The sequence below is a fragment of the Halobellus inordinatus genome (assembly GCF_024464655.1).
In the GTDB taxonomy this organism is placed as follows: domain Archaea; phylum Halobacteriota; class Halobacteria; order Halobacteriales; family Haloferacaceae; genus Haloquadratum; species Haloquadratum inordinatus.
On record NZ_JANHAV010000003.1, the window covers coordinates 1 to 113,573 of the forward strand.

Below are 113,573 nucleotides of genomic sequence, written 5' to 3' on the forward strand. Positions count from 1 at the left end.
TGCGACGAGGAACACGCCGACGCGATCGACAACGCGGTCTTCCCCGGCGCCCAGGGCGGCCCCCTGATGCACAACATCGCGGGCAAGGCCGTCGGGTTCAAAGAAGCGCTCTCCGAGGAGTTCGACGAATACGCAGAACAGACGGTTACGAACGCCAAAGCGCTCGCCGACCAGTTGCAAGCGAACGGACTCAGCCTCGTCTCTGGCGGCACTGACAACCACCTCGTGTTGGTCGACCTCCGACCCTCGCATCCCGACACGACGGGTAAAGACGTCGAGTCGGCACTCGAAGAGGCCGGGATCGTGATGAACGCGAATACGGTCCCCGGCGAGACGCGCTCGGCGTTCAACCCGAGCGGGATCCGCCTCGGGACGCCGGCGCTCACGACGCGTGGCTTCGGCGAGGAGGCCACCCGCGAGGTCGGCGAACTCGTGGTCCGCGTGGTCGACAACTACGACGACGAGGACGTCGTGGCAGATGTCGCAGACCGCGTACAGGAACTCTGCGAGGAGTTCCCGCTCTACGAGTAACGCTCCGAAACATACGACACGCCGTTTTTTCGACGCATCTGCCTCGTTTTCAGCGCGGAAACCCACACGTTTGAAGTGTGCTACCGACCCCTATAGCGTATGACCGAGATCATCGACGGCAACGCCGTCGCCGAGGACATCCGGAACGGCCTCCTCGACAGCATCGAGACGCTGACCGACGCAGAGACGACGCCCTGTCTCGCCACCGTCCTGATGAACGACGACCCTGCGAGCCAGACGTACGTCTCGATGAAGCACAAAGACTGCGAGGAAGTCGGAATCGCGACGCGTGATATCGAGATCGACCCCGAAGCCCCCGCAGACGAACTCTTCGGGACGGTCGACGAGCTGAACGCCGACCCCGAGGTACACGGCATCCTCGTCCAGATGCCGCTTCCGGACCACGTCGACGAGCGGGAGGTCCTGCGGCGTATCGACCCCGCGAAGGACGTCGACGGCTTCCACCCCGAAAACGTCGGTCGGCTCGTCGCCGGCAACGCTCGATACAAGCCCTGCACGCCCCACGGCGTCCAGAAACTCCTCGCCGCCGCGGACGTCGAAACCGAGGGCGCAGACGCCGTCGTCGTCGGTCGATCGAACATCGTCGGCAAACCGATGGCGAACCTCCTGATCCAGAAGGCCGAGGGCGGCAACGCGACCGTCACTGTCTGTCACTCCCGAACTGATGACCTCGCCGAAAAGACGCGTGCGGCCGACATCGTCATCGCCGCGGCTGGCGTCCCCGAGATGATCACCGGCGAGATGCTCTCGGAGGGGACCGTCGTGATCGACGTCGGAATCAACCGCGTCGAGACCGACGAGGGCTCCGAACTCGTCGGTGACGTCGACTACGAGAGTGCGAAAGAGAAGGCGAGCGCGATCACGCCCGTCCCGGGCGGCGTCGGGCCGATGACGCGCGCGATGCTCCTGTGGAACACGGTCAAGGCCGCAGGCGGCGTGGCCGGGATCGAGGTCGACCTGCCGTAGGCCGCGGGCGACTCCCTGTTACGACATCGTCGTCCCGCTTTTCAGCCACCGAAACCGCTCGGTCCCCCCGGGCCGCTCGGGCCGTCTGTACCCCGTGGTTGGGACGGTCCGCCACCCGCGATCGTCGTGTGAGTGGCTTCCGGCCGTGGTTCGCCTTCTTCGCCGTCGACGAATCGGACGAACGAGAGGTAAAACGGTCGTCCGCACGGACTCTTCGCAGTCGGATCTTCGACGTCGTCCGCGTCGCTCCGCTCACCCGTCCACCGCAGAGCGTCGACCTCGTCGCCACCCTCGCCACAGACGAAGCGGACGCCGTCGGTCGCCTCGAAATCCTCGTCGGGCTCGGCGTACTCCCACCCGGCGAGCGGGTAGGGTGTGACGGACTTATCAGCGAGGTAGCCCTCCCGTTCCAGTTCGACGACGGCACCGCAGTGTGGACAGTAGTACGTGACCGGATAGCTCATTACGCAGGTAACGGGCTCGAATGGACTTAACGCCCGCGCCGACAGGGATTTACGCCGCATCGAACGCTCGAAATCGGAGACCTATAGTAGCATTTGCAAGTCTTCACGCATCGGATCGTTCGCTGTCGTGCGATCAGATGAGCAATCAGTTGCAAATGCTACCATAGAGTTCAAATACGATCGGGGGACCAGCGACCGCGTGCGTTGACAACGGCCGGGAGACGTGACGCGGGAGTGCGGCACGGCGTCTCGCCGGAACGCGGGTGCCGCCTGTTCGCCAGCTACTCTGAGACGGTCGATGTAGCGGACCGCTCGTCGACGTAGCGGAACGCGACGCCCGCGCGTCGGGCCGCCTCCTCGTCTCGCTGGGAGTCGCCGACGAACACGGCGTCCGCTGGGTCCACATCGATCTGACGGAGCGTTTCGAGCAGCGGCTCCGGGTCGGGTTTCCGAGTCGCCACGGTGTCGCGTCCGACGACGGCGTCGACGTGGGGATCGAGTCCGTGAACGTCGAGCGCGGTCCGACAGGCGTCTTCGCAGTTCAGCGAGCAGACGCCCTCTGCTTGGTACTGGCCGACTTCGTCGGCGTGCGGAAGCCGTTCGGAACGCTGTGCGCCGTCGCGCTCGTGGCTCGCGATGACGGTCTCGACGTCGTCGCGGAGCCCTGACTCGTCGGCGAGCTCCAGGAGTTCCCAGAGATCGATCCCGGCGGCGTCGATCCCGGCGTTTTCGAACACCGTGGCGACGTCACCGGTGACGGTCTCCCAGTCCACAGGGAGGTGTACGAGGGTCCCGTCCAGATCCCAGACGACGGCATCGAACTCCTCGAGGGACGGCACCTGTATCGGGTGGTTCGTCATTAGTGGTCGTAGGAGCGCGAGGTGAAAAGGCGCTTCGGAAGACCTGACGCTTCGGAAGGCCTACTCCGCAGATTCCCACTCGCGAAGCGCCTCACGGACGTCTGCGGGGTCGGCGTCGAGACCGCCACCCTGTGCGAACGGCGGCCCGCCTCCGCCGCCGCCTCCGTACTCGTCGGTGACGGCATCGACGACGTCGCCTGCGTGGACACCGCTCTCGGATCCGGCCGCGACGACGACGTAGGGTCGCTCGTCGCCACCGACAGCACCGACGACGCCCGCGTCGTCGACCGCTTCTTTCGCCGCCTCGCCAGCGTCGTTGGGATCGACGCCGTCGAGCACGCCGAGTCGCCACGTCGCACCCTGCTTCTCGACGGCTTCGAAGCCGTCGATCGCGTCAGCGACGGCCGCCTGTTCGAGTTCGCGAACGCGGTCCTGGAGATCGTCGCGCTCGGACCGGACCGCGACTGCCGTCTCCGCGAGGTCGTCGACGTTCGTTTCGAGCGCCGCCGCGGTCTGCCGGAGCGCGCGGTGCCGCTCTGCGCTACGGTCGATACCACCCGGTCCGACAGCGAACTCGACGCGAGTGAGTCCCTCGCCCGGATTCGACCGATCGAGGACCGTGACCGGGCCGATCTCTCGCGTGTTCCCGACGTGGGTGCCCCCACAGGCGGCGACGTCCCAGCCGTCGATGTCGACGATTCGGACCGTGTCGGCGTCATCCATCACACCTTCTTCGGTCTTGGTGTTGAACGCGACGTCCTCGCGAGCCGTCGCTTCCTCGGTCGGGACTTCCTCCCAGCTCACGTCCAGGGAGTCCCACACGGCTCGGTTGGTCAGCCGTTCGAGCTCGACGAGCGTCTCGTCGTCGATGTCGGTCGGCGTGGTGAAGTCCACGCGAACCTTCTCCTCGGCGATGTCGAAGCCGCCGTAGCCGAGATCCTCGAGGAGGCGACGTCCCGCCCCGTAGAGCACGTGGCTCGCCGTGTGAGCGCGCATACAGTAGGTGCGGAAGTCGTCGTCGATCACACCGGAGACTGTGTCGCCGACCTCGAAGTCGGGCGAGGACGCAAGCGTGTGGTGCACGGCGTCGCCGTCGTCTTGTACGTCGACGACCCGGATGCCGTCGATCGTTCCTCTGTCCGCAGGCTGTCCGCCGCTCTCGGCGTAAAAGTACGTGGTGTCGAGCGTCACCGTCCGGTCGTCGAGAGCGACGACCTCGGCGGTGAACTCGCGAACCTCGGGATCTGCCGGGGCACGTGTTCGCATACGAGCCGCTGAGGGTGTCGGGAGACAAAAATGGTGGCAGTTCACCCGCCCGATGCGCCGTCGCGTCGAGGGCCGACTACTCGTCGACCAGTTCGACGCCGAGCCGCTCTTCGAGCGCTCGGACGAGTGACCCGCCGACGCCAGCGCGCGTCGCACGCCCCTGCTCGACGGCGACGACATCGGCCTCTTCGACGCCGAGTTCGGCCGCCAACTCCTCGGTCGTCAGTCCCGCGTCCTGTCGTGCCGCCTCGACGCGATCCCCGTAGCCGGTGACGAGGTAGGGGAGCCGGTCCTGCTCGTAGTCAGTTCCCTCTTTCTCCCAGTGGCTCGCGTCGCCTTTCGCCTGGTCGTATATCCGCGCCTGTTTCTGGGCCGCGCGCTTGCTGCGGGACGTCTCGGAGTCGTCGTAGCCGGCCCCGGAGTCCGCTCCCGAGGACGCGCTGGTCGTCTTTTGCGAGTCGTCGTGTGGCGCACAGTCCTCACAGACGAGGAGTTCCGCGCCGGCGACGTTGGCCCGGCGGAGATTGCCGGTCGAGCGACCGCAGAGTTCGCAGCTGTCGCCGTCGCCACCGCCGCTTCCGCTTCCGGTGGAGTATTTGGGCATAGCACTCCGTACTGGCTCCACAGTTTAAAACGTAGCCCCGTCGACGCCGCGCCGCCTGCGCCGCCTGTTGCCGGGGCTGACAGCCGTCGGCGACTTTCGGAACCGAGCGCGACGGCCGTGGCTATCGAGTGTAGCTTCGGAAGGATTGTGCGTGGGTGCTGTGTCCCCGAAGGGATGAGCACCTGCATCGAGTGGCGGATTTGTCCGCCGTGCGATGCGTGGGACCGGATTTGAACCGGCGGACCCCTATGGGACAGCGCCCTCAACGCTGCGCCGTTGGCCTAGCTTGGCTACCCACGCTCGCAGTGTCGTATCGTGCAATCACTGGTTGTCCGGGGTAATTTAAATGAGTTTCCTTTCGACGGCGGGAGTCGCTTCTCGCAGCCGGCACCGTTTTTACCGCTCCGTCCGGCCATCAGGTATGGAACTGCGTGCCCGCGATCACGTTCTCGAACTCACGACGGCACTCACGGTGGTTTCGCTCGCCGCGGTGTTCGGAGCCGTGCTCGGTGCGATCCCTCCGTCTGTCGTCCCTGAGGCGCCTGCAACGCTACTCGAGGCGATTCCGCATATCAACGCTGCACTCAGCACGGCCGCGATCGTAACGATCCTCCTCGGCGTGCGCTTCATCCGGCAGGGCGATGTCGGTCGACACCGCGCGATGATGCTCACGACGCTCGGGCTGTTCGTCGCGTTCCTCGTGCTCTACCTCTACCGGCTCATTCTCGTGGGCACCGCCGACTTTCCCGGACCGGAGACCGTCTACCAGTTCGTCTATCTGCCGACGCTCGCGGTCCACATCCTGCTCGCGATCGTCTGCATCCCGCTGTTGTACTACGTGCTGTTGCTCGCGGTCACACGTTCGATCCCCGAGATCTACGACTCCGCGCATAGACGAATCGGTCGCATCGCCGCCTCACTGTGGCTGGTCTCTTTTTTCCTCGGCGACGTCGTCTACGTGATGCTGTACGTCGTGTACTGATACCGTCGGACCTACGATGTGAATATTCTCGGCACCCGCCGGGGTGCCACACTACTTCTCGAACGTCTATCCGGCAGTACGAGGCTCCGAACATATTCGGCGGTATCGACATATGGATCGGCGGTCTACAAAGAGTATGGCGCAGCCTCAGGCTCGGTCGACGACGGAGACGACCGTCGACGTGCGCGCGACGGGCCACGTCCGCGACGCGCTCGGTAAGTCACAGCTCACGTACACCTTCGAGGGCGACACGCTACGCGAGTTCGTCGAGGAGTTCTTCGCGGAGTACGACGTCCGCGACCTCGTGATCGCCGAAACCGACGCCGACTCGACCACTCGGGGCTGGGCGCCCATCGACGCGGCCGACGTCCCCGGGCATCTCCGAAAGAATCCGGACGGCGAACGAACGCGCGCTTACGCGCGAATCCTGATCAACGGGCAGTTCAACGAGAATCTCGACGGGTTCGATACGGAACTACAAGACGGCGACAGAGTCGCGCTCGTCTATCCGTTCCTCTTCTGTCTGTAGCCCGTCGCTGTCTGACAGTACTGTAAGGAGACTGCAGAACGTTGCCGTCGACGGGACTGCAGAACGTTAGTCGTCGGCGTGGGCGGGCTCACCCTCGCCGATGACCGGGCGCTGGACGTCGCGGTCGGTCTCCTCGCCCTCGATGTCGTAAGGATACTCGCCGGTGACGCAGCCGAGACAGAGATCGAGTTTCGACGCTCCGAGAACGTCGGCGACGGAGTCGACCGAGAGGTAGCCGAGACTGTCGGCGCCGATCTCCTCGCAGATCTCCTCGATCGAGCGATCGGCCGCGATGAGTTCCTCACGGGAAGCCATATCGATCCCCATATAACACGGCGCGACGATCGGCGGCGCACCGATGCGGACGTGGACCTCCTCTGCGCCGGCGTCCCGGAGCAACGAGACGAGCTGTCGGGACGTCGTTCCGCGGACGATGCTGTCGTCGATGATCGTGACCGAGCGTCCCTCGATGGTGCTCTTGATGGGGTTGAGCTTCAGTCGGACCGCGCGCTCGCGCTCGTCCTGCGTCGGCATAATGAACGTCCGGCCGACGTAGCGGTTCTTCATCAGCCCCTCTGCGAACTCGACGGCGTCTTCTCCTTCGTCGCGCGCTGTCCCGTCGGCGGTCATCTCGTTGGCCGCCTCGGCGTAACCGGAAGCGAACGCGCGGCCGGAGTCTGGGACGGGCAACACGACGTCCGTCTCGACGCCGGACTCCTCCCAGAGCTTTCGCCCGAGGTCGCGACGGGCCTCGTAGACGAGCGTGTCGTCGATGACCGAGTCCGGGCGGGCGAAGTAGACGTGTTCGAAGAAGCAGTGGGCGGTGTCGTCGTTCTCGACGAGTTGATAGGTGTCGTATCCGGAACCGTCCGGTTCGAGGACGACGAGTTCGCCCGGTCGAACGTCCCGGACGAGTTCGCCGCCGAGCGTGTCGATCGCTGCGGACTCGGAGGCGACGACGTAGCCGTCCTCCAGTTCGCCGATGCAGAGTGGACGATTCCCCTGCGGGTCGCGGACGGCGAGGACGGTCTCGTCGTGCATAATCGTCAGCGCGTACGAGCCGTGGATTCGATCCATCGTCCGCTTGACGGCGCGGACGAGATCGGCCTCCAGAAGATTCCGCGCGAGGTCGTGAGCGATGACCTCCGTATCGCCGTCGGACGTGAACGCGTGGCCCAGATCGGCGAGTTCCTCGCGGATCTCGTCGGCGTTGACGAGATTGCCGTTGTGTGAGAGCCCGAGCGACCCGGACTTGAACGAGACCGAAAACGGCTGGGCACAGGAGGCGTTGACGCCGCCCGAGGTGGGGTAGCGGACGTGACCGATTCCAGTCTGTCCCGCCAGCGAGTCGAGGTCGGACTCGTCGAAGGCGTCCCCGACGAGGCCCATCTCGACGTGGCTGTGCTGTTGGAAGCCGTCGTGAGTGACGATTCCCGCGGACTCCTGCCCGCGGTGCTGGAGCGCATACAGCGAGTAGTACAGCGGACGTGCGGCCGCCCGCTCATCGAGCGCGACACCGACGACACCGCACTTCTCGGTCGGACCGGAGAGGTCCGCGCTCGTCGGTGTCCCGTGTGTCGGTCCCGCGTTCGTCGTCTCGCGTCCGGGAGTGGGGTTCGAAGGGTCCCGCCCGTCAGGCATATGCGAGGATACGGATGCCGGGGGCTAAAAACCCGTCCATATGCTACCTTCGTCCGATAATCCGGGGTAGAATGCACACACACGTGTATACCCGGGTGGCCGCTATCAACCGAGGAAGGCGCCGTTCGATCGTCGGTAGTAGGTGGTCGTTCCACCGTCGGTTTCGATCCGTTTCGACGCGAGGAACTCTGCGTCGCGCAGGTTTATCACGGCTTCGCGGACCTGGCGCTCAGTCACATCCATCGGTGCGACGTCGACCTCGTCGTCATCGTCGTCCTCGCAGTCGCTCCACGTGTCAGTTTCGGGCGTGACGACGGTGCCACCGTCTGCGAGGAGGTCGTGGAGTTCGAGGACGGTGTAGGCTCGCGGTTCGACGGCGTCGAGGAACTCTGCGACCGAACGTTCGACTTCGGTCCACTGCTTACCGGACTCCCACTCGTCGTCACTGATAGGCATACGCGCCAGTCGGACGGCACCGGAAAAAGTATTTTGCCAGGTTGGACTCGGTCCGGCCGGCGCTCACTGCGGGCCTGTGAGGTCGACGCACTGTTCTACCGTGTCGACGGCCGTGGTTACAAAAAAGCTCCCAGAGGGCGTAGACGCGAGCTACTCCTCGTCGTCTTCGTCGACGTCCTCGAAGTCAGCGTCGACGTACTCGTCACCATCGCCGGCAGCGCCGCCCATATCACCCATTCCGCCGGGGCCAGCACCGGCAGCGCCGCCAGGACCTGCTCCTGCGGCACCGGCGCCGCCCGCACCGGCCGCCTGCTGGGCTTCGTACATCTGCTTGCCGATCTCCTGCAGTTCGGTGGTGAGAGCTTCGGTGACCTCTTCGAGGTCCTCTTTCGTCGCGTCCTCGTCTTCGAGGGTCGCCTCGACGTCTTCGATCTTCGCTTCGATCGACTCGCGGAGGTCGTCGTCGACGTTCTCTTCGTTTTCTTCGAGGAGGGTCTCCGCGCGCTGGACCGTGCTCTCGGCCTCGTTGCGGGCCTCGATACGCTCGCGACGCTGTTTGTCCTCTTCGGCGTGCGCCTCGGCTTCGTCCTGCATCCGCTCGATCTCCTCGTCGGAGAGGCCAGCGCCGCCCTCGATGGTGATGGACTCGGCGTTGCCGGAGCCTTTGTCCTCGGCTTCGACGTTCACGATTCCGTTCTCGTCGATGTTGAACGAGACCTCGATCTGGGGCGTCCCAGCCGGGGCCGGCGGGATGCCCGTGAGCTGGAACTCGCCGAGCAGTTCGTTTTCGTCTGCGATCTCACGTTCTCCCTGGAAGACCCGAACGTTCACGGACGTCTGATTGTCCGCGGCCGTCGTGAAGATCTTCGATTCCTCGGTCGGGATCGTCGTGTTCTTGTCGATGAGTCGCTCGAAGAGGCCGCCCTTGACCTCGATACCGAGGCTCAGCGGCGTCACGTCGAGCAGGACGATGTCGTCGACCTCGCCGCCGAGGACGCCACCCTGGATCGCCGCGCCGAGCGCGACGGCCTCGTCGGGGTTGACGTTCTTCTTCGGCTCGATGCCGAGCATCTCCTCGACATTCTCGTGGACCTGCGGCATCCGGGTGGAGCCGCCGACGAGGATGACTTCGTCGATGTCGCCCTTATCGTAGCCGGCGTCTGCGAGCGCCTGCTCGGTCGGGCCGACGGTGCGCTCGATCAGATCCTCGGTGAGCGACTCGAACTTCGCGCGCGAGAGCGTCTCTTCGAGGTGGACCGGGCCGGTGTCGGTTGCCGTGATGAACGGGAGGTTGATCGTCGTCTCCTTTCGCGAGGAGAGTTCGATCTTCGCCTCCTCGGCGGCGTCCTTCAGTCGCTGGAGCGCCTGCCGGTCCTCGCGGAGGTCGATGTTGTGCTCGTTTTTGAACTGCTCGGCGAGCCAGTCGATGATGGCCTCGTCCCAGTCGTCGCCGCCGAGGTCGTTGTCACCGTTCGTCGCGACGACCTCGTAGACGCCGCCGCCGAGGTCGAGCACGCTCACGTCGAACGTCCCGCCACCGAGGTCGTAGACGAGAATCGTCTGATCGGAATCGTCGTCGAGACCGTAAGCCATCGACGCCGCGGTCGGTTCGTTGACGATGCGCTCGACCTCGAAGCCGGCGATCTCGCCGGCGTCCTTGGTCGCCTGGCGCTGGCGGTCGTTGAAGTACGCCGGGACCGTAATGACGGCCTTCTCGATCTCGTCGCCGAGATAGTCTTCGGCGTCGCGCTTGATCTTCTGGAGGATCATCGCCGAGATCTGCTCGGGCGTGTACTCGTCGTCGTCGATCTCGACGGTGTAGTCGTCCTCCCCCATATGCCGCTTGATCGAGCCGATCGTGTGCTCTGGGTTCTGGATCGCTTGGTTCTTCGCGGGCTTGCCCACGAGTCGCTCGTCGTCGTCGGTGAACGCCACCACAGAGGGCGTGGTGCGGTCGCCCTCGGAGTTCACGATGATCTCCGGGTCGCCCCCTTCCATCACCGCGAACGCGCTGTTCGTGGTGCCGAGGTCGATACCGAGGATCTTGTTGCTCGCCATCTTGCCGCCAACTACTGGTCTAAATCGGTTAAAGGTTACTAGACGGTGGCAGCCGGGGGTGAATCGACAACCTCCGCTGTACTGCGATTTTCCTGTGTGGTTGCCTGTCAGGTAGTAGGATTTATATTGAAGCGCACGTCAGCCGTCTCGGATCGGCCAGGGGGACGGCGACAGTGACGACCAATTGGTGTCAGTTGGGTGATTGGGTTCGATCAGCTGACCGAGACCGATCAGATCACTTCCGGCCCCGAGTCGAGTGCCCCGAGCACGTCTTCGAGGACCGACTCGCGCCCCGGTGACGCGAAGAACTCGTGGCCGCCGTCGTACTGGCGACGGTTCGACGGCGGGGCGCGCGCTTCGATTGCCGCCGGGTCGACGACCTGGTCGTCCGGTGTGTAGAACACGGCGTCTTCGTCGTCGAAGGGACCAAGTCGCGACTGAGCGTCCCGAACCGTCGCCAGGAACGCCGGCGAGAGTCCGCTCGGACCGGACTCGGCTTCCGCGGGCGACTTCAGCGCGCCGATCGCGTCGACGTCCAGTTCCGGATCGTAGAGCCGTCTCGCGGTCGGGAGTCGCTCGAAGACGGCGAGAACTGCGCGATCGAGCAGGCCGTCGGTTTCGACGCCCCACCACGGACTGAGGAAGACGTTTCGAACGTCGTGGTTTCTCGCGAGGTGTTCGGCGATCAGTCCGCCGGTGCTGTGACTCAAGGCGACGTCGAAGTCGCGCTCGCGCACGTACTCGCCGAGCGGCGCGAGGTACTGGTCGTCGAAGTCCCACACGTTCGTCGGAATCGTGACCGCGTGGACGCGGTAGTCGGCCTCGATCAGCCGCGTCAGGAGCCACGCGACGTGTTCGTGTGTCGGCTTGTTCCCCCAGCCGAGGACGAAAAGCAGATCGTCGCCGTCTGTGCCGCGGCGCGTAATCTGCATCCGCGGGGTCACGCGGCCGAGGGCCGGGCGTGGAAGGTGCATACGCCCGAACCGTTCGGAGCGCAGAAAAGTCCTCGCCACGACGGTACTGCCGGACGGTGGCCACTCGGCGTCCGGCGGTTGGCGTCTGATTTGCGATTCAGACGATGACGTCTTTCACGTCCGCTGCGCCCGCACGGCGGACGACCGCACGGACTACGTCTTGCGCTCCCCCGAGGTTGTCGGAGTCGCCGTCGAGGACGAGGAGTTTCGCCTCGCGACCGGGCTCGATGACGCCGTAGTTCAACCCTGCAATCGCCGCGCCGTTGACAGTCGCCATCTGCAGCACCTCGCTCGCCGACACGTCCGCGAGTTTGGCGGCGAACTCCATCTCGCGGAACATCGACGGCGAGTTCAACATCACGTTGTCGGTGCCGAGCGCGACCGTAGTCCGTTCGGTCAATTCGCGGATCGGCGGCACGCCGACGCCGGTGACGAGGTTCGATCGCGGGCAGACGACCACCGGGATGTCGTTGTCGGCCAGCCGTTCGTAGTGGAGCGGTTCGGGGTGGACCATATGGACGAGAAAGTCCGGATCGAGGTCGAGCGCGGCGTTGATGTCGTGCGGGTCGCGCTCGCCAGCGTGGATCCCGAACAACTTCTCGGCCTCGCGGGTGGCGTTCCGCAAGCGGTCGAAGTCGGCGTCGCGCGCGCCTGAGGCACCGAACCCGTCGGATTCGTGCATCGCGTCCTCGGATTCGCGGCCGAGGACGACCGGGTCGATCGGGAGACTGGCGGCCGCGTCACGGATGTATTCGACGCCCTCGACGCCCCCCTCGCGGAACTCGATGCAGGCGGCCGTCCCGGTCTCGCTCATCAATCGGAGCGAGCGACGCATCGCGTCGACGGTCTCCTCGCGGCTCGCCGCTCTGAGGAGTTGGTGTTTCAGTCCGTCCGGCGGCGCGACCAGTTCGTCCAGCGAGAGGCCCGCACCCGCTTCCTTGGCGATCGAGTCGCCGATGTGTGTGTGCGCGTTGACGAACGCCGGGAGCACGATGTCGTCGGAGTAGACGTCGGCTTCCTCGACGGCCGTGATCACGCCGTCCTCGACGACGACGCGGCCCCGGATGGGTTCGAGTTCGGGCCCTCTGAGTACGGTCCCCTCGACGATCATTGCGCGAGTGTCGCCAGCGCAGCGGCTTGAAACTCCCGAAGCGGAACGATCTCGTCGTGCGTGGCGAATAGAGATACCATCACGATTCCGTGAACTCGTCCAGCGTCGCCGTCACGCCCGGCCGTACGTCCGAGACGAGCGCGCCGTCGACGTCGAGACCGAGCGTTTCCACGGCGAGCCGCCCCGCACGATCGGTCTCGTCGGCAGGAACGTAGACGCCGAGCCGCCACTGTTGCTTCTGGGCGGTCCGCAGCGCCGACACCAGGGGCGACTGTTTGCCCAGCCGACGCATCTCGCCGCTCACCATCACCCGCGACGTCGATTCGGTCATCGACGGCCGTTCCGGGACGTCGACAACGACCTGCTCGGCCGGCAGTCCGGCGCGGTCTGCGATCTCCGTTTCGAGGTCGCGCAGCGTTCCGTAGTCGGCGTCGACGACGCTTTCGGGGACGGCCTCCAGTTCGGCCCACACCGCGCGTTTGTACAGGTCCCGAGTCCGGAGCCGACGGGCGAACTCGCTCGTCGCCGGCGTCGTCCGAAGCGCGACCAGGAGGTCGTGGTCGTCCATCCGGCGAAGCCGTCGGGGAGTGACGTTCGGCTGTTCGAGCAGCCGTTCGGCGCCCCGTCGGAGCATCGCCTTCGAGATGCGGGCGACGTGGTGCTGATAGACGGTGGGATTCATCAACGCGCGCGCGAGCAGCAGCGACTCGGCGGTCTGGACGTTCCCCTCCGCGAGGACGAGTTCGCCGTCGACGAAGGTGAGTTCCCGGATCAGGCGCTCGTGGTCGATCGTGCCGTAGGGGACGCCCGTGTGGTGGGCGTCGCGCACGAGGTAGTCCATTCGGTCGACGTCCAGCTCGCCCGAGACGAGCTGTCCGTACTTGGCGTCGCCGGCGACGAGGTCGGCGATGTGCGCGGGATCGAGGTCGTGATCGCGGAGCACCGCGCCCACCGTCCCCTCGTCGAGGAGTTCGTGCACGTCGTCGTGGTACTTGCCCGTGTGACGGTGGGTGACGTCTTCGACGTTGTGACTGTACGGGCCGTGACCGACGTCGTGGAGGAGCGCCGCTGCGCGGAGCCGCTCGGCCTGGATCCCGTCGATGCCGAGGTGCTCGAGCGCGCGGTCGGCGAGGTGATAGACCCCGAGCGAGTGCTCGAACCGGGTGTGGTTCGCCGACGGATAGACCAACTGGACCGTCCCCAACTGCTTGATGTGGCGGAGCCGCTGCACCGGCTCGGTGTCGAGGAGGGCCGCCGCAACGCCCTCGACCTCGATGTGGTCGTGGACGCTGTCTTTGATCGTCGCCATACGTCGGGTTGCGCGGCATCGTACAAAAAGCGTCGGCCGTCGACGGCTACTCTCGGTGTTAGCCACACGCTACGACCTCACCCGTGAGATGTGTCGAAATCGACTGAACGCTGGAACGGCGAAAACAACGGCGTTGTGGGCAAACAGCGATTTGAGCGCCTCAAACCGACGATTTCGAGGACAGTTTAGCCGAATTTAGCCGGATTTCATTCGGCGCGTGGCCCCGAATCCGAGTTGACCGTCGCCCCAGTTGAAGTGGGTCCCCGAGTAAGGGATGGTTGCGACGTCGTGCAGATAGTTCGACGTCGCAGTGCGGCCACCCCGCTGGATGGACGGGGACGCCGCTACGACACAGCCCGCACTCCGGGACGCTGCCCCCACCCGCGTCCCGCCGCGCTGACAGTGGTGCTGGCTACAGTCGCGAACGCGACTGTCGGATTCACGTACCGACGCCGCCGACCTCCCGTCACGGCGGCGTCGGCACCGCTGCGGCCGGGGTGACCACCCGCCCGTAGTCGGCGCATCTCCAGGTCGTCGCCGACATCCGACGACCGACCGATGCAGAGGCACCCCAATGGAGGGTTCGCCTCCGACGGGAAGATCGACACCCCTTTCTGGCCGATACCGTCACACCCTGTGGTCGGTGGGTTGATGATGCTCCCCGTTAATCCCGGATTACAACCGATTCAGATGTTGCCGCCACTCTCTTCGAGCGCGTTATACGGCGCATACGTGTTCGCATTTGCCGCTGCCGCCGTGCTCTGTTTCGGGATGCTCCGCCGGACGCGGCGGATCGAACACGAGGACACGCGCCGGGGGGTCTTCTGGCTTCTCGTCACAAGCGGCGGCTGGGCGGCCGCCCACGTCGGGTATCTCACGATGCCGACGCCCGACCTCCAGTACGTGTTCTACCTGACCGGGCTCGTCGTCGGCTTAGCCTCCGTCGGGCCGTGGCTGTACTTCTGTGCGGCGTACACCGGTCGACAGGTCCACCATAACTCGGCCGCGCGGAAGGGACTGCTCGTGGTCTTTCTCGCGTTCGTCGCGGTGAAGGTGACGAACCCGATCCACAACTGGTACTTCGTCGCCGAGGAAGCGAACACGCCGTTCGTCTACCTGCAGGTCAGCCACCGCCCGTTGCACTGGATCGCGATGGGGCTGGCGTACGCGCTCGCGTTCGTTGGCTTCTTTATGCTCTTCGAGCTGTTCATCCGGGTCAACTCCAACACCCGCCCGCTGTTCGCGCTCCTCTCGCTCACCGGAATCCCGGTGGTCTTCGACGTTCTGGGCGCCATCGCCCCCGGCATCCTGGATATCACCTACTCGTCGATCGGCGTCGCCGTCTTCGCAGTCGGCGTGTTCTCGACGTACTTCGATCGGTTCCAGTACGTCCGCGTCACCGGCGAGAGCACCGACCCGATCCTCGTCGTCGACGACGGGAGAGAAATAAGGGATTTCAACACTCGCGCGGGCGACCTGTTTCCGTCGCTTTCGGGGGCCATCGGGAGACCGCTCTCGGACCCCGTTCCGGCGCTTGCGGACACGATGGAGGAGTCCGATCCGATCATCGAAGTCGAGGTCGACGGAACGAATCGCTACTACAACGTCACGTCGAACCCGTTCACGATGGGGAGCGCAGAGATGGGTCACTCCGTCGTCCTGACAGACGTGACCGAGCGCGAGCAGTACCGGCAGGAACTCGAAGCGAAGAACGAGAAGCTCGAACAGTTCGCGAGCATCGTCTCCCACGACCTCCGGAACCCGCTTCAGGTCGCGAAGGGACGGACGGAACTCGCGCTGGAATCGGGAGACATAGACCACCTAGAGCCCGTCGTCCGGGCCCACGAACGGATGGAACAGTTGATCGAGGAGATGTTGACACTAGCGCGTGAGGGGATGTCGATCGACGACACAGAGCGCGTCGACATCGCCGCACTCGCAGAACAGGCGTGGCGGATGATCGCCGCCGACCAGGCCACGCTCTCAATCGAAGACGACCTGGAGTGTACGGTCTCTGCGGACCCCGAACGACTGCAACAACTGGTCGAGAACCTGTTTCGGAACGCGATCGAACACGGTGGCGACGACGTCGTCATCTCTGTGGGCGCGATCGCGGACGGGTTCTACGTCGCGGACGACGGCGACGGAATCCCCGAGGACGAACGCGAGGACGTCTTCGACGCAGGGTTCACGACGGCTGCCGACGGGACCGGGTTCGGCCTCGCGATCGTCTCCGAGATCGTCGACGCGCACGACTGGGAGATCCGCGCGACCGAGGGGGACGCGGGCGGCGCGCGGTTCGAGATTCGAACCGAATAGCGCGCCGCCGAGAACCGGGCGCATCGCGTGCTGGCGACCGATAGTATATATGCGATCCCGACGCAGTCCCTGCTGATGGCTTCACTCGATCTGTACGACGAGGCGCGAGCCGCGCTCGACCCCGACGACGGCGAAATCGAGACGACGGAACTGGTCGTCACCGACGACGTACTCGTGAAGGGATTCGCGCTCGGCCCGGGTGCGGAACTGGACCCTCACGAGCATCCCGACAGCACGAACGTCTTTCACGTCCTGGAAGGTAGCGTGGTAGTCGTTCGCGACGGTGACGAGGAGACCGTCGACGCGCCGGGCGTCGTGCGCCACGACCGCGGTGCCGTCCACGGCGCACGCAACGAGACCGACGACGTCGCCATCTTTACCGCGAGTCTCTGCCCGCTGCCCTGAAAGACGACGAGCGGATCGGTCGGTGGGGAGTTCCGACACCGGGCCGGCTTGCCCACGTCGAAACCCACAACGAGGTGCCCCCAGTAGTAGGAGTCAATGAGACGCGCTCGCGTCGCGACCAGCGCCCGCATTCACTTCGGGTTCTTGAACCTCAGCCTGGCGCTCGATCGACTGTACGGCGGTATCGGCGTCGCCGTCGACGAACCGAAGACAGTCGTGACCGCCGAACCGGCCGCGAGCGTCGACTGCGAGGACCCCGTCGCCTGCCCGTACGCCGAGCGCGCCGTCGACCTGCTCGACGTGCCCGGCGCAGCCGTCACCGTCGAATCAGCACTCCCACGGCACTCGGGGCTCGGAAGCGGGACCCAACTGGCGCTGGCCGTCCTCACAGCCATCGGACGGGCGCACGACCGCGCCCCCGACGTCCGGTCGTTGGCACCGGAGTTCGGCCGCGGCGGTCGCTCCGGCGTCGGTGTCGGGACGTTCGAGCACGGCGGATTCGTGGTCGACGGCGGCCACCCGACCGCCCAGTTCACGACGGAGCGCCCGGCCGACGGCGACTGGACCGTGCCCTCGGTCACCGTCCGGCGATCAGTCCCCGACGACTGGCGGTTCCTGCTCGTCCTCCCGGACGTCGAACCGGGGCGGAACGGCGACGCCGAAGAGGAGAGTATGCGATCGGTCGTCGAACGGGCCGATCCGGGCGTCGCAGACCGCATCGCCGGCGTCGTGACGCGACGGCTCCTCCCGGCGGTCGCCGAGGGCGACGCGAAGCGTTTCGGGGCCGCGGTCGAGTCTCTCGGCCGATTGAACGGGACGTGGTACGCCGACGAGCAGGGCGGCGTCTACCGCCCTCCGGTTGGCGAGTTGGTCACCGCGCTGGACAGCGACCCGGCGTGCTATGGGGCGGGCCAGTCGTCGTGGGGGCCGTGCGTCTACGGCGTCACCGACGCTGCACACGCCGATGCGGCCCGGAGCGCCGGGGGCGAGGCGCTCGACGCTGCCGGCATCGACGGCGACGTGCGAATCGTGGCCGGGCGGAACGATGGGGCAGAGATCGAGACCGTCGACGACGTCGTCGCGTAGGTGTCGCTCGGTGGAGTAGATAGGCCGACCGCGTTCTCGCATCGGCCGCGCCGTCGCCCGAAACGGTTAACGGCACCGCCCGAGACGGACGGGTATGGATCGCATCCCGTTCGGGGTGTCCCGATTCGACCGCGTCGTCGACGGCGGCGCGCCGCTTGGGACGGTCGTCTTGCTCGTCGGCGAACCCGGGGCCGGCGCCCGGGAGTTTATGTACACGAGCGCGACGATGAACGCCGTCGCTCACACCGACCGGGACTTATTCGAGTTGCACTACGGCGACCTCCACGCCGACGCCACGCTCCCACCGGAGGTGCACTATCTGTCGTTCACCGCCGACGAGTCGAACGTGCGCCGCGAGATGTCGTACGTGTTGGACGACGACATCGTGAGCGCGGCGACAGAGCACATCGACGTCCGCGACTTCTCGCCGGAGTACTTCCAGCTGAGTCCGGTCCCGCGGGAGTGGTACCTCGGTGAGACGACGACGCTGCAAGACCTCGGCGGTCGCGAGGAGCGCGCCGACGTGCTGACGGCGCTCGGCCAGTACCTCAACGACAACGCCGCGGACAACCTCGTCATCATCGACTCGATCACCGATCTCGTCGCGGCCATCTCCGACGAGATGGCGTGGAACGACATCGCGATGCTGATTCGCGGCCTCGGCAAGGCCGCACACCGTTGGGGCGGCCTCGTGCTCGCGTACGCGAGTCGGGAGACGCTCGAACGGACCGAACTCGGGCACCTGATGGACGCCGCCGACGGGACGCTCCAGTTCGAGTGGGAGTCCGGCGGGTCCAAGCGTGCGCGGACGATGGTCGTCCAGGAGTTCCGCGGCGTCCTCTCACAGATCGAGAGCGAGGACATCGTCCGGTTCGAAACCGAGATTCACGAGGGGGGCTTCGACGTGAGCGACGTGCGGAAGATCCGGTGAGGCTGAAGAGCGACAGCAGTCATAATGATTACTCTCGTCTCTTATCGCCGATCATCGCCACCGGGAGTGGCGCTCGGGGTACACAGTGAGAGTAATCACTATCAGACGTCGGGGGCGTCGTCTCCATCGAGTGCGGCGCCGACGCCGCTGATCTCGAAGCGAGCCCCGCCGTCGGTCCCCTCGGTCGCGCGGATCTCCCAGCCGTGCGCGTCGACGATCTCGGAGACGATCGCGAGGCCGAATCCCGTGCCGCTCTGTGACGTCGAGTAGCCGTACTCGAAGACGTGATCGCGCTCGTCTTCGGGGACACCGTCGCCGTCGTCGGCGACGTAGAAGCCGTTCTGGCAGGTGCCCACGCGGACGGTGACGTCCGGTCCGCCGTGCTCGACTGCGTTCCGAAACAGGTTCTCGAACAGTTGTCGCAACTGTGACTCGTCGCCGGTGATCGTGCCGTCATCATCGACGACGAGCGTGGCCGCACCGGTGTCGACGTTCCGCCACGACGCCCGGACGAAGGGCTCAAACTGGATGGGCGTCGGATCGAGCGTCGTCTCGCGGTCGCGAGCGAGCGTCAGCAGGTCCTCGATCAGATCCGCCATCCGCCCGTGGGCGCCTGCGACCTGCGTCAACTGGTCTCTGGCCTGCTCGTCCTCACAGAACTCCATCGCGAGTTCGAGCCGACCCTCGGCCACGTTGAGCGGATTGCGGAGGTCGTGTGAGACGACGCTCGCGAACTCTTCGAGTCGGGCGTTCTGTCGCGTGAGTTCCCGTTCGCGCTCGTGGAGGCGCTCGTTACGCCGGACCTGTTCGAGCGCCCTGACGATGTTGACGGCGAGGAGTTCACCGAGAACGACGTCCTCGTCGTCGAAGGCCCCCGGGGTCGGCGAGCCAGCGATGAAGTGGCCATAGCGGCCGAGCGGCAGGTGGATCTCGCTTCGAATCGGTGTCTCCGGGTTGTACACGTCGGGGTCCTCGCGAACGTCGTCGATCGAGTACACCTCGCCCTCCGCGAAGGACCGCCAGGCGATCCCGTCGCCGTCGGTGAACGTCGGCGGCGAGCCGACGAGTTCGCGAGCGGCGTCACTGGAGGCGACTGGAACCAGTCCGGCATCCTCCTCGTAGAGGTGGATCGCGCTCGCGTCCAGATCGAGCACCTCTGCCGCCGCGTCGACGCCGATCGATGCGACCTCCTCGCGACTCGCCGCGGTCATCAACTCCCGGGCCGTCTCGTTCAGCGCTTCCAGCCGTCGCTCGCGAACTTTCCGGTCGGTGACGTCGTAGTACACCCAGAGGTGGCCCTGGCCGTCCGGCAGTTCGATCGGCCGGTAGCTCCGCTCCAGCGCTCGGCCATCTTCGAGGAGCAGTTCGTCGTTCCACGCCGGTTCGCGCTCGTCGACGAGCGTATCGATCCGGGAGACGAACCCGTCGGGATCGACGAACATATCGCTGACGTCCTCGGCGAACGCCGCACAGTCCGCGCCGACGACGTCCTCGGGCGATCCCGGTAGCTCGAACAGGTCGAACAGCCGGTCGTTGGCCGTGAGAACCTCTCTGTCGGCGTCCTCGGCGAGCACGCCGATCGGAAGCGTCTCGAAGAGCGTCGAGAGGACGGCGTTCGCACGCTCCAGTTCCCGCCGCTGGGCGCGCTCTGCGGTGACGTCCTCGAACTGAGAGAAGATCGTGATGACGCTGTCGTCTTCGTCGGTGACGACTCGGTTGTACCACGTACAGAGCCGTCTCTCTCCGTATTTCGTCACGATCTCGTTGACGCTCTGGTAGCCGCCGCGATCGTCGAGCAGTTGCCGTTCGATCTCGGCGACGTGTCGCTTCTCCTCGTCGGGGACGATCGGGAGCCACGTGCCACCGACGAGCTCGGAGTCCTCGTAGCCGGTGATCTCGGTCGCGGCGTCGTTAGTCTTGACGATCGTGAACGTCTCGTCGTACTCGATCGTCCCCAGCGGGGATTGTTCAATAAAGCGGGAGAGCCGCCGTTGACTCGCGGCCAACGCCTGCCGGGACCGGGTCTGTTCGACGGCGTTTTCGATCCGGTTCGCGAGGACGGCGTACTGGTCGGTGCCCATCCCCTTCTGGAGGTAATCGGTAACGCCGGCGGAGATCGCCCGGCTCGCGATCTCCTCGCTCCCCTTCCCGGTGAACAGGATGAACGGCACCTCGGAGTCGCGCTCTCTGACCCGTTCGAGCAGTTCGAGTCCGGACATCTCGGGCATCTCGTAGTCGCTGACGACGCAGTCGAGGGTGCCGTCCTCGATACGGTCGAGCGCCCGGTGGGGGTTGGTGGAGGTGGACACGGAGAACGTGTCGTTCTGCCGGGTCAGAAACGACGCGGTGAGGTCGACGAACTCGGAGTCGTCGTCCACGTGGAGGATGCGAATTTCTTCCGGGGACTCGCCGATCGGATACTCGCTCGGTGGCCCGGACATACACTGGCGTACTGACACCAGGATCAAATATGTTTGCACGCCATCGAGGCGTGTAAGCTACGTGCCGTGTGCGGACTGTGAACTCGAACGTCCGTCTACCCGAGTCGACAGTAGCCCTTTCACGGTTGCCGCCCGAGTGGCAGATATGCTCAGCGGCCTCCGTCGACTCGGCCTCGAAGTGAAGGATCTCGACGCGACGCGCGCGTTCTACGAAGACCGGCTGGGTCTCCAGGCAGCGCCCGGATCCGCGTCGGAGTCGCACGTCCTCTACGACGTGGGCGCGTCTGCCAGCGGGGCGGCCGTGGAGGGAGCCGACGCCGACCCCACGAGTCTCGTTCTCCGCCGACCCACAGCGCAGCCGCGCGGGGGCGTCCACACGCACTACGCGTTTGCCACGACGCGAGCGGCGTACCCCCGCTGGCGACGCCGACTCGCCGATCTCGACCCCGTCGAGTTCTCGTTCGGCTCCAGCGACTCGCTGTACGTCTACGACCCCGCGGGTCACTGCGTCGAGATCGGCGGCATTCACGATACAGCGGCCGGCGAGGACAACACCGAGGCAGCGGCCGTCGAGAACGACACCGACGACGTGCCGCCGCTCACGGGCGTCTTTGAGGTCGTCTTGGAAGTGACCGACCTGTCGCGGGCGGAGGCACGCTACCGACGGCTCGGCTTCGAGGTCGTCGACCGCGGCGAGACGCGACGCCGCGTCCGGCTGACGGGACCCGTCGACCTCGAACTCTGGGAGCCACAACTCGGCATCGCGGACGCTCGCGGCGGCCTCCACGTCGATCTCGCATTCACGACAGGAGACGCAGCGGCCGCCGTCGAAGCCGGCGCGCCCTGGGCGGTCGGGCCGACGGACGTCGAGGAGGGCGTCCGCGTCGTCGACGACGACGGGCACGTGTTGACGTTCGTGCCACCGCAGTCAGGTGAGTGATTGTAGGATCGTGAGACCCGACGCGAAGGCGAGACCGTTCAGCGTCGATTAGAGTCGGTCGGTGTTGATGTCGACGCCGGGCGGGGAGACGATCAGAAAATCCCGGAAGTGCGTGAGCGTGCCGTCCATGTCTCTGACCGGGCGGGCGAAGCCCTTCGCGAGTTCGTTGAGGTCGCCCTCGACGGCGAGAACGAGGACGTTACCCGCCTCGACTGACCGGACCCACTCGTCAGGGTCCGTAGAGCCGTCGAGGACGCCGAGCACGACGTTGCCGGTGCCCTCCTCGTCGAGGTGTTCTTCGGCCTCCGAGAGGTTCAGGTTGAAGTCGCTCATACCAGGGGCCACGCAGACCGGCACGAAAAGGATTCGGACGCGTTCTCCCGGGATTTGTCAGCAATTTTATCATCCTCTCTCGTGTCGACGTCCCTCATCTGATGGACCGCACAGACGTTGCTGTTCGAGCGGCCCTCCCGCAACGCGCGCACCTGAACGTTCGTCCATCCAACGCCGCGCGCGAGTAGTTCAGGTGGGCAATCGGCCGCACTCGCGGCGGAATTTGCACCAAACGGCCACTCCTCACACGGTCCGGGTCGTGGACGACGGCCGCGTTCGATTGTAGCCGCGTCTGTCCGCGAAACCATCGCGAGCAGCAGGTACGGAGCCCGCTCGGCGACTCAGAGATCGGCGATGTTCGGATGCGCTGTCCCGGGATCAGATCCCTGACAGCGAAACCTTTTAATGTCTTTCCGGGTAGTGAACAGACACAATGTCTAACGACGACATGGAGGCTCAGTCGGACACCCCGGCTGGTCGAGTTCTTCCAGGGCACATTAGCCCAAATAACTGAATCCGAGATCGAGAACGTACGGATTTTCGACACGACGCTCCGCGACGGCGAACAGTCGCCACGCACTTCGTTCAGCTACGACGAGAAGCGCGACATCGCGGCGACGCTGGACGAGATGGGGACGCACGTCATCGAGGCGGGATTCCCGGTGAACTCCGAAGCCGAGTTCGAATCCGTCAGCGACATCGCCGCCGCGACGGACACGACCGTCTGCGGGCTGGCTCGCGTCGTCGACAAAGACGTAGAGGCCGCACTCGACTCCGGCGTCGAGTTGGTCCACGTCTTCGTCAGCACGAGCGACGTCCAGCTGGCCGACTCGATGCACGCCTCCCGCGAGGAGGCCGTCGAGCGCGCGGTCGAGAGCGTCGAACGAGTCAAAGAGGCAGGTGCCCAGGCGATGTTCTCGCCGATGGACGCCACCCGGACCGACGTCGACTTCTTAGCCGAGATCCTGAGCGCCGTCGACGAGGCGGGCGTCGACTGGGTCAACGTCCCCGACACCACCGGCGTCGCGACGCCGACGCGCTTTGCGAGTCTGATCCGCGAGATCAGAAAACACACCGAAGCGCAGATCGACGTCCACGCTCACGACGACTTCGGGCTGGCCACCGCGAACGCGATGGCCGGCTTCGAGGCCGGGGCCGCGCAGGCGCAGGTGTCCGTCAACGGCATCGGCGAGCGCGCCGGCAACGCCGCCTTCGAGGAGGTCGTGATGGCGGCGGAGTCGCTGTACGACGTCGACACGGGGATCGACACCACACGAATTACCGAACTGTCGCGGATGGTCGAGGAGGCGAGCGACATCCCGGTTCCGGCCAACAAGCCGGTCGTGGGACGGAACGCCTTCTCACACGAGAGCGGCATCCACGCCGCGGGCGTCATCGAGAACACGGACACGTTCGAGCCGGGTGTGATGACGCCCGATATGGTCGGGGCCCAGCGCGAGTTCGTCCTCGGGAAGCACACCGGGACTCACTCCGTCCGCAAGCGACTGGAGGAGTCGGGCTTCACGCCGACCGACGCGGAAGTGCGCGACATCACCCGCCGCGTCAAAGACTACGGCGCCGAGAAAGAGCGCGTCACCGTCGACGTGCTGACGCGCTTCGCCCGCGAGTCGGGCGTCGAACGCGCCGAGGAAGGCGAGGACGAAGAACAGGAGGAGGTCCGCGCCTGATGGCGCGCGCCCCGTTTGCTCGAATCGACGAGCCACGGGTGCGCCGCCGACCGACCTCCCGAAACGGACCCGCGGCGCGAAACGTTCATTACGGGCGAGAAGAATCTGTGGGATACGATGCGACGACGGATCACCGACGCGACGGCTGCCGCTGCAGCGGCGGCGCAGGTCGCGCGTGTGCTCCAGTCGGCCGGCGTCGAAACGCTCGACGTCGACGTGCGTATTGTAGGGGCCGCCTAGCCCCTCACACCCAATTTTCGATTTTCGGTTCCCGTACGCGCCCGCCAACTAACCCACCAGCGACCGTTACACAAGGCCAATGGAGCACCACGCTCGACCCACACGACCATCGACGTATCGACCACGAACGACACCCGCGAACGCGCCCGCAGACGGCGGTGATGCACGATGAGTAAGCAGGCACCACCGGACGCGGAGGAAGCAGACGAGCCCGAGACGACGCAGTCGCCCGTGACGACCGGCTCCGAGTCCGTCATTCGCGCCTTGGAGAACGAGGGCGTCGAGGCGGCGTTCGGCGTCCAGGGCGGGGCGATTATGCCCGTCTACGACGCGCTGTACCACTCCGACATCCGCCACGTCACGATGGCGCACGAGCAGGGTGCAGCGCACGCCGCCGACGCGTTCAGCGTCGTCCGCAACGAACCAGGCGTCTGCCTGGCGACGTCGGGGCCGGGGGCGACCAACCTCGTCACCGGCATCGCCGACGCGAATATGGACTCCGACGGACTGCTGGCGCTCACCGGCCAGGTCCCCTCGGATATGGTCGGCTCCGACGCGTTCCAGGAGACCGACACCACCGGCGTCACCGCGCCGATCACGAAGCACAACTACTTCGCGAGCGACGCCGACACCGTCGGCGACACCGTCGGTGAAGCGCTCGCGCTGGCCGACGAGGGCCGTCCGGGGCCGACGCTCGTCGACCTCCCGAAGGACGTCACGCTCGGCGAGACCGACGCAGAGCCCGGTCCGGCAGCGCCGCCGGAGACGACGCGCCCGCAGTACGTCGCCGACGAGGGCGACGTCCAGACCGCGGCCGACGCGATCGAGGCGGCCGAACGGCCGCTGCTTCTCTTCGGTGGCGGCGTCATCAAGGCCGACGCGACCGGCGAGGCCCGCGCGTTCGCACGCGACTACGAGATCCCGGTCGTCACGACGATGCCGGGCATCGGCTCGTTCCCCGAGGACGACGATCTCTGTCTCTCGTGGGCGGGGATGCACGGCACGGGCTACGCCAATATGGCGATCACCCACACCGATCTCCTCATCGCGGTCGGGACGCGCTTCGACGACCGCTTGACCGGCGGCATCGACACGTTCGCGCCGGAAGCGGAGGTCATCCACGTCGACATCGACCCCGCGGAGATCTCGAAGAACGTCTACGCGGACTACCCGCTCGTCGGCGACGCGGGGATCGTCATCGACCAACTGGACGACGCCATCAACACGGCCCCCGAGGCCGACGAGTGGCGCGAACAGGTCCAGACGTGGAAAGACGAGTACCCGATGGACTACGCGACGCCCGACGACGAACCGCTGAAGCCGCAGTTCGTCGTCGAGGTCCTCGACGAGGCCACCTCCGACGAGGCCATCGTCACGACCGGCGTCGGTCAGCACCAGATGTGGGCCGCCCAGTACTGGACGTACCGCGAGCCGCGCACCTGGGTGTCGAGCCACGGGCTCGGGACGATGGGCTACGGACTGCCAGCGGCGATCGGTGCACGAATCGCGGCCGACGACGACCAGGAAGTCGTCTGCGTCGACGGCGACGGCTCGTTCCTGATGACGATTCAGGAGCTTTCGGTCGCGGTCCGCGAGGAACTGGACATCACCGTCGCAGTGCTCAACAACGAGTACATCGGGATGGTCCGGCAGTGGCAGGACGCCTTCTTCGAGGGGCGTCGGATGGCCGCCGAGTACAACTGGTGTCCCGAGTTCGACAAACTCGCAGAGGCGTTCGGCGCGCGCGGTTTCCGCGTCGACGACTACGACGAAGTCGCAGACACCGTCGAGGAGGCCCTCGAATACGACGGTCCGTCCGTCATCGACTTCCACATCGACCCGGCGGAGAACGTCTACCCGATGGTTCCCTCTGGCGGCGCGAACGGACAATTCGCTCTGACGGATGATCAGCTATGAGTTCTGACGACGACCTGCCCAAGCACGGACTGCAAGGACCGGCCCCCGAAGAGCGCCCGCACCCCGAAGGGCGACGTAACTCCCAGGGAATCCGTATCGACCCCGAGGCGGAAGCCGAACACGAACCGCGGCGTGCGGTCATTTCGGCGCTCGTCGAGGACGACCCGGGCGTGCTCTCGCGCGTCTCCGGGCTGTTCTCCCGCCGGCAGTTCAACATCGAGAGCCTCACCGTCGGGCCGACCACCGTCGAGAACCACTCGCGGATCACGATGGTCGTCGAAGAGCCCGATCCGGGGATCGACCAGATCGAGAAGCAACTCGCCAAACTCAAGCCCGTCATCTCCGTCGGTGAACTCGACGCCGACGCCGTGCGGACCGAGCTCGTCCTCCTGAAAGTCGAGGGCGACGACCCCGACAAGGTCCACGCCGTCACGGAGATGTACGACGGACAGACGCTCGACGCCGGGCCGCGGACCATCACGGTCCAACTCACCGGCGACGAACAGAAGATCGACGACGCGATCGACGCGTTCCGCCAGTTCGGCATCATCGAGATCGCCCGAACGGGATACACGGCGCTGGCGCGCGGCGATCAGGCGACCGTGCCGGGCGAGAAGCCAGGCACAGCAGACGAACCCACACAACCCACAAACGCACAATGACAGACCTGAACACGACAGTATACTACGACGACGACGCGGATCGCTCATACATCGACGACAAGACCGTAGCCGTGCTCGGATACGGCAGCCAGGGTCACGCGCACTCTCAGAACCTCGCAGACAGCGGTGTCGACGTGATCGTCGGCCTGCGCGAGGACTCCTCCTCGCGCGCCGCTGCCGAGGCAGATGGCCTGCGCGTCGAGACGCCCGCCGACGCCGCCGCCGAGGCGGACATCGTCTCCGTGCTCGTCCCCGACACCGTCCAGCCGGCTGTCTTCGAGGAGATCAAGGACGGACTCGACGCGGGCGACACGCTTCAGTTCGCACACGGATTCAACATCCACTACAACCAGATCCGCCCGCCCGAAGACGTCGACGTGACGATGGTCGCGCCGAAGTCGCCGGGCCACCTCGTCCGCCGGAACTACGAGGCCGGCCAGGGCACGCCCGGTCTCGTCGCCGTCTACCAGGACGAGACGGGCGAGGCGAGAGACGAAGCGTTCGCGTACGCGCACGCGATCGGCTGTACTCGCGCCGGCGTCATCGAGACGACGTTCCGCGAGGAGACCGAGACCGACCTCTTCGGGGAGCAGGCCGTCCTCTGCGGCGGGATGACCGCGCTCGTCCGCGAGGGATTCGAGACGCTCGTCGACGCCGGCTACTCCCCGGAGATGGCGTACTTCGAGTGTCTGAACGAACTGAAGCTCATCGTCGATCTGATGTACGAAGGCGGCCTCTCCAATATGTGGGACTCCGTCTCCGACACCGCCGAGTACGGCGGCCTGACTCGCGGCGACCGCATCATCGACGAGCACGCGCGCGAGCAGATGGAGGAGGTCCTCGAAGAGGTCCAGGACGGCACCTTCGCCCGCGAGTGGATCGCGGAGAACCAGGCCGGCCGACCGTCCTACACCCAGCTGAAGCACGCCGAGGAGACCCACGAGGTCGAAGAGGTCGGCGCACCGCTGCGCGACCTGTTCTCGTGGGCCGACGAGGGCGACGAAGCCGAAGCCGCCGAAGCGGCCGCTGACGACTGAACGACGGAAATGACAGTGACACAGGTATACACGGAAATCCGCGGTGATGTAGATGAGTGAGGGAACGCTGTACGACAAAGTCTGGGAGGAGCACACGGTCGCGGAACTGCCGACCGGACAGACGCAACTGTTCGTCGGCCTCCACCTCATCCACGAGGTGACGAGTCCGCAGGCGTTCGGGATGTTGCAGGAGCGCGATCTGGAAGTCGCCTATCCCGAACTGACGCACGCGACGGTCGATCACATCGTGCCGACGTCGGACCAGTCGCGGCCGTACCGCGACGACGCCGCCGAGGAGATGATGTCCGAACTCGAACAGAACGTCCGCGAGTCGGGCATCCAGTTCTCGGACCCGAACTCGGGCGATCAGGGGATCGTCCACGTCATCGGGCCCGAGCAGGGACTCACCCAGCCCGGCAAGACGATCGTCTGCGGCGACTCTCACACCTCGACGCACGGCGCGTTCGGCGCGTTGGCGTTCGGGATCGGGACGAGCCAGATCCGCGACGTACTCGCGACCCAGACCGTCGCGATGGAGAAGAAAGACGTCCGGAAGATCGAGGTCACGGGCGAACTCGGCCCGGGCGTCGAGGCGAAAGACGTCATCCTCGAAGTGATCCGTCGTCTCGGTACCGAGGGCGGCGTCGGCTACGTCTACGAGTACGCCGGCGAAGCCATCGAGAACCTCGATATGGAAGGTCGGATGAGCATCTGTAATATGTCCATCGAGGGCGGCGCCCGCGCGGGCTACGTCAACCCCGACGAGACCACCTACGAGTGGCTCGAAAACACCGACTACTTCCAGGAGAACCCCGAGAAGTTCGACGAACTCAAGCCCTACTGGGAGTCGATCCGCTCCGACGACGACGCCGAATACGACGACGTCGTCACGATCGACGGCTCCGAACTGGAACCCGTCGTCACGTGGGGTACCACGCCCGGGCAGGGCGTCGGCATCTCCGAGCCGATCCCCGAGCCCGAGTCGCTGCCGGAGGACAAACAGGACACCGCGCGACGCGCACAGGAGCATATGCGTGTCACCCCCGGCGAGACGATGGAGGGCTATCAGATCGACGTCGCCTTCCTCGGCTCGTGTACGAACGCGCGCCTGCCCGACCTCCGTCGGGCCGCGAACGTCGTCGAAGGCCGACAGGTCCACGAGGACGTCCGCGCGATGGTCGTCCCCGGGAGCCAGCGCGTGAAGGCTGCCGCCGAAGCCGAAGGCCTCGACGAGATTTTCGAGGACGCCGGCTTCGAGTGGCGGAACGCGGGCTGTTCGATGTGCCTCGGGATGAACGAGGACCAACTGGAGGGCGACGAGGCGTCCGCCTCCTCCTCGAACCGGAACTTCATCGGACGGCAGGGCTCGAAAGACGGCCGTACCGTCCTGATGAACCCGCGAATGGTCGCCGCGGCGGCGATCAAAGGCGAGGTAACTGACGTGCGCAAACTGAAGGAGGTGACGCTGGCATGACCGACGAGATCCCAGAAATCGACTCCGTGACGGGGACGGGCGTCCCCATCCGCGGGAACGACATCGACACCGACCAGATAATCCCGGCTCGCTTTATGAAGGTCGTCACGTTCGACGGCCTCGGCGAGTTCGCGTTCTTCGACCTCCGGTTCGACGAGGACGACAACCCGAAGGACCACCCCTTCAACGAACCGCAGTTCCAGGACGCCTCGGTGCTCGCCGTCAACGCCAACTTCGGCTGTGGCTCCTCCCGAGAGCACGCGCCGCAGGCGCTGATGCGCTGGGGGATCGACGCCATCGTCGGCGAGTCATTCGCCGAGATCTTCGCCGGCAACTGCCTCGCGTTGGGTATCCCGACGGTCACGGCCGATCACGAGGAGATCGTCGCCCTGCAAGAGTGGATCGACGAGAACCCCGACGGCGAGATCGACGTCGACGTCGAAGCCGAGACCGTCACCTACGGAGACACGACGATCGAAGCGACGGTCGACGACGCCCAGCGACGGGCGCTCACCGAGGGCGTCTGGGACACGACGGCGCTGATGAAGTCCAACGCCGACGCAGTCGCCGAGAAAGCCGCCGAACTCCCCTACGTCGATGTCTGAGGAGATCGTCGTCATCGAAGGCGACGGCATCGGCGGAGAGGTCGTTCCCGCGGCCGTCTCCGTGCTCGAAGCCGTCGGCGAATTCGACTTCGTCGAGGCTGAAGCCGGCGACGCCGTCAAGGAAACGACCGGCGAGGCGCTCCCCCAGGAGACCTACGACACCGTCGCCGAGGCCGACGCGACGCTGTTCGGCGCGGCCGGCGAGACGGCCGCCGACGTCATCCTCCCGCTTCGGGAGGCCGTCGGATCGTTCGTCAACATCCGCCCGGCGCGAGCGTACCCCGGCGTCGACGCGGTGCGCCCGGAGACCGATCTGGTCTTCCTGCGTGAGAACACCGAAGGGGTCTACGCGGGCCACGAGGACGAACTCTCGGAGGACCTCTCGACGCTGACGCGCGTCGTCACGACTTCCGCGTCCGAGCGACTGGCCGAGTTCGCCTGCGAGTACGTCGACGAACGCGAGGAGGACGGGTTCCAGGTCGTCCACAAGGCGAACGTGATGCGCGAGACCGACGGCCGGTTCCGCGACGCCGTCGTCGACGTCGCCGAGTCCGAGGGCGTCGAGACCGAAGAAGTGCTGATGGACGCGTTCGCGACGCGCGTCTGTCTGGACCCGACGCAGTTCGACGTGGTCGTCTGTCCGAACCTCGCGGGCGACGTCCTCTCGGACCTCGCGGCCGGCCTCGTCGGCGGCCTCGGGCTACTACCGTCGGCGAACGTCGGCCCGGACAACGCGCTGTTCGAGCCGGTCCACGGGACCGCCCCGGACATCGCGGGCGAGGGCGTCGCCAACCCGTCGGCGGCGATCCTCTCGGCGGCGATGATGCTCGAACACCTCGGCTACGACGACGAGGCCGCGAACGTCCGGAACGCGGTCGAATCCGTGCTCGAAGACGGTCCGCGGACGGCCGACCTCGGCGGCGACGCCGGGACCGAAGACGTCACGAACGCGATCATCGATCGACTCGAATAACGGCGCTGTCGCGTCGTTTCGTTTTCTCGCGAGTTTCGCGAACACCCATCTGCTCAGGTATGCTCGAAGACGACATCGACCGGCTGTTTCCGCGAGCGCACATCGCGCTCTCGGACCCGCCGGCGAGTAAACGGGCCGCGATCGAGTTCCTTCTGGATCTCCTCGCGGCCAACGACCGCGTCTCCGACCGAGGGGCCGCGTTCGACGCGTTGTGTGAGCGCGAGAATGTGGCCCCAACCGGCGTCGGAATGGGAATCGGGATCCCACACGCCAAGACGGCAGCCGTTGCGGAGCCGTCAGTCGCGTTCGCTCGCTCCCGCGCGGGCCTCGACTTCGACGCGGTGGACGACGAGCCCGTGCGCTTGCTGTTTCTGATCCTCGTGCCCGAGGTGGGAGCCGAGGAACACTTACACATCTTGAGTTCCCTTTCGCGAGCACTGATGCACGAAGACGTTCGAGAGACGCTGTTCGGGGCCGACGACGCAGAGACCGTCCAGAACGCCGTTCGGGAGGCGATGGACTGATGCCCGAGCGCGTCGTCACCGTCGTGCCCGAAGACGGCCTCCACGCGCGGCCCGCCTCGAACTTCGTCGAGGCGGCGAGCGAGTACGATATCGAGATCCAGGTGGGTCACGTCGACGGCGACTTGGTGAACGCGGCGAGTATGCTCGCAATCACGGGACTCGGCGTCACCGCGGGCGAGGACGTGCGACTGGTCGCGGAGGGCCAAGAGGCCGAGGCTGCGCTCGACGAACTCGAACGCATCCTCTCGACGCCGGAAGGCGAAGGCTGAGTCGATGACCGAGCGTCGACTCTCCGGCGTCGGCGCCACCCCGCTGTCGGGCGTCGGCACCGCCGTCTGGTACGCGCCCGACGCCGAACTCGGGTCTCCGCCGGACCCGGAGACGATCGACGCTGACGTCGAGCGCGAGCGGTTCGAGACGGCGCGCGACGCGGCTCGCGAGGAGATCCGCGCCGAACGCGAGCGCACCGCAGCGCGCCTGGGCGAGGCGGAATCCGAAGTGTTCGACGCCCACGTTCAGTTCCTCGACGATCCGCAGATCACCGAGGGCGTCGAAGCCGCGATCGGCGACGGACTCCCGGCCGGTCACGCGGTCGATCGTACCTTCGAGCAGTTCATCGAGCAGTTCGAGGGGATGGAGGGGCGAATGGCCGAGCGCGCAGACGACCTCCGCGACGTCCGGGATCGGCTCGTGCGCGCGCTCGGCGGCGACGAACGCGCCGACCTCGGGTCGCTGCCGGAGGGCAGCGTCGTACTCGCAGAGCGATTGACGCCGAGCGACACCGCACAGCTAGATCCCGAGCGCGTCGCCGGCTTCGCCACCGTCACCGGCGGGCGGACGTCCCACGCCGCGATATTCGCGCGCTCGCTCGCCCTGCCGGCGATCGTCGGCGTCGGCACAGCGCTACGGAACGTCGCGGACGGGACCGAGGTCGTCGTCGACGGCCGCGACGGCACCCTCCTGATCGGCCCCGACGAGGAGACCCGCGGGGGGACCGCGGGCGAGGAAGCCGTCGAGGTCCGCGACGGTACTGTCGAGACGGCGGACGGAGCGCCCATCGAGGTCGCCGCGAACGTCGGCACGGAAGCGGACCTGGCCTCGGCGGCCGAGCGCGGCGCCGACGGGATCGGGCTGTTCCGAACGGAGTTCCTCTTTCTCGACCGGGACTCGCCGCCGGGCGAAGACGAGCAGTACGAGACCTACCGCGAGGCGCTGGAGACGTTCCCCGACGGACGCGTCGTCGTGCGGACCCTCGACATCGGCGGCGACAAGCCCGTCGCGTACCTGGATCTGCCCGACGAGGAGAACCCGTTCCTCGGCGAGCGCGGTATCCGGCGGTCGCTCGGTCCCGACGCAGACCTCTTCGAGACGCAACTGCGCGCACTCCTGCGTGCGGCGGGCGAGGAGGCGGGCGGAGAGCTTTCGGTGATGCTCCCGCTCGTCGCCACCGTCGACGAAGTCCGCCAGGCGCGCGAGACGATGGAGTCAGTCGCGGCCGACCTCGAATCCGAGGGCGTCTCCGGCGCGCTCCCGGAGTTCGGCGTGATGATCGAGACGCCCGCGACGGCGTTTCTCGCCGACGCACTCATCGAGCACGTGGACTTCTTCAGCATCGGCACGAACGACCTCGTGCAGTACGTGATGGCCGCAGAGCGCGGCAACGACCGCGTGGCAGCGCTGGGCGATTACCGCCAGCCCGCGGTGCTCCGTGCGGTCCACACGACAGTCGCGGCGGCCCAGGGGACCGACGTCTGGGTCGGGATGTGCGGCGAGATGGCCGGCGACCCCGACGTGACGGAACTGCTCGTCGGCCTCGGGCTCGACGAACTGAGTATGAGCGCGGTCGCAGTGCCACAAGTCAAGCGAGCCGTGAGCGAGACGACCGTCGCAGACGCGCGCGAACTCGCAGCGCGCGCGCTCGCGGCCAGCACGAAACGTGAAGTCGACTGTCTGCTAACGGAGATCACACGATGAACGTCGTCGCAGTCACGTCCTGTCCGACCGGGATCGCTCACTGCCAGATGGCGGCCGAGAACCTCGAACGGACGGGCGAGCGGCTCGGCCACGAGATCAAAGTCGAAGTCCAGGGCGCGGTTGGCACACAGAACGAGGTCACAGCCGCAGAGATCGACGACGCGGACGCGGTCATCATCGCCGCCGACACGGCAGTCAGTCGCGACCGCTTCGAGGGCAAACCGCTCGTGGGGGCATCGGTGAAAGACGGCGTCGACGATCCCGAGGACCTCTTCGAGCACGCGGTCGACCTCGTGGAGGCGGGCGAGACCAGAACCATCGAAGTCGGTGGTGGCAGCGGGGGCGAGTCGGATGCGAGTGTCGGCGCGAACGGAGCGACGGCAGGTACAGCGAGCGACGCCACCGAGGACGATTCGGGTCGCCGCGGTGGCGACCGCGGGCAGGGTCTCTTGGCACGGATCAAGAAGCTGTTCTCCTGATCCGGTCGCTGTGCGCCGGTACGGGTGCCGCTACCCCGAGGTCACGCCCCGTTCGTTCGCTATTCGATCAGCCGACGGGTTCCGGGAGGAACGGCTCGGGGTCGTCGTGGACGAACGTCACGGTGTCGTCGTTCAGCCGACGGCAGAAGAGCCGCATCGTCCCCGTCTCCCGGATCGACTCGACGGTGTCGGTGGCCCCGCTCGGATCGTAGTAAGCGGGGACGAAGACGGCAGTCTCGGTTTCGGGGTCGCGCTCGGCGACGAGCAGATACATCAGCCCGTCGCCCGCAGCGCGGAACACCTCGACGTCACGGAACGACTGGCGTTCGACGAGGCGTTCGAGTTCCTCGAACTCGGGGCCAGAGAGGAGAACGTCGATGCCCGTCCGGCGCTCGGAGTCGACGAGGACCGAGTCACCGGGGTGGAGTTCGAGCGTCGTCCACCCGCGGTCCCGGTATTCGGCCGCGGTCGCCTCCATATCCTCGATCACTGCCGGCCAGCCTTCCTGTGCGTGTACGTTCGGGGGGGCGTCGTCTGCGGGCGGTTCGGTCATACGGGCACGCGTTCCGGTAGCGCCATAAATCGTTCCCCGCTCCCCAAGATATTTCTCCTGGAAGTGCACTATGGGAGAAAGTGACAAACCTCCTCTCGCTCTCGAACCTCCGGACCCAGTTCAGAACAGAACGGGGTGCGGTCAAGGCCGTCGACGGGATCGACCTCACGATCGAGGCCGGCGAGACCGTCGGCCTCGTCGGCGAGTCAGGGTCCGGCAAGAGCGTCACCGCCCTGTCCGCGATGGACCTCGTCGACGACCCGGGCGAGATCGTCGGCGGTCGCATCACCCTCCGCGATACGGCCCTGGCCACCAGGCTCCTCGACGAGTTCGGCAACGCGCTCGTCCCGTACCCCTCCGAACTGATCGATGCGGTCGCGGCCATCAGTAGCGACCTCCGCGCCGGCACGCACGTCCGCGACACGTCGGCAGAAATTCGGGCGATAGCAGACGATCTCGCCGGCGTAGCGGATCCGGCGGACCTCGCGTCCGACCTCCGAACGGCCGCCGATCGGCTCGATGACCGGACCGCTGCCGAAGCCGTCGGTGACGAACTCGCCGCGGCGCTCGATGACGCCGCCGACGGGTTCGTCTACGTCGACGACGACGCCCGGGCCCGAATCCGCGACGGCGCGGAACCGAACGACGTCGAAATATCAGATGGCGTCGTCGACGTGACGGCCGCCCCCGAGGCGGCCGTCCGGCGCATCCGGGGCGGCGAGATGGGGATGATCTTCCAGGACCCGATGACCTCGCTGAACCCGGCGATTCCCGTCGGCGAGCAGATCGCCGAGTCGCTACGACTCCACCGGTATGGCGGCCAAAAGCGAGACTCCTGGCTCAACGGCATCCGCGAGATCCTCCCGAAGGTCGGGGGGCGTGACGGCGACAACGAGGTGATGGAGGAGGTCCTCAGAATGCTCCAGGCGGTCGGAATCCCGGAGGCGAAACAGCGACTGAACGACTATCCACACGAGTTCTCCGGCGGGATGCGCCAGCGGGTGCTCGTCGCTATCGCGCTCGCTTGCCGGCCGAACCTCCTCATCGCCGACGAACCCACGACCGCCCTCGACGTGACGATCCAGGCGCAGATCCTCGATCTCATCGACGACCTCCAGACGGACTTCGGGATGTCCGTCCTGATGATCACCCACGACCTCGGCGTCGTGGCCGAGACCTGCGATCGCGTCGCCGTGATGTACGCCGGCGAGATCGTCGAGGAGGGCCCCGTCGAGGAAATCTTCCACAATCCGAGCCATCCCTACACCTACACCCTGCTGGAGTCCGTCCCGACCGAGGAAAAAGAGCGGCTGACCCCGATCGAGGGGAACGTCCCCGACCTGATCGATATGCCCGAGGGGTGTCACTTCGCGCCTCGCTGCCCGTGGGCCGAAGACCAGTGTCTCGAAGGCGAAATACCCTATCTCCAGCACGGGCCGGCCGACGTCGATCACCGATCGAAGTGCGTCCACGAGGCGTTCGACAAGGCGGCGTACGGAACGGAGGGCGTCGAGGCCGGGACCGAGCCCGACATCGGCGAGACGCTCCTCGAGGTGACGGGAATGCGCAAGTACTACGAACAGGAGGACAGCCCCCTCGATCGCGTGTTGGGGAGCGGCGGCCCGAGCGTCAAGGCGGTCGACGGCGTCGACCTGAACGTCCGCGAGCGGGAGACCCTCGGACTCGTCGGCGAATCCGGCTGCGGAAAGTCCACCGCGGGGCGGGCGATCCTCTACTTGGACCCGCCGACGGACGGCACCGTCGTGTTCGCGGGCGACGACCTCGGGACGCTCTCGAAGTCCGAACTCCGGAAGCGCCGGAAGGATATGCAGATGGTGTTCCAGGATCCGATGTCGAGTCTGGATCCGCGGATGACGGCGGGCCAGACGATTATGGAACCGCTGAAGATCCACGGCCTCGCCGAGGGTCGCCGCCGCGAGCGGGTGTTCGAGTTGATGGAGGCGGTCGGACTCGAACGCGGACAGTACGGACGGTACCCGCACGAACTCTCCGGCGGCCAGCGCCAGCGGGTCGGGATCGCGCGGGCGCTCGCTGTCGATCCCGACTTCATCGTCGCCGACGAGCCGGTGTCGGCCCTGGACGTCTCGGTCCAGGCGCAGATCATCAACCTCCTCGAAGATCTCCAAGAGGAGTTCGGGCTCACGTACCTGTTCATCGCCCACGACCTGAGCGTCGTCAGGCACATCTCCGACCGAGTGGCCGTGATGTACCTCGGCGAGATCGTCGAGGTGGCCGGGACGGACGACCTATTCGAGACGCCGAAGCACCCCTACACGAGGGCGCTGTTGTCAGCGATTCCGGAACCGGATCCGCTCGCAGACACCGGCGATCGCACGATCCTCAAGGGGGACGTCCCCTCGCCGATCAACCCACCCTCGAACTGCCGGTTCCGGACCCGTTGTCCGTCGATCATCCCGCCGGACGACTTAGACATCGAACAGGAGCGGTATCGCGAGGTGATGTTCTACCGGCAGCGGCTCGAAGCCGGCGACGTCGACCTCGACGCCATCGAGTCGGAGGTCCGCATCGAAGCCGAGACGACACCCACCGCCGTCGCAGACGGTGGTGAACACGCGGCCCTGTTCGAGTACTTCTTCGACGGTCCGCTCTCGGGAGAGGCCGAAGCGGCGGTCGCGGAGTCCTTCGAGCACCTCGAGAACGACCGCCGGGAGCAGGCCGAAGCGACGCTCCGGGACACCTTCGAGAGTGTTTGTGAACGAAAACACCCGAAACTCGGGGAGAGCGACCACCCGGCTGCTTGTCACTTGCACGACGAAGAACCGGAGTAATTTTCTGTTTTTCCGCCAGTATTATTAATCTAGCAACATATTCCCTGAGGTATGGCCTCAAACACCAAGGGCTCCTCGAGACGGGATTTCCTGAAGCGGGCCGGCGGGGCGACGGTCGCAACGGCGTCGATCACCACGCTCGCCGGGTGCGGCGGCGGGAACGACGACACCGAGACCGAAACGGACGCCGGTGGCGACACCGGCGACGGCGACACCGAAACAGAGGGTGACACCGGCGATGGCGAGGGTGAGGAGACGACCAGGCTCCGGTATGGCCGCGGTGCCCACTCGAGTACCCTGGACCCCCAGAACACCACGAGCGGCGAGGTCGCGAAGGTGACGAATCAGGCCTACGATGGGCTGATCAGTTTCCAGGCCGGCGAGGCGTCTCTCACCGAGGGGCTCGCAACCGACTGGTCGATGGACGGCGAATCGGTGACGCTCACGCTGCGTGAGGGAGTGACGTTCCACGACGGATCGGACTTCACCGCCGACGACTTCATCGCCACGTACCGCCGGTTCGTCGACGAGGACTACGAGTACTACTTCGAGGACGCCTCGGTGTACGGTCCGTTCACGCTGGGGAACTGGATCGAGAGCGTCGAAGCAGCGGGCGACTACGAACTCTCGATCACCCTGACCCAGACGTACGCGCCGTTCCTCCGCAACCTCGCGATGTTCGCGGCCGTCGTCATCTCCCAGGAGGCGATCGAAGGCGACACCAACCTCGGCGAGGAGATGGTCGGCACCGGACCGTTCCAGTTGGAGACGCTCGACGACGCCAACAACCGCATCCGCCTCACTGCCTTCGACGACTACTGGGGCGACGGTCCGAACGTCGACGAGGTTCTGTTCCTGACCCGCGGACAGAACTCCACGCGGGCGCAGGCGCTCGTCGAACAGGAACTCGACATCATCGACGGTCTCGACCCCGACAGTATGCAGATCGTCGAAGGGTCCGACACCGCCGAGAACCGGACGGCGACCGGGATCAACATCGGGTATATGGCGTTCAACCTCTCGCGGGTCGAGGCGTTCCGCGACCGGCGCGTCCGCCGGGCGATCAGTTACGCGATCGACACGCAGGCGATCGTCGAGAACATCTACTCGGGAATCGCCACGCAGGCCGACCAGCCGATCCCACCCGCACTGTTCGGCCACAACGACGACATCAGCCCCTACGAACACGACCCCGAACAGGCCCAGAGCCTCCTCGACGAGGCCGGCTACGGCGACGGGTTCTCCTTTACGCTGACGACCTTCCAGAACCCCCGTGGCTACAACCCCGCACCGCTCCCGACCGCACAGACGATCAGAACGAACCTCGCGGAGATCGGTATCGAGATGTCGATCGACGACCGGCAGTTCTCGGATTATCTCACCTACACCAGTCAGGGGCGCCACGACGCGACGCTCGCGGGGTGGTACACCGACAACGCCGACCCGGACAACTTCTGTTACGTCCTCTTGCACCCGCAAGTCGAGGTGCCCGACGGACAGGACTGGGTCTCTTGGGACACCGAGGGCTACAACACCTCGAACAACGCCGCGTGGGCGAACACCGAGTATATGGACCTCGTCGAGCAGGCCCAGCGGACCACGAATCAGGACGAGCGGGCACAGTTGTACCGCGAGGCCGCACAACTCGCACACGACGAAGCCCCCTGGGTGTTCATCGACTACGCCGACGAGGTCCGCGGCGTCGCTAACACCGTGAGCAACTACACCGTCGCTGCGATCGGCGGCCCATTCCTCGAAGTTGTCGAGGTCGAGTAACGAGTACCGTCTCATTCAGTATCTCACTCACCGCGCCCCAGAATGGTCTCGAATCGATTCGTCCTGAAACGGCTGCTCCTCTTGTTCCCCGTGCTGTTCGGGGTCGCGACCGTCGTCTTCGCCATCCTTCATCTCTCGCCCGGCGATCCGGCCGTGGTCATCGCCGGCGACAGAGCGAGCCAGGAGTTCGTCGAGCAGATCCGCTCGGATCTCGGACTCGACGACCCGCTGTGGCAGCAGTACGTCCGGTTCCTCGGCGACGTCGCGACGTTCGACTTCGGTCAGTCCTACCAGGTGAACCGCGGCACGCAGGTGAGCCAGATCCTCGTCGACCGGCTTCCGATCACGATCGAACTCGCGCTGCTCGGGCAGTTTGCGGGGCTCCTGTTCGGACTTCCGCTGGGCATCCTCAGCGCCGTCAAGCAGGACACCTGGACCGACCACCTCACCCGTGTCGGCGCGCTCAGCGGGATCAGCGTACCGATCTACTGGAGCGGCCCGCTTTTGATCCTGCTCTTCGCGCAGTTCCTCGGGATCTTGCCGACCAGCGGCCGGATCGGCTCGGAGTACTTCATCGAACCGGCCACGGGGTTGATCCTCGTCGACACGCTGTTAGCCGGGAACGTCCCGGCGTTCCAGTCTGCGGTCGTTCACCTGCTCCTGCCGGTGGTTGTGCTGGGGATCTACCAGATGGCCCTGCTCTCGCGGATGATGCGCTCGTCGATGGTCGAGGTGATCCGCCAAGACTACATACGGACTGCCCGGGCGAAGGGCCAAGGGTCGAAGATCACCGTGATGAAACACGGCCTCCGTAACGCGTTCATCCCCGTCATCACCGTCATCGGCATCCAGTTCGGCTCGCTCCTCGGCGGCGCCGTCCTCACCGAGACCGTCTTCGAGATCAACGGCATCGGCACGCTACTGGTGGACGCGATCAGCCGCAGCGACTACCCCGTCGTGCAGGGCACCGTCTTAGTCTTCGCCGTGCTGTACACGCTGGTCAACCTGGCGGTCGACATCACGTACTCGGTCCTCGATCCCCGCATCGAACAATGAGCACAGAAACACAGACCGGAACCGTCGATCGGAGCATCGTCGAGCGCCTGCGCGCGAGTCCGTTCCTCTCGCAACTCGTCTCGAACCGGCTCGCAGTCACCGGGCTCGTCATCATCGCCGTCGTCGTCGTGGTCGCGATCTACGCGCGGTTCACCTACGACCTCAGCAATCTGATGGCGACGCAGTTCGGCACCAACCCCTCGGAGGCCGCTCCCAGTATCGAGTACCCGTTCGGCACGGACGGACAGGCTCGTGACATCTTCCCGCGGGTGCTGTACGGCGCGTGGTACGCCGTCCTCTACGGAACCGTCACCGTCGCGGCCTCGACGTTCCTCGGGGTCGGCCTGGGCATCGTCGCGGCGTACTACGGCGACCTCACGGACAACGTCATTATGCGGACGATGGACGTCCTACTGTCGTTCCCGTCGCTCCTGCTGGCGCTCGCGCTCGTCACGATCTTCCCCGAGGAGCTGGGCCTGTGGCGTGCAGTCGGCGCGCTGACGCTCGTCTATACGCCCCGATTCGCCCGCGTCGTCCGTGGCGCGGCGCTAAAAGTACTCGAAGACGAGTACACCGACGCGACGAAGGCGCTCGGCGCGACCGATCCGCGGCTGCTCATCCGGCACATTCTGCCGAACTGCCTCGCGCCGATCACCGTCCAGTCGACGCTCAACTACGGCCTCGCCATCATCGACATCGCCGCGCTCTCGTTCCTCGGCTTCGGCGCCAGTCCCGGCGAGCCGACCTGGGGGATGATGCTCTCGAACGGCGTCGAATTCGGGCTGTTCTCCGGGGCGTGGTGGTGGTCGTTCTTCCCCGGCCTGCTGCTCGCGCTGACGGTGCTCGGGTTCAACCTCCTCGGCGACGGGATGCGCGACGCGCTCGACCCGCGGATGCGGGAGACCGTTGACTGAGATCGACGTCCGACCGTTCGGTCGCGCGGTCACGCGGTGGGTCGGCGTCGGCGCGTGCGTCGGCGCTGTCGTCGCGGCCGCGCTTCTCTCGGTTGTCGGAGCCAAAGCCGCGACTGACGCTTCCTTCGCACTCGGTACGCTGGTGCTCGGATTCGGGGTCGCGACGTGGGCCGGAACGGTCGGCTTCGGCGAGTCGATGGCGGCGGTGCAGGATCACCTCGGCGGTGAGTCGGGGTGGAACCAGGGCGGGGCCCGGCAGGCGTTCGCCGTGCTGACCTGGATCGGCGTCGGCTGGTCGGCCGCCGCTGTCGTGGCCTCGATCCTACTCGTCGGCCTGTGAGCTGGCCGGTGATCGTCGCTGACGAGTGAGACGTTGGACACGACCGGACAGTGACCGGGCACTTAAGTTTCCCCACGGCGTGGTCCCGGGTATGCCACAGGTGCACCTCGACGAGGAGACGGTTGCGCGACTGGACTCGCTCCGTCAGGAAGACGAAGACTACGACGAAATCGTCACCGAACTCATCAACATCTACGAAGCCGAGGAACTGACGCTGTTCCGTACCGGCGACGAAATCTGATCTCCGCCTCAGTCGGCTGTCGTCCCGGCCTCGACCCCACTCTCCGGGTTCTTCTTCGCGTTACTGCTGGCGGCAGCGCTCGTGACCGATCGGCGAGCAGCGACTACGGCAAGTTCGCGGATCTAACAGAGGCGGTAGCGCTCGGCGTCCTGGTCGATCAGGCCGCGTTCACACAGCGTCGAAAGAATACTGTACAGCGAAATCTTCTTCATCTCCAGACTGGATTCGAGTTCGGAAATCGTCGCTTCCCCATACGTCGACAGGAATAGATAGACGAGTTTCGCGCGCGGCGATTCGAGTTCGGACGGAATCGTCGGCGCTTCGAGCCCTGCTGTCGGTCGTGTGTGCATCGTGCCCTGCATCGTTGTTGTCTACTCCTTGGATTCGACGATAATAAAACCCATCCACGACGATTGTCGAACAGCCCCGATTCGAGAAATAGCGATAGAGCGCCTCTCAGGCCCGCTTTGCGAAATGTGGACGAATGTTCATTTCTTTTTCGCCGGCGATCGCCGCCGTTTTTTTCGACTGGTGACGATATCGGCGCGGCCGAGCGGCCGGGGCACGTCTCGGTACAGAAGTGGAAGGGGCGGGAGTCGAACCACGCGAAGCCGTAAGCCGGCGCGACCGTATGACGGTCACTGCCGGATTGCTCTACCACTGAGCCACCCTTCCGATCGAAACGTACGCGACGCTGTCGTATATGGATGACGGCACCTCCGTCCGAGCAGAAAAAACGACGGTGGAACGGCGTTCAGTAGCTCCGGATCTTCGGCTCGTAGCGCTTCTCTTCGCCTTCCAGCAGCACCGGCTTGTACCACAGCTCCGGCGATCCGTCGTTCCACGAGAGCATCGTGTGCTTCAGCCAGTTCTCGTCGTCGCGCTCCTGGTACTCCTTCCGCCAGTGCGCCCCGCGGAACTCGTCGCGAGCCAGTGCGCCGAGCGTGATGGCTTCGGCGATGTCGATGATGTTCCGCGTCTCGATGGTGTGCAGCAGGTCCGTGTTGAACGTCCGCGATTGGTCCGCGACGCCGACGTTCTGGTACGCTTCGCGAGCGTCACGGATGTCGCGGAGCGCCTGCTTGAGGCCTTCCTCCTCTCGGAACACGTTGACGTGCTGGGTCATCGACTCCTGGACGTCCGAACGGATCTCCGAGTGGTTGCGGCCGTCGTTCTCCAAGAGCGCGTCGACGCGCCGGTCCGTGCGCTCGGTCGCGCGCGCGACGAGTTCGTCAGGCGAGAGATCAGAGCCCTCGGCGGCCGCACCGCCGTCCGCGACGGCGTCGGCGCCGGAGATACCAGCCTCGCCGGGAGCGACTGGCGTCTCGACGTCGCCGGACTCCCACTCACCGCGCTTGCCGGTGGTGATCTCGGCCTCTCCGAGATCGCGACCCGCGGCGTGGTGGCCCGCGCGCGCACCGAAGACGATGAGTTCCGGCAGCGCGTTCCCGCCCAGACGGTTCGAGCCGTGGACGGACGCACACGCACACTCGCCGGCGGCGTAGAGCCCCCCGATACACGTCTCTCCGTTCTCGTCGGTCTCGATGCCGCCCATCGCGTAGTGCTGGCCGGGCTTGACTGGCATCGGTTCTTCGAGCGCGTCGACGCCCTCGAAGTCCTTGGCCAAGTGGAGGATGTTCTCGAGGCGGTCGGTGATACGCTCCTCGCCGAGGTGGCGCATATCGAGGTGGACGTACTCGTCCTCGATGCCGCGCCCTTCGTTCACTTCGCTCAGTTCGGCGCGAGCGACGACGTCGCGTGAGGCGAGTTCGCCGTCGTTGCTGGCGTACCCGTACTCGAACATGAAGCGCTCGCCCTCGGAGTTGTAGAGGATGCCACCCTCGCCGCGGACACCCTCGGAGATGAGCACGCCCGTGCTGGGCAGGCTCGTCGGGTGGAACTGGATGAACTCCATGTCCTCGATCGGGACGCCGGCGCGGTAGGCCATCGCGACGCCGTCGCCGGTGTTCGCGACGGCATTGGTGGTGTGATCGAACACCTGGCCGAGACCGCCGGTCGCGAGGATGACGCCGTCGCGGGCGCGGAAGCCCTCGATGTTTCCGGACTGGATGTCGTAGCCGACGACGCCGTGGCAGGTCCGGTCTTCGGGGTCGTCCTCGTCGCTGACGGCCAGATCGAGGACGTACCACTCGTCGTAGACCTCGATGCCGCGCTTGACGAGCTGTTCGTACATCGTGTGCAGGAGCTGATGTCCCGTCTCCGCACCGGCGTAGGTCGTCCGCGGGAACGAGAGGCCGCCGAACGGACGCTGGGAGACGCGGCCGTCCTCCTCTCGGGAGAAGGCCATCCCCCAGTGTTCGAGTTGGATGACCTCCTCGGGACTGTCCTGCGCAAGGGTCTCGATCGCCGGCGCGTCGCCGAGGTAGTCCGACCCCTTCATCGTGTCGTAGGCGTGGTCTTCCCAGGAGTCGGCCTCGCGGAGCGCCGCGTTGATGCCGCCCTCGGCGGCCCCGGTGTGGCTTCGAACCGGGTGCAGTTTCGAGACGATGGCCACGTCGGCCCCTTCTTCCTGTGCCGCGATGGCCGCGCGAAGGCCCGCGCCTCCCGCGCCCACCACGATGACGTCGTGTTCGTGCATAATGTATGATTGCTGAATTGCGTTGGTCTCGTGTTCGTCGCGTGAATTGCGGTTACGTACTCCTCAGGTCTACCAGAACTTGAGGTTGTTCTTGACCGCTTCGCGCTTGAGTTCCTGGATGTGCTCGGTCAGCGGGATGTCCTTCGGACAGACCTCCGTACAGGAGAACTGGGTCTGACACCGCCAGACGCCGTGTTCCTGTTCGAGGATTTCGAGCCGCTGTTGCTTCATATCCTCGCCCTCGCGCTCGTCCATCGTGAAGCGATACGCCTTGTTGAGCGCTGCCGGGCCGAGATACTGGTTGTCGCCCGCGGCAATGTTACACGAGGACATACACGCGCCACACCAGATACAGCGCGTGGACATCTTCACCTTCTCGCGGTTCTCACGCGTCTGATGCTGCTCTTCGAGTTCACCCTCCGGAAGCTCGTTCGTCTGGAAGTACGGCTCGACGGCCTCCATCTGGTCGTAAAAGTGCTCCATATCTACGACGAGGTCCTTGACGACCTCCGCGTGCGGGAGCGGTTCGATGCGGACCGGCTCTTCGAGGTCCGAGAGCTGTGTCTTACAGCAGAGGCGCTGGGAACCGTTGACGAACATCGCGTCCGAACCACAGATCGCCTGTCGGCAGGAGTGCCGGAACGTGAGGCTCGAATCGTACGTGTCGCGCGCGTACATCAGCGCGTCGAGGACGGTCATCCCCTTGTGGTAGGGGACGTGGAAGTCGTCGAAGCGCGGCTCTTTCTTGCCTGCGATCTCGGGATCGTAGCGGAACACCTTCAGATGGTAGGTGTCCTCTTCGTCGAGCGCTTTCTCCGCCTCTTCGGCCTGGCGCTGGCGCTCTTTCTCTTCGGCGCGCTGTCTCTTCTTTTCCAGCCGGCGTTCCTGGGCTGCAGACGTCGGTTCGGCCTCGGCGGCGGACGATTCTTCTTCGACCTGTTCGGGAAGTTGCGTGCTCATTGTACTGTGACGCTTAGAGTGGGACGCCTCCGGCCCACGCGAGTGCGGTTCGGACGCCCTGCACGATCACGACGGCGCTCGCGACGCCGAGGACCAGTTTCGCGGCGGTCTTGCGGGTCCCGGTGAGGCCCTGATTGATGAGGGCGTTGTAGACGCCGTTGACGCCGTGGAACGTCGCCGTCAGGAGGAACAAGATCATAAGCGAGAAGTACGTCAGCTCCTGCATCCGACCCTGCGACATCGCGAAGGTGACTTCGTCGGCGTGGTGGACGAAGTGCAGGAGGAAGAAGTGGAACGCGAGGACGACCACGAGGAACGCGGCCGTGATGCGCTGCCAGAGCCACCGGCGTCCACCGGCCTGGAACGAGGAGTAACGCTCGGCCATCAGCCGAACACCCCCGCGAGGAACGTCGGAACGCTCGCGACGACGATCGCACCCGTCAGGAGCAGCGACGCGTAGAAGCTCTTGTCTTGAGATTCCAGGCCGACGCCGAGGTCGACGAACAGTAGCCGGAGACCGTTGAGGATGTGGAAGACGGCCACTGCGAGCAATCCGACCTCCAGGATGCGGACGACCAGCAATCCCTCGAGCGTCTGGATCGTCGTCGTGTACGCATCCGGGCTCTGCAGTGCCGTCGAGAGGACGGCGATGTGGGTAAATAGGTACCCCACGAGCACCCAACCCGTGAACTTGTGGAACACCCAGGCCCACATTCCCGCTGAGAACTCCCGCCAGCGGCCGAAGTCCTCGATGAGGCCCCGATTGTAAGACTGACTCATACTCTTGTGAGATTCAGGACGGACCCACTATAGAACTTACGTGTACGGGTCGAGAGCCATTCGCTGGAACTATTTGCCAGCGCGTGTTCAGCGGCCAAATTGGCGGGTCGAGACCGCCTCGAAGCTACCGCGAACCGGCCGACTGTTCCCGTTCGACGACCCGGCGAACGTCTTCGTCGAGTTCGACGAGGTGACAGAGCGGATTGCCGGGGTAGACCACGGGGTTCTCCAGCACGCCGACGAGCAGGCCGGTGAAGGGGGCTTCGACGGCGATGTTTTCACTCTTGAACGGATCGGTGAGCGTGCAGATGCGTTCGCCCTCGTGGACCAGCGAGCCGCGCTCGTAGTGCATATCGACGATGCCACCGGCGTCTGCGCGAATCCACGTCTTCTCGCTCGCGCTGTCGATGACGGTGCGCCAGCCGGGCCAGCGGACTGAGCCGGCCTCCCGGAGTTCGTACTCGGCGAAGACGCTCTTGACGCCCGCGAGCGCGTCGTCGATGAGCCCGCGCTGGAATCGGTGGGCTTCGCCCATCTCGATCGTGACGGTCGGAATGCCGACCCGCGTCGCCTCCGTGCGGAGGACGCCGTCGCTCCCTTCGGAGTCGATGATCACGTTCGTGCCGAACGACCGGGCCAGCCGGGCGACGTCGTCGTCGGACATATCGGCCCTGACGTGGAGCATATTCGTCCGCCCGCGCGTGGACGTGTGGAAGTCGAGCCCGAAATCACAGGGGGCGACGAAGTTGTCGAAGATGCGCGCGGCCATCCGCTTCGCGCTCGTCGAGTCCTCGCGACCGGGGAACGATCGGTTCAGGTCGCGGTCGTAGATGGGGAGATAGCGCTGCTGGGCGAGGAACGCGGGGACGTTCAGCACCGGGAGACAGACGAGCGTGCCGGCGAGGTCCGAGAGGTCCCATTCGTGGGCGACCTCACGGACGACCTCGATGCCGTTGAGCTCGTCGCCGTGCGCGGCTGCAGACAGGAACACGGTCGGCCCATCCTGCTCGCCGTTGATGATGGTGACCGGAATGCGGACCGGGTCCCCGAGATACGTCTCGCTGATCCCGTAGCGGAGATTCTGCCGCTCTCCGGGTTCGACCTTCCCGCCGTTGTACGTGAAGGTCCCGTCGGTGCTCATACTCGCCGTGGACGGGCCGGGGGGATAAACGCTCGCACCGACTCCCGCGCTCGCGCTCGTGTCGACCCCCGAAGCGTGAAACGGTCACATCAGCGAAGTGTGAAACGGTCACACCAGCTGTTCTGAGTGCTGGATCGGCACCTCTTTGATTGTGTGGTTGAGTACGGAACAATATGTCTTCCGACGGAGAGCAAGTTCGCGTAGGCGTCCTCTCGTTACACAACAGCAAGGAGACGAAGGCTATTCTCAACGCAGTCGACGATCTCGGCCACGACGGGATCTGGTTACGCCGGGAGAACTCCGCGATCTCCATCGAAGACGGCGACGTCGCGATCGAACCGGAAGTCGACGTCGTTGCCAACCGTCTGCTGCTCTCGAACACCGAAGAGCCGGCCGAACTACTCGGGCTGGCGACGACGTTCGAGCGGATCCGTCCGATGCTGAACGAGCCGGCGTCGGTCCTCACCGCCATCCACAAGTTCGCGACTGCGGCGACGCTCGCGAACTGGAACATCAAGGTCCCCGACGCCCTGCTCGCACTCTCGAACAACCGCCTGAACCAGGGTCGGGATCGGTTCGGCGAGGTCGGCGTCTACAAGTCCGCCATCGGAACGCACGGCGGCGGCACCTGGAAGGTCGATCTCACCGAACCCGTGAACCCCAAGGTCGGCAACCGCCAAGCGTTCCTGCAGGATCTCATCGACCGCGACGAGACGCGACACCGCGATCTCCGCGTCTACATCGTCGACGACGAGGTCGTCGGCGCGATGTACCGCTACGCGCCCGAAGGCGAGTGGCGGACGAACGTCGCACTCGGCGGCGACGTCGTCGACGCGACCGACGATATGCCGCAGGAAGCGCGGGAGACCGCGCTGTACGCCGCCGAAGTGATGGGACTGGATTACGTCGGCGTCGACCTCATCGAAGGTGACGACGGCTGGTTCGTCCTCGAAGTCAACCCGACGGCCGGATTCAAAGGGCTGCACAAAGCGACCGGCCGCAGTCCCGCGCCGTACATCGCAAAGCTCGCGATCGAGCGTGTCGGCGGCGACGTCGACGACGAGCGCGTCGAGGAACTGTCGGCGACGCTCGACGACTCCCGGCCCGCGGGGATGCCACGCGTCAGTTCGGGCCCGGTCGGCGACCGCCCGACGATCGGCTACATCGAGGAGGTCGTCGTCTCCGGTACCAGCGGGTCGACGCAGGCGAAAGCCAAGTCCGACACCGGGGCGACGCGGACGAGCATCGACACCTCGCTGGCCGCCGAGATCGGTGCCGGGCCGATCAAGAGTATGACGCGCGTGAAGTCCGGTTCGCTGAAGTCGGGGAAGGCCCGCCCGGTCGTCGACCTCGTCATCGGGATCGGCGGCACCCAGCACACAGTCACTGCGAGCGTCGAGGACCGCTCGCACATGGACTACCCCCTGCTCCTCGGTCGCGACATCCTCGAACACTACCAGGTCGACGTCACGCGCCGGACCGACGAACCCGGCCGCGACGACGAGGAGCGCGAAGAGGAGTATCTGGAGTAGACCTGCCCGTTTCACCGGCTCTTAGCCACTGTCTCTCGCGTTCGGTTCGTTCCGCACCAACGCTTAATAGATTCTCTCACGATCGTTCACAATGTATATGTCTCAACAGGTAGTCACCGAACTCGAGGTCGACGAGTACACGCTCGGGCTGGTCGGTCCCGATCAGGAGTGGGCCGGGACGGTCGCCGACGGCGGTACGGTCCGGACGCACACGCCGCCGGCCTGCTGGGGACCGATGATCACACCGAAGTTCCGGGGCGGTCACGAGGTCACGAAGCCGATCGCCGTCGACGGTGCGGAGGTCGGCGACGCGATCGCGATTCACATCAAGGACATCGAAGTGACGAGTGTCGCCACGAGCACCGGGTCGATGGCGGAACGCGAGGACGCCTTCGGCGACGACCCCTTCGTGGATCACCGCTGTCCGGAGTGCGGTGCCGAGTGGCCCGAGAGCGTCGTCGAGGGGACCGGCGAGGACGCCATCAGGTGTGCCGAGTGCGGTGCGAACGCCTCCTCGTTCGCGTTCGAGTACGGCATCACGACGGTCTTCGATGACGACTACGAGGTCGGCCTGACCGTCGACGAGGCGGCCGCCCACGACCTCGCCGAGCGCGCCGCGGAGGCGAGTGCGCTGCCGGAGAACTCCAGACAACATCCGATTCTGCTGTACGAACCGTCGGAGATGCCGGGGACGCTCGGACATCTCCGGCCGTTCCTCGGCAACATCGGGACGACGCCGCCGGTCGAACTGCCGGACTCCCATAACGCCGGCGACTTCGGCCAGTTCCTCATCGGTGCCAGCCACGAGTGGGGCCTCGAAGACGAATCGGAACTGGACGCCCGAACGGACGGGCATATGGACATCAACGCGGTCCGCGAGGGCGCAGTCCTGATCTGTCCGGTGAAAGTCGACGGCGGCGGCATCTACGTCGGCGATATGCACGCCAATCAGGGCGACGGCGAACTCGCACTCCACACGACGGACGTCAGCGGCCACACCGAGTTCGAGGTCGAGGTCATCAAAGGTCTCGACATCGGCGGACCGCTCCTTCTGCCCAACGAGGAGGACCTCCCGCACATCAGCAAACCGTACAGCGAATCGGACATCGAGCGTGGGCGCGAACTCGGCGCGCAGTACGGCGTCGACGTCGAAACCGATATGGGGCCGATTCAGGTGATCGGATCCGGAGCGACGATCAACGACGCCACCGACAACGCCTTCGATCGCGCCGGCGACCTGCTGGGAATGAGCGAGGGCGAGGTCCGGACCCGCTGTACGTTCACCGGCGGCGTCGAAATCGGTCGGCTCCCCGGCGTCGTCCAGCTGACGATGCTCGCGCCGATGGAGACGCTCGCGGACCGCGGACTCGACCACCTCGTGCGCGATCAGTACGGGTTGTGAGCCGCGAACGACGGACTGTGAGCCCCGAGCGCCGGCGGACGGTGAGTCGCGCGCAGACGGTGGCCGGCGACCGCGCGGACGCTCACCCGCCCTGAACTGCCGGGTGCACAGCGAGCGACGCGTCGGCCGGACACGGGTCGTCTACGTCTGCCGAGTCGCCGTCGACCGAGATGCGAACGCTCGGGGCGATACGACCGTCGTTCCGATACATCTGGGCTTTCGCCCGCGGATACGCGGCGACCAGTGCCTCGATCGCGTCTCGAACCGTTCCACCCTCGAACTCGATCTGTACGTGCTTGTCGCCGGTCGCGCTCCGAAGCGGTCCGTACACCGTGACGTCCATACGTTGCTTTCGTCGCCCCGGAAGTTGGATGCTTCTGTGGGCCCAGCGAATATTCTGTGGGACCAAGGGAATACTTAAGATGTGGACCCCAAAGGATGCGGTAGATGGGGAGTGAGGGCGTTGACGGGCTGCCGGAAGAGCTCGACTCGTGGGTGGCCGACAGAGCCGCAGCCACAGATACCTCGCGAGCGGACGTCCTCCGTCGGCTCCTCGCGGCCCACCGTCTGCTCGACGAGCATCCGGAAGCTCTTGAGGACCCCGAATCGATCGACGTCACCGAACTACTCGGGAGCGCGCCGGACACCAACGACGATACTGCGGTTTCAGCGGAGGTCGACGCTCTCACGGCCGACGTCGCCGAGATGGTCGCGCGGATCAACGCGCTGGAGGACGACCTCGACGAGAAGATCACCGACGTCCGCGAGCGCGTCATCCAGGTCAAGCGCGAAACCGACGCCAAAGCGCCCGAGGACCACGACCACCCCGACATCGAACGCCGGCTACGTCAGGGCTTCGAGAACTACGAGGAGATCTTAGAGTACCTCACCGAGACGACCGACGACCACGACGCGAAACTGGATACTGTCGCCAGCGCCATCGTCGATCTCAGAGGACGCATCGCGACCCTCGAACGGGACTCGAACGAGCGCGCTGCGGCGGCCGACCTCCGTCGGGAGGCGAACCGACAGGGCGTCGCCGAGGCCGTCTGTGAGTCCTGCGGCGAGTCGGTCCACCTCGGTCTGCTCGACAGCCCGTTCTGCCCGCACTGTGAATCGACTTTCGACGGCGTCGAGCCGAAGCGCGGCTTCTTCGGGTCACACCGGCTCACGGTGGGCCAGCGGCCGGCATTGGAGGCACCGACCGAATCCGCGAGCGCCGGCGCCGAACGCGATGGCCTCTTCGACGACGAAAGTCGGGGTGCAGAAGATACGTCCGGTGCGCGCGCGGATGGGTCCACGTCTCACGATACCGCAGGAGAAGAGCAAGAAAAGAGTGCCGCAGCAGAGGACGTCTCCGAGCGCGACACGGATCGAACTGCGAACACAGCGCAGGTAAACGAGTGATCGAGAAGTGACCGACGAAGACACAGACCCTGACGCCGATCGCTCGACTGACCCTGGGACCTCGCCAGAGCGGAATGCGAATGAGGCGACCGACATCGACTGGGTCGACGACGACGAACGCTCTGCGGGAACAGCGGACGAGCGGGACGCGACTCCCGAACCGGAAACCAGCCCCGAGGAGGAACGGGCTCCGCTGTCGGATCTAGCGCGTCGGGTGTCCGAGCGCCGTGGCGCACGGGACCCCGAGACCGCGTCGACGACGCAGAGTGACAGCGTCCGCGGCAGCGATGCGAGCAAGCCGGACGCCGAGGGCGACGCCGCAGGCGAGGACCACGGGACAGGTCGTGGCGAGAGCGTTGACGCGGACGACCTCTTCGAGGAGATGTCCGTCGGCGATATCGAAGCGGAGACGCTCTGGTCGTCGCTCGAAAGCGACGATTCAGCCGAGCAGGTCGGGCTCGGCGAGACCGCCAGCAGCGTCTCCGAAGCAGGCACGACGACGCGGACGTCGTCGCGGGCTACGGAACACGTCGTCTCGAAGACGAAGTACTGCCAGAAGTGTCCGTACCTGACTGAACCGCCGGAGCTGGCCTGCGCTCACGACGGAACGGAGATCGTCGCTGTCGTCGACGCCGATCACTTCCGGGTGCGAGAGTGTCCGATGGTCGACGAGTGAGCCCGTCCGCGGGCGATCGAGAATCCTGCCGAACGCTTTTGCTTACATAGACAAACGGTACCATATGGCGTTCGCTCGCCAGGGGAGCGAGGAGCGAACCGACCTCGGTGCGCTCCTCTCGCAGGTCCACCCGGTGTTTATGTTGCCGCCGCTCGCCGCGAGTGGGTTCGGTGCCGTCCTCGCCGGGCCGGCGACGCCCGCACCGCTCGTCCTCCACGCGATGGCCACGTTCTTCGCGGTCTACACGGCGCACGTCAAAGACGGCTACGTGGACTTCTACCGTCGCGGCGAGGACGACGACCACCCAATGAGCGAAGCGGGCTGTCGACGGGCGCTCGCCTGCGCGACGCTCGGGTTCGGCATCGTCACCGTGCTGCTCGGCACGCGCGTCGACGTCGTCGCCGCCGCCGTCACGGTCCCGATGTGGCTGCTGGGATTCTTCCACGCCCCGCAGTTCGACACGAACCCGGTTACGACGACGCTCGGATATCCACTCGGCATCGCGCTCGCCATCGTCGGCGGGCACTACGCCCAAGCAGGGCAGTTCGGCGCTGAACCGCTCGGATTCGCGCTCGTCTTTCTCACGACGCTCGCCGGCGTGAAGATCGTCGACGACTCCACGGATTACCAGTACGACCGCTCCATCGGCAAGCGGACGGTCGCCGTCGCGCTCGGCCTCGAACGCGCGCGACGCTTGGCGTACGCGCTGCTGTATCTCGGCTTCGTGTTCGTCGTCCTGTTCGCCGTCGGCGGGCCGTTCCCGGCGTCCGCACCGCTGGCTGCCGTCGCCTTCGGAATGGTCGCGCTCGTCGCGACGCGGGCAGACGCGACGGTGGCGACGATGCTGCTCGTCCGCGGCGCGTACGTCTTCCTCGCGCTCTTGGTCGTCGCCGTTTGGTACCGCCCGCTCGCGGGCGTACCGCTTCCGGATATCGGCCTGCTCGGCCCGTACACCTATCTCGCGACCGAAATCGCCTTCGGAACACTCGCGCTCGCCCTCCTGGTGTACGCCGACGCCCTCCGCCGCGCCGCGGTGACGGTCCTGGCGCTCTATCCACTCGCGTACGTCTGGGACTGGTACACGCTCGAAGTCGGGGTGTTCGCGATTCCGCTGCGGACCGGCGTCGAACTCCTTGGTATTCCAGTCGAAGAACACCTGTTTATGCTCGTCGTCCCGGCGCTCGTGATCGGGATCCACGAGACAGTGAACGGCAGGGGGCGCACCGCCGCGGCCGACGAGCGGGAGTGAGGCCGCAGTAGCCTTTCGTGTACGCGGCGGACACTCCCGAGAGACACTTGTGTCCGGGACCGATACGAGGAGTAAATGCAGTTCTGCGACGAGTGCGGTTCGATGATGGTCTCTCGGGACGGCGCGATGGTCTGCACCAACGAGGACTGCGGCGCGCGGGCCGAACAGGACGAGGAGTTGGCCGAGCAGTTCGTCTCAACGGAGGCTCAGACCGACGACGACGTGATCGAAACCACCGAAGACGCGAACTTCGAGGGCAAACCGACGGCCACCGACGTGGTCTGCGACGAGTGCGGCAATCAAGAGGCGTGGTACACGATCAAACAGACCGGCTCGGCCGACGAACCGCCGACGCGATTCTTCAAGTGTACCGAGTGCGGCCATCGGTGGCGGGGGTACAACTAACCCACCTTTTTCCACGGTGGGTTTCCTCGCGGCGCTTCGCGCCGCTGTGGGAACCCACCGCACAAAAACCTGGAGGGAAAAAGCCGCGAGGCTCGCGTTCGCTCGCCTCGCGGTACTACTCGTAGGTACCGCATCCGCCACAGCTCCGCGACAGCTCCGCCTCTGTACGGCACGGTACACTATTACCAACGGGCACCGAACGGCGTGATATGTCCCTCCACCAACGCTTCCGCGACCGACTCCGCCCGTGGTACCTCCTCGACCTCGCCGCGTTCATATTCGGCGCCGGGGGATCGCTCTGGCGCAACAGTTCCGGATTCGAGACCGCTCCCCCGTTATTCGCGCTCGTCACGGCCATCGTTTCCGGCCTCCTCGCGGTCGTCGTCCTCCGGTTCACCCTCGGCAACCTCTGGGGGTACGCCGTCGAGTACGCCAACGCGGGCGGCCAGTGGAGCGACCTCGCGTTTCTCGTCCCGGTGGGGAGCGGCCTCGCGGGCGTCGTGGTCACGTACGCGGTCACGACGGATCTCGGCGCGGCCGCGTGGGCCGGCTTCTGGACCTTCGCGGTCGTTGCCGGCGTCGTCGCGGTCGCCGTCTCCTTCGCCGCGGGCTACCGCGGGACGTCCGCCTGAAGCGCCGGCTCCAGGAACTCCGCGACGGCTGTTGCGACTTTTCCGGCCTGCCCGATGAAGAAGTGGTCCGCGGCGAACTCGACAATCGAGTGACCGCGTGTGCGTGTGGCGTCGACGACTGCCCCGACGTCGACGACGTCGTCGCGCGTGCCGTACAGCACTTGTACGCCGATCTGCTCCGGGATCTTCGGGAGGTCCGCGACGACGTCGATACCGCCGATGCTGCCGTCATCCGGTGTCTCGGGGTCCGCTCGTGTCGTTCCGAGCCGCGCGTCCGGCGCGAGGGCGGCGACCGCGACGACGTCAGCACCGTGGGCGGCGGCAGAGAGAGCGGCCGACGCGCCGAAACTGAAGCCGAACAGCGCGACGCGATCGTACCGCTCGTTCGCCCACGCGACGGCGTTCAGCGCGTCGGTTCGTTCGCCCCGGCCGCCGTCCCAGGGGCCGTAGTCGAACCGCAGACAGTCGATCCCTCGCTCTCGGAGTTCGTCGCTCACCGCCCGGAGGCGCTGGTCACCGCGGTGGCCGCCGTGTTGGGGGTGCGGTGGGCACGCGACGACGCACGCGTCGGCCGCAGTCGCCGCGTCGTCGGTCTCGGTGTCCGCGGCGGCGCCATCAGAGTCTGCAGCGACGTCGAGCGTCCCGCGAGCGTCGCGGCCGCCGGGCAGCAGAATCGTCTCGCTCATCGAACGTGCGGCGTTCGGCACGTGAGGTTTTAACTCCGGCGTGCCCAACGTGGGACGTATGGGAATCCTCTCACGCGCGTCCTACGTCGTCCGCTCGAAGCTCAACGCCCTCCTCAACCGCGCAGAGGATCCGACGGAAACGCTCGATTACTCCTACGAGCAGATGCGTGACGAACTGCAGGACGTAAAGCAAGGCATCGCCGACCTGACGACCCAGAAGAAGCGCCTGGAGATTCAAAAGCGCCGGCTCGAAGAGAACGTCGAAAAGCACAACGACCAGGCCCGCGAGGCCGTCCGGCAGGGCCGCGACGACCTCGCTCGACAGGCCCTAGAGAAGAAGCAGGCGAAAATGTCCCAGATCGAAGAACTGGAGGGACAGATCGCAGAGCTCCAGTCGACTCAGGACGACCTCGTCGAGAAGAAGAACGAACTCCAGGGCAGAATCGAGGAGTTCCGCACGAAGAAGGAGACGATGAAAGCCCGCTACGAGGCCGCGGAGGCGTCCTCGCGCGTCTCGGAGGCGATGACGGGCGTCGGCGACGAGATGGCCGACGTCTCCCGGGCGATCGAGCGCGCCGAGGAACGCACCGACGAGATGGAGGCCCGTTCGGAGGCGATGGACGAACTCGTCGACACCGGCGCGTTCGACGAGGCGATGTCGGACAAAGACAGCATCGACCGACAGCTCGAAAGCGGCCGCACCGGCGCCGAGGTCGACTCAGAGTTGGAAACGCTGAAAGCCGAGATGGGCGGGACCGACGAGGGGGAGACGGAAGCCGCCGACGTCGAGGCCGAATCGGATGCGGGCGAGGAGAGCGCCCCGGACGTCGACGTCTCTGACGCCGAGGTCGAAGCCGAACTGGAAGAGCTGAAAGACGACGAGAACTGACGCTCGCGAGCCGAACACACCGCTGCGTCGCGGACGTCGGCGCGAGCACTTTTCATCACCCGGCTGGGACGTCCGGACACCACTGTCGCTGCGGCTTTCGAGAATACCGATGATGGGCAAAGAGACATCGGCCGACGACGGGACGGCGAGTGAGGGCGCGACGACCGACAGGTCGGCCGTCGAGGAACCGCCCGCTGGCCAGACAGCAGCCGACAAAGCCGCAGGGAGCCGGGGATCGGCCGACGAGCCGAGCGACACGATGCGCCGCCGCGGCACGGAGAACCGGCTGAAGCTCTGGCTCCTATTGGAGGCGAACCGGTGGGTCGTCGCCGCGGTCGTTCTGGCTGGCTTCGTTCTCGGGACGCTCCTCGTCGCTGCCCTCGTCCCCGACCGGGTCGTCCTCTCAGTCGGTGATCCGGTCGAAACGCTCTTTCAGGGGCTCGTGACCGCGACGATCACCGGCGTCACGCTCGTCGTCTCGATCAACTCGCTCGTGCTCTCACAGGAACTGGGGACGCTGGGCGACCAGCGCGACCGGATGGAGGGCGCGATGTCGTTCCGCCGCGACGTCGAGGACGAACTGGGCGTCGAGATCGCGCCGGCGACACCCGCGGCGTTCCTCCGGGTACTCGTCGACGGCGTCGAACGGCGTGGCGCTCGACTCTCGAAGGCCGCAGCGGCCGTCGCATCCGAGCGGGTCGAAACCGAGCGCGCACGAGCCTTCGCCGACGACGTCCGCGGCCACGCCTCGTCGGTCAGCAGCGACCTCGCGGACCGTCAGTTCGGTACGTTCGGCGTCCTCTCGGCGGCGCTGAACTTCAACTACTCCTGGAAGATCCACGAGGCGCGACGGTTGCGCGAGTCGCTTCCGGAGGCCGACGAGACTGCGGACGCCGAGTCGATACGGGAACTGCGCGATGCGCTCGATTCGGTCGTGGCGGCGCTGACGCTGTTCGGTCCCGCCAGAGAGCACGTCAAAACGCTGTACTTCCAGTGGGAACTGGTCGACCTCTCGCGAGCGATGCTCTACAGCGCGGTTCCGGCACTGCTGGTGGCGACGAACACGCTGCTGTTTCACGGCACGCTCGGATCGGTGTCGGGGGCGACGCTCGGAATCGCCCACTACGTCTGGATCGTCGCGCTCACGGCCTCGATCACGCTCGCGCCGTTCGCCATCCTCCTGTCGTTCGTCCTCCGGATCGGCACGGTCGCGAAGCGGACGCTCTCGATCGGTCCGTTCATCCTGCGTACGACCGGCGGCGACGAGGTCGGCGGTGGACGCGGCGATAGTGGACGCAGCGATAATAGACGCGACGGCGAGTGAAGGGATCCGAACCGACTCGGGGGACCGTGCGGGGCGCGCACAGCCGACAGTATCAGTAGCCGTCGGCCGCGACACGTACGCAATGACCGAGACGACCGACGCCGTCCGCGCGGCGCTCGATCCAGACCGACGCGCCGCCTTCGAGCGCCGCGTCGACCGGGAAGCCGAATCACTGCGGAACGACGTCGCCGCGGGCGCCTTCGATGCGCCCGACTTCGCCGTCGGACTCGAACTCGAGGGCTACGTCGTCGACGCCGACGGCCGACTCGCGGCCGCCCCCGAGAGCCTCTTCGAGAACGACGGCTGTAGCCGGGAACTCGGCGTCCACAACGCCGAGATGCACACTGCGCCGGACGTCGTCTCCGACGCGGGACTCCGCCAGCAGTACGACGAACTGCGAGGAATCTACGACGACGTCCAGCGCCACCTCGGCGAGTCGGACCGCCGCTTCGTCCTCGATGCGATGTGGACTGTGCCGCCCGAGTCGGGCACGCGCCGGTATCTCAGCGCGGGGACGGAGACCGACGGGATCTTTCTCGCCGACAATATGCGCCCCGTTCCCCGGTACGTCGCCCTCGATCAGAAAATCCGCGAGGCGAACGGGGGACGAATCGGACTCGGCCTGCCCGGCTACGACGACGCCCGCTCGATGCTCGTCGAGTCGCTCGCGACGTCGATGCAGCCACACCTCCAGCTCCCGGACCCGACGGACATTCCGCGCTACCTGAACGTCGCCACGCGGACGATGGGGCCGATCCTCTCGCTGACGGCCAACTCGCCGTTCCTCCCAGCCGATATATACGATGACGAGCCAGTCTCTGGTGTCGAGGAGGTGGTCGCACAGACCCCGCACGAACTCCGGATTCCGATCTTCGAGCGCTCCGTCGACGAGGGAACGAACAAGTGTCGCGTTCCGCGTGACGTAGCGAGCATCGGCGAACTGATCGACCGAATCGCCGAGGACCCGACGCTCGTCGCGCCGCCGGATCTGGGTGCAGACGGCAACGAAGACGGCGACGAGGGCGGATCGCAAGACGACAGTGGGGGAAAAGGCGACCCCGGAAGCGAGCGCTACCCCGCGTTCGGGGCGAAGCGCGGGACGTACTGGCGCTGGGTTCGCCCGGTCTTCGGCGGCGAGATCCCGCGCGGCGCGGACGGCGCACCGATCCCGGGCGCGAGCGAGGAGTCGGTGCGGATCGAGTACCGGCCGCTCCCGACGCAGCCGACGCTCAGAGACACCGTCGGCGTGCAGGCGCTCGTCGCCGGCGTGCTCCGCGGCGTCGACGTCGCGGACCACCCGCTCGCGACGCTCTCGTGGGAGGACGCGCGAGCATCGTTCTACGCCGCGGTCGACGATGGCCCGGACGCGGACTTACGCTGGGTGACGAAGGACGGCGAGCAGACGGGGGAAACCGAAGCTATCTACGACGACCTGTTCGCCCTCGCACGTCGCGGCCTCGACGCACTCGGTGTCGGTGCGGACGCGATCGAGTGGGCACTCGGACCGATCGAGGCGCGGCGCGATGCGGCGCACACCTCGCCGAGCGCGTGGAAGCGAGCGAGGGTTCGGGAAGCGGTCGAAGACGGGGCGTCGCTGCCGGCGGCGATCAGCGAGATGCAGGGAGAGTACGTCGAACGTGTCGCGGGCGGAACGCCGTTCGCGCAGTGGTAGGGACCAGTTTGTGGCGTGGTAATCTGACCGAATACGCTCACTCGCCGGCGCCGACGACCTCGTCGAGGCGCTCGAAGTAGGTCTCGCGCGGGATCTGATACGCCGCGCGGTAGTCGACGTCGCCGTCGGCGAAGCGGCGGGCGAGGTCGTTCGCGCCCGCGAGTGCGGCGGCGCGGCTGTCGTACGACTCGGATACCGCCTCGATCTCCGGTTCGAGCGTGAGGACGACGTGCCAGGTGGTCGTCGGAATCTGGGAAGCACCGGGACGGCGGGCCCGCGACCCGTTCGAGATCATAATCGTCGGGAGACACTCCGCGGGAAGGCCGTTCTGTTCGTTGAATACGTCCGGCCGAAACACCAGAATACGGCGGCCCTGTGGCTCGTCGTTCCAGAGGGTCCAACCGGATGGGGGTCTCTCGGGGGCGTCGTCTGCCGCGCCGTCGCGTTCGTCGTCTCTCGCCGGTCGCGGGCGGTCCTCCATACTCCGTCTTCGGGTTCCCGGATACATATATCGTCGCGTTGTGGACGGTCAGTTCCCAGGTATCGCCCCCCAAACCGAGGGAAGGCTTATGTGTGTCGATCACTCACACACTCTCAGTCTCGGTCAATCGGATCGAGCGACCGCCTGTACGCGCACCGCCCGCTGAATCCCGACGTTCTGTCGCCCTGTCGCCGCCTGGTCGCTGTCGCCCGATGACGTCTCGCCGCGCGCGTGCTGATTGGTATGTGTAATCATACCATACTTGCCACGAGCGCGCCATCGCGTTCGTGCGCGTCTACCCTCGCCACGCGCCAGGGAGACGCGGCGTCGCTCCCCGAGACGGACAAACAATGAACGGTGACAGAGAAACCCTCGAATCCCTGAGTCGGCAATACAAGGACTCGGTTCCCTCGGACCTTCGCGAAGCGAAGCGCTTCGAGTGGTACCTCGACGCGGTGTACGAAGACCCGCGTATCGCCAGAAACGCCCACCAGCGCGTGGCCGATATGTTCGACCACTACGGCACCGACTACGACGAGGACGCCGGCGTCGTCGAGTATCGGATGGCCGCCGAAGATCCGCTCCACGACGGTGAAAACACCTTCTACGGACGGGAGGTCCACGAGTCGATTCACGAGTTCGTGAACAAGGTGAAATCCGGTGCGCGCGGACTCGGTCCCGAGAAGCGGATCAAACTCCTCCTCGGCCCGGTCGGCTCCGGGAAATCGCACTTCGACTGGATGGTCCGCCGCTACTTCGAGGATTACACCGCGACGGACGCGGGGCGGATGTACACCTTCCGGTGGACGAACCTCTGCGACGTCATCCGCGATCAGGACCCCGAGGACGACGTCGTCACCTCCCCGATGAATCAGGACCCGCTGGTCCTCCTCCCACAAGAGCAGCGCGACGAGGTCCTCGCGCGCCTCAACGAGCGACTGGACGCGCCGTACACGATCCGGAACGACCAGACGCTCGACCCCGCCTCGGAGTTCTATCTCGACTCGCTGCTTGCGTCCTACGACGACGACCTCCAGGCCGTCTTGGAGAACCACGTCGAGATCGTCCGCCTCGTCGCCTCCGAGAACAAGCGGCAGTGCGTCGAGACGTTCGAGCCGAAGGACAAGAAGAACCAAGACGAGACCGAACTCACCGGCGACGTCAACTACTCGAAACTCGCCGTCTACGGCGAGTCCGACCCGCGCGCGTTCGATTACTCCGGGGCGTTCTGTAACGCCAACCGCGGGCTCTTCTCCGGCGAAGAGCTGCTGAAGCTCCAGCGGGAGTTCCTCTATGACTTCCTGCACGCCTCCCAGGAGCAGACGATCAAGCCGAAGAACAACCCCCGGATCGACATCGACCAGGTGATCGTCGGGCGGACGAACATGCCCGAATACAGAGAGAAGAAGGGCGACGAGAAGATGGAGGCGTTCAACGACCGGACCAAGCGGATCGACTTCCCGTACGTGTTAGAGTACGACGAGGAGGCCGAAATCTACCGCAAGATGCTCCGGAACGCGGACGTCCCGGATATGCACATCGAACCGCACGCCTTAGAGATGGCGGGGCTGTTCGGCGTGCTCACCCGGATCACCGAACCCGACGGCAACGTCTCGCTCGTGCAGAAGGCGAAGGCGTATAACGGCGAAATCGACGACGGCGACGACGTCGACGTCCGAAAAATCCGCGAGAGCGGCGAGGAGAAAGCCGACATCGGCGAGGGGATGGACGGCGTCTCCGCGCGGTTCATCGGCGACGAGATCGCCGAGGCGATTATGGACTCGACCCACCGCGACCGGTCGTACCTCTCGCCGCTGTCGGTGTTCTCGCACTTCGAGGCCAACTTGGAGAACCACGGGTCGATCCCCGAGGACAACCTCGATCGCTACTACCGCTACCTCGAACTCGTCCGCGAGGAGTACAAGGCGCGCGCCATCGAGGACGTGCGGCACGCGCTCGCGTACGATCTCGAAGAGATCCAGCGGCAGGGCGAGAAGTACATGGATCACGTGATGGCGTACATCGACGACGCCACCGTCGAAGACGAACTCACCGGGCGCGAGCAGGACCCCGACGAGACGTTCCTCCGCTCGGTCGAGGAGAAACTCGAGATCCCCGAAGACCGGAAGGACGACTTCCGCCAGGAGGTCTCGAACTGGGTCTCCCGCCGCGCCCGCGACGGGACCTCCTTCGACCCGCAGGACAACGACCGACTCCGCCGCGCGCTGGAACGCAAGCTCTGGGAAGACAAGAAACACAACATCAACTTCTCGGCGCTGGTCAGCGCGAACGAACTCGACGACGACGAGCGCAGCGCGTGGATCGACGCCCTGATCGACCAGGGCTACTCCCCGGAGGGAGCCCGCGAAGTGCTCGAGTTCGCCGGCGCGGAGGTGGCAAAGAGCGAACTGGAAGAGTAAGATGACCGCCCACAACCCAAACCCCGCGAAGGACTACGTCGAGACCGCAGACGACCACCTCCGCGGTACCTACGAGGAGCCGATGAGCCTGGAGGCGTACGTCGATGCCGCGTTCGAGCGACCGTCGATCGCCGCCCACGCCTCGAAGTACCTGCTGGACGCGATCGAGTCGATGGGAACGCGAACGGTTCTCGAAGAGGGGGAGACGCGCGAGCGCTACCGCTTCTTCGACGACCCCGCGAACGACGGCGAACACGCCGTCCTCGGAAACACCGAGGTCTTGAACCGCTTCGTCGACGACCTCCGGACGATCGCCGCCGACCGGGGGAAATCAGAGAAGATCCTCTGGTTCGACGGCCCGACCGCGACCGGGAAGTCCGAGCTCAAGCGCTGTCTCATCAACGGCCTGCGCGCGTACTCGAAGACCGACGCCGGCCGGCGCTACACCGTCGAGTGGAACGTCGCCGCCGCCAGCGACACCCGCGGCCTCTCGTACGGCGGCGAGTCGACCGCGCCCGAACAGGAGTCCGACTGGTACGAGAGCCCGGTACAGTCGCACCCGCTGTCTGTCTTCCCGTCGGCGGTTCGCAGCGACCTCCTGGCGGAACTGAACCGCCAGTCCGGCGATCACGTCCCCATCGCCGTCGACGAGGAACTCGACCCGTTCTGCCGGGAGGCCTACGAGTTCTTAGAGGAGAAGTACCGCCGCAACGGGCGCCGGGAGTTGTTCTCGGCGGTGACCGACCCCTCGCACCTGCGCGTGAAGAACTACGTCGTCGACGTCGGGCGCGGGATCGGCGTCCTCCACTCCGAGGACGACGGCTCGCCCAAAGAGCGCCTCGTCGGGTCGTGGATGCCGGGGATGCTCCGCGAACTCGACTCGCGCGGGCGGAAGAACCCCCAGGCGTTCAGCTACGACGGCGTGCTCTCGCAGGGCAACGGCCTCCTCACGATCGTCGAGGACGCCGCCCAGCACGCGGACCTGCTCCAGAAGCTCCTGAACGTCCCCGACGAGGGACACGTCAAGCTGGATAAGGGAATCGGGATGGACGTCGACACCCAACTCGTCATCATCTCGAACCCCGACCTCGACGCCGAACTCGACAAGTACGCCGACCGGAACGGTCGCGACCCGCTGAAGGCGCTCAAGCGCCGGCTCGACAAACACGAGTTCCGCTACCTCACGAACGTCTCGTTGGAGGCGGAGTTGATCCGCCGGGAGCTAACCGACGAAACGGCCGTCTGGGACGTCGAAGACGAAGACGAACTCCGCGAGCGCGTCCGCGCGCCGCTCGTCGTCGACGTGCAGAACGCGCCGGGGTCGGTGCGGGCCAGAGAACTCGCGCCGCACGCTGTGGAGGCGGCCGCGATGTACAGCGTGCTCACCCGACTCGACAGCGAGGACGTCCCCGCCGGCTACGACCTCGTCGACAAGGCGCTGCTCTTCGACTTCGGCTACGTTCAGGAGGGCGACGACCGAACCCGCGTCGACGAGTTCGACTTCGACGGCGACGGCGAGGGGATCCACGGCGTCCCCGTCACGTTCACCCGGGACGTCATCGCGGACCTGCTGCACGAGGAGACCGACCGCTGGCACACCGACCTCGCCGTCGAACACGTGGTCCTGCCCGAGGACGTACTCGACGCGATGGCTGCCGGCCTCCACGACGCCCCCGTCTTCTCCCGCTCGGAGCGCGCGGAGTACGAGGACCGCGTGACGCTGGCAAAGGAGTACGTTCTCGACAGACAGGAGTCCGACGTGCTCGCTGCGTTGCTCGCGGACCGCTCGGTCGAACGCGAGACGGTCGCGGAGTACGTCGAGCACGTCTACGCGTGGGACGGCGACGAGCAGGTCGAGACCGAGCGCGGACCGGTCGATCCCGATCCGCTGTTGATGAAGCTCTTCGAGACCGAACAGCTCGGTCGGTTCGACGACGACGCCTACCTCGGAAACCGCCCGACCGACTCCGTCGAGGAGTTCCGCCGCGAGAAGATCATCACCGCGCTGAACCGCTACGCGTGGGAGAACCGCGACGCCGGGTTCACCGTCGACGACGTCGACCTCTCGGAGATTCCGGTGATCCGATCGGTGCTCGACACCTACGACTGGGACGACGTCAAACGGCTCTACGAGGACTTCGACCCCGCGCAGTGGGACGACCCGCCGGAGAACACGGAGACGGCGCGGCTGAAAGCACAGACGATCAGCGAACTGACGGCCCGCGGCTACACGCCGGCGTCGGCCGAACTGACGAGCCGCGCAGTGATGCGTGAGGTGCGCCACCGATGGGACTGAGAGAAGACCTCGAACGATTCCGCGAAGTGGGCGAAGAGCGCCGCGAAGACCTCGAATCGTTCATTCGATACGGGGATCTCAGCGGCTCGAACTCCGACGAGATCGAGATCCCGATCAAGGTCGTCGACTTACCGGAGTTCAAGTACGACCAACTCGACCGCGGCGGCGTCGGCCAGGGGCAGGGCGGCACCCCAGACGTCGGCCAGCCCGTCGGCCAGCCACAGCCGCAACCCGGCGACGGGGACGGCGACGGCGACGAGGACGGCGAACCCGGCGAGGAGGGCGGCGAGCACGGTTACTACGAGATGGACCCCGAGGAGTTCGCCGAGGAACTCGACGAGGAGCTCGGTCTCGATCTCGAACCCAAAGGGAAGGAAGTGATCGAGGAGATCGAGGGCGACTTCACCGACGTCACCCGCACCGGCCCCAACAGCACGCTCGACTTCGAGCGACTGTTCAAACAGGGACTCAAGCGGAAGCTCGCGACCGACTTCGACGAGGAGTTCGTCCGCGAGGCGATGCGAGTCGCGGGCGAGACGCCCGAATCGGTCTACCGCTGGTGCCGGGCGGAGAACATCCTCGTCTCGCTCCCGTGGATCGAGTCCGAGTGGGACAAGATTCCGGACGACGAGCGGGGCCGCTGGGACTCCTTCGGGGAGATGACCGACAACGTCGAGCGCAGCACGGCCGTCCAGCGCATCCGACGGCGCGGGCTCCGCGAGATCCCGTTCCGCCGGGACGACGAGCGCTACCGTCACCCCGAGATCGAGGAGAAAAAGCAGAAGAACGTCGTCGTCGTCAACATCCGCGACGTCTCGGGTTCGATGCGCGAGACGAAGCGCGAACTCGTCGAGCGGACGTTCACGCCGCTGGATTGGTATCTCCAGGGGAAGTACGACAACGCCGAGTTCGTCTACATCGCCCACGACGCCGACGCCTGGGAGGTCGACCGCGAGGAGTTCTTCGGCATCCGCTCGGGCGGCGGCACGCGCATCTCCAGCGCGTACGAACTGGCGAAGCAGGTCCTCGAAGAGCAGTACCCATGGGCGGAGTGGAACCGCTACGTCTTCGCCGCCGGCGACTCCGAGAACTCCTCGAACGACACGACCGAGCGGGTGATCCCGCTGATGCGGGACATCCCGGCGAACCGCCACGCGTACGTGGAGACCCAGCCCGGCGGCACCGCGATCAACGCGACGCACGCCGAGGAGGTCGATCGCGCCTTCGCGGACGACGGCGACGTCGTCGTCGCGTCCGTCGGCTCGCCCGAGGACGTCACCGACGCGATCTACGAGATCCTCCAGCCGGCGTCGGCGAAGGCCAAGGCGGAGACCTCGTGACGATGCGCGCCGACACCACTCAACCAATCACACAACACACACTATGACCACCAGATTGCGACGCTTCAGACGGGCGGCACGCGAGGAGGCCGAGCGGCTCGAAGAGCCGGTCCGGGAGGCCGCCGCGCTCGCCCGGAAACTCGGACTCGACCCCTACCCGGTGAACTACTGGGTGGTCGACTACGACGAGATGAATCAGCTCATCGCCTACGGCGGGTTCCAGCGGCGGTATCCGCACTGGCGCTGGGGGATGACCTACGACCGCCAGCAGAAACAAGACCAGTTCGGGATGGGCAAGGCCTTCGAGATCGTCAACAACGACGACCCGAGCCACGCCTTCCTGCAGGAGTCGAACACGCTGGCCGACCAGAAGGCGGTCATCACTCACGTCGAGGCCCACGCGGACTTCTTCCGCAACAACGAGTGGTTCAGCCGGTTCTCCGGCGACAACGACCTCGACGCCGCGGCGATGCTCGAACGGCACGCCGAGACCATCCAGCGGTACGTCGACGACTCCGACATCGACCGCGAGGCGGTCGAGCGCTTCGTCGACGCCGTCACGTGCTTAGAGGATACGATCGACCAACACCGACCCCTGAGCGCCGACCCCGATACCGGCCGGACCCAGCCCGAGGACCTCCGGGAGCGACTCGACGGCATGGACCTCTCTGCGGCGGTCAGAGAGGCCGTCTTCGACGACGAGTGGCTCGACGGCCTCGCGGAGGCGGAAGCCGCCGCGGCCGACCTCGATCACCCGCGCTCGGACGTGCTCGGGTTCCTCCGCGAGCACGCGACGGTCTACGACGAGGAGGCGGGCGAAGCCGTCGAGATGGAGTCCTGGCAGAAGGACGTCCTCGACTTGCTCCGCCGGGAGGCGTACTACTTCGCCCCCCAGAAGATGACGAAGACGATGAACGAGGGGTGGGCCGCCTTCTGGGAGTCGCTGATGATGGGCGAGGAGCGCTTTGCCGGCGAAGACGAGTTCCTCACCTACGCCGATCACCAATCGCGGGTGTTGGGTTCGCCGGGGATGAACCCCTACAAGCTCGGGAAGGAGCTGTGGGAGTACGTCGAGAACACGACCAACCGGCGCGAGGTGGCGGACAAGCTGCTCCGCGTCGAGGGGATTACCTGGCGGAACTTCCACGACGCCGTCGACTTCGAGCGGGTGCAGTCGCTGCTCGAACCGCCGGCGGCGATCGACACGGTCCGAAGCGACACCCTCGACGACCTCGCTGCGCTGCCCGAGGACGACCCGCGCGTCGACTGGGAGGCGCTGGACCGGGCGCTGTCGGATCCGGACGCCGTCGACATCGACCGTTACCCGTGGAAGGTCCTCACCTACGAGGGGCTCGCCGAGCGGCACTTCTCGCTCCTGAAACCGCAGTACTGCGGCTTCCTGCGTCGCATCCGCCGCTCGGAACTCGAACAGCTCTCCAGATATATGTTCGACGACGAGAAGTACGCGAGCGTCGAGGAGGCTATCGACGACGTCGACAAGACGGCCGGCTGGAACCGGATGCGAGAGGTCCGCCGGAGTCACAACGACGTGACGTTCGTCGACGCGTTCCTCTCGCCGGAGTTCGTCGAGGAGAACCACTACTTCACCTACGAGTACACCCGCGCGACGGGGGACTTCCGCGTGGCGTCGACGGACCACGCCGACGTGAAAAAGAAGCTGCTCCTGCAGTTCACCAACTTCGGGAAGCCGACGATCGCCGTCTTCGACGACAACTTCGAGAACCGTGGCGAACTGCTGCTCGGGCACCGCTACAACGGCATTATGCTCGACATCGGCGAAGCACGCGACGTGCTCGAACGCATCCACGAGCTGTGGGGGCGCCCGGTGAATCTGATGACGATCCGCAAGGAGTTCGACGAACACGAGGTCGAAGTCGCTCGGCGGCGGAACCGCGAGCCCGAACCGACCGAAGCCGGCGTTCGTATCCGCTACGACGGCGACTCGTTCGACGAGTTCGAACTCGAACCCGAGCTAGAAGAGCGGATTCAGGCGTCCGACGTCGACTACGACACCAAGCCCGAGGAGTGGCTGTCGTAGTCGCCGCGCCGTTTTTCCTCGGGTTATCGGCGCTCGCCGCCCGTCAGCGCGCTGACCCGCCGGTCACGGGCGGGAACATCGCGAGTTCGTCGCCGTCGGCCACCGACGCCGAGAGGTCCGCCGGCGAGCCGTTCTGCATCAGATTCACGTCGTCCGCGAGGTCCTCGCCGTCGAGAATCCGGTCGCCGAGTCCCTCACAGTCAGCCAAGAGCGCGTCGAGTGCGTCGCCGATCGTCGACTCAGCCTCGACAGAGACGGCGTGTTCGCGTCCGCCCGCCACCTCGGCGAGGTCGGCGAACAGTCGCCAGTTGATCGTGTGCATACCTCCACTCGCGCGCCGGGCGAGTTGAGCGTTACGCCGCTGCGAGCGTTGCCACGTCGCGCAGCCGTTCCGGGCGGGCGACCAGATAGAGCGCGTCGCCGGCGGCGAGCGTGCGGCTCCGCGCCGGAATCGGCTCGATCGCCCCACGCGTGGGGCGCACGGCGGCGACAGTGGCGTCGACGTCGCCGACCGTCGCCCCGTCGAGGTCGCTCCCGGCGCCGACGGTGACGACGTCCATCGTCTCGTCGGCCGCGCGTAGCAGCGAGGTGAACTCCCGCTCTGCGCCGGGGTCGCTGGGGAGCGTGAGCAGTCGATAGGACGCCGCGGGATCGAGGTTTTCGGCGTCCGCCTCGTCGACGACGACGGTGGCAACGTCGCCGGTCACCGCCCGGAGTTCGCCGCTCGCGACGCGCGCTGCGGTCCCGCTCGCGCTCTCCACCGCGCCCTCACCTGCCTCGGTCCGCCGCCACAACTGGACGGCGTCGCCCGCCGACGCGCCCGCCCCGGGGTCCGCCCGGACAGCGACGGCGGCAAAGCCGGGGGCGAGTGTCGTTCCGAGTCCCGCGACGCGCCGGCCCAGCCCGAGCCGCGTGACGGTGCCGTCGTCGTCGAGTTCGAGGTCGACGTAGCCTACGCCGTAGTCCTCCTTGATGCGCGCGACGACCCGGTCGCGGAGGGCGTCACCGCGGAGATTGCGGGGGACGAGCAGCGTCTTCCCGGCGAGCGCGTCCTTCGTCGCCGCCGGGACCGGCTCGTAGCCCTCGATGTCGTCGACGTCGGATTCGACCTCCGGGAGTTCGACGGCGCGGACGCGCCCGACGTTGCTCACGAGCCGGCTGACTTCGGTGTCGAGTTCGCGGACGCCGACGACGGCGAACGCGCTCGTGGTGAGCCGATCGCCGACCGCGCGTCCGGCGGGCGAGACGACGATTGCCGCGCCGAGCGCCGCCGCGTTGACGAGGACGACCATCGGGTCGAACACCGCCGCCGGGTCGGATCCGACGGCCTGCTGGAAGAGGCCCACGGCGTTGAGATACAGCGCGACGCCGGACGCCCCCGTGAGCGTCGCCAGCCACGCCGGGATCTCCTCGCGCGTGTACCAGCGATAGACGACCGCGGCAGCGGCAGCGACTATCGCAGCGACTGCTGCGAGCCCGACCACCCGAGTGAGCGCGCCGATCAACGACGGGTCCGCCGGGATGCTGTCGCCGAGTTGGAGGGGTGCTGTGAGCGCGACGCCGACTGAGGACATTACGACGCCACCTCCGCGAACCGATCGAGCTCCGACGTGTTCCCGACGACGACGAGGTCGTCGCCCGCGGTGATCGACCGCGTCCCGCGCGGGGCGATAGCCCACGACCCGCCGTGTCTGACCGCCAGCACCGCCACGCCGTAGGTGTCCCGGACCGACGCCTCACCGAGCGTCGTATCAGCCAGTTCGCTCCGATCGCTGACCGTGACCCGCCGGAATCGCTTGCCCGTCCGGCGCAGGAGTCCGACCAGTTCGAATTCCCGGCGGCTCCCCCGCGAACGGACGGCGAGGCGGACGTCGTCCGCTCCGAGCAGCGAGGTCGCCGTCTGCCGATCGGTCGCGAGCGTGACTCGGGCGCGACCGCCGACGGCCGTGGGTATCGACTGCGTCTCCGGTGGGAGGTCTGCGTCGCCGCCGTCGGTGGCCGCCTCGTCAGTCGTGTCGGTCTCGGTATCCCCGGACGGAGTCGGCGTCGTTCCCCCGTCGACGACGCCGAGGAGTCGCGCGTCGAACTGCTCGCCGTCCGCCAGAACGGTCACCTCGTCGCCACGCGCCGCGCCCGTCGGGATCAGCGCGTCGACCGAGACGGCCCGCTCCCCGGGATCGAGGTGCTTCGAGAGCCCGCTCGTCGGCGGCGCGGCCGCGACCGTCGCCCGGCCGCGCTCGTCGAGCGTCACAGCGACTTCGACGAGGTGGTACTCGGTCCGGAGCGCGGCTTCGACGCGCGATTCCAGTTCGACGAGCGGGAGGTCGGCCGGAAACGTCCACGTCTCCGCGCGGATCGACTCGTGGAGCGCCTCGGGGAGCGGCGGATACCCCTCGACGTCGCCGACGTCCCCAACGACGCTGATGCGGACCTGCCCGCGCCCGCCGACGAGTTCGACGACGTCGGTCGAGAGCGTCCGCTTCGTGAGTTCCCGAAGGTTGAGCCGCTTCGGGAGTGCCGCCCCCATCTTATCGCCCTGTGCGTGGGCGTACAGCGTCCCCATCAGCACGACGAGCAAGGCGATCGTGAGCCGCAACTGGTTCGTCGACCCGGTGAGCGAGGGGTCCGCGAGCGCGAGGAGACCGCCGTTGAGCCCCGCGATCGCGACACCGAGGCCGACGACCCCCAGCCCCGGGATCGTAATTCCGGTAAAGTATTTGAACCCGAACCCGAGCAGCCACGCGATGAGCGCGGGAACGAGCCCGGTCAACACGCCGAGGTAGAGTCCGTAGAGGACCTCGACAGGGAGCGACGCCATCGACGGCACCTCTCGGCCCGACGATTTACAGTTGTCGCTGCATCGCCTTCCGGAAGCCGTGAAGCGGTCGCGCGAGGAAAATGACGAGACTATTAACCCAGAGACGACGCAGAGAGAGATATGGCGCTCTCGCGGGACTGGATCGGCGCACGCGCGTCAGTCGTACTGACGTTCTTCGTCGGTGTCCTCGCCGTCGTGACCGGCATCGCCAACATCGGCGTCGGCGGCACGGCGGACTTTCAGCTGTTCGGCGTTGTCGTCTCCGGCGTCGTCCGCCAGATCACCGCCTTCACGGGGACGCTGACCGGGTTCCTGCTCCTCGTGAGCGCGTTCGGGCTTCGGCGACGCCTCCGCGCGGCGTGGTATGCGACGCTCTTCCTGTTTCCGATCACGGCCGCTCAGGGCGTCCTGCAGTCCTCGGAGCTGTCGCTACCGCTCGTGGCCCTCTCGGTGCTGGCGCTGCTCGTCGTCGGAGTGAACGTCCGCGCGTTCGACCGCGAACTGTCGCTGTCGACGACGCAGATCGCGTCGCTGGCGGCGCTCGCCGGCGCACAGGGCTACGGGACCGTCGGGGCGTACGCCTTACAGGAGGAGTTCAACGGCGTGAGCACGCTCCTCGACGCGTTCTACTTCTCGCTCGTCACCGGCAGCACCGTCGGTTACGGCGACATCACGCCGCGCTCGGCGGTCGGCGAACTGTTCGCGCTGTCGGTGCTGCTCGTGACGGTCTCGTCGTTCGCGGTCGTCCTCGGTGTCGTCTTCACCCCACTCATCGAAGCGCAGTTCTCGAAAGCACTCGGACGTATGACAGAAGAACAACTCGACGTACTGGAAAACCACGTCCTCGTTCTCGGTTTCGGGGACCTGACGGAACCGATTCTCGAAGAACTCTCCTCGAAGGCCGACGTGCTCGTCGTCGTCCCCGACGAGGAGCGCGCCCGGCGGCTCTCGGACCGCGGCTACACCGTCCTCACTGACGATCCGAGCGACGAGGAGGCCCAGCAACGCGGGAAGGTCGAGGTCGCACAGGCCGTCGTCGCGGCGACGAACAACGACGCCGAGGACGCGCTCGCGATTCTGACCGCGCGCCAGCTCAATCCCGAGGTGACGATTGTCGCGGCCGCGACGCAGCGCGAGAACGTGAACAAGCTGAAGCGCGCCGGTGCCGACACCGTCATTAGTCCGGCGACGCTGGGCGCGCACTTCCTCGCGGAGTCCGCGCTCGGCGGCCACGGGGCCGAAGCGCTCGAAGAACGCCTGCTGGGTGCCGAGGGCGACGAAGACCTGGAGGCTGCCGCCGCAGCCGTTAGTGAAGCCGCTGATGGAGACGACGAGAATGGCAGCGAACGCAGCGGCGACGCCGACTCCGATCACTGATCACGACGCGTCGAATCAGCGACCTCGGTCGAAGACGGCGACGTCGCAATCGAGGTGCTGGACGCGCTCGAACGTCGGCGGAGAGACGAACCGCGAGGCCGGCGATCGCTCGCCGCTAGAGCCGATGACGAGGAGGTCGTAGTTGTCGGCGTTGGCGGCGATGAACTCGTCGACGGGCGAGCGAGCGACGCGCGTCTCGATGTTCCCCTCGACGGTCTCGACGAGGCGGTCGAGCCGGCGTTCCGCCGGGCGGCGCTCGACCTCGCCCCCGATGCAGGTGGTGACGCTCACGGTCCCGCGCTGTCCGGTGAGGCGGGTCGCGAAATCGACCATCCCGTGAGCGACGTCGCCCGGGCGGGCCACGAGGACGAGCACGCGGTTCCAGCGGCGACGATCGGAGACCGACCGGAACGCCACCGCGTCGAGGTCGCTGTCGAAGATACCGCTGACGTAGCCCGAGAGCGTGCCGCGATCCTCCTCGTAGGGCGTCACCACGAGGTCGCAGTTTGCGTTCCGCGCCGCCTCGACCGTCGCCGAGACCGGCTCGCCGGCGACGACGACGACCTCGCAGGGGACGCCGACGCGCGTTCGGATGACGTCGGCGCACCGTTCGAGTCGCTGGACGGACTCGTTCGCCACGGGTGCGTCGGTGTCGTCGCCGCGTCCTCCGGTCGTCTTCGCCGCTGTCGTTGCGGTCGCATCCTCTCCTCCGGCCATCGAGGCGGCCGATTCCGCGCTGGTGTCGGCGTCCGCAACCTCAGCATCCACAGCCTCAGCTTCCGTGGCCTCGGCTTCCGCCGTCGAGAGCACGTCGAAGAGGACGACCTTGCCGGCCTCGTGGGCGGCCGCGAGCCGGGCGCCGAAGAGCGCGGTCCGCTCGGCCGTCTCGCCCCGCATCGGAACGAGCACGTGGTCGTCGCCGTGGACAGTCTCGTAGAGGTACTGCGCGCGCTTCTCGTAGAACTCCTCGCGCCAGACGACGAACGCGGTCGCGACCACCGTCGCCGCGAGGAAGATGCTAGCGACGTATGTCACCGGTTCCACGTCGCCGGTCACGAGCGCGAGGAGCGCCGTCGAGAACGCCGAGGGGGCCTCGATGCGCGCCGCCCAGGTGACGAGACCGGTGAGAAAGATCGCGAGCGCCGCGCTCTCGGGGTGGACGATCCCCGTTTCGATGGGGCCGTACGCCCACGTCGTCGCCGTGTACGCCGCGAGGCCGCAGAGCGCGCCGACGGTGAGGCTCGCGACGAACCGAAGCGGGTCGGCGTACTGACCTTCGGGATCAGAAACGAGCGTGTAGGTCCCCGAAGCGAGCGGCGGGAACAGCAGGAACGAGAGCGTCTGGACCTGATTGGAGAGGTACGTGACGAATCCGATGACGACCGGGATGAAGAGGACGATCGAGAGGTGTAACAGATTGCCCGTGTTCTGGACCCAGCGGCGGAGTTCAGACGCCTCTCGGCGCTCGATCCGTCGGAGGCGGTTCCGCGCCGCGGCGAGCGCTTCGAGCGCCGCGTCGAGGAGACGCCGTCCGAACATCGCCTACGCGAGATCGACGACGGCGTCCAGCGTGAGTGAGATGGCTCGCTCGACGTTGTTCTTCGCCTTCTCGGGGAGTTCGGCGTCGGAGTCGGCGCCCTTCTGTGTCCCCTCGACGAGGTTGCCGTCGACGGTGCAGATCGCGCCGGCGGCCATCCCCTTCCGGCGCGCGATCGAGAACACCGCGGCGGCTTCCATCTCGACGGCGAGGAGGTTCGCGTCCTCCCAGTCGTCGACGTAGGCGTCGGTCTCGTTGTAGAACGCGTCGTCGGAGACGATCGGCCCGACGTGTACGTCTTCGTCGTTCGCCTCGGCGGAGTCGACGAGCGCCGAGAGCACGTCGTAGTCGGGGACGGCCGGAATGACGGCGTCCTCGTAGCGCTTGGAGGTCCCCTCCTCTTTCGCCGCGCCGGTCGCGACGACCATATCCCCGATCTCGATCCCGGACTGGAGCGCGCCCGTCGTCCCGACGCGGATCACCGTCTCGACGCCGACGCGGGAGAGTTCCTCGACGGCGATCGCCGCCGAGGGGCAGCCGATCCCCGTCGAGCAGATCGTCAGCGGCACGCCCTCGTAGGTGGCGTTCACGACCTTGTACTCGCGGTTTTCGGCGACCGTCTCGGCGTCTTCGCACTGACTCGCGATCCGGTCGACGCGGCCGGGGTCTCCGGGAATGAGCGCGGTGTCGTGAACGTCGCCCGATTCGACGAGGAGGTGCGGCTGTTTCGCCATATCCGATTGCTCGCGGGAGACGGTGAAAAACGACGCGGTCACCAGCCGATCGCGTGGCGGCGGAACGCACCGACCGTCCGCGTCGTCGCGGGCGCTCGGCGGAACGCCATCGGCCCTCGCGCCTAGAGGAGCGTCGTCAACGCTGGCGTCGCGGCCGCGACAACGGCGGCGAAGACGAACGTCGACCGGAGCCACTGGCCCCGGACTGCCGTCGAGCGCTCCTCGTAGATCCGGCGGCCGGCACGCGGAAGGACGACGTGCGCGAAAAAGCCATAGACGAACGCGGAGACGCCGACCGTGGCGGCCAGATGCGGGAGCAGATCCACGCCGCCGATCCTGAGCAGTCCGGGAATGGTGATCGAAACCACCAGATACAGCAGCGCGTACAGCACGCCCGCGAGGGCGCCGGTGGCGTGGTGCACTGCGATCGCCTCCGAGAGCGAGACCTTCTCGGGCGCGACCCGACGGACGACGGCGGCGGCGACGTACGCGGGCGTGAATCCGTCTTCCTGTTTCGACATCGGGACGTCCATCACCACGGCGGCCAGGAGGCCACAGAGCGCGCAGGCGACGACGAAGTACGCTGCGCCGCCATCGATGATCCCCCCCGTGTCGGTCACGAGTGAAACGGACCCGATACGCTCGGCTACGACCGGGATCGCGTTCCCGAGTGCGGCGGCAGCGACGGCCACGAACGTCACAATCGATCACACCTCCCGCGTCCGGTGGCAAAAACACCCCTGTTTCGGGTCACCGATGGCGCTCCGAATTCACACCGCAGAGATCCGGCGTCACTCCCCGAGGAACGCCCGAACGTCGTCCCACGTCAGCGACGTCCGCGCGCCAGGGGCTTTCGACGCGAGCGCGCCGCAGGCGTTCGCGACCGCGAGCGCGCGCTGGTCGTCGGCGCCCTCGACACGCGCGGCGAGGAACCCCGCCGCGAAGGCGTCGCCCGCGCCGGTCGTGTCGACGACGTCGATCGGGTAGCCCGGATGCGCCTCGCGCCGCTCGCCGTCCCGTATCTCGGCCCCCTCTGGGCCGTGCTTGAGGACGAGCGTCTGCTCGGTGAGATCGAACGCATCGAGCGCGAGCGCGGCCTCGCGGTCGTTCAAGAAGAGGTAATCGACCGACGTGATCGCCGGACCGTACCCCCGGTCGTCGATTCGGCGGCCGGGGTCGAAGCTGACCGGAACGCCGTGTTCGGCGGCGCGCTCGGCCAGACGGGTCGCCGTCTCGGGCCGCTGGCTCGTCATATGGAGGTGGTCCGCCCCGTCGAGCGCCGCGTCGGGGAGGTCGTCGGCCGAGAAGGCCTCGTTGGCGCCGGGACAGCCGAGCACCATCACTTCGCCCGAGGGCTCGACGACGATGTACTTCGTAGACGTCTCCAGTTCCTCGCTGGTGACGACGTGGGAGACGTCGACGCCGTTGTCCGCCAGTTCCGCCCGCGCCGTTCGCCCGTGTTCGTCGTCGCCGACGCTACCCAGGAGCGACGAGTCGACCTCGAGGTCCGCGAGGCCGTTGGCGACGTTCGCGGCGCTGCCACCGCCGCCGCAGCGTCGCGAGTCGACGGCCACCTCGCCGTCAGGGTCGGGCAGCGCGTCGACGCGGAGGGTCACATCCCAGTTCAGGTGCCCGGCGCAGATGACGCGTGACATTTCTCGGGGAGACGCCCCCGGTTCACAAAAGCGCTCGGGCGTGGCTCGCGGGCGCGCGTGACCAGGGTGTCAGACAGCGTCGTCCTGCGAGGTAGCGCAGTTACGCCGGCGCGCTGATGGTAAAGAGCAGGATGTTGTGCACCGCCGGCCCGAGGCCGACGGCACCGACGAAGCCGAGGAGCAACTGCGACTGCGTCGGGTCCTCTTCCATCAGGTCCGCGAAGAGCCACACGAGAAGCGAGACGATCGCGATCTTGACGAGGACGAACAGCCACCCCGCACCCAGCACCGGTTCGGTCGGCAGCCCGGCGGCGAACTCGATGATGATTCGCGAGAGCGGCGTCCGCTCGCCGAAGCCGAGCACGTCGATGCCGACGGCGGTCGAAACCCCATCGAGGACGTGCGCGAAGACCGCGAACGCACCGACCGAGCCCGTCGCCCGGACATCGGGAACGGCGCGGGTGAGCAGGAGCCAGGTCACGGCCGCGACGACGCCCGCGACGACGAGTCCAGCCAGCGGGACGACCGGCGAGAGCGTGCCCGCGGCCGCGCCGACCGCGAAAACGCCCGCGACGGACGCGAGCGCGAGGACGCCGCCGACCAGCGCGAGCGCACGGGCGACCGTCCCGCTGTCGAGGAGCGCGTCCGCCGCGACCCACGCCCCGACGCCGACGATCGCGACGGTGACGTAGACGGCGGGCGTTCCGGCGAGCGGGCGGACCGGAGACGGGAGCGAGTTCTCGACGTAGAGGACGTGCAGCGCCGAACCGAGCACCATCCACGGCACGAACGCCAGAATGCGCCCGGGCGTGACCGCGGGGCGGCGTCGGGAGACCGCGCCGACGACGGCGCCCGCGGCCACGACGAGGAGTACGAGATACGGCAGCGGCGGTAGGCTGAACCCCTCCGGAAGTATCGCCATACTCGCGAGTCCGGAGCCGGCGGCAAAACGCTACCGAAGCGAAGTGAATCCGACCGTCACGGAGTGCGTGTCCGAGACGGATAAGCCGTCCCTCAAACATCCCGGGTGAGCCCGTCGCGGAGGTCGCGACCGAAGTAATGGCCCGCGAGCGAGGCCAGGAGTCCGGCGCCGACCCCGACGCCGGCGATGGCGACGCCGTAATCCGCGAGGATCCGCACGGCGACGGGCGCGAAGACGCTGGTGAGCGTCCCGAGAACGAACGCGAGTCCCGCCGCGATTGCCCCGGCGAGGCCGACTTCCAGATAGCGCCGCCGCGAGCCGACGGCCCCGACCGCGAAGGCGACGACGAACAGCCCGAGGAACTGACCGACCGACCCCACGAGCGGGATCGAGCCGCCGGCGGCGACGCCGACCACCGAGAGCGCGAGGACGACGAGGAACGAGCGGATCGAGAACGGCGAGCGAAGCGACCCGGGGGCCGACGGAAGTACGCGCCGGAGCCGTCCGCCACGCGCGCTCGCGTCGTCTGCTGATCTGCCGGCCGCGTCACGCGGACGCGCGTCATCACTCTCGGCACCGTCGTCGTCGAGCAGCGACGCGGGGTCGACCGTCCGTTCTTCCTGTTCCTCTGAGCGCTGCACACACGACCATCGTTGCGACGGGTCGTGACTCTTGTGCCACTCGCTCGCCGCGAACGAATGGATTCAAGTCCGCGCCCCGGGTATCCGGGGGTATGAACCCGGGAGACCGCGTCCGCGTCGAACGCGCGGGCGTCACGAACGAGGGCGTCTTGATGCCCTCTTCGACGTCGGAGCACCTCGTCGTCAAACTCGACGGCGGGTACAACGTCGGTATCACGCGCGAGGACGCCGACGTGGACGTCCTCGAATCCGACGTCTACGACGTCGAGTCCGCACAGACGGAGTCCGGCCCCTCCGAGATCGACTTCGACGACGACCTGCCGACGATCTCGCTCATCTCGACGGGCGGGACGATCGCCTCGACGGTCGACTACCGCACCGGCGCCGTCACGGCGCAGTTCGACGCCGAAGACGTGCTTCGGGCCGTGCCGGATCTCGCCGGCCGCGCCAACTACCGCGGGCGGGTCGTCACGAACATCCTCTCGGAGAATATGACGCCGGGCGTCTGGCAGGAACTCGCCGAGGCCGTCGTCGAGGAGATCCGTGCCGGCGCGGACGGCGTCGTCGTGATGCACGGCACCGACACGATGCAGTTCTCCGCGTCCGCGCTGTCGTATATGCTCGATACGCCCGTCCCGATCGTCTTCACGGGCAGTCAGCGCTCGGCGGACCGTCCCTCCTCGGACAACGTGATGAACGCCGTCAGCGCCGTCGAGGCCGCCAAAGCAGACGCTGCGGAGGTACTCGTCTGTATGCACGCCTCCACGTCGGACGACGTCTGTGCGCTCCACCGCGGCACGCGCGTCCGCAAGAACCACACCTCCCGGCGCGACGCCTTCGAGACCGTCGGCGCCGAACCGCTCGGCGAAGTTGACTACGACGCCGAGGAAGTCACGTTCCGCCGCGAGTACGCCGAACGCGGCGAGACGGACCTGGAGACGCATCTTGACCTCGAAGAGAACGTCGACCTCCTGAAGTTCACCCCCGGGATGGACGTCGACCGCTACGCCGAGATGCTTCGGGACGCGGATCTCGACGGCCTCGTCGTCGAGGGCACCGGCCTCGGACACGTCCACACGGATCTCATCCCCGTGCTCGAATCGCTGGTCGACGACGGCGTCGTCGTCGCGATGACGAGTCAGTGTCTGGAAGGCCGCGTCTGCGACCGCGTGTACGACACCGGCCGCGATCTGCTCGATGCGGGCGCCGTCGAAGCCGGCGACACCCTCCCGGGGACGGCCAAGGTGAAACTGATGTGGGCGCTTGCGAACGTCGACGACCCGGCGGCGGCGATGCAGCGCCCGGTCGCCGGCGAACTCCAGGAGCGGTCGGTTCCCTGGACCTGAAACAGAGCGACAGACACACACCGACGCCGCCGATACGGTCAGGTAACGACGATGAGCGATCACACGAGCGCGGCCCCTGCGGGGTCCGCCGACACTCGGGACGCACCCGAGTACGTCTGCGACGTCTGCGGCCGCGCGTTCTACACTGACGACTTGCTCGTACTGCACCGCGGCGTCCGCCACCCGAGCGTGCTCGACGAGGCCGACCGCGACGCCTACCGCGACGCCTACGCGGCCGAAGAGCGCGCGATCCGCTCGTTCCGCATCCGCGCGCTCGGCATCCTGGTGTTGCTGTACTTCGGCTTTCTCTTCCTCTACGTGTTCTATGCGTCCTGAAAACCCATCGCAGTCCGATCACGACGAGGACGCCGTGGACGACCTCGCAGAGACAGCACCCGGACGTCTCGGGAGCGCCATCGGCCCGCGCGGCGCCCGCATCGGCGCGTTCGCGCTCGCGCTGGTCGGCGTGCTGCTCCTCGCGCGCGGCGTCGCCGCGAGCAACGCGGCCGTCGGACTCTCTGAGGCCTCCAGCGAGGGGCTCTCGATCCCGCGCTGGCTCTACGTCGCTACCGGCGGCGCTGCGATCGGCGCGTCGGCGCTCCTGGCGGGCTTCGTGACCGACCGGGGCTTCGTGAATCGCGTCCACGAGTGGCGGCACGGGCTCGGAACACGCGACCGGCTCCGAGGCGTCGGGATGGCGGTCGGCAGCCTGCTCGGTGCGCTCCTGATTGCGCTGATCGTCTACCGTGGTATCACCGGTCCGCAGGTGTCGACCATCAACTTCGCGGTCGTCGTCGTCTTCGCGGGCGGTCGCGCCGGCCTGACGATGGCGGCGTATGCGATCGGGAATCCCTGGCCGGCGCTGAACCCGTTCCGCGCCGTCACCTCGCGGCTGCCGACCGGCGTCGTCGACTATCCCGAGCGGCTGGGTCGGTGGCCCGCTGTCGCCGGGATTCTCCTTCTCATCTGGGTTGAGACGACGACGGGCGTCACGAACACACCGAACCTGCTCGCGGCCGCCGTCGCCGGCTACGCCGTCGTCGCCCTCGCGGGCGCGGTGCTCGTCGGTAGCGACGCGTGGTTCCGGAACGCCGATCCGGTTTCGGCGTTCTTCCGGTTCTACGGCCGCGTCGCGCCGCTCGCGTGGGAGGACGGACGGCTTCGGCTGTCGCTGCCGGCGATGCGGCTCGTCGAGGGCTGGGCCGACGAGCCCCGCCGCGACGGTGGCGACGGCCAGACAGTCGACGCCGACGACGCCCGCCTCGTCCGCGGCCTCGACGACGTCGCAATCGCCGTGGCGCTGGTCTGGGAACTCACGTTCAGCGGGTTCGTCACGACCGAGCAGGGCGCCTCTGTGATCCGGGGCGTCGTCGGCGTCGGGCTTCCGCCAATCCTCGTCTACGCGGTGCTGTTCATCGGCGGCTTCGTAGTCTTCTACGGCGCGTTCCTCGGCGCCGCCCGCATCGCGGTGCGCCGCATCCTGACCGCGCGCACGCCTCGCGAACTCGTCGTCGCCTTCGCGCCGTCGCTGCTGGTCATCGCGGCGGGCTATCACCTCGCACACTACTTCGCGTTCTTCCTCTCGCTCTTGCCGTCGCTGTCGGCCGTGCTCGCGGACCCGCTGTCGGCGCCGGCGAACCCCGTGGTGTTCACGCTCCCGGCGTGGGTGTCGGCGCTGAACATCGTCTTCGTGCTCGGCGGACACCTGGTCGCGATCTGGGTCGCGCACTCGACTGCGTATCAGCTCTTTCCCAGCCGGCTCCAGGCGATTCGGAGCCAGTACCCGTTCGTCTTCGTGATGATCGGCTACACCGCGGTGAGTCTGTGGCTCATCTCGCTGCCGTCGACGACGCCCGCGTACCTCGGGTGACCGGGCGGGTCTCCCGTCTCGCTTTCGACCGTCCGCGACGAGCGCAAAGCACTTGTCTCCGCGTCCACTGAGAGCGGTGGGATGCTCCTCGCAGGAACTGTCGTCGCCGACCCGGAGACCGTCTACGACGAGGGCGCAGTCGTCGTCGCGGAGGACCGAATCGCCGCCGTCGGACCGCGCGCCGACCTCGAAGACGCCTATCCCGACCACCCCGTTCGTGAGTTCGACCTGCTCGCACCGGGGCTCGTCGGCGGCCACGTCCACTCGGTCCAGAGTGTCGGCCGCGGCATCGCCGACGACACCGCCCTCCTGGATTGGCTCTTCGAGCACGTCCTCCCGATGGAGGCGTCGCTCGGGCGCGAGGAGATGCGAACGGCGGCCGAACTGGGCTATCTGGAACTGCTCGAAAGCGGGGCGACGACCGCGATCGATCACCTCTCGGTCAACCACGCCGAGGCGGCGTTCGAGGCCGCAATCGACCTCGGGATCCGGGGTCGACTGGGGAAGGTCCTGATGGACAAGCGCGCCCCCGAGGGGCTGGCCGAAGACACCGAGGCGGCGCTCGAATCGACGGAGCGGCTCGTCCAAGCCTATCACGGCGCGGCCGACGGCCGGATCCGGTACGCCGTCACGCCTCGTTTCGCCGTGAGTTGTACGGAAGCGTGCCTCCGGGGCGCGCGCGAGATCGCCGACCGCTACGACGGCGTTCGGATTCACACCCACGCCAGCGAGAACCGCGACGAGATCGAGACCGTCGAGGACGACACGGGAATGCGGAACATCGAGTGGCTCGACGAAGTCGGCCTGACCGGCGAGGACGTCGTTCTCGCCCACTGCGTCCACACGAACGAACGGGAGCGCGAGATACTCGCAGAGACGGGGACGCACGTCACGTACTGCCCGTCGTCGAATATGAAACTCGCCTCCGGCATCGCGCCGATCCCGGACTATCTCGACCGCGGCATCGACGTCGCGCTCGGCAACGACGGGCCACCCTGTAACAACACGCTCGACCCGTTCACCGAGATGCGGCAGGCGAGCCTCCTCCAGAAGGTCGACACGCTCGATCCGGAAGTCGCGCCCGCGCAGGTCGTCTTCGAGATGGCGACGCTCGGCGGCGCGCGCGCTGCGGGGTTCGAGCGGGTCGGAGCGCTGCGCGAGGGGTGGAACGCGGACGTGATCGCGATCGACACGGACGTGACGCGCGCGACGCCGCTGTACGATCCGCTCTCACATCTGGTCTTCTCCACGCACGGCGACGACGTGACGTTCACGATGGTCGACGGCGAGGTCGTCTACGACGCCGACTTCGGCGGCCTCCAGACCGGCGACGCCGACGATATTCGCCGGCGCGCGCGGGACGTCGCGGCCGAGTTGCGCGGGTGAGGCGCGACGGGTTGCGCGCCGCGCTCAGATCTGCTCGTACCGTACCCGATAACCGTCGTCAGTCTCGTCCACCGCGTCGACCACGCGGAACTTGATTTCGCGCTCCTGACGCGTCCGCACGGGGAAGTCGTAGTGTTCCGCCTCGTACTCGAACACCGTGCCCTCGGCGCGCTGTGCCTCGACGAACGCCCGGTGGGCGGCGAGACGGTCTTCGACGACTCGGCGCGACCGATCGCGGACCAGGCCGACGCTGTCGTCGAGTTCCGAAAGGACGTCGGCGTCGAGTTCGTAGCCGATCGAATTGCGCCCCGCGACCATCGCCGCCAGCGTCGTCGTTCCCGTCCCGAGGAACGGGTCGAGGACGGTGTCGCCGTACAGCGAGTACATACAGACGAGTCGGTACGGGATCTCGAAGGGGTACGCCGCGGTTCGGTCGCGCTCGCCCGCCGCCCGGTCTGCGTCGGAGGCGCGGGCCGCTTCCACGTCGCCGTCGCTGCCACCGAGTCCTGCTGACGCGACGTCTCTGTCCTCGTTTCGGGCCTGGCGCGCGCCGCGGACGTCGGTCCAGACGTCCGAGAACCACCGGTTGCGCTCCTCCCAGAAGTACGCCGACTCGTAGCGCCGCGTCTCGCCCGGTTCGAACGAGCGGCCCGAGGTGCCGTTTCGGAACAGGAGGACGTACTCGTGTTCGAGGGTAACGTAGGCGTTCGGCGGCACCATCCCGCTGCCCATAAACTTCGCCGCGCTGTTCGTCGGCTTCCGCCAGAGTACCTCCGGAAGCGGGTCGAACCCGAGCGAGTCGAAGGCCTCGATCACGCGGGCGTGATTCTGGTAGACGCGAAAGTGATCGCCGAGGCTTCGCGTCGCGTCGCCGACGATGATCGCGGCGACGCCGCCCGGCGTGAGCACGCGCTGTAGCTCGCTCCAGACCTCATCGAGGAGCGCGTGCATCGCCTCGAACGCCCGTGCGCCGTCGGTGTCGTCGAGCGCCGCCGCCACGGCGTCGGACTGGGCGGCGAACTGCTCGTCCCACATCTCGATCATCGGATACGGCGGCGAGGTGACGACGAGGTCGACGGCGTCGTCGTCGACGGCCGCCATCTCGCTCGCGTCGCCGACGTGGATGCGGTGGGCAGAGTCCACACCGACAGGTGTCACCGAACGGATATAGATACTGGGGTGGCTCACCCGAGGTTGAGCGGACTGCTGACCGGGCACCCGCCGTCGCGACAGCCTCACTCGAAAATCTTTCCCGGATTGAGGATCCCGTTCGGGTCTACGGTTTCTTTGATCGAGCGCATCGTCTCGATCGCGGTCGAGTCGTATTCCATCTGCAGATACGACCGCTTGCCGACGCCGATTCCGTGCTCGCCGGTGCAGGTGCCGCCGAGAGCGAGTGCCTCGTCGATGATGCGCCCGGACGCCTCGTGGGCGCGTTCGACCGCCTCGGGGTCGTCGCGGTCGCAGAGAACGGCGTAGTGGGTGTTGCCGTCGCCCGCGTGACCGAACGCTGGAATAGGGAAGTCGTACTCCGCGCGGATCTCGCCGATGAACTCGACGATCGCGGGGTACGAGCCGATCGGGACGGTGACGTCGCCAATGACTTCGAGGTCGAGGTCTGGGTCCCACTCTTTGAGCGCGTGGCCGATTTCTCGACGTGCACGCCACAGTTCGGCCATCTCCTCGTCGTTGCTGCTGTGCTCGACTCGCGTGGCGTCTCGGGCCCGGAACGCCGCCTCCAACGCGTCGGTCTCGGCGTCGACGGACCGGCCGTGCACCTCGAAAAAGACCATCGGCGTCGCTCGGAGTTCCGAGCCGGTGTAGGCGTTGGCGATTTCGGCCGTCAGCGGGTCGACGAGCTCGATCGTCGCGACGTCGACGCCCGAGGTCACGACGTCGGTGATCGCCGCCGTGGCGTCTTCGAGCGTGGGAAAGACGGCTCGCCCACCGACCGTTTCCGGCGGCGTCGCCGCGAGGTCGAGCGTCGCGCGCGTGACCACGCCGAGGGTTCCCTCGCTCCCGACGAACAGATCGACGAGGTTGTACCCCGCAGAAGTCTTCCGCGCTTTGCTCCCAACCTCGGTCACGGAGCCGTCGGGGCGGACGACTTCGAGCTGTAACACCCAGTCGCCGACCTCGCCGTACTTGACGGTCCGAATGCCGCTGGCGTCGGTGGCGATCATCCCGCCGATCGTCGAAAACGCCGCCGACTGGGGAAACGCCGGAAAGAACAGACCCTCCTCGGCGACGAGATCGTTCAGGTCGTCGCCGACGACGCCGGGTTCGACGTCGACCTGCATATCTCGCGGGCGCAGGTCTCTGACGGCGTCCATCCGCGTCATCGCGAGCGTGATGCCGCCCTGGGTGGGCACCGCGTTGCGCTGCATCCCCGATCCGGCGGCGTACGGGGTCACCGGAACGCCCTGCTCGTTGGCTGCGGCGAGGACAGCCGAAACGTCGGCCGTCGTCTCCGGCCAGACGACCGCGTCGGGCGCGCGCCCGGCGTCGGGTGGAGTTCCGAAGTCCGCCGCGAACTCGTCGCGCGCCGCTGGCTCGAAGGAGATCTGATCGGCCGCCAGCGACAGCTCAGAGAGGAATCCGCAGTCGTGTGTCATAGGGGGGCATCACCCACCCGCAGTAAAGGTCTGTCGTCGACGTGCACCGACTGCGGACGCCGCTGACGGGTCCTGTCGCTCTGTAGTTCGCAGCAGTTCGAGAAGTGCTCGGTCAGGGATTTGAACCCTGGTCCTCGGCTCGAAAGGCCAAGATGATTGGCCGGACTACACCAACCGAGCCTGCATTCCTACGTGGCAGACTGAATAGTTTAAACATTCCGTTACAGAGCCGGTACGGCACTGTTTCGCGTACCCTCGCTGCCGCCAGATCGCAGGGGCGGGTGGCGCGCTACCAGGTGCGGGCGGTCACGCCAGCCGGGGCGGATGTTCACGCCCGCCGCGGTGGCGTCACTTCCCCTCGAATTCGGGCTCTTCGTCGCTCATAAACGCCGCCATCCCGGTCATCATATCCTCGGTGTCGAAGACAAGGCCGAACGACTGCGCCTCGACGTCGAGGCCGGCGTCGACGTCGTCCCAGCCGCGGTGCATCGCCCGCTTGGTGTAGCGCTGGGCGATCGGCGGACCACGAGCGAGTCGCTTGGCCAACTCGAAGGCGCGCTCGTCGAACTCGTCGTTCGGCGTCACCTCGTTGACGAAGCCGTAGTCTGCCATCGTCTCTGCGTCGTAGCGGTCGGCGGTGAAGATGATCTCCTTCGCGCGACCCATCCCGACGATGCGCGGCAGGCGGACGGTGCCGCCCCAGCCGGGGAGGATGCCGAGGTCGTGTTCGGGCTGGCCGAACTCTGAGCGCTCGGAGGCGATGCGGAGGTCCGCGCCCATCGCGAGCTCCATCCCGCCGCCGAGACAGTGCCCGTCGATGCCGGCGACGACCGGGAGTTCGCACGATTCGAGCCGACCCGCCGTCTCCTGCCCGTGGCGCGAAAGTTCGGCCACGCGGTTGACGTCGCCGACGCCGCCGGCCATCGCCTGGATGTCCGCGCCGGCGGAGAACGCCCGGTCGCCCGTGCCGGTGAGGAGAACGGCCCGCACGTCGTCGTCCTCCTCGAAGCGGTCGATGGCGTCGCGGAGTTCCACGAGCAGGTCGTCGGTGACGGTGTTCATCCGGTGCGGTCGATCGAGCATCACGTGACCGACGCGCTCGTCGATCTCGACGGTGATATCCTCGTAGTCGTAGCCGCCGTCTTCGTCGTCCGACTCGGCTTTCCCCCCGCCGGCCGCTTCGTGGAAGCCCTCCCCGGACTCTGCGAGCTCCCGCAGGTACGGTTCGGCTTCGTAGCGTTCCTCACCCGTCTCCTCGTGGAGGTCGTCGAGCGTCGCGAGCAACTCGTCGAGACCGGCTTCGTCGACCATCTTCGCGGGGCCGTCGGACCAGCGCCCGCCGAGTTTGACCGCCGTGTCGATCGCCTCGGGGTCGGCGACGTCGTCGGCGACGAGGGCGGCTACCTCGTTCGCGATCATCGCCAGCAGGCGATCGGCGACATCGTCGCGGATCTGATCGGAGGGGACCTGCGCACCCGCGCCGTCCTCGTAGTCGTAGAAGCCCGCGCCGGTCTTCTTGCCGAGGTCCCCGGCGTCGACTTTCGATTCGAGCATCGGGCAGGGACGGTAGGCGTCGCCGAGTTGTTCGTGGAGGTATTCGAGGACGTGGTAGCCGACGTCGACCCCGACCTGATCAGAGAGTTCGAAGCTCCCCATCGGGAGGCCGAGACCGTACTTCGTCGTCGAGTCGACTTCTTCGATCGTCGCGTCACCGGATTCGACGATCCACGCCGCCTCGTTCATCAGCGGAACGAGCACGCGGTTGACGATGAATCCCGGGCTGTCTTTGCGGACGCGGACCGGCGTCTTGCCCATCTCGACAGCGAGATCCGAAATCAGATCGAGCGTCTCCTCGGCCGTCTCTGCCCCCGAGATGACTTCGACGAGTTCCATCCGAACGGGTGGGTTGAAAAAGTGCATCCCACAGAACTGCTCGGGGCGCTCGGTCACGTCCGCCAACGCCGTGATCGAGAGACTGGAGGTGTTCGTCGCGAAGATCGTTCGATCCGGGGCCGCCGCCTCCAAGTCCTCGTAGACGTCACGCTTGATCGCCATCTTCTCGGGGACTGCCTCGACGACGACGTCGGCGTCGGCGGCCGCCTCCGCGAGGTCGACGTGTGTCGAGATCCGATCGAGCGTCGCGTCGGCGTCCGAGCGCTCGATCTGGCCCTGTTCGACGAGTTTGCCGAGCGACCACTCGATCTGGTCGTAGCCGTTCTGGACGAATTCCGCTTCGATATCGCGGAGGCGGACCTCGAAGCCCGCGAGGGCGGCCACCTCGGCGATTCCGTGGCCCATACTGCCCGCGCCGAGAACCGTGATAGTGTTGACGTCGTCGATCTCCATACTCCGTTCGTGGGCGGCTCTGTGTTTCAACGTTTCCTTCACTCGGAAAACAAACTTGAGAAGCGTTTACTTTTCGCCGCGAGACCGTCAGTCGGTGGCACGCCAGAGATACCGACTCGCGTAACTCCGATAGGGCCGCCACCGCTCGGCGTGCTCGCGCATCCCCGCTCGATCCGCCTCGTCGTAGCCGTAGAGGTGCGCCATTCCCTTTCGGACGCCGAGATCCTCGACCGGGAACACGTCGGGGCGCCCGAGCACGAAGACCAGGTACATCTTCGCGGTCCAGACGCCGACCCCGCGGATATCGGTCAGCGCCTCGATGACCGCCTCGTCGCTTTTGTCTGAGAGCCCCGCCCGCGTCAGGTCCCGCTCCCGGAACGCTTCGGCGACGTTGCGGACGTACTCGACCTTCTGTCCGGAGAGGCCTGCGTCGCGGAGGGTGGATTCGTCCGCGGCGAGGATACCTGCAGGCGACACGTCGACGCGGTCGAACAGCCGCTCGCGGATCGCCGCCGCGGAGTCGACCGAGAGCTGTTGGTTCACGATCGCGACGAGTAGTCGTTCGAACTCGTCGTCGGCTGTCCCGATCGACAGGTCGCCGTGCGCTTCGACCAGCGGCCCCAGTTTCGGATCGTTCCGTACCGGTTCCATCGGACGCCTGTGGGACCGCCGGAGAGAAAGGTGCGTCGCTCGGGGGAGCCTCGACGAAAGGCCCTCGTCGCGCCTCCAGTCGGCGAGACCGACGATATATCCGTCCGTCCGCCGAACGCCCGGTATGGGCGATTCGGACGACGAGGCGGACGTAGATCCGGGGCCGGACGCGGAAGAGGGTGACCCGGCAGACGACGACGGCCACGCCCCCCCGATCCGGATCTGCCGCCCCGAGGTGGCCGACGTGGATGCGCTGGTCGACCTGTGGCTCGCACTCGCGTCCGATCAGCGCGCCTACGACTCGCACATCCTGCCGGAGGCGAACCGGGACGTCGTCCGCGACACGCTCGCGCGACACGTCGTCACGGGCGGGATCCGAGCCGCCAAACGCGGCGACGACGTCGTCGGGTTCGTTACGTTCAGCCTCGAACACGGCTCCTACGAACAGGATGCGACGCGAGGCGTCGTCCGCAACGTCTACGTCCGACCCGAGTTCCGGAACCGAGGCGTCGGGAGCGATCTGATGGCCGCGGCCGAAACCGCGTTGCACGCCGCCGACGCGACAGTCGTCGCGCTCGAAGCGATGGCAGCCAACGACCGAGCCCGCGCGTTCTACCGCGAGCGGGAGTACGTCCCCCACCGGATCCAGTTCGAGAAACCCCTCGACGGGGAGTCCGCAGCCGGGACCGCAGAGGGTGATGACTCCGAGGTGTCTCCCGAATCGGCGTCCATCGAAAACGACACACACTCAAAGGAGGACTGAGTAGGTCGACCTGCGCCAGGGGAGCATGGGCGGTTCATGCACTCGACTTGTAATCGAGACTTCGTGGGTTCAAATCCCACCCCTGGCTCTCTCTTTGGTTCCGATGTCGATCCGATCCACTCTGCGCGCTCTCCTGCTGTCGAGTCGCGTCTCCTCCGCTCACCGTCGAGCCACATCGCGGTCGGCTTCTCGCAGACCTCCAGCGCGCGTCTGTGCGGGAGAAAACCGATCGTGACGGGACGCTTGATCGTCGTGACGGGACTTCCGGGCGTCGGGAAAACGGCTGTCTCACGCGAGATTGCGGACCGACTCGACGGACGACTCGTTCGCACGGACGTCGTTCGGACGGACTGCTTCGACGATCCTGAGTACACGGCTGCGGAACGCGAAACAGTCTACGACGAAGTGTTCGCACGCGGGCGCGAAACGATTACTAACGGCGGCGCCGCCGTTCTCGACGGCACGTTCCGCAAGCGCGCGGACCGGGCGCGCGCGGTGGATCTTGCGAACGCGGTCGGCGTCCCACTCGACGTCGTCGCTGTCGAGTGTGCGGACTCGGTCGTCGAGGCGCGGATCGCCACACGGGAGAACGACGCCAGCGACGCCGACGTCGAGATCTACCACCAGTTCAAGGAGCGCTACGAGCCGATCGAGATCCCACACGTGAGGATCGACAACTCCGGCGACCTGGCGTCGACGCGAGAACAGATCGCTGCGGTGTTGTGAGGCGCACGGCAGTATCAGGCCTGGCACGGCAGCGAGCAGCACAGGGGGGCGAAGCGTCGTACAGCGGGACCGTGAGGAGGGAATGCGTCAGCGGGGATGCCCGGTCGGCGGGCCATCGATCCAATGGGAGGGGTGTGGAGGCGAGGTGGATCGTGGAGGGTGCGTCGGTGGGGACCGAATCGCGGGCGGCCCAACCGGGGCACTTCCGACTACGGGGGACGGCTACCTAAAAGCGCCCTTGCCTCAAAGAGCCGTTTTACCTATTGCGCTGCCGTCGGTTTCCGGCCGGTAGAAGTATCAACGCGCCCGGTATCGAGAGGGTGATGAGTTGCAGCGGATTCTCTCTGATGTTGAAGTCCGGATCCAACGGCTGGCTCTGCACGTCGGTGATGTGCAGCGACGAGTAGTAGATGATCACGTGCGTCAGGATGTACCCAAGCGCGAACGGGACCACAAGTGAATACCGCACGCCCAACTGCGTCGCGAGCAGATCGAAGACGATGGCCGTCGCCGACGACACGGCGAGGAAATCACCGATCTGGAGGGTGACGCCGGTGAAAGCCGTGATCGTCGTATCGACCGTCGAGGCCGTCGTCGGCGTGTAGATGAAGGCGGTAAAGACGCTGGTTGCGACGAGCGCCATCCCAGCGACTAACCCGACAATCGGGTACACGTACTCCATCGTATGCGCGGTGCGACGGGACGACTATAACCCTACTCCCTCAGTATCAGAATTGAAGTCGGCAGAGAAGTCTCACTCGAAAGTCGGGACCGACGTATCCGATCAGTCGGAGCGTCCGGGGGCGTCGCCGCTTTCACCGGGCGCATCACCGCTATTATCGGGTGCGCCGTCACGGTCTTCGGAACCGTCGCCGGACTGTCCCGGCGCGTTCTCACTGTTTCCGGGTGCGTCGGCAGTCGAGTTCCCGTCTCCGGACTCGGTACCGTCGTCACCGTTTCCCCGTTTGTCTCCCAGCGTATCGTTCCCGAAACCGTCGTTCACGCTGCTTTCGTCTCCCTGTCCGAGACGGTCCTGTCTCGCGTCTGTCTCTTGTGTGTCGTTGGTCGCGTCGTCAGTGACGTTTGCCGGACGGTCGTCGGGCGGCCCGGCGTCACCATTTCCCGGGTTGGCCGCCTCCTGAGCGTTTTCGGAGGCATTTGTCGTATTCTTCAGGTCAGATGCGTTTGCCGCGTCCCCCGGGAGATCGTCCGTCTCGTTATCTGTGTCCGCACCTCGCTCGTCTGCAGCGCCGTCACCCTGTCCGGGCACGTCGCCGTTGCCCAATCCGGGAGCGTCGCCGCTCTGTCCGGGTGCGTCGCCATCACTCAGGCCCGGAGCATCGCCGCTTTGTCCGGGCGTCTCGCCGCTCAGACCGGGCACGTCCTCGGCGTCACCTAGTCCGCGGCCGGAGTTCTCACCGGCGATCTCACGGGCGGCGGCGGCGACTTCGGGGCCCGAGAGGTTGCGCGCCTCGGTCCGGAGTCGTTCGATGTTCGAGGTGTTGATGCCGTTTTCTTCGCGGACCTGTTTTGGCAGCGCCGACGCGGTCTCGTTACTCTGCTCGAGCTGGCGCTCGACGGCGTTGATTTCGGCCGTCAGTTGCGCGGCACGAGCGTTGTATCGGCCCTGGGAGACGTTCCCCGACGCTCGGGCCTGCTCTAACTCGGCGAGTCGCGTTCGGAGCGCTTCGAGCCGTTCCTGACTGGTGTTCAGTTCGGCAGCGACGACCGCCGCCTTCGAGTCGTTCGTCGCCGCGGCGGCGACGCGCTGTCCGAAGGCGCGCGAGGCGACCTCACCGTCGATCTCGGCACCCTGGACGGCGACGACGCCCGCCAGCTTCGCACCGGGGGCGACGCCCGACCCGTTCGACTCGGACGCGGTGTCGTCTGCCGTAGACGTGCTATCGCCGTCCGGAGTCGCAGTGTCGTTCGTATCCGTACCGTTCGCCGGGGTCGTCGCCGTCGTCTGCGCCTGGACGCCGCCGTCCTGCACCTGCGCCGCTCCCGTGGCTGTCGCGGCCGAGAGCGACGTGCCTCCCGACGCCGCCGCAGAGACGCCGATCGGAGCGCCCGCAGTCACGACCAGGAGTGCAACGAGGAGCGCGGATACTGACCTCATCGGTTTCCGATACTGTCCTCTCGGGCATATACCTCCGACATACTTGCGCCCATTTTGATCCGTTTAATCCGGATTTTTCACAAGACGGCGCGAGCGTCGCTCAGGAACGATTTTAACGGCTCGTTATCCCGCAGAACGTGTAAGTCAGGTATGATTTCCCGCCAGTCAGTCGTCCGCGTGCGACGACTCCGGCGTGAACGTGACGCCGTCGATCTCGATCTCGTCGGGAACGCCGCTTATGTCGTGGGTCCCGACCGGCGGGCGGTTGGTCTCTGCGGCCGCCGAGGCGTCGAGGTCGGTTCCGGTGTCGATCCGCGACATCTCCCCGTCGGCGACGCGGGCGTCCTGGTCGATGCGCATCGAGCAGAACTCGACGCCGCACATCGAGCAGAAACGCGCCTCTTTGTAGTTGTCACCGGGCAGCGTCTGATCGTGATACGAGCGAGCGCGCTCGGGATCGAGCGCGAGTTCGAACTGCCGCCGCCAGTCGAACTCGTAGCGCGCCTCCGAGAGCGCGTCGTCCCAGTCGCGCGCGCCGGGGTGGTCGGTCGCGACGTCGGCCGCGTGTGCCGCGATCCGGTACGCCGCGAGGCCGTCACGAACGTCCTCGCGGTCCGGGAGACCGAGGTGCTCCTTGGGCGTGACGTAGCACAGCATCGCGGCCCCCGCGCGGGCGGCCTCAGTCGCGCCGATGGCGCTCGTGATGTGGTCGTAGCCGGGGGCGACGTCGGTGACGAGCGGACCGAGGACGTAGAACGGCGCGCCGTCACAGACCGCCTGCTGGCGCTCGACGTTGTCCGCGATCTCGTCCATCGGGACGTGTCCCGGCCCTTCGACCATCACCTGGACGCCGTGGTCCCACGCCGTGCGCGTGAGTTCGCCGAGCGTCTCCAGTTCGGCGAACTGCGCCTCGTCGCTCGCGTCCGCCAGACACCCCGGTCGCAGCCCGTCGCCGAGCGAGAACGTGACGTCGTGGTCGGCGAAGATCCCGCAGATCTCCTCGAAGTGCGTGTAGAGCGGGTTCTGCATCCCGTTTTCTTCGATCCACTGTGCGAGGATCGAGCCGCCGCGGGAGACGATTCCCGTCTTGCGCCCGTCGGTGAGCGGGAGATGTTCCAGCAGGACGCCCGCGTGGATCGTCATATAGTCGACGCCCTGCCGCGCCTGCTTCTCGATGACGTCCAAGAGGAGGTCGGGCGTGACGTCGGCCGGCTCGTCGGCCCGCTTGACCGCCTCGTAGATCGGAACCGTTCCGATCGGGACCGGCGAGTGTTCGACGTTCGCCTCCCGGATCCCGTCCAGGTTCGACCCCGTCGAGAGATCCATCACCGTGTCGGCTCCGAAGTGAACGGCCGTGTGGAGCTTTTCGAGTTCCCCTTCGACGTCGCTCGTCTCCTCGCTGTTGCCGATGTTCGCGTTGACTTTCGTGGCGAACTCCCGGCCGATGATCATCGGATCGAGCGAGTCGTGTGCGACGTTGTTCGGGATGACCGCCTGCCCCTCGGCGACCTGCTGGCGGACGAACTCCGGATCGCGGTTCTCGCGCTCGGCGACGCGCTCCATCGCCGGCGTGAGTTCACCGTCGCGGGCACGCTGTAACTGCGTCTGCGCCATAGATTATTGCGTGATATTACTAGGTAATAGGGCTTCCGAATACGTGCCTCGCTTGGCAGTAGCTGAAGCCGGGTCTCGGGACAACCGTCAAAGTAGTTCACCGCAGGAAAGCAGACTCCAAGCCGCTCAACCGCGTTACTGTGCTACTCGGAATCTGGACCTAGGTCCTCGCCGGGGAGCACGAGGACGTTCTCACGGCCCAGTCGGAAGCCGTCGAGTTCGTCCTCATCGCGCATCTTGCGGACGACCTGACTCGTCTTCGCGTCGGTCCAATCCAGCGTCTGGGCGACTTCCTGCTGCTTGACGCGCCCGCCCTCGTGTTCGATGAACGCGAGGACGCGCTCTTCGTTGCTCAGCAGTTCGTCTTCCCACGGCATCGCGTCCGCTGCCGTGTCCTCTTCCGCTGTGTCCGCCGGTGCGTCCGTTTCGTCGACGCGCTCGTCAGCAGTCGACTCGCTGTCGACCGGGGCGTCGGCGTCGTCCGCACTCCCCCCGCTCGCATTGGGGTTCGTCGTCTCCGTGTCCGATGCTGCCGCGGCCGCGGTGTCGCCCGTAGACGCCTGTTCGGTGCTCTCGTCGTCGACAGTCTCGGCCTCGGTAGTCGTGCCAGCACCGGCCGCAGCCGCGGTCTGCGTGGCGCTTGTAGCAGTTCCCTGGCCCGTGTCACTCGCCTCGGCCGCACTGCTTTCGGGGGTCGCTGTGGCCGCTGCGTTCGCTGGCTCGCGTTCAGCGCCCCCGACGCCTCCGTGCCGGTCAGGGACCGATCGGCGTCGGTAGACGATCCATCCGCCCGCGCCGAGCGCGAGCGCGACGAACGCGACCGCCCCGAACAGCAGGGAATTGCCGCCGTCGGACCCCTCATCTGCGGGTGTCGTCGTCGTTCCACTGTCCGCCCCGGTTGCTTGGTCGGTAACGACGAGTGTGGGCTCGTTCGGCCCGAAGTCGAGCGGGCCACTCCAGACGGCGATCCGGGAGTCCGGTCGCGTGTCGTCGGGCTGGGGTTGGACCGTCTCGATGGTGTAGCCCTCTGGCCAGGTGAACTGCAGCGACGTCTCGCTGTCGAGGAAAAGCCCCGCGAGCGCGTCGCCGGCGCGGAGCGTGCCGTCCTCGGTGACGGCGAAGTTCGTCCAGACGAACGAGTAAGTGACGACGCCGTAGTCCTGAGGCAACTGCTGTCTCGTCGCCGAGACCGAGACGTTTCGCACGCTCATCTCCCGGCCGGTCGCGTCCTCGGCGGTCGCGGCCGTCGACGCCATTCGCTGGCCGAACTCCGCGGCGTACTGGGACTCGTTCGCGCGAATGTCCTCCTGCAGCGAGCGGAACGCCTCGGTCGTGTTCTCGTCGTCCAGCCGGACCCGATACTCGACCGTCCACGCGGCTGAGCCGTTCGCACGGAGGTCGATGCGCATCGAGACGTCGTCCGGCGCCAGCTCCGACCCGGCGATCTGGTTGACTGATTGAGCGGACGCGCTCGGGGCTGTCGCGCCAGCACCGACGACGAGCGCGACGGCGACGATGAGAGCACAGCCGAGACGCGCTGCGCGGATGGTCATCTCGTAGGCACGTCGTACCGGGTGACACAAACCACTTCCGAGTGCGGAATTCGGGTCTCCCTACCGGTCTATGCGTATCCTATACGCCGCCTTACACATCGAACACGACATACGCGACCCAGCCATTCTCGGTCTGCTCGACGCGCATTTCCGAGTACGTGACGGCCTTCACCTCGCGGGCGTCGATGTCCGCGAGCGGGACGCCGCGGTAGGTAGCGGTTAGTTCCCACGCCGACTCGGCATCACCCGTGTCAGCGTCGGCATCGAGACGGTCGATCTGTACCCGATTGTCGACCGGGAGGACACTCCGAACGTCGCGTTCGTAGATGAGTTCGTCGAGGTAGTCGAACAGAAGGGCCTCGCGGTTCTCCGCGCTGACCGATACCTCGAACGTCCGGCCGCTGTCTTCGGTTCGATCGGCGCCTTCGGTCGCCTCGTCCGTACGGGCGGGCGGAATATCGTCGCAACTCGCCGCGGCGAGGCCGTCGGCGACAGCCCCGAAGAGCGCCGACAGGTCCGACGCCGTGGCTTCGACCGCGACGTCGGCGGTGTGTTCGCGAAGCTCGAAGCTCATACATAGAGTACGCGGCCGCCCGTGGCCTGTGTCTTCCGGTCGGTCAGCCAGTGTCTTCCGGTCGCCTGTGGACTGTGTCTCCCGGTCGGCCAGGCAGTGTCTCCCGGTCGGACAAACGGTATCTCCCGGTCAGCCAGAGGCCTGTACCAGCGTCGCTGTCGGGGTGCTACCTGTCCTCGCCCTCGTCGTCAGTTCGGGGGCGGGCGTTGTGACCATCTCGGAACCGAGCCAGGTCGGCCGGCGTTTCGGCGTGCTTCGGATCGAGTCGTTCGTGTTCGTCGTGGCGGGCATTCGAAGCGTCGCCGTTTGTTTCCGTCCCGTTCTCCGTCGTCTCGTCACCGAGGTCCGCATCGGTCAGCGAGGCCAACGCCTCACGCGAGAGCCCGTCGTCGTCGGGGCTCGTCATCGCGACGCCGCTCGTGACGATCGCCCCATCCTCGACAGTCATCTCAGCGTCCATCACGCGGCTCTCGGGCAGGTGTACCAGGTGGCCACCCATCACCGGATTCGGTGCGAGCGGCAGAAACAGGGTGAGCATCTCCTCGTGGTCGGCCGCCGTTCGTAACACCTCGGGCGTCTCGGTCGTCACGAACCCGAGCGTGTACGCCTCCTCGTGCGGGAACTCGACGAGTTTCACCTCGCGGAAGTTCTCCGCGTCGGATTCGAGCATCACGTCGCTCATCCGCCGGAAACTCTCGTACACCGACCCGACGCCCGGGATCTGTGCCATCACGTAGTCGAAGTACTCGACGGCGCGCTGCCCGTACCGAGAGCTGTTCACGACGAGCCCGATGCCGAGAACGGCCCCGAAGACGGCGACCGGGACGGTCGCTTCCAGGAGCGTCTGGGGGCTGATGCCCAGCGCAGCCGGGACGAGCGAGACGATCGGGAGCGCCGCGATGGCGTCCGAGAAGAGACTGACGTAGCCATAGACCGTGTTTAGCAGGAACAGAAATACCGCGATCGTGATGACCAGCGGGACGACGACGGCGAGCCCGGAGATGAACGCCTCGCGGACGACGTCGTACATCGAGTTCCGGACGCGACGCATCGACGGGACGCCCGAGCGTCCATCAGACATACTGTCGGCGTGTACGGCGGACCACCTGAAAGCTGTCCCGGCTCTCGTTGTGTCGACCTGTTCGGCCGGTCGAGCCGCCGCTAGCTGACCCGACCGGCGAGGAACTTTATGCGCGTCGCGTGCGCACTACCCAGTATGCCGATGAAGGGCGGCGCGACGAACGAGTACCGCGAAATCGACCGGTGGGATCGGGGCGTCGGCTGGATCGCCTATCCCGAGGAGACGATGGAACGCGCGAGCCACGCACTCGTCGGCGAGGACGGTGGCGTGTGGGTCGTCGATCCCGTCGATGCCCCCGATCTGGACGAGCTCCTGGCCGAGTTCGGCGACGTATCCGGCGTCGTGGTCGGCCTCGACAGACACAAGCGCGACGCGGCAGCGCTCGCGACCCGCCACGACGCCCCCGTCTACGTCCCGCAGTGGATGTCCGGCGTCGTCGAGGAGATCGACGCGCCGATCGAGCGCTTCGATCGGGAACTCAGCGATTCGGGCTTCGAGGCGTTCCCGATCCTCGACACCAGCGTCCCGCCGTGGCAGGAGGTCGGGCTCTATCACCGCGCGGACAAGACGCTCGTCGTGCCGGAAGCGGTCGGGACAGCCTCGTACTTCTGCGCTCCGGGCGAACGACTCGGCGTGCATCCGATGCTTCGGCCCGCGCCGCCGCGTCGCGCGCTCCGCGGCTTCGACGTCGACCGCGTCCTCGTCGGTCACGGCGAAGGCGTGCTGACCGACGCCGCGCGGGCGCTTCGGGACGCGCTCGATAACGCCCGGCGCAATCTGCCGGGCGCGTACGGACGTGCGATTCGAGAGTTGCTGTCTTGATCGTCAGTCCGTTCGCGATAACAGCCTCAGACCTCCTATCTGTCGCAGCCGCCACAGACGTTTAAGTTGGCGTACTGCCAGTCATTAGATATGGCCGCAGAGATCACCGACCGAGTCCAAGAGCTCGCCGAAGCCCGGGGAGTCGCCGAATCCGAGATTCTCGAACAGGCTCTCGAGCGCGGCGTTGAATACCTGTGGACAGACCTCGTTTTGACCCGCTATGTAGACGGTGAGATTGATCGGGCGCGAGCGGTCAAACTCGTCGGTCGTGACCACGTCAAGCGGGCCGAAAGAGAGGTGAAAGCGGTTGAGGACGACGTTACGTGGGGCCTCGACGCGTGATCGTCGCAGTCGCCGATACTGGCCCACTTATCCACCTGGAGGAGGCGGACGCTCTCGATTTGCTCTCGACTGTCGACGAATTGCTCATTCCTCAGACGGTATACGATGAACTAGAAGTGGGAGATGACTCACCTACGCTATCGAGTATCGCGCACGAGATTGTACGGGCGAGGCAGAGTCTCACTCAGGCAGATCATAGTCTTGATCCCGGTGAAACAGCCGCTCTCAACGTCGCAATCGAACGTGATGTCGTACTCTTGACTGACGATCTCGAAGCCCGCAACGTCGCCGAAGACGAGAACGTCGAAGTCCACGGTTCGATCGGTGTGATTGCGTTGGGTTGCGCTCGCGGGAGATCTTCCAAACAGGAGGCAGCGGATCTGATGCGCGCTTTACAACGGGAAACGAGCCTATTCGTCACGGATGCAGTCGTCGAAAGAGGGATCTCACTTCTTCAGACCGAGGATCACTAAACTTCCTCCAAAATTCTCCGACGCCGTTTTCATCCACGCTCCCGTTTGAGCACTCGTGGTCTACATCACTCGCGGGCTTCTCGACGCGCTCCTCGAAATGGCAGAGGCAGAGGAACCGGCCTCGGTGAGCGTCGTGCTCGCGTCGACGCCGGCCGGCGACTTCGAGACGGATCTCGGGCTCGACGACGAGACGCCGGTGTTGACGCACTTTTACTTCCCAGAAGCGAGCGGGTCTGTCGCCGCCGTCTTCGGGGTCGACCTCGGTACTCCCGCGGGCCGCGGCCGCGCGCGGTTCGTCTCGCATCCGCAGGGACCGCTGGAGGCGACCCGCGAGGACACCTTCGCCGCCGCACTCGTCGTCGCAGTGCCGCCTTGGGACCAGGCGTCGTGTGCGGCGTTCGATCGCAACGACCGCGAACTCGATCTCGACGTGCTCGACGTCGAACCGCCGCGAGAGACGCTCGCGGAATAGAGGCTAAAGAATCAGTAGAGGACATCGTCGAGATCCGCTTCGGACGTCGTTGTCCCAGACGAGATCATCGCCTTATGGAAGGCATCCCGGTCGGATTCGGAGACCGGAACGCGCTCTTTGCGGAAAGAATCAACGAGGTCGTCTTTCGATCTGATCGCGTCCTCAATGACTCGGGCAAGGATCTCCTGCTGTGTGACCCGATTTCCCGCCTTCAGTCGGATTTCGGCCTGTAACCGCTCAAGCCGGGACTTGGTCTCGTCGTCCACCTTTACTGACGTGGCCATACAGTTCAGTAGAAGGCTCTACTGGGTAAACGTTGTCACCGATCAAGATAGCCCAGGTCCGCGAGCTGTTCTGCGATGTCCTCGAACTGCGCTTCGGTGAGTTCGCCCTCGCGCTGGTACTGAATGACGATACTTCGGAGGAGAAAGCGCACGAGGTCGCTCGTGCTCGAAAAGCTGGTCCCCTCGATGGTTTCGTCGACGCGCTCGGCCAGGTCCTTCGGGATCGAAACGGTGGTGTACTCGGTCATCGTCCTGAGAAAGACGAGGCGTCGGCCGAACTAAACAGTGTGGAGTTCCTGTGCGTGCGCTGCGGCGGTCCGTCGACCGAGGGCTCGACCGAGAGCCGGGGGTTTTTCCACCCCTGCAGCCGTACCTGCCCGCAATGGCTGTCAGACCACCGCAGCAGGGCGACGACGAGCCCGATTCCCTGGAGTTCGGCATCGCGGCGCTCACTCCATATCTCTCGGAGTCCGATCTCACCTTTCCTGCCACAGCAGACGAGGTCGTGCGCGCGCTGAACGATCCCGCGATTCCGTACGACGCCAACGGGAACACCGTCGCACTCTCGGAGGCGCTGGCCTCCGTCGGCACGAGCCAGTTCGACAGCAAGCGCGAGCTCCTCGACGCGCTGCATCCCGTCCTGGAGGAGTACCGCGCGTCGGGTGGCGGCATCTTCTCGCAGTTGCGGGCGCTGCTTCCGTTCTAACACCCACCTTTTTCCACGGTGGGTTTCCTCGCGGCGCTCCGCGCCGCTGCGGGTACCCACCGCGCAAAAACCTGGAGGGGAAAATCCGCTCGGCTCGCGCCGCTCGCCTCGCGGTACAATACGTCGAGCGCCCGCTGCAATGCGGCGGCAACCGCACCGCGTCGCTTCGCTGGCTGCGATGCGTCCGTGATCCTCCTATTCGGTGCCAGTCTCTTCTTCGATCTTCCGCAGCGTGTCGCGGTGGAGCGTCAGAATCAGGTCTGCAAGCACGCCGAACATCAACAGTTGGACGCCGACGATGATACCGAAGGCGGCGACGACCGCGAGCACCTCGTGGGAGATGTTCCGCGTGATCCACTCGACCGCGACGTAGACGGCGACGAGGAAGCCGGTGAGGCTAGAGATGACGCCGAGGCTGCCGAAGTAAAACAGCGGATTGTTGGTCTTCGCGCGGCGGTAGAGTTCAAGGAAGATGATCCCGCCGTCGCGGACGGGCCGGAGGTTCGTATCCGACCCGGAGGGCCGCGGGAGGTACGTGATCGGAACGACCGTCGTCGGGATCTTCCGTTTGGCGCACTCGACGGCCATCTCGGTCTCGATGCCGAACCCGTCGGAGGTGAGCGTCATCTTCAGGAACGAGTCGCGCGTGAACGCGCGGTAGCCCGAGAGGATGTCCTGGAAGTCCTCGCCGTGGACGGTCGCGAAGCCGCGGTTGATGATCCGGTTGCCGATCTGGTTGAAGCGCGTCATCGCGCCCTCGCGCATATCCGCGAAGCGGTCGCCGATGACGTGCTCGGCGTCACCCTCGAGGAGTGGCCGGAGCATCGCGTCGGCGTCTTCGACACGATAGGTCGCGTCGCCGTCGAGCATCAGCACGTACTCGCGGTCGACGTACTCCTCGACGCCCTCGCGAACGGCCTGTCCTTTACCTGAGCCCGACTGGTAGACGACGCGCGCGCCGTGCGCCTCGGCGATCTCGTCGGTGTCGTCGCCGGAGCCGCCGTCGACGACGAGCACGTCGTCGAAGCCCGCGTCTCGGAAGTCCTCAACTACCTGGCCGATCGTCTCGGCCTCGTTGTAGGTGGGCACGAGGACGCAGACGTCGTCGTAATCCATCGTGCGGAGTGGGTCGTGCAGGGGTGAAAGTGATTCCGGAACAGTAGTGACGATCGCCGGTGGTCGACCAAGACATAACACACCACGTTTTCACGTGAACAGTCGCGTGAAGAACCGCAGATCTTGGGAACGTGGTCGGTCAGACACACCACGCTTTCGAGTGAAGCCGCGAACAGGAGGGGGGACAGTAATTGCTTCAGTTGTAACGGTGGTGTGTATCCGTGATTCCGTTCATCTCCGCAATGTCACGAATCGTCTCGATTTCTCTGTTGAGTCGAAGAACGTCAGACATCGCCTTGATCGCGCTTGTGAAGGGGACGTTTAGCTCGTAGCTGTAGTAGTTGCCGCGGGATCCACTTCGATTCTCGTGAGCAGTGAGAATCCCGAGCATCCGAAGGTCAGAGAGGTGGTTATGCACTGAACGTTGCGTGAGTGTGTCTGTACCCGAGGATTCACACAGCGATCGGTACTCCTCGTAGAGCTCGCGCGTTCGACACGGCGTCGCCTCTTTCGCTGCCTTCGAGATCACGGCGAGCAGCGCGAGGCGTCCGTGGGTCGTCAGTTCGCGCATCCCCTCCTCGACACGCTCTTGTTCGAGACGGGCTCTCGCATCTTCAACGTGCGTCGACGCGATGTGGTCGGCGTCGTCGTTCTCAGCGATTTCACCGGCGAGGCGCAGGAGGTCGAGCGCCTGTCGAGCGCTGCCGCTGTCGCGTGCTGCGAGCGCGGCACAGAATTCCACGACTCCCTCGCCGACCGCTCCGTCGGTAATTGCGGTTTCGGCTCGCGACGTGAGAATGTTCTCCAGTTCTGGAGCATCGTACGGCGGGAACTGGAGTTCACGTTCACATAGGGTGTCCTGGACTCTCGGGTCGAGCTTTTCGCGAAATTTGAAGTCGTTACTGATGCCAATGACCCCGACTTTCGTCTCATCGAGCTTCCCGTTGGCACGGGCCCGCGGGAGTTCGTACAAGAGTTCGTCGCGTCCGCCGATGGAGTCGACCTCGTCGAGGACGATGAGAACCGTGCCGCCGAGTGCCTCGAGTTCCTGATAGAGCTTCTTGAACACGGTTTGTTGGGGATAGCCGGTCGAGCTGATCTCGCCGCCCGTGGGACGGAGTTCGTTCACGAGTTCGACGGCGACCTGGTAGGACGAATTCAACGTTTTGCAGTTCAGCGAGATGACCGAGAGGTCGACATCGTCGTATGCGGCGACGTCTTCCTCAAGACGATCTAAGAGAAACTCGGTGACAGCAGTCTTTCCGACGCCGGTGTTTCCGTACAGAAAGATGTTATTCGGCTCCCACCCGTCGATCACCGGCTGTAGGGCGTCCATATACTCTTGAATCTCGTCGTCGCGCTCTTCGATCTGCTCCGGTTGGTAAGATTCCCCGAGAGCATCTTTGTTCCGGAAGATGTTCTGCTTCCGCTCGAAGTGGCGCATATCAGTGTTCTCTCTCGTACAGTATATAATACCACCCTTTCATTTGTTTCAGGTGGACCGCACAGACACACCACTATTGCAAGTGAAGCGCGATGTGTCGAGGCTGTATACGCAAACAGTCCACAGTTTCGACTAAAGCGCTGACATATTCGCCCAACTCTGTGCAGGCCTAGCACACGGATATGGGCACAGGTGTCGCTCACTGTGGACGCGAGTAACGCACGAGGACCAACAGCCGACTCGATTGATCCACTCCAGCAGCCAACCCTCGATTGTCGTCCCCCACCCCCATCTGCTGGCAGTTTCACTTGAATCAGTGGTGTGTCTGCGTTCGTCGCGGTTGTTGCGACTTGGAGTGGGTTCCTCCAGATCCAGAACAGACGAAACGAGGGGTGTGTCTCGCTTCGTATCACAGACAAACCGGCTGCGAAGGGGACGATGCAGCGATAGTAAAACCACAGTACCTATGCAACGCTGTATCATCCGAGGCAGTATGTACGGAGTCGTGCTCGCGGCCGGGCAGGGAACGCGGATGCGACCGCTGACCGACTTTCGACCGAAGCCGCTGCTTCCCGCCGGTGGTCGGCCGCTGCTCGAACACGTCTTCGACGCGTGTCTCGACGTCGTCGACGAGTTCGTCGTCGTGATCGGCTACCGCAGTGCGGACGTGATCGACCAGCTCGGCAACGAGTACCGCGGCGTGCCGATCACGTACGTCGAGCAGGGCGAGCCTGCCGGGACGGCACACGCGATCGGGCAGGCTGAGTCCGTCGTCGACGAGCGATTCGTCGTCCTCAACGGCGACGTCCTCGTCGATCCCGCATTGCCGACGGCGCTCGCCGACGCCGGTGGGCACGCGATCGCGACGACGCCCGTCTCGGATCCCACCTCCTACGGCGTCGTCTCTGTCGACACCGATAGCTCGCTCGAAGCCATCGTCGAGAAGCCCGCGGACCCGCCGACGAACCTCGCGAACGTCGGCTGCTACGCGTTCGAACCGGAGGTGTTCGAGTACATCGAACGAACGGCAAGGAGCGAGCGCGGCGAGTTCGAGATCACCGAGACGCTCGAACTACTGCTCGATGACGGCCACGAGATCTCGGTCGTCGAGTACGACGGCCAGTGGCTCGACGTCGGCCGCCCCTGGGAGTTGCTGTCGGCGAACGAACGCGTGCTCGCGGATATCGGTCGCGACGTCCAGGGAGACGTCGCAGACGGAGCGAAACTGGAGGGCGATGTCGTCGTCGAGGAGGGTGCGACCGTTCGAGAGGGGGTCGTGATCGAAGGACCGGTCATCGTGAAATCGGGTGCTGAGATCGGGCCGAACGCCTACGTCCGCGGGGCGACGGCGATCGGACCGGACGTGCACGTCGGCCACGGCGTCGAGGTGAAAAACTCCATTCTGATGTCGGATGCGGCGGTGCCGCACCTGTCGTACGTCGGCGATTCCCTGCTCGGCCGCGACGTGAACCTGGGCGCGGGGACGAAAGTCGCCAATTTGCGCCACGACGACGCGTCGGTGCAGATGACGGTGAAAGGCGAGCGCGTCGATACGGGGCGGCGGAAACTGGGCGTGGTGCTGGGCGACGAAGTGAAGACGGGGATCAACGTGAGCCTCAACGCCGGGGTGAAAGTCGGAAGCGGCGTCGGGATCGAACCCGGAAAGACTGTTCTGCGCGACGTCGAGAACTAGCACGGCCGTGTTTCCTCTGCGCCGTCGAAGCCGACTCGAATGGGGAAACAGGCTCCGAGATCGTTGGAAGCCAACTAGATCGATCTGCCCGGTCAGTTTCGGATGTTCACAGGTCCCCGGGACCCGTTCGTTCACCGATACCGTCGAAATTGTCGGTGAAACTCGATACCCGAGGGTCTCCGCCCTTTAGGATCGTGGGCGAGTAATCGCTCGGCGGATAATCCTGGGAACAGTTATTATGCACGCGATAATATTATCGTGTGCATAATGATCGACCGAGATGCGGAACTGGACTGGTTGCGCTCACATCTTGCTCGGGACGACCGTCAGTTGCTCGTTCTGTATGGTCGCCGTCGAGTCGGGAAGACAACGCTGGTGACGACAGCACTGGATGCGATCGACACGAAATCAGTGTATTACCTCTGTGACCAGCGTGGAACCGCTCGCAATGCGGAACAGTTTGCTGCCCAATGTGCCGATCAGTTCGACGACGTCACCCCTGCCGTCGACGGCTTTGTCGATGCGTTCCGATATCTCTCGAACCGCGTCGACGACGCCTGTATCGTCGCGCTTGATGAGTTCTCGTATCTCGTTGCGGAAGACGAATCGATCCCATCAGTGTTTCAGACGATTGTTGACGACGTCCTCGATGGCACGGAGATTTCGCTTGTCCTCCTCGGATCGTCGATCTCGATGATGGAAGAAGGGGTGTTGAGCTACGAGAGTCCACTCTACGGCCGTCGAACCGGACAGTGGGAACTCACTCCGCTCTCGTTCGCTGATGCGCGGGCGTTTTTCGGCGACTACGATATCGAGACGCAGATCGAGGCCTACAGCGTCCTCGGTGGGGTTCCCGCATACCTCGAACAGTTCGATCCCGACGCCTCGCTGCTGTCGAACATCGAATCGCACGTGCTCTCGAAAGGAGAATTTCTCTACGAGGAACCGGAGTTTCTGCTACGACAGGAACTCCGGGAGCCGGCGACGTATATGGCGATCCTCGAAGCGATCGCAGGCGGTTCGACCCGGGTGACGGAAATCGCCACCGAGATCGGCAAAGACGCCAGTAGCATCTCTCGGTATCTCAAGAATCTCTCGAAACTTGCGCTCGTGATTCGAGAGACCCCGGTCACCGACCCCGACGGCCGCGGTGTCTATCGGATTGCCGATGACTTTCTCCGCTTTTGGTTCCGATTCGTTGCGCCGAATCGCGGCGTCCTCGAACAGGGACGGACGGCCCCAGTCCGTCGGTCGATCGAGGAGGCATTACCAACACACACGAGTCAGACCTTCGAGAACATCTGTCAGCAGGCCGTCGCGACGAGTGCGTTCCCGGTTGCGTGCGATCGTGTCGGCCGCTGGTGGTACGATGGTGCGGAAATCGATGTCGTCGGACTGAACTCACAGACGGACACACTGCTGCTGGGCGAGTGTAAATGGACGAACGATCCCGTGGGTACGGGGCTTCTGACGGATCTCGAAGCCCTAACACCGGAGGTTCGATGGCATACTGGAGATCGGACGGTCGAGTACGCACTGTTTTCGCGATCTGGATTCACAGACGAGATCAAGGCACAGACCGCGGACCGATCGGATGTGCATCTGTTCTCCGTGCGGGATCTCGAAGCCATCTTCGACGCCCCATAGTGCCTGCACTCTTCCCTCAAGCGAACCTCATTGCCGAATCTGATTCTCGTCGACGCAGCAACTTATAGAGATTCGAGGAAAATACTGGTGGCTTCAGCCACCAGATGAATCCGACGATTTAAGTCACAAACCACGTACTACGGACTGTGCGTGGAGAACTGGCAGTTGACTCGGTGTTTGCCACGGTTCGTAGCCGAAATCAAAAGGTAAGCCGCCCACGCCGACAGTCGTTAAACAATCAGGTAGCTCGAAGCCCTCTACAGGGTACGAGTAACGGCTTCGTGGCAAAGCCACTGGCTGACTGTCCAGCAAACCTTAGACTCCCAACCTTCAGGATTGACCTGCCCGGCCAACACCGGGTGGGAGGCCCCCGTCTTTAGCGCGGGAGGATGTCACGCGGCTGTTGACCTCCGCGTGAAGAGGAATCGTACGAGTATTGGGAAATGCGACGACTGGTATTGTTCTCCTGACCAATAGAATTATTCTATTGTCCTGTAAACCAATAGTATTGGATAGCTTCACTGACCGACGACGATCTCAATGGTGTGAGCGAGGGGCAGAAGTACCCCGACGGGACCGTCGTCCGCGTGTTTTGTATGCGGACAGGCCGTGACGCGTACCCGTCTGGGTGGGCTTACAAGCTTCACTACGGCGCGACGGAGCCAGACCCGACCCGCACGCTTGATGATGGGACGATTCGTCGGTATCTCGAAAATCGGAGATTTTCGACGACTCATCGAAACGGCGACGCCGTTTTCGAGACGACAACTCGCACGAGGACACGAAAGGGCACGAACTACACGTTGCACCGGACCCCGGCCCAGACAGCATTATGTTCCCGGGAATGGTCGAACTCTGGGAACGGTTCTGGAGCGAGATCCCCAAATCCGAGTTCGAGGTCAAGTGAGGCCACCACACACAGTGATACCTATGAACGATACCACGCCGCCGTTGCACCCGATGGAGCGCGAACAGCTTCGAGCTGAATCAACCCTCGTCGTGACCGTGAAGTCCTCCAGTAAGTTCCACGTCGACGTCACTGACGGGGTCGAGGCGCTCGAACGAGGCGATGCCGCGGATTCCACGCCGACGCTCTCGTTTACCAGCTACGACGATCTGATGGAAACGCTGACGCCGCGCGTCCTCGATCTTATCGAAGCAATCCGCCGGGAAGAACCGACCAGCATCAACGAAACTGCACGTGTCGTTGACCGGGACGTGAAGAACGTCCACCAGGAGCTCAGCCGGCTCGCCCAGCTGGGCATCATCTTCTTCGAGGAAGACGGCCAGCGTAAGCGCCCGGTCGTCTGGTTTGACGAACTCGTTATCAACCTCTCATTCGATCCAGAGGCTGGCGACACGGCCACTGCTGCGCCCTGACATCCCCACACGAGTGAACCGATGAGGTTTCGCCTCGCTACTCCTATAATCAGCGGGTTTCTGGTAGCCACAATCCTAATATTCGAAGCTCTCACCGTGATGATGTTTATCGTAGGGGAGAGGTCTATGAAGTCGACAGACGAAGTTTTCGCGAACAGCTGTTATGCACGCGATAATATTATCGTGTGCATAATGACTGAATAGAATGCGGAACTGGAGCGGTTGCACGCACATCTTGCCCGGGACAATCGTTAGTTGCTCGTTCTATTTGGTCGCCGTCGAGTTGGAAAAGCAACGCTGGTGACGATACGCTCAAAGATCGAGACACGTAGGCGCCGAGAGAGTAGAGGAAAGTCACAACGGACATTCGTCTTTAGCTAAGATTGTCGGTAATAATTCGCTCTCTAAAGATGACTAACAGTATTGGCGGGCTGATTCAGTCCGTCGAGATGCCATACTGTATGAAATCAAACGATGAGGAGCGCTGGAAATGAGGGATTACGGTTCTTTGAGGTGCTGTTCGGACGGGACTCGGGCGTAAATCACAGCGATTCGGTATTACTATGAGTATTAACTAAAGACGGATGTCACAACGGACTATTTTCGATCACCGTCGCTCGGAACTGCGCAGAGAGGCCGAACAGCGAGAGGAAGTACACCGTCGCGCCGACGGCCACGAGGAGAACCACCGTCGCGAAGTTGTGATTGAGACTCGTCGCCGTTTCCAGAATCGTCTCGGACCCGACGACGACGGCCGCCATCGCTACGGCGGCGACGAACTGCCGAGCGATTTCCCCGTACGGGATCGTGAAGTGGACTTCCGAGCGTAAGGCGGAGACTGCGAGGACGACGCCGAGCGCTGCGGACGCGGTTGTCGCCACCGCCGCGCCGACGACGCCCAGCGCGGATATCAACGCGACGTTCAGGACGACGTTCGCCGCGATGAACGCCGCGTTGATCCGGAATGCAACCCGCGGACGATCGATGCCGTTCAACGCGTTCAGGAGTTGCTTCTGATACCCGTAGAGCAGCGTCGCAAGAATCAGGATCCAGAGGACGGCCGCGCCCTGAACGAACTCCGGACCGTAAATACGGAGCAGCCGTTCGCCGAGCAAGAACCCGCCGAAGAGACCCGGGATCAGGATGAGGCCACCGTACGTCAGCGAATCCTCGACGAGCCCAGCGACGGATTCTCTGTTGCCCTCCGCGTCGGCCCGGCTGAGTTCCGGGAAGAGCGTCGAGCTCACCGCTGAGTCGAACAGCGTGAGAAACTTCGCGATGCTCCAGGCCGCCGAGTAGACGCCGACGAGCGACGACTGGACGAACACACCCAAGAGCAGCACGTCGACGTCGTTGAACGACCGCGACTGGAGGCCGCCGATCCACGAGAACTTCGCGTACTCGTAGAGTGACTCGAAATGCTCGCGAGTCGGACGAGCGACACCGACCGAAAGCAGCGCGAGGCCGACGACGGCGACGAGGAAGTTCGCGATGGCGTAGCCCGCGATCATCCCGACCAGTTCGAGCCCGACGAAGACCAGCGCGATCTGGATGATGCTGCGGACAGCGATCCCGACGGGGGTGAGCAACCCCGTGATGTGGACTTTCCGCTCGCCCTGCAGTGCCGAGTTCGTGAGCGATTGAAACAGTCCCAACAGCAGGAGCGCGACGACCAGCGGTGCGACCGGCTCGCCGACGTACGCGTTCACGGCCTCATCGAAGAGGAGCACGAGCGCACCGAGCGCGAGGCCGAGCGCCGCGACGACGAGTGCACCGGCAGTCGCGTACGCGGGCGTGTCTGTCCCCTCGCTCATTCGCTTGGTAATCGCCCCGGAGATGCCGAGGTTCCCGGCCAGCGAGAGCCACGCCACGACCGCGAGCACGAGGGCGTACTGCCCCAGTACGGCGGCTCCGAGGGTTCGGGCGAAATAGAGGGTCGCAACGAATCCCAGTGCCGAGCCGAGGAGCTTCGAGGCGAAGACGACGAAGGAGGTCTGGCCGATTCTCATCGTTGGGGACGGAACCGCGCGTGGCGTCGCTTGCGGTTCACAGCAGACATACGACGTCCGAGACGGATAAGCCGTCCCAAATGAGACGCCGGCGCGTTCCGTAATCGACGCCAAATACATCGATACACAATCCTTACGGTAGTTCGTTGGCATCGATCGGTCGATGGATGTCTCCGTCGTCGTCTGCGCGTACGATCCGGACCAGTACGATGACCTCCGAGACGCGATCGAGAGCGTGCTGGCGCAGACGTACGACGACGTCGAAGTCGTCGTCGTGATAGATGGGAGCGACGAACTCTACGAACGGGTGCAGCGCGAGTATGGCGACGTCGACGGGGTCGTTCTCCACTGTAACGACTCGAATATGGGGCTCTCTCGGAGCCGGAACGCCGGGATCGAACGGAGCAGCGGTGACGTCGTGGCGTTCCTCGACGACGACGCCATTGCCAGAGACGACTGGCTCGCAGAACTGGTCGACACGTACGAACGTCGGGACGCGATTGCGGCCGGTGGCCGGATGGCCCCGCGATGGGTCGCCGGCGAACCCGAGTGGCTCCCGCCGGAGTTCTACTGGCTCGTCGGCGTCACTCACCGGGGCTTCCCGGAAGACGAACGCGAAGTCAGGAACACGTTCGGCTCGAACATTTCGTTCAAACGCGACGTGTTCGAGGAAGTCGGCGACTTCGACCCCAACCTGGGCCGCCACGGCGACAGGCAGATTCAGGGCGAGGAGACGGAGTTGTCGGCGCGAATGTACGAGGCATTCGGGGAACGCGTCTGGTACAATCCCGATGCCGTCGTCGAGCACAAGGTGTTCGAGTATCGGACCGACCCGCGGTGGCTTCTCGAGCGGGCGTTCTGGCAGGGCTACTCGAAGCGCGTCCTCGAGGAACTCATCGACGACGCCGGCGGCGAGGAGGGGGCGTTCCTCTCGTATCTGCTGTTCGAGGGCTTGCCCGGCTACGCTATCGAGACAGTTCGGGATCGGTCGGTTGCGAGTGCGAAGAAGGGGCTATTTGCGACCGTTCTCACCGCGGCAGTCGGACTCGGGTTCCTCTACGCGCTCGTTACGTAGGTGTGGGAGCAACTCTCTCGAAGAAGGTATGTCCGTGCCCCGAAAACTGCGGGTATGCTCGATTCTCGACGGATCGCGGTCACGGGGGCCGGCGGCTACATCGGCTCGCGAGTGGTCCGCGAATTTCTGGATGCGGGCGCTGACGTAGTTGCGATCGACGATCTATCCGGACAGCAGATCTCGACATTCCCGGACGCACAGTTCGTCGAACTCGACGTTCGCGACAAGGAGCGACTGGAGACAGCGCTGTCGGATGTCGACGCGGTCTGTCACCTCGCGGCGATCAGCGGGATTCCAGATTGTGAAAGCGACCCCGACCGTGCGTTCTCGGTCAACGTGCGAGGAACCGAGAACCTCGCGTGGTTCTGTCACAAACACGGGGTTCCGCTGGCTTTTGCCTCCAGTATGGCTGTGATCGGCGAACCGGTCGAGTTCCCGATCGGAGCCGAACACCCGCGGGATCCGGTGAGTCTCTACGGCCTGACGAAGAAGATGAACGAGGACGACATCCACGATCTCGCCCGCGGTGCGTTCCCCGCACACCTGTTCCTCACTGCGAACCTCTACGGGACGCACGAGTTCGGAAGAGAGGAGGTGACCAAGGAGACAGTAATCAACATCTTCGTCCGACACGCATTGGATGACGAGCCGCTGACGATCCACCGACCTGGAACGCAGACGTTCGATTTCATCCACGTGAAGGACGTCGCCCGCGCGTACCGGCACTCCGTTTCGGCCCTGTTGGACGGAGATAACGGCGCTACAGACATCCCGCTCGCGAGCGGTGAACAGTTGAGCGTCATCGACGTCGCGGAACTGATCCAGCGCGTCTGTCAGGAGGAACGAGGTTACGAGCCGGAGATCGAGTACGTCGAGGACCCGCGAGAGAGCCAGCCCACCGGGCCGGACTTCACCGTCGATACCGCAACTGCACGGGAGCGACTCGGATTCGAGACCCAATATACAGTCGAAGAGGCGGTCCGGCGAGCGCTCCGGCAGAACGAGTCGTAAACGAACGTTCGACACAAAATATTGAACACAGTCCATCCCGAGACAGAGAGTATGAAGGCAGTTGTCCTCGCCGCCGGCGAGGGGACGCGACTCAGGCCGCTCACGCGGACGCGGCCGAAGCCGATGATTCCCATTGGCAATCAGCCCCTTCTCGAACACGTCCTCGAAGCCGCACGCGAGGCGGGTATCGAGGAGTTCGTGTTCGTCGTGGGCTACAAGCGCGAACGGATTCAGAGCTACTTCGGTGACGGCGACGACTGGGACGTCGATATCGAGTACGCCGTCCAGAAGACGCAACTCGGAACCGGTCACGCGCTATTGCAAGCCGAATCACAGGTCGAAGGCGAGTTCATCGCGCTCAACGGCGACCGGATCGTCGAACCGAGTGCGATTTCGGCGGTTATGGACGAGCGACGCAGCACGGGAAAGTCCATCATCGCTGTGACACGGCACAAGCACCCCGAAAACTACGGCGTCGTCGAGCTCGAAGGCCGGACGGTTCGCTCTATCGAGGAGAAACCGCCAGCGTACACCGTACAGACCGATTACATCAACGCCGGCGTGTACGGACTCGACGACTCGATCTTCGAGGATTTGCGGTCTGCGGAGGCCGAAGGCGAGCTGGGGATCACGACCGCGCTCCGCGAACGCCGTGACGGGCTGCGTGCTGTCCCGTTCGACGGCCTCTGGCTCGACGTCTCTCACCTCTGGGACGTGCTCTCGGTCAACGGTCGCGTGCTCGACCGGCTCGAACCATCTGAACCATCGACGGCCGCTATCCACGAACGAGCGACGGTCGTCGACCAGACGTCGCTCGGATCCGACGTTCGCATCCGACCGGGGGCGACAGTGTTACCCGGCACGTCACTCGGCGACAACGTGGTGATCGGATCGAACGCCGTCGTCGCGAACGCGGTCGTGCTTCCGGATGCGCGGATCGGTGACGGCGCGGTCGTTCGTGACTGTATCGTCGGTGAGAACGCCTCGATCGGTCCGAATGCGACGGTCGAAGGTGGCGAGACGAACGTCGTCGTCGACAGCGACGTGTACGAACAAGTACGACTCGGCGGTGTCGTCGGCGACAACGGCTCGCTGGGCGGTGGCGTCACGCTTTCGCCGGGAACCGTGCTCGGCAATCAGACGACTGTCGAATCGGGGTGTCACGTGAGCGGGCGGATCGAACACGACGCGGTCGTGCGGAGGGGATAAGATGTGTGGAATCATCGGATACGTCGGTCGGGAAGACGCATTGCCGATCCTGAGAGACGGGCTCTCGAACCTCGAATATCGCGGCTACGATTCGGCGGGGGTTGCCCTCGGTGGAGGATCCCTAGACGTCTACAAGAAAGAGGGCGAGCTCTCGGCGCTCACTGAAATTCTGCCGGACAGTTCGACGGCGACGATGGGAATCGGCCACACGCGGTGGTCGACGCACGGCGAGCCCACGGACGTGAACGCTCATCCGCACACGAACGAATCGGGCGACGTCGCGGTCGTCCACAACGGGATCATCGAGAACTACGATACGCTGCGGGAAGAGCTCGAAGCACGCGGTCACGAGTTCACGAGCGATACCGACACAGAGGTCGTCCCGCACCTCGTCGAAGAGGAACTCGATCCCGAGCGTGACCTCGTCGACGTGGTTTCGAGCGTCGTCGATCGGCTCAAAGGGAACTACGCGCTCGGCGTCGTCGTCGCGGGCCGCGATGGCATCGTCGCGACGCGACGCGGAAACCCGCTCGTGCTTGGATTCGCCGACCACGGCACGTTCCTCGCGAGCGACGTCCCCGCGTTCGTCGAACACACCCGGCGCGTGAGCTATCCGGAAGAAGGTGACGTGATTCATATCACCGAAGAGGGCGCGACGGTGTACGTCGACGGCGAGGAAGTCTCACGGGCGGTGCAGGAGGTCGACTGGGACGCCGAAGCGGCTGAGAAGGGCGGTTACGAGCACTATATGCTCAAGGAAATCCACGAGCAGCCGACGGCGCTTCGCCAAGCGATTTCCGGTCGGGTCGACGAGATGAAAGGGGAAGTCGACCTGGAGATCGACCTGCCGAAAGAGTACCTGAACTCGCTGGAGGAAGTGCAGTTCATCGCCTGCGGGACGTCGTATCACGCGGGACTCTATGCGGCGAAGCTGTTCGAGGAGCACGCCGACGTTCGCACCTCCGTGGAGGTCGCCTCGGAGTACGAATTCGACGGCGGACGCGACCCGTGGCGGACCCTCGTCGTGGCCGTCACGCAGAGCGGCGAGACGGCCGACACACTGTCGGCACTTAAGCGGGCCAAGCGCGCCGGTGCACGGACGCTCGCAGTGACGAACACGCTCGGGAGCACGGTGACCCGACTGGTGGACGATACGGTGTTCATTCGCGCCGGCCCGGAAATTGGCGTTGCCGCGACGAAGACGTTCTGTTCACAGGTGGCGACGCTAACGCTAGTGGCGGTACACGTGAGTCGGCAGCGCGGGACGATTTCGACGGCGGACGCCCAGGAGTTGCTGTCCGACGTCCGTGGCTTGCCAGGGGCCGTACAACAGGTGTTGGATAACGAGGAGCAGGTGCGTCTGGCAGCAGAAGAGTTCGCCGACGGCGACGCGTTCTTCTTCATCGGGCGACGGTTAGGGGCTCCGGTTGCGTTAGAGGGAGCGCTGAAGCTGAAGGAGATTTCGTACGATCACGCCGAGGGGTTCCCTGCGGGGGAACTAAAGCACGGGCCGCTGGCGCTCGTGACATCTGAGACGCCTGTGCTGGCCGTGTTGACTGAGGGGGCCAACGCTGACGAGACGCTGAATAACGTGAAAGAGGTGGAATCTCGGGGGGCACCCGTGATCGGGTGTGCCTCTGACACGGTAGAGGATGCTGAGAAATTCGCCGATGAGGTGTTTTGGGTGCCCGAACTGGGCGAGCTAGAGCCACTCGTGGCGAACGTCTACTTCCAACTGTTCAGTTACCACGTGGCGAATCTGAAGGGTCGGGCTATCGACAAGCCACGAAACCTAGCGAAGAGCGTGACGGTAGAGTAGTGGCTGCTACAGTAACGTAGTCTCGTCACTTCTATATTTCACCCTTGGAAGGTTTCAGTATATGTCCGACAGGGGAGTTTGTGTCGTCACGCATCCGCTGAGTGCAGCAGGAGAGAATGCGACGCGGACGTTGCTGGATATTCTGGCTTCCATTGGTCCCGTCAGTTTAGTCACTGCAGATCTCCCTGAGGAGTCGTCGATCCGTGACACGCGGGACGTGATCGAACTCACCTCGAAGGGGGCCGGCGATCACATCCTCGTTGCAGCACTCCGATTCGTACTGAATCAGATTCGGATGTGTCT

Annotated in this window: 108 protein-coding genes, 4 tRNA genes and 1 pseudogene (1 of these 113 running past the window's edge); 63 read left to right on the plus strand and 50 right to left on the minus strand. The window is 65.8% G+C overall.

All coding sequences use genetic code 11. The features are described 5' to 3' along the window. Both NO347_RS06985 and NO347_RS06990 read left to right on the plus strand, forming a co-directional pair. Positions 1-531: PLP-dependent aminotransferase family protein (locus NO347_RS06985; RefSeq protein WP_484494526.1), on the plus strand; the 531-nt coding region annotated here is incomplete at its 5' end. A gap of 99 nt (positions 532-630) precedes the next feature. Continuing rightward, the gene (locus tag NO347_RS06990) at positions 631-1,518 is read left to right on the plus strand and encodes a bifunctional methylenetetrahydrofolate dehydrogenase/methenyltetrahydrofolate cyclohydrolase (protein WP_256288918.1); all 888 of its coding nucleotides are present in this window, start codon (positions 631-633) and stop codon (positions 1,516-1,518) included. A gap of 41 nt (positions 1,519-1,559) precedes the next feature. Here the strand turns inward: NO347_RS06990 and NO347_RS06995 are convergent, their stop codons facing one another. The 5 genes from NO347_RS06995 to NO347_RS07015 form a co-directional block, all read right to left on the minus strand. Beyond that, positions 1,560-1,982, minus strand: a complete 423-nt coding sequence (locus NO347_RS06995) for a DUF7969 family protein (protein ID WP_256288919.1) — start codon at positions 1,980-1,982, stop codon at positions 1,560-1,562. Positions 1,983-2,263: 281 nt separating this feature from the next. Continuing rightward, the gene (locus tag NO347_RS07000; RefSeq protein ID WP_256289248.1) at positions 2,264-2,827 is read right to left on the minus strand and encodes an HAD family hydrolase; all 564 of its coding nucleotides are present in this window, start codon (positions 2,825-2,827) and stop codon (positions 2,264-2,266) included. A 75-nt stretch (positions 2,828-2,902) separates the two neighbouring features. Beyond that, positions 2,903-4,108 (minus strand): alanyl-tRNA editing protein, encoded by a 1,206-nt coding sequence (locus NO347_RS07005; RefSeq protein ID WP_256288920.1) that lies wholly within the window; start codon positions 4,106-4,108, stop codon positions 2,903-2,905. A gap of 76 nt (positions 4,109-4,184) precedes the next feature. Then, the gene (locus tag NO347_RS07010; RefSeq protein ID WP_256288921.1) at positions 4,185-4,712 is read right to left on the minus strand and encodes a helix-turn-helix domain-containing protein; all 528 of its coding nucleotides are present in this window, start codon (positions 4,710-4,712) and stop codon (positions 4,185-4,187) included. Positions 4,713-4,927: 215 nt separating this feature from the next. Further along, positions 4,928-5,012 (minus strand) — tRNA-Leu (locus NO347_RS07015). A 121-nt stretch (positions 5,013-5,133) separates the two neighbouring features. On the opposite strand from NO347_RS07015, the gene NO347_RS07020 reads away from it, so the two are divergent. Together NO347_RS07020 and NO347_RS07025 are read left to right on the plus strand one after the other, a co-directional pair. Further along, positions 5,134-5,694, plus strand: a complete 561-nt coding sequence (locus NO347_RS07020; RefSeq protein WP_256288922.1) for a DUF420 domain-containing protein — start codon at positions 5,134-5,136, stop codon at positions 5,692-5,694. A gap of 136 nt (positions 5,695-5,830) precedes the next feature. After that, positions 5,831-6,223: a MoaD/ThiS family protein gene (locus tag NO347_RS07025; protein WP_256288923.1), complete on the plus strand. Its 393-nt coding sequence runs from the start codon at positions 5,831-5,833 to the stop codon at positions 6,221-6,223. A 66-nt stretch (positions 6,224-6,289) separates the two neighbouring features. Here the strand turns inward: NO347_RS07025 and purF are convergent, their stop codons facing one another. The 6 genes from purF to NO347_RS07055 all read right to left on the minus strand — a co-directional run bounded on the left by purF (position 6,290) and on the right by NO347_RS07055 (position 13,772). After that, positions 6,290-7,864 carry an amidophosphoribosyltransferase gene (purF, locus tag NO347_RS07030; RefSeq protein ID WP_256288924.1) on the minus strand — a complete coding sequence of 525 codons (1,575 nt, stop codon included), beginning with the start codon at positions 7,862-7,864 and terminating at the stop codon, positions 6,290-6,292. A 105-nt stretch (positions 7,865-7,969) separates the two neighbouring features. Continuing rightward, positions 7,970-8,320 carry a hypothetical protein gene (locus tag NO347_RS07035; protein WP_256288925.1) on the minus strand — a complete coding sequence of 117 codons (351 nt, stop codon included), beginning with the start codon at positions 8,318-8,320 and terminating at the stop codon, positions 7,970-7,972. A gap of 150 nt (positions 8,321-8,470) precedes the next feature. After that, complete coding sequence (gene dnaK, locus NO347_RS07040) at positions 8,471-10,378, minus strand: molecular chaperone DnaK (RefSeq protein WP_256288926.1); 1,908 nt, start codon at positions 10,376-10,378, stop codon at positions 8,471-8,473. A gap of 230 nt (positions 10,379-10,608) precedes the next feature. Then, positions 10,609-11,352, minus strand: a complete 744-nt coding sequence (locus tag NO347_RS07045; protein ID WP_256288927.1) for an alpha/beta fold hydrolase — start codon at positions 11,350-11,352, stop codon at positions 10,609-10,611. A 97-nt stretch (positions 11,353-11,449) separates the two neighbouring features. Further along, the gene (locus tag NO347_RS07050; protein ID WP_256288928.1) at positions 11,450-12,463 is read right to left on the minus strand and encodes an amidohydrolase family protein; all 1,014 of its coding nucleotides are present in this window, start codon (positions 12,461-12,463) and stop codon (positions 11,450-11,452) included. A 79-nt stretch (positions 12,464-12,542) separates the two neighbouring features. After that, positions 12,543-13,772 (minus strand): HD domain-containing protein, encoded by a 1,230-nt coding sequence (locus NO347_RS07055; protein WP_256288929.1) that lies wholly within the window; start codon positions 13,770-13,772, stop codon positions 12,543-12,545. A gap of 732 nt (positions 13,773-14,504) precedes the next feature. On the opposite strand from NO347_RS07055, the gene NO347_RS07060 reads away from it, so the two are divergent. The 4 genes from NO347_RS07060 (at position 14,505) to NO347_RS07075 (ending at position 18,513) form a co-directional block, all read left to right on the plus strand. Further along, a complete protein-coding gene (locus NO347_RS07060; protein WP_256288930.1) occupies positions 14,505-16,091 on the plus strand; it encodes an ATP-binding protein in 1,587 nt (528 codons plus the stop codon). A 75-nt stretch (positions 16,092-16,166) separates the two neighbouring features. Continuing rightward, positions 16,167-16,496 carry a cupin domain-containing protein gene (locus tag NO347_RS07065; RefSeq protein WP_256288931.1) on the plus strand — a complete coding sequence of 110 codons (330 nt, stop codon included), beginning with the start codon at positions 16,167-16,169 and terminating at the stop codon, positions 16,494-16,496. A gap of 96 nt (positions 16,497-16,592) precedes the next feature. Next, entirely contained in the window at positions 16,593-17,582 is a 990-nt protein-coding gene (locus NO347_RS07070; RefSeq protein WP_256288932.1) for a beta-ribofuranosylaminobenzene 5'-phosphate synthase family protein, read from the plus strand. Between the two features lie 94 nt (positions 17,583-17,676). After that, positions 17,677-18,513, plus strand: coding sequence for an RAD55 family ATPase (locus tag NO347_RS07075; protein ID WP_256288933.1), 837 nt, complete (start codon positions 17,677-17,679; stop codon positions 18,511-18,513). A 101-nt stretch (positions 18,514-18,614) separates the two neighbouring features. Here the strand turns inward: NO347_RS07075 and NO347_RS07080 are convergent, their stop codons facing one another. Further along, complete coding sequence (locus NO347_RS07080; protein WP_256288934.1) at positions 18,615-20,954, minus strand: hybrid sensor histidine kinase/response regulator; 2,340 nt, start codon at positions 20,952-20,954, stop codon at positions 18,615-18,617. Positions 20,955-21,099: 145 nt separating this feature from the next. Here NO347_RS07080 and NO347_RS07085 point away from each other — a divergent pair, with 145 nt between their 5' ends. Next, the gene (locus NO347_RS07085) at positions 21,100-21,894 is read left to right on the plus strand and encodes a VOC family protein (protein ID WP_256288935.1); all 795 of its coding nucleotides are present in this window, start codon (positions 21,100-21,102) and stop codon (positions 21,892-21,894) included. Positions 21,895-21,942: 48 nt separating this feature from the next. On the opposite strand, the gene NO347_RS07090 is transcribed toward NO347_RS07085, so the two are convergent. After that, entirely contained in the window at positions 21,943-22,227 is a 285-nt protein-coding gene (locus NO347_RS07090) for a DUF5779 family protein (protein WP_256288936.1), read from the minus strand. A 362-nt stretch (positions 22,228-22,589) separates the two neighbouring features. On the opposite strand from NO347_RS07090, the gene NO347_RS07095 reads away from it, so the two are divergent. From NO347_RS07095 to NO347_RS07150, 12 genes are all read left to right on the plus strand, one after another. Continuing rightward, entirely contained in the window at positions 22,590-23,915 is a 1,326-nt protein-coding gene (locus NO347_RS07095; protein WP_256288937.1) for a LeuA family protein, read from the plus strand. 117 nt (positions 23,916-24,032) lie between these two features. Continuing rightward, entirely contained in the window at positions 24,033-24,155 is a 123-nt protein-coding gene (locus NO347_RS07100) for a hypothetical protein (protein ID WP_256288938.1), read from the plus strand. A gap of 168 nt (positions 24,156-24,323) precedes the next feature. Next, a complete protein-coding gene (gene ilvB / locus NO347_RS07105) occupies positions 24,324-26,072 on the plus strand; it encodes a biosynthetic-type acetolactate synthase large subunit (RefSeq protein ID WP_256288939.1) in 1,749 nt (582 codons plus the stop codon). Further along, positions 26,069-26,734 carry an acetolactate synthase small subunit gene (gene ilvN, locus NO347_RS07110; RefSeq protein WP_121569457.1) on the plus strand — a complete coding sequence of 222 codons (666 nt, stop codon included), beginning with the start codon at positions 26,069-26,071 and terminating at the stop codon, positions 26,732-26,734. Before ilvB ends, ilvN begins: the two co-directional genes overlap by 4 nt. Continuing rightward, a complete protein-coding gene (gene ilvC, locus NO347_RS07115) occupies positions 26,731-27,771 on the plus strand; it encodes a ketol-acid reductoisomerase (protein WP_256288940.1) in 1,041 nt (346 codons plus the stop codon). Before ilvN ends, ilvC begins: the two co-directional genes overlap by 4 nt. Before the next feature lie 52 nt (positions 27,772-27,823). Beyond that, entirely contained in the window at positions 27,824-29,245 is a 1,422-nt protein-coding gene (gene leuC / locus NO347_RS07120) for a 3-isopropylmalate dehydratase large subunit (protein ID WP_256288941.1), read from the plus strand. Next, complete coding sequence (leuD, locus tag NO347_RS07125) at positions 29,242-29,850, plus strand: 3-isopropylmalate dehydratase small subunit (RefSeq protein WP_121569460.1); 609 nt, start codon at positions 29,242-29,244, stop codon at positions 29,848-29,850. Before leuC ends, leuD begins: the two co-directional genes overlap by 4 nt. Beyond that, complete coding sequence (leuB, locus tag NO347_RS07130) at positions 29,843-30,823, plus strand: 3-isopropylmalate dehydrogenase (RefSeq protein ID WP_256288942.1); 981 nt, start codon at positions 29,843-29,845, stop codon at positions 30,821-30,823. Before leuD ends, leuB begins: the two co-directional genes overlap by 8 nt. 47 nt (positions 30,824-30,870) lie before the next feature. Further along, complete coding sequence (locus NO347_RS07135) at positions 30,871-31,347, plus strand: PTS sugar transporter subunit IIA (protein ID WP_425492361.1); 477 nt, start codon at positions 30,871-30,873, stop codon at positions 31,345-31,347. Next, on the plus strand, positions 31,347-31,616 hold the full coding sequence (locus NO347_RS07140; protein ID WP_256288944.1) for an HPr family phosphocarrier protein: 270 nt from the start codon (positions 31,347-31,349) through the stop codon (positions 31,614-31,616). Before NO347_RS07135 ends, NO347_RS07140 begins: the two co-directional genes overlap by 1 nt. Positions 31,617-31,620: 4 nt before the next feature. Beyond that, a complete protein-coding gene (gene ptsP, locus NO347_RS07145) occupies positions 31,621-33,321 on the plus strand; it encodes a phosphoenolpyruvate--protein phosphotransferase (protein WP_256288945.1) in 1,701 nt (566 codons plus the stop codon). Then, the gene (locus NO347_RS07150) at positions 33,318-33,800 is read left to right on the plus strand and encodes a PTS fructose transporter subunit IIB (protein ID WP_256288946.1); all 483 of its coding nucleotides are present in this window, start codon (positions 33,318-33,320) and stop codon (positions 33,798-33,800) included. Before ptsP ends, NO347_RS07150 begins: the two co-directional genes overlap by 4 nt. Positions 33,801-33,867: 67 nt before the next feature. Here NO347_RS07150 and NO347_RS07155 read toward each other — a convergent pair whose 3' ends face one another. Then, positions 33,868-34,353, minus strand: coding sequence for a DUF7529 family protein (locus tag NO347_RS07155; RefSeq protein ID WP_256288947.1), 486 nt, complete (start codon positions 34,351-34,353; stop codon positions 33,868-33,870). Positions 34,354-34,433: 80 nt separating this feature from the next. Between NO347_RS07155 and NO347_RS07160 the strand changes: the two genes are divergently transcribed. From NO347_RS07160 to NO347_RS07185, 6 genes are all read left to right on the plus strand, one after another. Next, complete coding sequence (locus NO347_RS07160) at positions 34,434-37,163, plus strand: ABC transporter ATP-binding protein (protein WP_256288948.1); 2,730 nt, start codon at positions 34,434-34,436, stop codon at positions 37,161-37,163. Positions 37,164-37,214: 51 nt separating this feature from the next. Then, positions 37,215-38,939, plus strand: coding sequence for an ABC transporter substrate-binding protein (locus NO347_RS07165; RefSeq protein ID WP_256288949.1), 1,725 nt, complete (start codon positions 37,215-37,217; stop codon positions 38,937-38,939). Between the two features lie 42 nt (positions 38,940-38,981). Beyond that, positions 38,982-39,995 (plus strand): ABC transporter permease, encoded by a 1,014-nt coding sequence (locus NO347_RS07170; RefSeq protein ID WP_256288950.1) that lies wholly within the window; start codon positions 38,982-38,984, stop codon positions 39,993-39,995. Further along, positions 39,992-40,909: an ABC transporter permease gene (locus NO347_RS07175; RefSeq protein WP_256288951.1), complete on the plus strand. Its 918-nt coding sequence runs from the start codon at positions 39,992-39,994 to the stop codon at positions 40,907-40,909. The genes NO347_RS07170 and NO347_RS07175 overlap by 4 nt, the downstream gene beginning before the upstream one ends. Continuing rightward, positions 40,902-41,249: a DUF7268 family protein gene (locus NO347_RS07180; protein ID WP_256288952.1), complete on the plus strand. Its 348-nt coding sequence runs from the start codon at positions 40,902-40,904 to the stop codon at positions 41,247-41,249. The genes NO347_RS07175 and NO347_RS07180 overlap by 8 nt, the downstream gene beginning before the upstream one ends. Before the next feature lie 91 nt (positions 41,250-41,340). Further along, the gene (locus NO347_RS07185) at positions 41,341-41,490 is read left to right on the plus strand and encodes a DUF7557 family protein (RefSeq protein ID WP_256288953.1); all 150 of its coding nucleotides are present in this window, start codon (positions 41,341-41,343) and stop codon (positions 41,488-41,490) included. A 122-nt stretch (positions 41,491-41,612) separates the two neighbouring features. On the opposite strand, the gene NO347_RS07190 is transcribed toward NO347_RS07185, so the two are convergent. The 7 genes from NO347_RS07190 to NO347_RS07220 all read right to left on the minus strand — a co-directional run bounded on the left by NO347_RS07190 (position 41,613) and on the right by NO347_RS07220 (position 46,970). Further along, positions 41,613-41,852 (minus strand): helix-turn-helix domain-containing protein, encoded by a 240-nt coding sequence (locus tag NO347_RS07190; protein ID WP_121569472.1) that lies wholly within the window; start codon positions 41,850-41,852, stop codon positions 41,613-41,615. 219 nt (positions 41,853-42,071) lie between these two features. Next, positions 42,072-42,165: transfer RNA gene (locus NO347_RS07195), tRNA-Met, on the minus strand. Between the two features lie 79 nt (positions 42,166-42,244). Continuing rightward, positions 42,245-44,089 carry an FAD-binding protein gene (locus NO347_RS07200; RefSeq protein ID WP_256288954.1) on the minus strand — a complete coding sequence of 615 codons (1,845 nt, stop codon included), beginning with the start codon at positions 44,087-44,089 and terminating at the stop codon, positions 42,245-42,247. A gap of 69 nt (positions 44,090-44,158) precedes the next feature. Next, positions 44,159-45,049, minus strand: a complete 891-nt coding sequence (locus tag NO347_RS07205) for a succinate dehydrogenase/fumarate reductase iron-sulfur subunit (protein ID WP_256288955.1) — start codon at positions 45,047-45,049, stop codon at positions 44,159-44,161. Between the two features lie 13 nt (positions 45,050-45,062). Continuing rightward, positions 45,063-45,434 carry a succinate dehydrogenase/fumarate reductase transmembrane subunit gene (locus tag NO347_RS07210; RefSeq protein ID WP_121569475.1) on the minus strand — a complete coding sequence of 124 codons (372 nt, stop codon included), beginning with the start codon at positions 45,432-45,434 and terminating at the stop codon, positions 45,063-45,065. Further along, the gene (gene sdhC, locus NO347_RS07215) at positions 45,434-45,829 is read right to left on the minus strand and encodes a succinate dehydrogenase, cytochrome b556 subunit (RefSeq protein WP_121569476.1); all 396 of its coding nucleotides are present in this window, start codon (positions 45,827-45,829) and stop codon (positions 45,434-45,436) included. Before sdhC ends, NO347_RS07210 begins: the two co-directional genes overlap by 1 nt. Before the next feature lie 124 nt (positions 45,830-45,953). After that, complete coding sequence (locus NO347_RS07220; protein WP_256288956.1) at positions 45,954-46,970, minus strand: succinylglutamate desuccinylase/aspartoacylase family protein; 1,017 nt, start codon at positions 46,968-46,970, stop codon at positions 45,954-45,956. Between the two features lie 173 nt (positions 46,971-47,143). On the opposite strand from NO347_RS07220, the gene NO347_RS07225 reads away from it, so the two are divergent. Both NO347_RS07225 and NO347_RS07230 read left to right on the plus strand, forming a co-directional pair. Further along, positions 47,144-48,502, plus strand: a complete 1,359-nt coding sequence (locus NO347_RS07225; protein ID WP_256288957.1) for a putative ATP-dependent zinc protease — start codon at positions 47,144-47,146, stop codon at positions 48,500-48,502. A gap of 97 nt (positions 48,503-48,599) precedes the next feature. Continuing rightward, positions 48,600-49,904, plus strand: a complete 1,305-nt coding sequence (locus NO347_RS07230) for an acetamidase/formamidase family protein (protein WP_256288958.1) — start codon at positions 48,600-48,602, stop codon at positions 49,902-49,904. A gap of 82 nt (positions 49,905-49,986) precedes the next feature. Here the strand turns inward: NO347_RS07230 and NO347_RS07235 are convergent, their stop codons facing one another. Beyond that, entirely contained in the window at positions 49,987-50,247 is a 261-nt protein-coding gene (locus NO347_RS07235; RefSeq protein ID WP_256288959.1) for a ubiquitin-like small modifier protein 1, read from the minus strand. A gap of 104 nt (positions 50,248-50,351) precedes the next feature. On the opposite strand from NO347_RS07235, the gene NO347_RS07240 reads away from it, so the two are divergent. From NO347_RS07240 to NO347_RS07260, 5 genes are all read left to right on the plus strand, one after another. Beyond that, complete coding sequence (locus NO347_RS07240; RefSeq protein WP_256288960.1) at positions 50,352-51,311, plus strand: CopG family transcriptional regulator; 960 nt, start codon at positions 50,352-50,354, stop codon at positions 51,309-51,311. A 7-nt stretch (positions 51,312-51,318) separates the two neighbouring features. After that, on the plus strand, positions 51,319-51,987 hold the full coding sequence (locus NO347_RS07245; protein WP_256288961.1) for a DUF8135 domain-containing protein: 669 nt from the start codon (positions 51,319-51,321) through the stop codon (positions 51,985-51,987). 64 nt (positions 51,988-52,051) lie between these two features. Beyond that, positions 52,052-53,236, plus strand: a complete 1,185-nt coding sequence (locus NO347_RS07250; protein WP_256288962.1) for a lycopene cyclase domain-containing protein — start codon at positions 52,052-52,054, stop codon at positions 53,234-53,236. Between the two features lie 75 nt (positions 53,237-53,311). Further along, positions 53,312-53,641 (plus strand): transcription factor S, encoded by a 330-nt coding sequence (locus NO347_RS07255; RefSeq protein ID WP_256288963.1) that lies wholly within the window; start codon positions 53,312-53,314, stop codon positions 53,639-53,641. 209 nt (positions 53,642-53,850) lie between these two features. Beyond that, entirely contained in the window at positions 53,851-54,273 is a 423-nt protein-coding gene (locus NO347_RS07260; protein ID WP_256288964.1) for a hypothetical protein, read from the plus strand. Here NO347_RS07260 and NO347_RS07265 read toward each other — a convergent pair. Continuing rightward, positions 54,252-54,959, minus strand: coding sequence for an alpha/beta hydrolase (locus tag NO347_RS07265; protein WP_256288965.1), 708 nt, complete (start codon positions 54,957-54,959; stop codon positions 54,252-54,254). The two genes, NO347_RS07260 and NO347_RS07265, sit on opposite strands and share 22 nt — an antisense overlap. A 58-nt stretch (positions 54,960-55,017) precedes the next feature. Here NO347_RS07265 and NO347_RS07270 point away from each other — a divergent pair, with 58 nt between their 5' ends. The 3 genes from NO347_RS07270 to NO347_RS07280 all read left to right on the plus strand — a co-directional run bounded on the left by NO347_RS07270 (position 55,018) and on the right by NO347_RS07280 (position 58,844). Continuing rightward, a complete protein-coding gene (locus NO347_RS07270; protein WP_256288966.1) occupies positions 55,018-55,848 on the plus strand; it encodes a PspA/IM30 family protein in 831 nt (276 codons plus the stop codon). 112 nt (positions 55,849-55,960) lie between these two features. Further along, positions 55,961-57,172: a DUF7972 family membrane protein gene (locus NO347_RS07275; RefSeq protein WP_484494527.1), complete on the plus strand. Its 1,212-nt coding sequence runs from the start codon at positions 55,961-55,963 to the stop codon at positions 57,170-57,172. 82 nt (positions 57,173-57,254) lie between these two features. Continuing rightward, positions 57,255-58,844: a glutamate-cysteine ligase family protein gene (locus NO347_RS07280; protein ID WP_256288967.1), complete on the plus strand. Its 1,590-nt coding sequence runs from the start codon at positions 57,255-57,257 to the stop codon at positions 58,842-58,844. Positions 58,845-58,881: 37 nt separating this feature from the next. On the opposite strand, the gene NO347_RS07285 is transcribed toward NO347_RS07280, so the two are convergent. Together NO347_RS07285 and NO347_RS07290 are read right to left on the minus strand one after the other, a co-directional pair. Beyond that, positions 58,882-59,325, minus strand: a complete 444-nt coding sequence (locus NO347_RS07285; RefSeq protein WP_256288968.1) for a DUF5820 family protein — start codon at positions 59,323-59,325, stop codon at positions 58,882-58,884. Between the two features lie 123 nt (positions 59,326-59,448). Next, entirely contained in the window at positions 59,449-59,580 is a 132-nt protein-coding gene (locus tag NO347_RS07290; protein ID WP_256288969.1) for a hypothetical protein, read from the minus strand. Between the two features lie 95 nt (positions 59,581-59,675). Here NO347_RS07290 and NO347_RS07295 point away from each other — a divergent pair, with 95 nt between their 5' ends. From NO347_RS07295 to NO347_RS07310, 4 genes are read left to right on the plus strand one after another with little or no spacing between them, the layout of a single operon-like run. Further along, the gene (locus tag NO347_RS07295) at positions 59,676-61,745 is read left to right on the plus strand and encodes a PrkA family serine protein kinase (protein ID WP_256288970.1); all 2,070 of its coding nucleotides are present in this window, start codon (positions 59,676-59,678) and stop codon (positions 61,743-61,745) included. 1 nt (position 61,746) lies between these two features. Further along, positions 61,747-64,041: a PrkA family serine protein kinase gene (locus tag NO347_RS07300; RefSeq protein WP_256288971.1), complete on the plus strand. Its 2,295-nt coding sequence runs from the start codon at positions 61,747-61,749 to the stop codon at positions 64,039-64,041. Beyond that, positions 64,032-65,381 carry a DUF444 family protein gene (locus NO347_RS07305; RefSeq protein ID WP_256288972.1) on the plus strand — a complete coding sequence of 450 codons (1,350 nt, stop codon included), beginning with the start codon at positions 64,032-64,034 and terminating at the stop codon, positions 65,379-65,381. The genes NO347_RS07300 and NO347_RS07305 overlap by 10 nt, the downstream gene beginning before the upstream one ends. Positions 65,382-65,424: 43 nt before the next feature. Then, positions 65,425-67,440: a SpoVR family protein gene (locus tag NO347_RS07310; RefSeq protein WP_256288973.1), complete on the plus strand. Its 2,016-nt coding sequence runs from the start codon at positions 65,425-65,427 to the stop codon at positions 67,438-67,440. A gap of 43 nt (positions 67,441-67,483) precedes the next feature. On the opposite strand, the gene NO347_RS07315 is transcribed toward NO347_RS07310, so the two are convergent. The 3 genes from NO347_RS07315 to NO347_RS07325 are packed head-to-tail and all read right to left on the minus strand — an operon-like array spanning position 67,484 to position 70,258. Further along, entirely contained in the window at positions 67,484-67,762 is a 279-nt protein-coding gene (locus tag NO347_RS07315; protein WP_305148816.1) for a ubiquitin-like small modifier protein 1, read from the minus strand. A gap of 31 nt (positions 67,763-67,793) precedes the next feature. Next, positions 67,794-69,014 (minus strand): TrkA C-terminal domain-containing protein, encoded by a 1,221-nt coding sequence (locus NO347_RS07320; protein WP_256288974.1) that lies wholly within the window; start codon positions 69,012-69,014, stop codon positions 67,794-67,796. Continuing rightward, positions 69,014-70,258, minus strand: a complete 1,245-nt coding sequence (locus NO347_RS07325; protein ID WP_256288975.1) for a potassium channel family protein — start codon at positions 70,256-70,258, stop codon at positions 69,014-69,016. The genes NO347_RS07320 and NO347_RS07325 overlap by 1 nt, the downstream gene beginning before the upstream one ends. A gap of 120 nt (positions 70,259-70,378) precedes the next feature. On the opposite strand from NO347_RS07325, the gene NO347_RS07330 reads away from it, so the two are divergent. Then, positions 70,379-71,635, plus strand: a complete 1,257-nt coding sequence (locus NO347_RS07330; RefSeq protein ID WP_256288976.1) for an NAD-binding protein — start codon at positions 70,379-70,381, stop codon at positions 71,633-71,635. 15 nt (positions 71,636-71,650) lie between these two features. Here the strand turns inward: NO347_RS07330 and NO347_RS07335 are convergent, their stop codons facing one another. The 6 genes from NO347_RS07335 to NO347_RS07360 all read right to left on the minus strand — a co-directional run bounded on the left by NO347_RS07335 (position 71,651) and on the right by NO347_RS07360 (position 77,124). Then, on the minus strand, positions 71,651-73,174 hold the full coding sequence (locus NO347_RS07335; RefSeq protein ID WP_256288977.1) for an HPP family protein: 1,524 nt from the start codon (positions 73,172-73,174) through the stop codon (positions 71,651-71,653). Between the two features lie 3 nt (positions 73,175-73,177). Further along, positions 73,178-73,906 (minus strand): guanosine phosphorylase, encoded by a 729-nt coding sequence (locus NO347_RS07340; protein WP_256288978.1) that lies wholly within the window; start codon positions 73,904-73,906, stop codon positions 73,178-73,180. Positions 73,907-74,028: 122 nt separating this feature from the next. Continuing rightward, entirely contained in the window at positions 74,029-74,526 is a 498-nt protein-coding gene (locus NO347_RS07345; protein ID WP_425492362.1) for a hypothetical protein, read from the minus strand. Positions 74,527-74,697: 171 nt separating this feature from the next. Beyond that, positions 74,698-75,561 carry an ATP-dependent ribose-1-phosphate kinase gene (locus NO347_RS07350; RefSeq protein WP_256288979.1) on the minus strand — a complete coding sequence of 288 codons (864 nt, stop codon included), beginning with the start codon at positions 75,559-75,561 and terminating at the stop codon, positions 74,698-74,700. Positions 75,562-75,661: 100 nt separating this feature from the next. After that, positions 75,662-76,483, minus strand: coding sequence for a DUF63 family protein (locus tag NO347_RS07355; protein ID WP_256288980.1), 822 nt, complete (start codon positions 76,481-76,483; stop codon positions 75,662-75,664). 92 nt (positions 76,484-76,575) lie between these two features. Continuing rightward, complete coding sequence (locus NO347_RS07360) at positions 76,576-77,124, minus strand: hypothetical protein (protein ID WP_256288981.1); 549 nt, start codon at positions 77,122-77,124, stop codon at positions 76,576-76,578. 92 nt (positions 77,125-77,216) lie between these two features. Here NO347_RS07360 and gatD point away from each other — a divergent pair, with 92 nt between their 5' ends. The 4 genes from gatD (at position 77,217) to NO347_RS07380 (ending at position 81,726) form a co-directional block, all read left to right on the plus strand. After that, entirely contained in the window at positions 77,217-78,470 is a 1,254-nt protein-coding gene (gene gatD, locus NO347_RS07365) for a Glu-tRNA(Gln) amidotransferase subunit GatD (RefSeq protein WP_256288982.1), read from the plus strand. 51 nt (positions 78,471-78,521) lie between these two features. Further along, entirely contained in the window at positions 78,522-78,806 is a 285-nt protein-coding gene (locus tag NO347_RS07370) for a DNA-binding protein (protein ID WP_256288983.1), read from the plus strand. Continuing rightward, on the plus strand, positions 78,796-80,340 hold the full coding sequence (locus NO347_RS07375; RefSeq protein WP_256288984.1) for an ABC transporter permease family protein: 1,545 nt from the start codon (positions 78,796-78,798) through the stop codon (positions 80,338-80,340). The genes NO347_RS07370 and NO347_RS07375 overlap by 11 nt, the downstream gene beginning before the upstream one ends. 81 nt (positions 80,341-80,421) lie before the next feature. Continuing rightward, entirely contained in the window at positions 80,422-81,726 is a 1,305-nt protein-coding gene (locus tag NO347_RS07380; protein WP_256288985.1) for a 5'-deoxyadenosine deaminase, read from the plus strand. Positions 81,727-81,750: 24 nt separating this feature from the next. Here the strand turns inward: NO347_RS07380 and NO347_RS07385 are convergent, their stop codons facing one another. The 5 genes from NO347_RS07385 to NO347_RS07405 form a co-directional block, all read right to left on the minus strand. Continuing rightward, the gene (locus tag NO347_RS07385; RefSeq protein WP_256288986.1) at positions 81,751-82,869 is read right to left on the minus strand and encodes a DNA-methyltransferase; all 1,119 of its coding nucleotides are present in this window, start codon (positions 82,867-82,869) and stop codon (positions 81,751-81,753) included. A 92-nt stretch (positions 82,870-82,961) separates the two neighbouring features. Then, a complete protein-coding gene (locus NO347_RS07390) occupies positions 82,962-84,341 on the minus strand; it encodes an FAD-binding oxidoreductase (RefSeq protein WP_256288987.1) in 1,380 nt (459 codons plus the stop codon). A gap of 105 nt (positions 84,342-84,446) precedes the next feature. Beyond that, positions 84,447-84,521: transfer RNA gene (locus NO347_RS07395), tRNA-Glu, on the minus strand. 168 nt (positions 84,522-84,689) lie between these two features. After that, positions 84,690-86,687: a 3-hydroxyacyl-CoA dehydrogenase/enoyl-CoA hydratase family protein gene (locus tag NO347_RS07400; RefSeq protein WP_256288988.1), complete on the minus strand. Its 1,998-nt coding sequence runs from the start codon at positions 86,685-86,687 to the stop codon at positions 84,690-84,692. 87 nt (positions 86,688-86,774) lie between these two features. Further along, on the minus strand, positions 86,775-87,338 hold the full coding sequence (locus NO347_RS07405; protein ID WP_256288989.1) for a DNA-3-methyladenine glycosylase family protein: 564 nt from the start codon (positions 87,336-87,338) through the stop codon (positions 86,775-86,777). 124 nt (positions 87,339-87,462) lie between these two features. On the opposite strand from NO347_RS07405, the gene NO347_RS07410 reads away from it, so the two are divergent. The 3 genes from NO347_RS07410 to NO347_RS07420 all read left to right on the plus strand — a co-directional run bounded on the left by NO347_RS07410 (position 87,463) and on the right by NO347_RS07420 (position 88,827). After that, positions 87,463-88,101: a GNAT family N-acetyltransferase gene (locus NO347_RS07410; protein WP_256288990.1), complete on the plus strand. Its 639-nt coding sequence runs from the start codon at positions 87,463-87,465 to the stop codon at positions 88,099-88,101. 14 nt (positions 88,102-88,115) lie between these two features. Next, positions 88,116-88,189: transfer RNA gene (locus NO347_RS07415), tRNA-Thr, on the plus strand. A 143-nt stretch (positions 88,190-88,332) separates the two neighbouring features. Continuing rightward, entirely contained in the window at positions 88,333-88,827 is a 495-nt protein-coding gene (locus tag NO347_RS07420) for a P-loop nucleotide/nucleoside kinase family protein (protein WP_256288991.1), read from the plus strand. 256 nt (positions 88,828-89,083) lie between these two features. Here the strand turns inward: NO347_RS07420 and NO347_RS07425 are convergent, their stop codons facing one another. From NO347_RS07425 to NO347_RS07450, 6 genes are all read right to left on the minus strand, one after another. After that, the gene (locus NO347_RS07425) at positions 89,084-89,509 is read right to left on the minus strand and encodes a DUF8133 family membrane protein (RefSeq protein WP_256288992.1); all 426 of its coding nucleotides are present in this window, start codon (positions 89,507-89,509) and stop codon (positions 89,084-89,086) included. Between the two features lie 102 nt (positions 89,510-89,611). Beyond that, entirely contained in the window at positions 89,612-90,946 is a 1,335-nt protein-coding gene (locus tag NO347_RS07430; RefSeq protein WP_256288993.1) for a hypothetical protein, read from the minus strand. Between the two features lie 165 nt (positions 90,947-91,111). Then, positions 91,112-92,560 (minus strand): phosphomethylpyrimidine synthase ThiC, encoded by a 1,449-nt coding sequence (gene thiC, locus NO347_RS07435; protein WP_256288994.1) that lies wholly within the window; start codon positions 92,558-92,560, stop codon positions 91,112-91,114. A 143-nt stretch (positions 92,561-92,703) separates the two neighbouring features. After that, positions 92,704-94,113, minus strand: a complete 1,410-nt coding sequence (locus NO347_RS07440; protein ID WP_256288995.1) for a helix-turn-helix transcriptional regulator — start codon at positions 94,111-94,113, stop codon at positions 92,704-92,706. Between the two features lie 91 nt (positions 94,114-94,204). Further along, positions 94,205-94,687 (minus strand): archease, encoded by a 483-nt coding sequence (locus NO347_RS07445; protein WP_256288996.1) that lies wholly within the window; start codon positions 94,685-94,687, stop codon positions 94,205-94,207. Positions 94,688-94,853: 166 nt separating this feature from the next. Then, positions 94,854-95,768 carry a DUF502 domain-containing protein gene (locus NO347_RS07450; protein ID WP_256288997.1) on the minus strand — a complete coding sequence of 305 codons (915 nt, stop codon included), beginning with the start codon at positions 95,766-95,768 and terminating at the stop codon, positions 94,854-94,856. Positions 95,769-95,903: 135 nt separating this feature from the next. Between NO347_RS07450 and NO347_RS07455 the strand changes: the two genes are divergently transcribed. The 4 genes from NO347_RS07455 (at position 95,904) to NO347_RS07470 (ending at position 97,877) form a co-directional block, all read left to right on the plus strand. Next, positions 95,904-96,590, plus strand: coding sequence for a DUF4336 domain-containing protein (locus NO347_RS07455; protein ID WP_256288998.1), 687 nt, complete (start codon positions 95,904-95,906; stop codon positions 96,588-96,590). A gap of 90 nt (positions 96,591-96,680) precedes the next feature. Then, positions 96,681-96,932, plus strand: a complete 252-nt coding sequence (locus tag NO347_RS07460; RefSeq protein WP_256288999.1) for a hypothetical protein — start codon at positions 96,681-96,683, stop codon at positions 96,930-96,932. Then, on the plus strand, positions 96,929-97,405 hold the full coding sequence (locus NO347_RS07465; protein ID WP_256289000.1) for a PIN domain-containing protein: 477 nt from the start codon (positions 96,929-96,931) through the stop codon (positions 97,403-97,405). The genes NO347_RS07460 and NO347_RS07465 overlap by 4 nt, the downstream gene beginning before the upstream one ends. Before the next feature lie 55 nt (positions 97,406-97,460). Beyond that, positions 97,461-97,877 (plus strand): JAB/MPN domain protein-containing protein, encoded by a 417-nt coding sequence (locus tag NO347_RS07470; protein ID WP_256289001.1) that lies wholly within the window; start codon positions 97,461-97,463, stop codon positions 97,875-97,877. A gap of 11 nt (positions 97,878-97,888) precedes the next feature. On the opposite strand, the gene NO347_RS07475 is transcribed toward NO347_RS07470, so the two are convergent. Beyond that, positions 97,889-98,161, minus strand: coding sequence for a hypothetical protein (locus NO347_RS07475; RefSeq protein ID WP_256289002.1), 273 nt, complete (start codon positions 98,159-98,161; stop codon positions 97,889-97,891). A gap of 35 nt (positions 98,162-98,196) precedes the next feature. Next, on the minus strand, positions 98,197-98,409 hold the full coding sequence (locus NO347_RS07480) for a ribbon-helix-helix domain-containing protein (RefSeq protein ID WP_049985763.1): 213 nt from the start codon (positions 98,407-98,409) through the stop codon (positions 98,197-98,199). A 134-nt stretch (positions 98,410-98,543) separates the two neighbouring features. Here NO347_RS07480 and NO347_RS07485 point away from each other — a divergent pair, with 134 nt between their 5' ends. After that, positions 98,544-98,867 (plus strand): DUF5789 family protein, encoded by a 324-nt coding sequence (locus NO347_RS07485; RefSeq protein ID WP_121569513.1) that lies wholly within the window; start codon positions 98,544-98,546, stop codon positions 98,865-98,867. Positions 98,868-99,062: 195 nt separating this feature from the next. Here NO347_RS07485 and aglJ read toward each other — a convergent pair whose 3' ends face one another. After that, a complete protein-coding gene (gene aglJ, locus NO347_RS07490; protein ID WP_256289003.1) occupies positions 99,063-99,983 on the minus strand; it encodes an S-layer glycoprotein N-glycosyltransferase AglJ in 921 nt (306 codons plus the stop codon). 196 nt (positions 99,984-100,179) lie between these two features. Then, positions 100,180-101,427 (minus strand): orc1/cdc6 family replication initiation protein, encoded by a 1,248-nt coding sequence (locus NO347_RS07495; protein WP_256289004.1) that lies wholly within the window; start codon positions 101,425-101,427, stop codon positions 100,180-100,182. Between the two features lie 493 nt (positions 101,428-101,920). Between NO347_RS07495 and glmU the strand changes: the two genes are divergently transcribed. The 4 genes and pseudogenes from glmU to NO347_RS07510 all read left to right on the plus strand — a co-directional run bounded on the left by glmU (position 101,921) and on the right by NO347_RS07510 (position 106,147). Further along, the gene (gene glmU / locus NO347_RS07500) at positions 101,921-103,120 is read left to right on the plus strand and encodes a bifunctional sugar-1-phosphate nucleotidylyltransferase/acetyltransferase (RefSeq protein ID WP_256289005.1); all 1,200 of its coding nucleotides are present in this window, start codon (positions 101,921-101,923) and stop codon (positions 103,118-103,120) included. A gap of 267 nt (positions 103,121-103,387) precedes the next feature. Further along, positions 103,388-104,767 carry an ATP-binding protein gene (locus tag NO347_RS07505; RefSeq protein ID WP_256289006.1) on the plus strand — a complete coding sequence of 460 codons (1,380 nt, stop codon included), beginning with the start codon at positions 103,388-103,390 and terminating at the stop codon, positions 104,765-104,767. 512 nt (positions 104,768-105,279) lie between these two features. Then, positions 105,280-105,674, plus strand: a pseudogene (locus tag NO347_RS17255) (toxin-antitoxin system TumE family protein). Positions 105,675-105,697: 23 nt separating this feature from the next. Then, a complete protein-coding gene (locus tag NO347_RS07510; protein WP_256289007.1) occupies positions 105,698-106,147 on the plus strand; it encodes an HVO_A0114 family putative DNA-binding protein in 450 nt (149 codons plus the stop codon). Positions 106,148-106,734: 587 nt separating this feature from the next. Here the strand turns inward: NO347_RS07510 and NO347_RS07515 are convergent. Next, entirely contained in the window at positions 106,735-108,156 is a 1,422-nt protein-coding gene (locus tag NO347_RS07515) for an oligosaccharide flippase family protein (RefSeq protein WP_256289008.1), read from the minus strand. Positions 108,157-108,319: 163 nt separating this feature from the next. Here NO347_RS07515 and aglG point away from each other — a divergent pair, with 163 nt between their 5' ends. The 5 genes from aglG to NO347_RS07540 all read left to right on the plus strand — a co-directional run. Then, positions 108,320-109,231, plus strand: coding sequence for a glucosyl-dolichyl phosphate glucuronosyltransferase (gene aglG / locus NO347_RS07520; protein WP_256289009.1), 912 nt, complete (start codon positions 108,320-108,322; stop codon positions 109,229-109,231). A 54-nt stretch (positions 109,232-109,285) separates the two neighbouring features. After that, positions 109,286-110,242, plus strand: a complete 957-nt coding sequence (locus tag NO347_RS07525; protein ID WP_256289010.1) for an NAD-dependent epimerase/dehydratase family protein — start codon at positions 109,286-109,288, stop codon at positions 110,240-110,242. 51 nt (positions 110,243-110,293) lie between these two features. Continuing rightward, a complete protein-coding gene (locus NO347_RS07530) occupies positions 110,294-111,451 on the plus strand; it encodes a sugar phosphate nucleotidyltransferase (protein ID WP_256289011.1) in 1,158 nt (385 codons plus the stop codon). Position 111,452: 1 nt separating this feature from the next. Beyond that, on the plus strand, positions 111,453-113,270 hold the full coding sequence (gene glmS / locus NO347_RS07535; protein ID WP_256289012.1) for a glutamine--fructose-6-phosphate transaminase (isomerizing): 1,818 nt from the start codon (positions 111,453-111,455) through the stop codon (positions 113,268-113,270). A 61-nt stretch (positions 113,271-113,331) separates the two neighbouring features. After that, on the plus strand, positions 113,332-113,573 hold the 5' end (the start) of the coding sequence (locus tag NO347_RS07540; protein WP_256289013.1) for a glycosyltransferase family 4 protein. The gene runs 898 nt beyond the window's last position; 242 of the gene's 1,140 nt are visible here — the first part of the coding sequence; its start codon is at positions 113,332-113,334; the stop codon falls past the right edge of the window.

What these genes read in the sequence shown, in the direction of transcription:
- NO347_RS07165 (WP_256288949.1), top strand. Translation starts at nt 37,215, where the DNA reads ATGGCCTCAAACACCAAGGGCTCCTCGAGACGGGATTTCCTGAAGCGG.
- NO347_RS07510 (WP_256289007.1), top strand. Translation starts at nt 105,698, where the DNA reads ATGAACGATACCACGCCGCCGTTGCACCCGATGGAGCGCGAACAGCTT.
- NO347_RS07155 (WP_256288947.1), bottom strand. Translation starts at nt 34,353, where the DNA reads ATGACCGAACCGCCCGCAGACGACGCCCCCCCGAACGTACACGCACAG.
- NO347_RS07495 (WP_256289004.1), bottom strand. Translation starts at nt 101,427, where the DNA reads ATGCGCCACTTCGAGCGGAAGCAGAACATCTTCCGGAACAAAGATGCT.
- NO347_RS06995 (WP_256288919.1), bottom strand. Translation starts at nt 1,982, where the DNA reads ATGAGCTATCCGGTCACGTACTACTGTCCACACTGCGGTGCCGTCGTC.
- NO347_RS07290 (WP_256288969.1), bottom strand. Translation starts at nt 59,580, where the DNA reads ATGATTACACATACCAATCAGCACGCGCGCGGCGAGACGTCATCGGGC.
- NO347_RS07380 (WP_256288985.1), top strand. Translation starts at nt 80,422, where the DNA reads ATGCTCCTCGCAGGAACTGTCGTCGCCGACCCGGAGACCGTCTACGAC.
- NO347_RS07405 (WP_256288989.1), bottom strand. Translation starts at nt 87,338, where the DNA reads ATGGAACCGGTACGGAACGATCCGAAACTGGGGCCGCTGGTCGAAGCG.
- NO347_RS07450 (WP_256288997.1), bottom strand. Translation starts at nt 95,768, where the DNA reads ATGTCTGATGGACGCTCGGGCGTCCCGTCGATGCGTCGCGTCCGGAAC.
- NO347_RS07355 (WP_256288980.1), bottom strand. Translation starts at nt 76,483, where the DNA reads ATGGCGATACTTCCGGAGGGGTTCAGCCTACCGCCGCTGCCGTATCTC.
- aglJ (WP_256289003.1), bottom strand. Translation starts at nt 99,983, where the DNA reads ATGGATTACGACGACGTCTGCGTCCTCGTGCCCACCTACAACGAGGCC.
- thiC (WP_256288994.1), bottom strand. Translation starts at nt 92,560, where the DNA reads ATGGCGCAGACGCAGTTACAGCGTGCCCGCGACGGTGAACTCACGCCG.
- NO347_RS07480 (WP_049985763.1), bottom strand. Translation starts at nt 98,409, where the DNA reads ATGACCGAGTACACCACCGTTTCGATCCCGAAGGACCTGGCCGAGCGC.
- leuD (WP_121569460.1), top strand. Translation starts at nt 29,242, where the DNA reads ATGACCGACGAGATCCCAGAAATCGACTCCGTGACGGGGACGGGCGTC.
- ptsP (WP_256288945.1), top strand. Translation starts at nt 31,621, where the DNA reads ATGACCGAGCGTCGACTCTCCGGCGTCGGCGCCACCCCGCTGTCGGGC.
- NO347_RS07070 (WP_256288932.1), top strand. Translation starts at nt 16,593, where the DNA reads ATGAGACGCGCTCGCGTCGCGACCAGCGCCCGCATTCACTTCGGGTTC.
- NO347_RS07410 (WP_256288990.1), top strand. Translation starts at nt 87,463, where the DNA reads ATGGGCGATTCGGACGACGAGGCGGACGTAGATCCGGGGCCGGACGCG.
- NO347_RS07035 (WP_256288925.1), bottom strand. Translation starts at nt 8,320, where the DNA reads ATGCCTATCAGTGACGACGAGTGGGAGTCCGGTAAGCAGTGGACCGAA.
- NO347_RS07085 (WP_256288935.1), top strand. Translation starts at nt 21,100, where the DNA reads ATGCTCAGCGGCCTCCGTCGACTCGGCCTCGAAGTGAAGGATCTCGAC.
- NO347_RS07475 (WP_256289002.1), bottom strand. Translation starts at nt 98,161, where the DNA reads ATGGCCACGTCAGTAAAGGTGGACGACGAGACCAAGTCCCGGCTTGAG.
- NO347_RS07425 (WP_256288992.1), bottom strand. Translation starts at nt 89,509, where the DNA reads ATGGAGTACGTGTACCCGATTGTCGGGTTAGTCGCTGGGATGGCGCTC.
- NO347_RS07050 (WP_256288928.1), bottom strand. Translation starts at nt 12,463, where the DNA reads ATGATCGTCGAGGGGACCGTACTCAGAGGGCCCGAACTCGAACCCATC.
- NO347_RS07220 (WP_256288956.1), bottom strand. Translation starts at nt 46,970, where the DNA reads ATGAGCACCGACGGGACCTTCACGTACAACGGCGGGAAGGTCGAACCC.
- NO347_RS07390 (WP_256288987.1), bottom strand. Translation starts at nt 84,341, where the DNA reads ATGACACACGACTGCGGATTCCTCTCTGAGCTGTCGCTGGCGGCCGAT.
- NO347_RS07515 (WP_256289008.1), bottom strand. Translation starts at nt 108,156, where the DNA reads ATGAGAATCGGCCAGACCTCCTTCGTCGTCTTCGCCTCGAAGCTCCTC.
- NO347_RS07075 (WP_256288933.1), top strand. Translation starts at nt 17,677, where the DNA reads ATGGATCGCATCCCGTTCGGGGTGTCCCGATTCGACCGCGTCGTCGAC.
- NO347_RS07455 (WP_256288998.1), top strand. Translation starts at nt 95,904, where the DNA reads ATGCCGATGAAGGGCGGCGCGACGAACGAGTACCGCGAAATCGACCGG.
- NO347_RS07260 (WP_256288964.1), top strand. Translation starts at nt 53,851, where the DNA reads ATGTCCCTCCACCAACGCTTCCGCGACCGACTCCGCCCGTGGTACCTC.
- NO347_RS07400 (WP_256288988.1), bottom strand. Translation starts at nt 86,687, where the DNA reads ATGGAGATCGACGACGTCAACACTATCACGGTTCTCGGCGCGGGCAGT.
- sdhC (WP_121569476.1), bottom strand. Translation starts at nt 45,829, where the DNA reads ATGAGTCAGTCTTACAATCGGGGCCTCATCGAGGACTTCGGCCGCTGG.
- NO347_RS07265 (WP_256288965.1), bottom strand. Translation starts at nt 54,959, where the DNA reads ATGAGCGAGACGATTCTGCTGCCCGGCGGCCGCGACGCTCGCGGGACG.
- NO347_RS07230 (WP_256288958.1), top strand. Translation starts at nt 48,600, where the DNA reads ATGTCTCAACAGGTAGTCACCGAACTCGAGGTCGACGAGTACACGCTC.
- NO347_RS07460 (WP_256288999.1), top strand. Translation starts at nt 96,681, where the DNA reads ATGGCCGCAGAGATCACCGACCGAGTCCAAGAGCTCGCCGAAGCCCGG.
- NO347_RS07240 (WP_256288960.1), top strand. Translation starts at nt 50,352, where the DNA reads ATGGGGAGTGAGGGCGTTGACGGGCTGCCGGAAGAGCTCGACTCGTGG.
- NO347_RS07350 (WP_256288979.1), bottom strand. Translation starts at nt 75,561, where the DNA reads ATGTCACGCGTCATCTGCGCCGGGCACCTGAACTGGGATGTGACCCTC.
- NO347_RS07250 (WP_256288962.1), top strand. Translation starts at nt 52,052, where the DNA reads ATGGCGTTCGCTCGCCAGGGGAGCGAGGAGCGAACCGACCTCGGTGCG.
- NO347_RS07020 (WP_256288922.1), top strand. Translation starts at nt 5,134, where the DNA reads ATGGAACTGCGTGCCCGCGATCACGTTCTCGAACTCACGACGGCACTC.
- NO347_RS07205 (WP_256288955.1), bottom strand. Translation starts at nt 45,049, where the DNA reads ATGAGCACGCAACTTCCCGAACAGGTCGAAGAAGAATCGTCCGCCGCC.
- NO347_RS07080 (WP_256288934.1), bottom strand. Translation starts at nt 20,954, where the DNA reads ATGTCCGGGCCACCGAGCGAGTATCCGATCGGCGAGTCCCCGGAAGAA.
- NO347_RS07190 (WP_121569472.1), bottom strand. Translation starts at nt 41,852, where the DNA reads ATGCAGGGCACGATGCACACACGACCGACAGCAGGGCTCGAAGCGCCG.
- NO347_RS07485 (WP_121569513.1), top strand. Translation starts at nt 98,544, where the DNA reads ATGGCTGTCAGACCACCGCAGCAGGGCGACGACGAGCCCGATTCCCTG.
- aglG (WP_256289009.1), top strand. Translation starts at nt 108,320, where the DNA reads ATGGATGTCTCCGTCGTCGTCTGCGCGTACGATCCGGACCAGTACGAT.
- leuC (WP_256288941.1), top strand. Translation starts at nt 27,824, where the DNA reads ATGAGTGAGGGAACGCTGTACGACAAAGTCTGGGAGGAGCACACGGTC.
- glmU (WP_256289005.1), top strand. Translation starts at nt 101,921, where the DNA reads ATGTACGGAGTCGTGCTCGCGGCCGGGCAGGGAACGCGGATGCGACCG.
- NO347_RS07170 (WP_256288950.1), top strand. Translation starts at nt 38,982, where the DNA reads ATGGTCTCGAATCGATTCGTCCTGAAACGGCTGCTCCTCTTGTTCCCC.
- NO347_RS07325 (WP_256288975.1), bottom strand. Translation starts at nt 70,258, where the DNA reads ATGGCGTCGCTCCCTGTCGAGGTCCTCTACGGACTCTACCTCGGCGTG.
- NO347_RS07285 (WP_256288968.1), bottom strand. Translation starts at nt 59,325, where the DNA reads ATGGAGGACCGCCCGCGACCGGCGAGAGACGACGAACGCGACGGCGCG.
- NO347_RS07280 (WP_256288967.1), top strand. Translation starts at nt 57,255, where the DNA reads ATGACCGAGACGACCGACGCCGTCCGCGCGGCGCTCGATCCAGACCGA.
- ilvN (WP_121569457.1), top strand. Translation starts at nt 26,069, where the DNA reads ATGAGTTCTGACGACGACCTGCCCAAGCACGGACTGCAAGGACCGGCC.
- NO347_RS07530 (WP_256289011.1), top strand. Translation starts at nt 110,294, where the DNA reads ATGAAGGCAGTTGTCCTCGCCGCCGGCGAGGGGACGCGACTCAGGCCG.
- NO347_RS07005 (WP_256288920.1), bottom strand. Translation starts at nt 4,108, where the DNA reads ATGCGAACACGTGCCCCGGCAGATCCCGAGGTTCGCGAGTTCACCGCC.
- NO347_RS07440 (WP_256288995.1), bottom strand. Translation starts at nt 94,113, where the DNA reads ATGACCATCCGCGCAGCGCGTCTCGGCTGTGCTCTCATCGTCGCCGTC.
- dnaK (WP_256288926.1), bottom strand. Translation starts at nt 10,378, where the DNA reads ATGGCGAGCAACAAGATCCTCGGTATCGACCTCGGCACCACGAACAGC.
- NO347_RS07045 (WP_256288927.1), bottom strand. Translation starts at nt 11,352, where the DNA reads ATGCACCTTCCACGCCCGGCCCTCGGCCGCGTGACCCCGCGGATGCAG.
- NO347_RS07310 (WP_256288973.1), top strand. Translation starts at nt 65,425, where the DNA reads ATGACCACCAGATTGCGACGCTTCAGACGGGCGGCACGCGAGGAGGCC.
- NO347_RS07235 (WP_256288959.1), bottom strand. Translation starts at nt 50,247, where the DNA reads ATGGACGTCACGGTGTACGGACCGCTTCGGAGCGCGACCGGCGACAAG.
- NO347_RS07270 (WP_256288966.1), top strand. Translation starts at nt 55,018, where the DNA reads ATGGGAATCCTCTCACGCGCGTCCTACGTCGTCCGCTCGAAGCTCAAC.
- NO347_RS07275 (WP_484494527.1), top strand. Translation starts at nt 55,961, where the DNA reads ATGGGCAAAGAGACATCGGCCGACGACGGGACGGCGAGTGAGGGCGCG.
- NO347_RS07225 (WP_256288957.1), top strand. Translation starts at nt 47,144, where the DNA reads ATGTCTTCCGACGGAGAGCAAGTTCGCGTAGGCGTCCTCTCGTTACAC.
- NO347_RS07010 (WP_256288921.1), bottom strand. Translation starts at nt 4,712, where the DNA reads ATGCCCAAATACTCCACCGGAAGCGGAAGCGGCGGTGGCGACGGCGAC.
- ilvC (WP_256288940.1), top strand. Translation starts at nt 26,731, where the DNA reads ATGACAGACCTGAACACGACAGTATACTACGACGACGACGCGGATCGC.
- NO347_RS07430 (WP_256288993.1), bottom strand. Translation starts at nt 90,946, where the DNA reads ATGAGGTCAGTATCCGCGCTCCTCGTTGCACTCCTGGTCGTGACTGCG.
- NO347_RS07340 (WP_256288978.1), bottom strand. Translation starts at nt 73,906, where the DNA reads ATGGCGAAACAGCCGCACCTCCTCGTCGAATCGGGCGACGTTCACGAC.
- NO347_RS07150 (WP_256288946.1), top strand. Translation starts at nt 33,318, where the DNA reads ATGAACGTCGTCGCAGTCACGTCCTGTCCGACCGGGATCGCTCACTGC.
- NO347_RS07305 (WP_256288972.1), top strand. Translation starts at nt 64,032, where the DNA reads ATGGGACTGAGAGAAGACCTCGAACGATTCCGCGAAGTGGGCGAAGAG.
- glmS (WP_256289012.1), top strand. Translation starts at nt 111,453, where the DNA reads ATGTGTGGAATCATCGGATACGTCGGTCGGGAAGACGCATTGCCGATC.
- NO347_RS07100 (WP_256288938.1), top strand. Translation starts at nt 24,033, where the DNA reads ATGCGACGACGGATCACCGACGCGACGGCTGCCGCTGCAGCGGCGGCG.
- NO347_RS07445 (WP_256288996.1), bottom strand. Translation starts at nt 94,687, where the DNA reads ATGAGCTTCGAGCTTCGCGAACACACCGCCGACGTCGCGGTCGAAGCC.
- leuB (WP_256288942.1), top strand. Translation starts at nt 29,843, where the DNA reads ATGTCTGAGGAGATCGTCGTCATCGAAGGCGACGGCATCGGCGGAGAG.
- NO347_RS07065 (WP_256288931.1), top strand. Translation starts at nt 16,167, where the DNA reads ATGGCTTCACTCGATCTGTACGACGAGGCGCGAGCCGCGCTCGACCCC.
- NO347_RS07295 (WP_256288970.1), top strand. Translation starts at nt 59,676, where the DNA reads ATGAACGGTGACAGAGAAACCCTCGAATCCCTGAGTCGGCAATACAAG.
- NO347_RS07320 (WP_256288974.1), bottom strand. Translation starts at nt 69,014, where the DNA reads ATGTCCTCAGTCGGCGTCGCGCTCACAGCACCCCTCCAACTCGGCGAC.
- NO347_RS07140 (WP_256288944.1), top strand. Translation starts at nt 31,347, where the DNA reads ATGCCCGAGCGCGTCGTCACCGTCGTGCCCGAAGACGGCCTCCACGCG.
- NO347_RS07525 (WP_256289010.1), top strand. Translation starts at nt 109,286, where the DNA reads ATGCTCGATTCTCGACGGATCGCGGTCACGGGGGCCGGCGGCTACATC.
- NO347_RS07185 (WP_256288953.1), top strand. Translation starts at nt 41,341, where the DNA reads ATGCCACAGGTGCACCTCGACGAGGAGACGGTTGCGCGACTGGACTCG.
- NO347_RS07055 (WP_256288929.1), bottom strand. Translation starts at nt 13,772, where the DNA reads ATGGCGACGATCAAAGACAGCGTCCACGACCACATCGAGGTCGAGGGC.
- NO347_RS07300 (WP_256288971.1), top strand. Translation starts at nt 61,747, where the DNA reads ATGACCGCCCACAACCCAAACCCCGCGAAGGACTACGTCGAGACCGCA.
- purF (WP_256288924.1), bottom strand. Translation starts at nt 7,864, where the DNA reads ATGCCTGACGGGCGGGACCCTTCGAACCCCACTCCCGGACGCGAGACG.
- NO347_RS07200 (WP_256288954.1), bottom strand. Translation starts at nt 44,089, where the DNA reads ATGCACGAACACGACGTCATCGTGGTGGGCGCGGGAGGCGCGGGCCTT.
- NO347_RS07370 (WP_256288983.1), top strand. Translation starts at nt 78,522, where the DNA reads ATGAGCGATCACACGAGCGCGGCCCCTGCGGGGTCCGCCGACACTCGG.
- NO347_RS07025 (WP_256288923.1), top strand. Translation starts at nt 5,831, where the DNA reads ATGGCGCAGCCTCAGGCTCGGTCGACGACGGAGACGACCGTCGACGTG.
- NO347_RS07175 (WP_256288951.1), top strand. Translation starts at nt 39,992, where the DNA reads ATGAGCACAGAAACACAGACCGGAACCGTCGATCGGAGCATCGTCGAG.
- NO347_RS07090 (WP_256288936.1), bottom strand. Translation starts at nt 22,227, where the DNA reads ATGAGCGACTTCAACCTGAACCTCTCGGAGGCCGAAGAACACCTCGAC.
- NO347_RS07505 (WP_256289006.1), top strand. Translation starts at nt 103,388, where the DNA reads ATGATCGACCGAGATGCGGAACTGGACTGGTTGCGCTCACATCTTGCT.
- NO347_RS07095 (WP_256288937.1), top strand. Translation starts at nt 22,590, where the DNA reads ATGCGCTGTCCCGGGATCAGATCCCTGACAGCGAAACCTTTTAATGTC.
- NO347_RS07315 (WP_305148816.1), bottom strand. Translation starts at nt 67,762, where the DNA reads ATGCACACGATCAACTGGCGACTGTTCGCCGACCTCGCCGAGGTGGCG.
- ilvB (WP_256288939.1), top strand. Translation starts at nt 24,324, where the DNA reads ATGAGTAAGCAGGCACCACCGGACGCGGAGGAAGCAGACGAGCCCGAG.
- NO347_RS07335 (WP_256288977.1), bottom strand. Translation starts at nt 73,174, where the DNA reads ATGTTCGGACGGCGTCTCCTCGACGCGGCGCTCGAAGCGCTCGCCGCG.
- gatD (WP_256288982.1), top strand. Translation starts at nt 77,217, where the DNA reads ATGAACCCGGGAGACCGCGTCCGCGTCGAACGCGCGGGCGTCACGAAC.
- NO347_RS06990 (WP_256288918.1), top strand. Translation starts at nt 631, where the DNA reads ATGACCGAGATCATCGACGGCAACGCCGTCGCCGAGGACATCCGGAAC.
- NO347_RS07210 (WP_121569475.1), bottom strand. Translation starts at nt 45,434, where the DNA reads ATGGCCGAGCGTTACTCCTCGTTCCAGGCCGGTGGACGCCGGTGGCTC.
- NO347_RS07255 (WP_256288963.1), top strand. Translation starts at nt 53,312, where the DNA reads ATGCAGTTCTGCGACGAGTGCGGTTCGATGATGGTCTCTCGGGACGGC.
- NO347_RS07330 (WP_256288976.1), top strand. Translation starts at nt 70,379, where the DNA reads ATGGCGCTCTCGCGGGACTGGATCGGCGCACGCGCGTCAGTCGTACTG.
- NO347_RS07375 (WP_256288984.1), top strand. Translation starts at nt 78,796, where the DNA reads ATGCGTCCTGAAAACCCATCGCAGTCCGATCACGACGAGGACGCCGTG.